Source organism: Kitasatospora sp. NBC_01246 (genome assembly GCF_036226505.1).
Lineage (GTDB): Bacteria > Actinomycetota > Actinomycetes > Streptomycetales > Streptomycetaceae > Kitasatospora.
Window position 1 is genome coordinate 6114248 of sequence record NZ_CP108484.1, and the last position, 114021, is coordinate 6228268.

Below are 114021 nucleotides of genomic sequence, written 5' to 3' on the forward strand. Positions count from 1 at the left end.
ACGACGGCGACCCGGTCGGCGAGCTGCTCGGCCTCGTCCATGTGGTGGGTGGTGACGACCACGGTGACGCCGTCCCGGCGCAGGTCGCGGACCAGCTCCCAGGTGGCGCGGCGGGCCTGCGGGTCGAGGCCGGCGGTCGGCTCGTCCAGGAAGACCAGCTCGGGCCGGCCGACCACGGCCATCGCCAGGGCGAGCCGCTGCTGCTGGCCGCCGGAGAGCCGGCGGTAGGTGGTCCGGCCGCAGGAGCCGAGGCCGAGGCGTTCGACCAGGGCGTCCACGTCCAGCGGGTGGGCGTGCAGCTTGGCGGTGTGCCGGAGCATTTCGACGGCGCGCGCTCCCGCGTACACGCCGCCGGACTGCAGCATCACGCCGATCCGCGGGCGGAGCTCGGCGCCCTGGGCGACCGGGTCGAGGCCGAGGACGCGGACGGTGCCGGCGTCGGGGCGGCGGTAGCCCTCGCAGATCTCGATGGTGGTGGTCTTGCCGGCGCCGTTGGGACCGAGCACGGCGGTGACGGCGCCGCGCGCGAGGGTCAGGTCGAGACCGTCCACCGCCGTCTTGGTGCCGTAGCGCTTGACCAGCCCGGTGACCCGGACCGCGGGTTCGGAATGCATACCGGCGAGTGTATGAGGCGCGAACACGGCGGCCCGGAGCGGGAGGCCGCGCCGGGGCCGGACGCGGCACCGGACGGGCGGCCGAAGGGGTGGTGGGTGGAGCGGTCGACGGCCTGGTCGGCGGGCCGTCCGGAGGGCCGCCGAGGGGCGAGGAGGGCCGGAACGACCGCCGGAACCGGTGCCAGGTGATCGTTTTCGCAGGTCAGGTAAGGCTTGCCTGCGTGACAGATGACACGAGTGAGGCCTGCATCACGGCTTGTCCCGACGGAAGTAATTACGCAACAATCGTGTTGTGAAAAACATGCGCGAGCACTCCCCGCAGCAGGAGGCCGAGTCGGCCCCCGGCTGCGCCGTGCCCGCGAACGCGACCGAGGTGCTGCTCGACGGTCACCGCGCGACCCGGGACCGGGTGGCCCGGTCGATCCTCGACCACGGTCCGTCCTCCGCCGCCGACCTGGCGAACCGGCTCGGTCTGACGACCGCCGCCGTCCGCCGTCACCTGGACGGCCTAGCCGCCGCAGGACTGGTCGACGCCCGTGAACAGCGGGTCTACGGCAGCCGCGGCCGGGGTCGCCCGGCCAAGGTCTTCGCCCTCACCGAGTCCGGTCGGGACGCCTTCTACCAGGCGTACGACCAGCTCGCGGCCGACGCGCTGCGCTGGATCTCCGACGCGGTGGGCGGCGGCGCGGCGGGCGAGGAGGCGGTCGCCGCCTTTGCCCGCGCCCGGTTCGGCAAGCAGGGTGAGAAGTACCTGGACGCCCTGCGCCAGGCCGAGGCCGGTGAGCGGACCGAGGCACTCGCCCGGGCGCTCAGCGCCGACGGGTACGCTGCCACGGTGCGGCGGGTTCCGTCGGCCGCGGCGAAAGCCCCGGCGGGCGCCCAGCTCTGCCAGCACCACTGCCCGGTCGCGCACATCGCCGAGCAGTTCCCGCAGCTCTGCGAGGCGGAGACCGAGGTCTTCTCCCAACTGCTGGGCACCCATGTGCAACGGCTGGCCACCATCGCCCACGGCGACGGGGTCTGCACCACCTATGTGCCGGCACCCGGTGCCGCATCGTCGCCCTCCCTGCGCAGCGCGGGTCCGGGTTCCGGTGCAGTGCCGACTGCCGGTACGTCCACCGAAGATTCAGCGTCCGCGCGTTAGGAAGCTCGCATGACTGACACCGTTTCGCACCCGGAGCTCGAAGGCCTGGGCACCTACGAGTACGGCTGGGCGGACCCGGATGCCGCCGGCTCCGTCGCCAAGCGCGGGCTCAGCGAGGACGTCGTCCGCGACATCTCGGCGAAGAAGAGCGAGTCCGAGTGGATGCTGAACCTGCGGCTCAAGGGCCTCAAGCTGTTCGGCAAGAAGCCCATGCCCACCTGGGGCTCGGACCTCACCGGCATCGACTTCGACAACATCAAGTACTTCGTGCGCTCGACCGAGAAGCAGGCCGAGTCCTGGGAGGACCTGCCCGCCGACATCAAGGCGACGTACGACCGGCTCGGCATCCCGGAGGCGGAGAAGCAGCGGCTGGTGGCCGGTGTGGCCGCGCAGTACGAGTCCGAGGTGGTCTACCACCAGATCCGTGAGGACCTGGAGGAGCAGGGTGTCATCTTCCTGGACACCGACACCGCGCTGAAGCAGCACCCGGAGATCTTCGAGGAGTACTTCGGCACCGTCATCCCGGCCGGCGACAACAAGTTCGCCGCGCTGAACACGGCGGTGTGGTCGGGCGGCTCCTTCATCTACGTGCCGAAGGGTGTCCACGTCGACATCCCGCTGCAGGCCTACTTCCGGATCAACACCGAGAACATGGGCCAGTTCGAGCGGACGCTGATCATCGTCGACGAGGACGCCTACGTCCACTACGTCGAGGGCTGCACCGCGCCGATCTACTCCTCGGACTCGCTGCACTCCGCGGTCGTGGAGATCATCGTCAAGAAGGGCGGCCGCTGCCGCTACACGACGATCCAGAACTGGTCGAACAACGTCTACAACCTGGTCACCAAGCGCGCCGTGGCGTACGAGGGCGCGACCATGGAGTGGATCGACGGCAACATCGGGTCCAAGGTCACCATGAAGTACCCGGCCGTCTACCTGATGGGCGAGCACGCCAAGGGCGAGACCCTGTCGATCGCCTTCGCCGGTGAGGGCCAGCACCAGGACGCCGGCGCCAAGATGGTCCACATGGCGCCGAACACCTCCTCCAACATCGTCTCCAAGTCGGTGGCGCGAGGCGGCGGCCGCACCTCCTACCGCGGTCTGATCGAGATCGGCGAGGGCTCCAAGGGCGCGAAGTCCAACGTGCTCTGCGACGCCCTGCTGGTCGACACCATCTCCCGCTCGGACACCTACCCGTACGTGGACGTCCGCGAGGACGACGTGTCGATGGGCCACGAGGCGACCGTCTCCAAGGTCAGCGAGGACCAGCTCTTCTACCTGATGAGCCGGGGCATGACCGAGTTCGAGGCGATGGCCATGATCGTCCGCGGCTTCGTCGAGCCGATCGCGCGCGAGCTGCCGATGGAGTACGCGCTGGAGCTGAACCGGCTGATCGAGCTGCAGATGGAGGGCTCCGTCGGCTGACGCACAGCCGCACGCAGTCCAGCCACCAACTTTGAGGAAGAGAGCACTACGACAGCCATGGCTGACACGCCTTTGAATGTCGCTGGGACCACCGCCGGTTCCACCACCGCCGGTTCGATCGAGGTCGGCACCGCCGGGGCGGGCGCGCAGCTCGCCGGCCCCGGCACCGGCCGCGCGACCGTCCAGCAGCCGATCGACGCCCGCGTCGCCGTCAAGCCCTCCTTCGAGGTCGGCGACTTCCCGGTGCCGACCGGCCGCGAGGAGGACTGGCGGTTCACCCCGCTGCACCGCCTGAAGGGCCTGCACGACGGCAGCGCCGCCGAGGCGGAGAAGGGCGCGGACAAGGTCGAGCTGAGCCTGCCGGACGGCGTCACCGCCGAGACCGTCGGCCGCGACGACGCCCGCCTGGGCAAGGCCGGCAAGCCGGTCGACCGGGTCGCCGCCCAGGCGTTCAGCGCCTTCGAGCAGGCGCTCGTGGTCACCGTGCCCAAGGAGACGGTGCTCACCGAGCCGGTGAAGATCGACGTGCACGGCGAGGGCGGCACCCGCTTCGCCCACGTGGTGATCGACGTCAAGCCGTTCGCCGAGGCCGTCGTGGTGATCAACCACACCGGGACGGGCACCCGCGCGGCCAACGTCGAGCTGCTGCTCGGCGACGGCGCCAAGCTGACCTTCGTCTCCGTCCAGGACTGGGACCGCGACGCGGTGCACACCGCCCAGCAGACCGCCCTGGTCGGCCGGGACGCCTCGCTGAAGTCCGTCGTGGTCACCTTCGGCGGCGACGTGGTCCGCATCCACCCGCGGGTCTCCTACTCCGCTCCCGGCGGCGAGGCCGAGCTGTTCGGCCTGTACTTCGCCGACGCCGGCCAGCACCTGGAGCACCGTCTGGTCATCGACCACGACACCCCGCACTGCCGCTCCAACGTCGTCTACAAGGGCGCGCTGCAGGGCCAGGACGCGCACGCCGTCTGGGTCGGCGACGTGCTGATCCGCGCCGCCGCCGAGGGCACCGACACCTACGAGCTCAACCGCAACCTGGTGCTCACCGACGGTGCCCGGGTCGACTCGATCCCCAACCTGGAGATCGAGACCGGCGAGATCGTCGGGGCCGGCCACGCCTCCGCGACCGGCCGCTTCGACGACGAGCAGCTCTTCTACCTGCGGGCCCGCGGCATCCCGGCCGACGAGGCCCGCCGTCTGGTGGTGCGCGGCTTCTTCGCCGAACTGGTCCAGCAGATCGGCGTCGCCGAGATCCAGGAGCAGCTCATGGAGAAGATCGAGGCCGAGCTGGAAGCGGCGGTCTGAGGCCGATGAGTTTTCTCCGTGCCTGCGCGCTGAGCGAGCTCCAGGAGGACGTGCCCCGGCGCGTCGACCTCAACGGCGTGCCCGTCTCCGTCGTCCGCACCGACGAGGGGGTGTTCGCGATCAGCGACACCTGCTCGCACGCGAACGTCTCGCTGTCCGAGGGCGAGGTCGAGGACTGCATGATCGAGTGCTGGCTGCACGGCTCCAGCTTCGACCTGCGCACCGGCAAGCCCTCCGGACTGCCCGCCACCAAGCCGGTCGCTGTCTACCCCGTAAAGATCGAAGGGGACGATGTGCTCGTCTCCGTCAACCAGGAGTCCTGAGTACATATGGCAACCCTTGAAATCCGCGACCTGCACGTCACCGTCGAGGCGGAGAACGGCCCCCGGGAGATCCTGAAGGGCGTCGACCTGACCGTGAAGCAGGGCGAGACCCACGCGATCATGGGTCCGAACGGCTCCGGCAAGTCGACCCTGGCGTACTCGCTGGCGGGACACCCCAAGTACACCGTCACCAGCGGCTCGGTGCTGCTGGACGGCGAGGACGTCCTGGAGATGTCCGTCGACGAGCGGGCCCGGGCCGGTGTCTTCCTGGCCATGCAGTACCCGGTCGAGGTCCCCGGCGTCTCGGTCTCCAACTTCCTGCGCACCGCCGCCACCGCCGTCCGCGGCGAGGCCCCGAAGCTGCGGCTCTGGGTCAAGGAGGTCAAGGCGGCGATGGCGGCCCTCCAGATGGACCCGGCCTTCGCCGAGCGCAACGTCAACGAGGGCTTCTCCGGCGGTGAGAAGAAGCGCCACGAGATCCTCCAGCTGGAGCTTCTCAAGCCGAAGATCGCGATCCTCGACGAGACCGACTCCGGTCTGGACGTCGACGCGCTGCGGGTCGTCTCCGAGGGCATCAACCGGGTCCGCTCGACCGGCGAGGTCGGCACCCTGCTGGTGACCCACTACACCCGCATCCTGCGCTACATCAAGCCCGACTACGTCCACGTCTTCTCGGCCGGCCGCATCGTCGAGTCCGGCGGCGCCGAGCTCGCCGACAAGCTGGAGGAAGAGGGCTACGAGTCCTACGTGAAGGGTGGCGCTTCCGAGTGATCCATACCCCCGAGACGAGTGGCCCCGCCACGGGCCTGCCGGGTCTGCTCGACACCGACGCGATCCGCAAGGACTTCCCCGTCCTGCAGCGCCTGCTGCACGACGACAAGCCCCTGGTCTACCTGGACAACGCCGCCACCTCGCAGAAGCCGCGCCAGGTGCTGGAGGCGCTGAACGCCTACTACGAGCGGCACAACGCCAACGTGCACCGCGGCGTCCACGTGCTCGCCGAGGAGGCCACGGCGCTGTACGAGGGCGCCCGTGACAAGGTCGCGGCCTTCGTCAACGCGCCGAGCCGCAACGAGGTGGTCTTCACCAAGAACGCCTCGGAGTCGCTCAACCTGGTCGCCAACATGCTGACCTGGGCGGACGAGCCGTACCGGGTGGACGCCGACTCCGAGATCGTCATCACGGAGATGGAGCACCACTCCAACATCGTCCCGTGGCAGCTGCTCTCGCAGCGCACCGGCGCGAAGCTGAAGTGGTTCGGGCTGACCGACGAGGGCCGGCTCGACCTGTCCAACATCGACGAGCTGATCACCGAGAAGACCAAGGTCGTCTCGTTCACCCTGGTCTCCAACCTGCTCGGCACGGTGAACCCGGTCGAGGCCATCGTGCGCAAGGCCCAGGACGTCGGTGCGCTGGTCGTCATCGACGCCTCGCAGGCCGCGCCGCACATGGTGCTGGACGTGCAGGCGCTGGAGGCCGACTTCGTCGCCTTCACCGGCCACAAGATGCTCGCCCCGACCGGCATCGGCGTGCTCTGGGGCCGCCAGGAGCTGCTGGAGGACCTCCCGCCGTTCCTCGGCGGCGGCGAGATGATCGAGACCGTCACCATGGGCTCGTCCACCTACGCCCCGGCGCCGCACAAGTTCGAGGCCGGCACCCCGCCGATCGCCCAGGCGGTCGGGCTCGGCGCGGCCATCGACTACCTGTCGAACATCGGCATGGACCGGATCGCCGCGCACGAGCACGCCATCACCGCGTACGCGGTGGAGCGGCTGCTGGAGGTCCCGGACCTGCGGATCATCGGTCCGCGCACGGCCGTGGACCGGGGCGCCGCGATCTCCTTCACGCTGGGCGACATCCACCCGCACGACGTGGGCCAGGTGCTGGACGAGCAGGGCATCGCCGTGCGCGTCGGCCACCACTGCGCGCGGCCGGTCTGCCTGCGGTACGGAATTCCCGCGACCACGCGGGCGTCGTTCTACCTGTACTCGACGCCGGGCGAGGTCGACGCCCTGATCGACGGCCTGCACCACGTCCGGAACTTCTTCGGCTGACGGGACGGCCCACGACATGAAGCTCGACTCGATGTACCAGGACATCATCCTGGACCACTACCGCAACCCGCACGGCAAGGGGCTGCGGGACGGCGACGCCGAGGTGCACCACGTCAACCCGACCTGCGGGGACGAGATCACCCTGCGGGTGCGGCTCGACGGGGCCACGGTCGTGGACGTCTCGTACGAGTCGCAGGGCTGTTCCATCAGCCAGGCCAGTGCCTCGGTGCTGAACGACCTGGTGGTCGGCAAGACCGTCGGCGAGGCGCAGGCCGTCCAGGAGGCCTTCCTGGAGCTGATGCAGAGCAAGGGCCAGGGCGAGGGGGACGAGGAGGTGCTGGAGGACGCGGTCGCGTTCGCCGGCGTCTCCAAGTACCCGGCCCGGGTCAAGTGCGCGCTGCTCAGCTGGATGGCCTGGAAGGACGCCACCGCCAAGGCCCTGGCCGAGCAGCCCGCCGTGCACGACCTGAACGACTGAAGCAGAAGAGGAGGACAGACACATGAGTGACACCGAGACGCCCGCCCCTTCCGCTGAGGAGGGTCCGACCGTCATCGTCGGCACCACCGCCGGCACCGTCTCCGTCGAGGACCTGACCGAGGCCCTGATGGACGTCGTCGACCCCGAGCTGGGCATCGACGTCGTCAACCTGGGCCTGATCTACGGCATCCACATCGACGAGTCCGACGTGGCCACCATCGACATGACGCTCACCTCGGCGGCCTGCCCGCTGACCGACGTCATCGAGGACCAGGCGAAGACCGCCACCGACGGCCTCGTCCAGGACCTGCGCATCAACTGGGTCTGGATGCCGCCGTGGGGCCCGGACAAGATCACCGACGACGGCCGCGAGCAGCTCCGCGCCCTCGGCTTCAACGTCTGACGGACGTCCTGCGTCAACCCACTGCCGCGCGAGTCTCTCCTTCGGGGGAGTCATTCGCGCGGCAGTGGTGTATCTGCGAGCGGGCGGCCACGCTGGTGCCGCGACCGCGAAGGGAGCGACGGGATGGCTGTGGAAGCGATCGGGCACTGGACGTTGCCCGCCTCGCCGTATGCCATGTGGGTCCGGGGAGAGCTGGAGGCGTACCTGCGCATCCCGGACGACGGCACACGGGTCGAGGTGATCGGAGGGGAGTTCGTCGTGTCACCGGCGCCTGTGTACCTGCACGCGGGGATTCTTACGGACATCCAGGAGGCGGTGCTGTCCGCCAGAGTGCTGGATGCGGCCTTCCCCTGGCGGGCCGTGCAAACCGTCAACCTCGACCTGGTGGAGATCGGCGACGGCTACGTCCCCGACATGGTGGTCGTCCACCAGGACACCGATGCCAGGAGCAGGGCGGAGGACGTGCTCTTCCTACAGCCGCAGGACCTCGACCTGGTGATCGAGGCGACCTCGCCGTCCAACGCCCGCGACGACCGCCGTCCGCTGCTCGGCCGTCGACTCAAGCCCACCAAGTGGAGCGGGTACGCGCGGACCGGCGTGCCGTACCACCTCCTGGTCGACCGTGACCCGCGGCAGCCCGGCATCACCCTGTTCGGTGAGCCGGACCGGGGCGAGGGGAGCTACCGGGTGCTCGGCGAGTGGAAGTTCGGTGAGCCGCTGCGGCTCCCGGAGCCGTTCGGGTTCGAGGTCTCCACGGAGACCTGGAAGCCCTGGGCGGAGTAGGTCCGGGAACGCCGCTGCCCGGTACGGGATCCGTACCGGGCAGCGGCCTTCCCGTCGGTCAGGCGGTGCGGGACCGGCGGGCGACGGCGACGGCCAGGGCGACGCAGAGGACGGCGGCGAGGCCGACGAAGCCGCTGGTGGCCGGGAGCAGGCCGTAGCGCTGGACGAGGGCGCCGACGCCGACGATCGGCAGCGAGCTGCCGAGGTAGACGATGACCCAGAGGGAGCTGAGTTCGGAGCCCCGGCGTTCCGGGTTCATCGCGGCCACCGCGCCGGTGAACAGCGAGCGGAAGGCGACCCCCTGGCAGGAGCCGCCGAGGACGCTGCCGATGAAAAGCAGCGCCGGTGTGCCGGTGTACTGGGCGGTGACGACCAGGCCGAGGCCGGTCGCCAGACCGGTCATGCCGAGGGCGATGACCAGCCGGTCGGCAGTCGGCGGGACCAGCAGCTGGGCCACGGCGGAGGAGCCGAGCAGCAGCGCGGCCACCACGGCGCCGGTCAGCCGGGAGTCGGTGTGCAGCAGCTTGGCGGAGAAGGCCGGGGCCAGGCTGAGGTAGACGCCGAAGACCGCGTAGGAGATGAACCCGGCGGCCGAGGCCAGCAGGAACGCCCGGCGGCCGGTGGACGGCAGGGCGAGGCGCTGCGGGCGCAGGTGCGCCGGGGTGGTGATGCGCGGCGGCGAGGCCGGCGGGCGGCTGCGGCCGGGCATCCGGGGGTGGACCAGGGCGAGCGGCACACAGAGCGCGAGCAGGGCGACGGCGTGCAGCAGGAAGGGCGTCATCAGCGGGTCGGAGCCGCCGGCCAGCAGGGCGCCGACCACCGGGCCGATCGCCACGCCGCCCGCCGAACAGGCCAGGGTGAGCTTGGCCGCCAGCGTGGGGTGGTCGGGCAGCAGGTCGCCGAGGGCGGCTCCGGCGGCGCCGGTGGACAGGCCCACCGCGACGCCCTGGACGGCGCGGCCGAGGGCGAGCTGCCAGAAGCTGCCCGAGGTGGCGAAGACGACGTCCCCGGCGGCGGCCAGGGCCACGGCGGGCAGGATCAGCGCGCGCCGGCCGAGGTGGTCGGACCAGTGGCCGACCGCGGCGAGCACCGGGACCAGCGCGAACACGTACACCGTGAAGAGGATCGTGGTGTCGAGCGCGGTCAGCGAGAGCCGCTGCTGGAGCAGCGGGTAGATCGGCGTGGCCAGGTTGGCACCGATCAGCATGAGGAGGAGGGCGCCGGCGACGAGGCCGACGCGGACGCCGCGGAGCGCGTTCCATCGGCTGATCGCGGCGAGCTGGAGCTGGGCGCGCGGGGCGAGCTCCAGGGGAAGCAGGGCCTCCGACAGTCGGCGTCCGTCGAACTGCGCGGTGCGCAGGCCGGAGCCGGCAGGGGAGAGGTCCGCCATGGCAGGGGTCTCCTGTGGCCGGGCACCACCAAGGTCGGCGGGGTGTGCCGGCGCGCCCGTCCGGTGGCGCTGTGGTGGTGGCCTCGGTGCGGGGACTTCCTGGTGGAGCGGGGTGAGCATGGGACCCTCCGTCCCGGAGCCGGGCGAGGAGGGTGGAGGGGCTTCATTGCCCGGTGGCCCGCGCGGGGTGTGCACGGTGCCGATTCGAAGGATAAGGGGTGGGCGCACGGTTGCGGCGCGCGCCCCTGGAGGCCGGGCATCGGGGGTGCCCGGCCTATACGCTGAGGTAGTGGACCGGCACAGGGAGCTGATCCACTGCGGCCGGAACGGATCGGCCGACCGCTGGCTGTAGGGAGAACGCGCGACAATGGCCGGACGACGTCGTAAGAACGCTGGGGCTCCGTCGGCGGGTGCGCCGGACGAGGGGGCGGTCGGCGCTGTGCTGCCCGCCGACCTGGAGCTGCAGGACCTCTATGGGGCGTTCGCCGCGCACGGGCTGGACGACGAAGACCTGGACGACGCCGCCGTGCTGGTGCCGCCGGTGCGGCTGCCGGCCGAGTCCGAGCTGGCCGACCAGGCGAAGGCCGTGCCGATGTTCGGGTACGCGCTGAAGCTGGCCCGCTGGACGGCCCCGCACCGGGAGGTGGACGAGTTCGGCGACCTCACCGGTCCGGACCGGGCGCCCGCCGCCCGGCTGCTCGGCCTCGCGCCCGAGCAGGGGGAGGCGCCGGAGGAGGCCGTGGTCGAGGCGATGCGGGCCTGGTCGCTGGCCTGCGACCTGGACCTCATCGAGATCGGCACCACCGCCGCCGGTGAGCACGTGGCCATTCCCGGGCCGGACCTGGAGCCGGCCGAGCGGGGGGACGCGGAGACCGTCCTGGAACTCTGGCTGACCGCCGCCGGGATCGTCCGGGAGCTGGCCGTGGAGGCCGACTCGCTGCCGGAGGAGGAGGCCGCCGAGGAGGCGGCCGAGCGCGCCGGGGCCGTGGGGGAGCCGGAGCCGGAGTCGGAGGATGACGACGACGAGGAGCGGCTGGCGCGGGTCGAGGAGGCCCGGGAGGAGGCCGCCGAGCTGCTCGACGAGGCGCTCCAGGTGCTCTACGAGACGACCGCCTTCGCCGACCCGGGCACCGAGACCGTGCCGCTGGGCGTGCTGGCCGCGCTGCTGGTCGTCCCGGAGGGCGAGGAGCCGAGCGAGGAGCTGCTCGGCGACATCACCGATGTGATGGTCGCGCTGGACCCGATGCTGAACGACCTCGCCGAACTCGGCGTGCTGGACTACCGCCCGATCGACCCGGAGCTGTTCGACGAGGAGGAGGGGCCGGAGCCCCTCGGCGGCGGGGTCGGCGACGAGCCGCTGGACGAGGAGGAGTCGGCCCGCTTCGGCCTGGTCCGGCTCACCCCGCTCGGCCAGTACGGCATCCGGCAGTGGCTGCTGGAGGACGGCTACGACGCGCCGCTGGTCGGCGAGCTGGCCCAGGGGGATGCCGCCGAGCTGCTGCGCGGAATCTGCGAGGCCGCCAACGTGCTGCCCGAGGAGGAGCTGCAGGTCTGGGTGACCGACCGGGAGCCGGTGGACGCGGCCCGCGAGCTGCTCGCGGCGTCGCGCGGCAACGACGCGTACGCCCCGATGCGCCGGATGCTCAGCCGGCTGGCGCTGGGCATGATCGGCCGGCCCGCCGAGCCCGCCGTCCGGGAGGTGCTGGACGACCCGGAGCTGGGCGGGGCCGCGCGGGCCTGGCTGGTGGATCTCGGCGCCACCGATGTGCCCGCGCCGGAGCGGGGGATGGCGCTGTGGACGGTGATCGACACCTTCGCCGCCCAGCTGCTCGACACCGGCGGCGACGCCGAACTGCTTCGCGAGCTGATCGCCGACCTGCCGGTGACCGGCAACCCGGCGAGCTACTTCGGCGAGCTCTGGCGGGTCGACCACCCCTACACGGCGGACGTGCTGGAGGCGGTCGGCGAGCTGCACCTCGACCGGACGGTGGCCAAGGAGGCCCGCAAGGCGGCCTTCAAGGCGCGTTCGAAGAGCTGAGGGCCCAGGGGGCGTGCGGGGCCGGGCCGGCCGGGGCGGGACGCCCGGCCGGTCACGGCAGGTCCAGTGAGCCCTCCGCGGTGAACGGGAAGAACGGGTTGTGGGCCAGCTCCCACAGGTGGCCGTCCGGGTCCTCGAAGTAGCCCGAGTAACCGCCCCAGCTGGTCGCGGTCGGGGGCTTGACCACCGTGGCGCCCGCCTCGACGGCCGTCCGCAGGGCGGCGTCCACGCGCTCGGTCGACTCCAGGTTCACCGCGAGGGTGACGCCCCGGAACGACGGCTCGCCGAGGGCGGGGACCCCGGCGTCGGCGGCCAGCTCGTCGGTCGGGAAGAGGCCGAGCACCGAGTCGGCGGTGCGGAACCAGACGATCTCCGGGCTGGAGACCGACGAACGGCGCCACCCGAGGTCCTCGTAGAACCGGGCGCTGCGGTCGAGATCGGTCACCCCGAGGGTGACGATGCTGATGCGGGCGGGAAAGTCCTGGGTTGCTGTCATGCCCGACAGCGTAGGAAGCGGCACTGACAAACGCGCGTCCTGACACGACGGCGCGGGTGGCGATCCGTCCGGCGGGGCAAAGGAGCTGATGACCCGGCAGGTCGGGCCACGTATCGTGTCCCGCAGGCGGTGTGCGGGCGGCGAGGACACGGGGGTGCGGCGCGGGATGACGCGGGAGAGCGGTGGCAGGCAGGACGGTCTCCGGGGGGACGGCGCGCGGTGGATGGACCCGCGCGGACGGGAGGACCGCTTCACCGACCAGGAGGAGTTCTCCCGCCGCACCCTGGCCGCGGCCGGCTTCCCGGTGTACGGCGTCGTGCGCGGCGCCGACCCGGGCGGCGACGCGCTGACCGCGTTCGAGACCTGTGACGGCCGGCTGTCCTGGGTCGAGGTCTGCTCCGGCGACTGGACCTCCGCCGACGGCCCGTACGTCACCGTGCGCACCTACCGTCCCGGGGCCGACCGGCCGGGCGCGCTGCCCGAGCTGGAGGACGTGGTCGAGGACGAGCGCGACCGGGTCTACGAGCAGCTCGGCGTCGACGAGGGCGACTGCCCCGGCCGGGTCCGGGCGCTGCGCGAGTGGATCACCGTGGACGGCGAGCCGTGCGCGGTGGAGGTCCACGAGGACCTGCGCGACCCCTGGGACCGGCCGGACGCCCCGCTGCCCGGCCTCGGCGCCACCCCCGGTGCCGGCCCGGTCTGGGCGGGCCGGTTCCGGGTGGACGGGCTGACCGTCACGGTCTGCGGGCGCGGCGTGGTGCCGGGCAGCCTCGAACTGGCCCCGATCGAGGACGTCGAGCGGCATCTGCGCGGCCGGACGGCGCTGCTGCGCGGCCTCGCCGCCCGCCGGGCCCGGTACGTCCCGGTCGAGGAGCGCGAACTCCCGCCGACGGTGGGGCTGGAGGCGCACCGGGCGGTGATCGAGCACGGCATCGCCGAGTCCGCGGCGATCGAGGCGCAGGTCCGGGCCGGGCGCACGCCGCGGCTGCCGCGCGGGCTGCGCGGCGAGACCGGCGCGCTGCGCTGGGAGGCCGCGGTCCGCCAGCAGATGCGGCTGGGCTCGGAGAGCCGGGAGGAGGCGGTCGCAGCGGTCACCGCGATGGTCAACCACCTCAACCGGCTGTCCCGGCAGACCCAGTGGGTGGTCGGCACGGTGGAGGGGGTGGCCGCGGTCGAGGAGGTCATCCGCTACACGGTCTTCGCCAGCGAGGTGGCGAGCCTGCCCGCGCAGCGTGCCTGGGAGCAGCTCTGGCGGGACCGGGCGGAGGGTGCCGGCGCGGCGGGCGACGGCTGGGAGGAGGAGCGGATCGGCGAGCAGCTCTGGCTCGCGGCCTGGGAGCAGTGGCGAGCGGCCCGCGCGGGGCGGTGAGCGCCGCCGACGGACCGCCGCGCCCGGGTGCCGCTCCGCTCCGCGGCTGTCCTCCGGCTCCGTTTCCGCGGCTGTTCGATGGCGCTGTTCGGTGGGCGCTGTTCCGTGGCACTGTTCCGCGGTTCTGTTCTGCGGCGCGGCCGTGACCTGCGGTGCACGGGGCAAAGAACGGGTCATGGATTCGAATAAGGTCGGCAAATGAACACCCTGACGCGGTGTCCGCTTCACCGGGCGTTCATCACACCGGCGGAGTCTGCAGGCGTCGACGAGCTACCTCGACACCTCGCACGCCACGTACCGGGCTCCGCTCCGGTCGGCGCCCCACCTCTCAGGAGTGACTCACATGTCGCTGTCCCGTCGGGACTTCGTCAACCGTTCCACCCTCGTCGGGGCCGGCGTGCTGATCGCCGGTAGCGCCGAGGCGCTGGCCAGCGCCCCGGGCGCGATCGCCGCCCCGGTCGGCGGCGAGGTGCGGGACGCCGCGACCGCCGACGCCGAGCGTGCCGCGGTCGGCTACGGCGCGCTGGTCAAGGACCCGGAGAACCTGCTCGCGCTGCCCAAGGGCTTCAGCTACAAGGTGGTGAACCGCGCGGGCGTCACCAAGCTGCGCACCGGCGAGTTCACGCCCAGCAACCACGACGGCACCTCCGCCTTCGAGGACGAGCGCGGCGGCAACCTGCTGGTCGTCAACCACGAGCTGAGCGGCGCCCGCTCCGGCTGGGCGTACCCGGTGCCGCTGACCGAGGGCCACGTCTACGACCCGGGCGCGGCCGGCGGCTGCACCATCGTGCACGCCAAGCGCAACGGCACGGTCGAGCAGTGGGTCGGCATCGCCGGCACCTCCACCAACTGCGCCGGTGGCGTGAGCCCGTGGGGCACCTGGCTGTCCGGCGAGGAGACCGAGGACAAGGCCGGCAAGAACGGCTTCACCAAGGACCACGGCTACATCTTCGAGGTCGACCCGTTCGACGACGAGTACAACCTCGACCCCAAGCCCGTGAAGGCCTTCGGCCGTTACGCGCACGAGGCCGTCGTGGTGGACCCGAAGCGCGGCCACGTCTACCTGACCGAGGACGCCTCGAACCCCAACGGGCTGCTGTTCCGCTGGACCCCGCCGGCCGGCTTCAAGCACGGCCGCTACCAGCTGCGCAAGCTCGCCGACGACGCCGGCACGCTGGAGGCCTTCAAGGTCTTCGACGCGCAGGGCAAGTTCATCGACGACCTGTCGCGCGCCACCAAGGTCGGCACCACCTACGGCGTGGACTGGGTCAAGGTCCAGGACCGCGACGCCAGGACCGTCTCCGTCCGCAAGCAGTTCAAGGACGGCGAGGTCACCCGCGCCCGCAAGCTGGAGGGCATGTGGTGGGGTGACGGCGGCTTCTACTTCGTCTCCAGCTTCGCCCGCTCGGAGAGCCCGCTCCAGCACGACGGCCAGGTCTGGTTCTTCAACCCCGTCCGCCGCACCATCACCCTGAAGGTGCTGCTCGGCGTCAACACCGACGTCTGGGGCGACCACGACAACTTCGACGGCCCGGACAACATCACCGTCTCGCCGTACGGCGGCATCGTGATCGCCGAGGACGGCGAGGGCGTCTCGCACCTGTTCGGTGCCACCGAGGACGGGCTGACCTACCCGATCGCCCGCAACGAGCTCAACATCGGCTCCGCCGAGAAGCCGGAGTTCAGCGAGTTCACCGGCGTCACCTTCTCGGACGACGGCAAGACGCTGTTCGCCAACATCCAGACCCCGGGCATCCAGCTGGCCATCACCGGCCCGTGGCACCGCCTGAACGAGCACAAGCGCGGTCAGGGCTACGGCGCCTGATCAGGCTGAGGCCGGGAGGGGCCCGCTCCGGCGGGCCCCTCCCGGCTTTCCCGGTCCGGCTTCCCGATCGTGCTTTCCCGGTCCGGCTTCCCGATCGTGCTTTCCCGGTCCGGCTTTCCCGAGCCCCCGGACGCGGGCGTCACTCCTCCGGCAGGCGCAGCTGGAGCATGGCCAGCAGGCGCTGCTGCGGCTGCGCGAGGTCGACACCGGTGAGCTGCTCGGCCCGGCGCACCCGGTACCGCAGGGTGTTGGGGTGGATGTGCAGGGCGTCCGCCGCGACCCGGACCTCGCCCAGCGCGTCCAGCCAGGCCAGCACCGACTCCGCGAGCCGGGTGCCGTGCCGGCGGTCGTACGCGGTCAGGGCGGTCAGCCGCGGGTCGCGCAGGCCCGAGCGCTCCTGCAGCAGGGCCAGCATCTCGCTGACCAGGACCTCCGCCTGGACGTCGATCAGTGCGGCGACCTCCAGGTCCACCCCGCCCCGGCCCATGGCGTCCAGGATCCGGTCCGCCTGCGCCCGGGAGTCGGGCACCTGGGCCAGGCCGTCCACCGTGGAGCCGATCGCCGCCCGCAGCGGGACGCCCAGGTGGTCCCGGGCCGCCTCCACCACCTCCTGCGCCCAGTCGCGGACCGTCGTCATCGGCAGGCCGGCCGGCAGCTCGGGCAGCAGCACGTAGACCCGGGACTCGATCGGGGCGAGCAGCGCGCTGCGGTGGCGGGCGGCGGTGTGCACCGAGATCAGGCCGGTCACCTCGGCGCGGGTCAGCGCCTCGGTGGTCGGCGCGCTGTACGCCAGCACGGTGGCGGGCCGGCGCAGGTCCAGGCCCAGGTGGGTGGCGAGCGACTGCGGCCCGGTCGAGCCCTCCAGCAGGCCGGTGAGCAGGGTGCGGGTCAGCCGGACGTCCGCCGACAGCTCTCGCCGCCGCCGGACCAGCTGCGCCGCCGCCACCCGGGCCGCGCCGACCAGCGCCTGCTCGGCGAGCGGCGCCAGCGGCTGGGCGCCCTCCTGCACCCAGATCGTCCCGAGCGGCTGGGCGCCGGTCCGGATGCCGATCGCCAGGCGCCGGCGCAGGCCCAGCTCCGGGTGCGGGTCCACCGCGATGGCCGAGTCCGAGGTGCGCAGGTGCTGGAAGATGCCCCACTCGCGCAGCTTGGAGAGGTAGGGCTCGGGGCCCTGCCAGCCGAGGATGGAGAGCCGGCGCAGGTCGTCCACCTCGTCGGAGTCCGAGGAGCGGGAGTAGGCCAGCACCCGGCTGGAGGTGTCCTCGATCGAGACGATGCCGTGGGTGAGCACGGCGACGGTCTGGGCGAGCGAGAAGAGGTCGCCCGCGTTGTGCTCGGGGGCGCCCGCGGCGTCCGCGGTGTCCGGGCCGGCGATGATCGCCCGGGCGAGCGAGTCCAGGTGCTCCCACCGGGTCTCCCGGCGGACCGAGAGCAGCGCCACCCCCGCCTCGGTGGCCGCCTCCCGCAGCGCGTCGGCCTGGCCGGGGCCGTCCAGCTTCACCGCGACCGCGGCGGCGCCCACCCGGCCGGCCGCGCGCAGCGCGGGGAGCGCGGCCCGGCCCCGGGCGCCGATGGCGAGCACGAGTTCGCCGGGAGCGGCGGTGGGAGGGTCCTCCGGGTCGAGGATCGCGACGTCGCGCACCGCGACGTCCAGGCCCAGCGGGGCGGCCTGGAGCTCGACCAGCGGTTCGCCGAGGGACATCAGCAGCTGACGGAGCGGGAGGCCGGCGGGCTGCGACACCGGAGGCTCCTTCACGCTCGTGCGAACCGGGGCGGATCAGTGCGAGTGGTGCGGACGGACCGTCGGGCATCGTGCGAACGGACCATCGCGTACCGCCGATTTTAGCGGGGCGGACAGGCCTCGGGAGTGGGCGAGCGGCCCGGCCGGCGGCCGGCGGGTCCGGTGGCCCGCCCGGCGGTGGCCGTGACCGCGCCGTGACCCCTTCGTCGGGCCGGACAACGCCGTACGGGGGACTTTAGCCGCCCGGCCAATCAAGTGGAGCCCGGTGCAGGAATAGCGTTCGTCCTGTGGCCGACGTGCGACCCGCGTCGGCATCCCCCGCATGAACCGAAGGAGAGCGTGCGCTCATGGATGCTGTGACCCAGGTCCCCGCGCCGGTGAACGAGCCGGTCCACAGCTACGCCCCCGGCAGCCCCGAACGGGCCCGCCTGGAGGCCAAGCTGAAGGAGCTGGGCGGCCAGGAGCCGGTCCAGCTGACCATGACGATCAACGGTGAGCGCCGCCTCGGCGGCGGCACCGAGATCCACGTCGTCCAGCCGCACAACCACGCGGCGAGGCTCGGAACGCTGCGCAACGCCACCCAGGCCGACGCGCAGGACGCCATCGACGCTGCCCTGGCCGCCGCTCCGGCCTGGCAGGCGCTCTCCTTCGACTCGCGCGCCGCGATCTTCCTCCGGGCCGCCGACCTGCTGGTCGGCCCCTGGCGCGAGACGCTGGCCGCGGCCACCATGCTCGGCCAGTCCAAGACCGCGCAGCAGGCCGAGATCGACACCCCCTGCGAGCTGGTCGACTTCCTGCGCTTCAACGTGCACTTCGCCCGGCAGATCCTGGCCGAGCAGCCGATCTCCTCGGACGGGGTCTGGAACCGCAGCGACCACCGCCCGCTGGAGGGCTTCGTCTACGCGATCACCCCGTTCAACTTCACCGCCATCGCCGGCAACCTGCCGACCGCGCCGGCGCTGATGGGCAACGTGGTGCTCTGGAAGCCCTCCCCGACCCAGCAGTTCTCCGCGCACCTGCTGATGCAGCTGCTGGAGGAGGCCGGGCTACCCAAGGGCGTCATCAACATGGTGACCGGCGACGGCCTGGACGTCTCCGCCGTCGCGCTGAAGCACCCGGCGCTGGCCGGCATCCACTTCACCGGCTCCACCCCGACCTTCCAGCACCTGTGGCGCACCGTCGGCGAGAACATCTCCGGCTACCGCACCTACCCGCGGATCGTCGGCGAGACCGGCGGCAAGGACTTCCTGGTCGCCCACCCGTCCGCCGACCCGGCCGTGCTGAAGACCGCGATGACCCGCGGCGCCTTCGAGTTCCAGGGCCAGAAGTGCTCGGCGCTCTCCCGCGCCTACGTCCCGGCCTCGCTCTGGGCCGGCCTCAAGGACGCCTTCCGCGACGAGGTCGAGGGCCTCACCATGGGCGACGTCAACGACCTGTCGAACTTCATGTCGGCCGTCATCGACGACCGCGCGTTCGCCAAGAACAAGGCCGCGATCGACCGGGCCCGGGCGGACGACTCCGTCGAGGTGCTGGCCGGCGGCACGTACGACGACTCGGTGGGCTACTTCGTCCGCCCGACCGTGCTGGTCTGCGCGGACCCGGCGAGCGAGTACTTCAAGGACGAGTACTTCGGCCCGATCCTCGCCGTCCACGTCTACGAGGACGAGAAGTACGAGGAGATGCTGGCCCAGATGGAGTCGGTGTCGGCCTACGGCCTGACCGGCTCGATCATCTCCCAGGACCGCGCGGCCGCCCAGGACGCGATGCACAAGCTGCGGTTCGCGGCCGGCAACTTCTACATCAACGACAAGCCGACCGGCGCGGTCGTCGGCCAGCAGCCCTTCGGCGGCGGCCGGGCGTCGGGGACCAACGACAAGGCCGGCGCCAAGCAGAACCTGGCGCGCTGGACCTCGACCCGTTCGGTCAAGGAGACCTTCGTCCCGCCGACCGACTACCGCTACCCGCACATGGGCTGAGTGCCCCGCCGACGCCCGGTCCCGCAGCCGGGCGTCCCCGCGGGGGCGGGCGGCCCCACCCCTGGCCGCCCGCCCCCGCCACCCCCTTCTGCCACCCTTAGAAGCACCAGCTCCAGGAGTCACGATGCTCCGTTCCGCCCTTCTCGCGGCCTCCCGCTCCCCGCAGGTCCGCACCGTCGTCGAGAAGTTCCCGCCGACCCACGCGATAGTCGAGCGGTTCGTCGCCGGCGAGGCCCTCGACGACGCCGTCACCGCCTGCGACGACCTGGTCGCCACCGGCCGCAAGGTCACCCTGGACCACCTCGGTGAGGACACCAAGGACGCCGCCCAGGCCGCCGGGACCGCCGAGGCGTACGAGCACCTGCTCGCCGCGCTCAAGGACACCGGCCTGGCGGCCGGCGCCGAGGTCTCGGTGAAGCTGTCGGCCGTCGGCCAGTTCCTGCCGGTGGACGGCGAGAAGATCGCGCTGGAGAACGCCCGCCGGATCTGCGAGGCGGCCGCCGACGCGGGCACCACGGTGACCCTCGACATGGAGGACCACACCACCACGGACTCCACCCTCGCCATCGCGCGGGAGCTGCGGGCCGACTTCCCCTGGCTGGGCGTCGTGCTCCAGGCCTACCTGCGCCGCACCGAGGCCGACTGCCGCGAGTTCTCCGGCCCCGGCTCCCGCGTGCGGCTCTGCAAGGGCGCCTACAAGGAGCCCGAGTCGGTCGCCTTCCAGGGCAAGCACGAGGTGGACCTCGCCTACGTCCGCGCGCTGAAGATCCTGATGGCCGGCGAGGGCTACCCGATGATCGCCTCGCACGACCCCAACATGATCAAGATCGCCGGCCAGCTCGCCCGGTGGAACGGCCGCGAGCGCGACTCCTTCGAGTACCAGATGCTGTTCGGCATCCGCCCCGAGGAGCAGCTGCGCCTGGCCGGCGAGGGCAACACCATGCGGGTGTACCTGCCGTACGGCGAGGAGTGGTACGGCTACTTCATGCGCCGCCTCGCCGAGCGCCCGGCCAACCTGACCTTCTTCCTGCGGGCCATGGCGACCCGCGGCTGAGGCCCCTGCTGTACGGACGGCCCGCACTCCTTGTGGAAGGGGGGTGCGGGCCGTCCGTCGTCGGGGGCGGCGGGGCGGCCTAGGATCGGGGGCGGTGAAGTGTGGTCGGTTCCCGTCGAGTTGGGCAGGTGGCTGAGGTGCTGAAGGCCTTCGCGGAGTTGTCGACGCCGTTGGTGGCGGATGCGTGTGTGCGGGTGGGGGTGGGGTTGCGGGTGGCGCCGGCGGGGGTCGGGCCGGTGGTGGCGGGGCGGCGGGTCGCGGGGCGGGTGCTGCCGGTGCGGCACTACGGGAGCGTGGACGTGTTCCTGGAGGCGTTCGGTGCGGCCGAGCCCGGGGACGTGCTGGTCGTCGACAACGGCGGGCGGGTCGACGAGGCCTGCCTCGGGGACCTCGCGGTGCTGGAGGCGAAGGCCGCCGGGGTGGCCGGGGTGGTGGTGTGGGGCCTGCACCGGGACACGCCGGAGCTGGTGGAGATCGGGCTGCCGCTGTTCAGCTACGGCGCGCTGCCGCTGGGCCCGTTGCGGCTCGACGAGCGGGAGCCGGAGGCGCTGGTCACCGCCCGGTTCGGGACGCACCTGGTGAGCGCCGGGGACGTGGTGTTCGGGGACGCCGACGGCGTGCTGTTCGTGCCGGCCGCCCGGGTCGACGAGGTGCTGGAGGTGGCGGGCGGGATCGCGCGGACGGAGCGCGCGCAGGCCGAGCGGATCCGCTCGGGCGACACGCTGCGCCGGCAGACCGCGTTCGACGACTACCTGGTGCGGCGGGCCGCCGATCCGTCGTACAGCTTCCGGCAGCACCTGCGGCGGGTCGGCGGCGCGATCGAGGAGTAGCGGGCGGCGGGCCGGAGTTCAGAGCGCGCGGTGCATGACGTGCAGGCCGACGTACCCGTGGACGGGGTGGCGGAAGCCCTCGGGGAGGGTCCCCAGGATGTCGAAGCCGAGCGACCGGTACAGCCCCACCGCGCGCTCGTTGCTCGCCACCACGGCGTTGAACTGCATGGCGCGGTAGCCCGCCGCACGCGCCCATTCCAGGGTGTACTCGGTGAGCGCGCGCCCGACGCCCCGGCCGGAGTGCGCCGGGTCGACCATGTAGCTGGCGCTCGCGATGTGCGAGCCGTTGCCCTGGTGGTTGCGGTTCATCTTGGCGCTGCCGAGGACGGTGCCGTCCTCGGCGACCGCGACCACGGTGCGGCTCGGGGCGGGGAGGAGCCACCACTCACGGCCCTGCTCGAAGGTCAGGTCGAGCGGGTAGGTGAACGTCTCGCCCGCGGCGGCGATGGCGTGGAAGAACGGCCAGATGGACGGCCAGTCCTCGGGGGTGGCTTCCCTGATCAACATCCGGACAGGATGGCACGCCGACCGGACGCCGGCCAGCGTTTTCGGGTGCCCGGGCGGTGGGCCCGGGCACCCGGGGGGTCAGAGCATCGAGGCGGCGGGCTTGACCATGGCGCGGGCGGTTTTGGCGTCCACGTACTCGCCGATCGCGGTCATCACCCACTCGCCGGAGTACTGGCGGACCAGCTTGCACATCACCACGCCGGTGTGCGGCTCGGACTGGGTGAGGTCGAAGCGGACCAGCTCCTGGTCCGAACCGGCGTCCACCAGGCGGCAGTAGGCGTTCTTGACGTCGGTGAACTTCTGGCCGGAGAAGGAGTTGACCACGAAGACCAGGCCGCAGACCTCGGGCGGCAGGCCGTCCAGGTGGACGGTGATCGACTCGTCGTCACCGCCGCCCGCGCCCGTGAGGTTGTCGCCGGAGTGGGCGACGGCGCCGTTGAAGATCCCCAGCTTCATGAACCAGGCGGTGTCCAGCTTCTCCCGCTTGGCGTCGAAGGCGATGCAGGAGGCGTCCAGGTCGATGTTGCGGCCGCGGCCGGCGGGCTCCCAGCCGAGTCCCATCCGGACGGAGGAGAGGAAGGGCTTGCCGTTCTTCTCCAGGGAGACCGAGCCGCCCTTGGTGAGGTTCACCCGGCCCTTGTCCAGGGTGATCTTGGTGAGGGCCGGCGGGGCGGCGGGCGCCGCGGGCGGGGCCGGCGGCATCGGGGGAGCGCTCTGCGGCAGCGGCGGGGCGACCGGGGCCGGGGCGGGAGCCGGGGCCGGGGCGGTGACCGGCGGGGCGACCGGGGTGGCGGTGGCGGCCGCCGGGGCGGGCTCGTCCTCCACGGTGACGCCGAAGTCGGTGGCGATGCCGGCCAGGCCGTTGGCGTAGCCCTGGCCGACCGCCCGGACCTTCCAGGCGCCGCCGCGCTGGTAGACCTCGACCACGATCAGCGCGGTCTCGCGGCCCAGCTGGGGAGCGGTGAAGGTGACCAGGACCTGGCCGGAGTCGGCGTCCCGGACCGTCGCGGTCGGCTCGATGCCGGCGAAGGTGGCGCCGGCCTCGTCGGGGCTCGCCGTGACGACGATCTTGGTGATGCCGGCCGGGACGGCGGCGGTGTCGATGGTGATCGCGTCCGGGGTCCCGCCGGAGGCCGGGCGGTGGGTGACACCGGGGCCGTGCGGGGCGTTGAAGAACACGAAGTCGGCGTCCGAGCGGACCTTTCCGGCCTCGGTCAGCAGCAGGCCGGAGACGTCCAGCGCCTTGGGTGCGGTGACCTCGACGGTCACCCGCGCGGCGGTCAGCGGGGCGTTGCCGCCTTGGGTCAGGACCGTGGACACGAACTCCTCCTCGGATGCGGTGGCACGGCGTGCGGGACCCGAGTCGGGGGCGCCGTGCCGAGTGGTACCCACAGTAACGAACGGGGTTGTCGAGACGAGCCCGATCAAGGCGGTGACCTGTCGGGTTGTCGGACGGTCGGTCAGTTCGGTCCGACGGCGAACGCCCCCAGCGCGGCGACGGCCCGCGGGTGGTGGATGCCGAACGCCGAGGCGCTCCAGCTCTCGGCCGGGGCGGCCTTGCCGGGGCCGGTGGGCACGCTCTCCCCGCGCCCCGGTGCGGCCGGTGCGGGCGCGGCACCGGGGACGCCGGTGGTGGGCGCGCCGGTGGCGGGTACCTCGGGGGCGGGCGGCCCGGCCGGGCGGGTGTGCCGGACACCGAAGGTGTAGCGGCCGGGCGGGACGTCGGTGCCGGGCGGGGTGGTGAAGCGGTAGACCAGGGTGCCGCGTTCGTGGTGGGTGGTGACCACGGCGCCGGCCAGGTCGGTCCAGGCGGTGCCGGAGGGGGCGGCGGCGTCCGGTGCCGGACCGCCCGGGGCCGTCGCGTCCGGCGCGAGCCGGAGTTCGGCCTGCAGCGCGGTGAGCGGCTCGGTGACGGTCAGGGTGAGGACGTGCCGGGTGCCGTCGCGGCCGAGCGACTGGACCAGTGCGGCGCCGGTGAGCGCGTGGTCGACCGTGTCGTCGGGGTCGCCCGGGCCCGGGGCGGTACCGCCGGTCGGGTCCTTGGGGACGGTGGTCGGGTCCTGCGCGCCGGGCGGCAGGCCGGTCCAGCCGTCGGTGGGGTCGGTGGGCGGCCGGACGCCGGGCGCGCCGGGCGCGGGCGCGGGGGCGGGGGCGAGCGGCTTGGGCGGCTCGGGCGATCGGGCCGCGAGCGGTTGGCCGGACTCCACGGGCTCGGGCCGCTGGTGGGACGGCCCGTCGGTGGGTGGCGGCGTGGTGGCGGCGGTCAGGCCGTCCTGCTGCGGGGAGGGGCCGAGGGCCTGGGTCGACGGGGTGTCGGAGGCGCTCCGGCCGCCGGTCCGGCCCTCGGCGAGCGGCACGGCCGAGCCCGGGGCGGGCGAGCGGGGTGCCGGGACGCCGGAGACGGGCGGGTGCGAGGCGTGCGACTCGGACGTGGCGGGGCCGGCGGGGCGGACGGAGGGCCGCCCGGACGGCAGCGGCGCGGCCGGCGCCTGCGAGGAGTCGGGCGCGGAGGCGGCGTCGGCCCGGTCGGCGCCGGGGGTGGGCGGCGGGCTCGACCCGACCTGGGCCACTCCGGCGCGGCGTCCCACGCCCTGCTGCTCGTGGAGCAGCCAGGTGGTGGCGATGCTGATGCCGACCACGGTGGACATCGCCATCGCGGCGCCGGAGAACCGCAGGGTGGGCAGCCGGAGCCGGCCCCCGAACGGCTTGGGCCGGCCGTGCCGGCCGTGCCGCTCGCGCGGCAGGTCGCGCTCGTGCCGCGCGTCCGGCCCGGTCTCCTCGCGCAGAGCCACCCGACCCTCCCTCCCCGAAGCCGTCGCTGAGTCGCCGCATTCTCCCATGCGCTGCCGACAGGCCCGAATCGCCGTCATGGGCGGACTGCCGCCGGTTCACCCGGGTTCGTCCGGGGTCGCTCGTGCGGGTCCGCCGGTGGACGCGCAGGAGCCCGCGCCGGCAGGGGGACGAGCGTACCAGCGGCTGCCCGGGCCCTGGCCAGCCCTCGCGCGGGATCGATCAACTCCGTGGACGGCCCTTCCCCGAACGGAAGTTGACGGTCCGTCTGACAAGGCCTGCGCGGCCCGGGCCGTCGGTGCGCGGATTATTGCAACCTCCTTGCAACCCTTGCCGGTCCGGCCTCCGGTGGCGCAAGGTGGGGGAATCCCACGCCGTCCCGGAGAGCCCGTCATGCCGTCCGACCCGTTGTCAGCACCCTCCAGTGCCCCTCTCGCCGCCACCCCCACGGGCGGCGATGAGGCAGGCTCCACCGCCGCTCCGGCGGCGGTGGAGGAGGTGCTGACACTGCGGATCTCGCTGGGCGAGGAAGTCGTCGGCGAGGTGCGGACGCGATTCCGGTTCGATGCCGAGCGTCCGTACGAGGTACTGCTGACGTTCCATCTGGGGCGGCCGGACGAGGCCGATTGGGTGTTCTCGCGTGATCTGCTGCGCGACGGCCTGCGCTCGCTGAGCGGCCAGGGCGACGTCAAGCTGTGGCCGGCCTACTGTCCGTGCCACGGCTCGACGTTGCACCTGGCCCTCGAATCCCCCCATGGCAGTGCCCTGTTGGAGGTCTCCAAGCCCAGGGTTCAGGCGTGGCTGGACCGGACGTACGCGCTGGTCTCCGAGGAGGCCGAGCAGGCCTACGGCCCGACCGACGCCCAGTTGTCCGCGTTGCTGGCCGGCGGCTGAGGCCGGGACGCCGGGGCGACGTCGTCGCCCGGGGTGCGCTGGGCCGGCAGCGGGGGACCGCCCGGCAGCCGGACGGCGCCCGCGGCCAGAGCCGCCCGCAACCGGCGCACGGCCGGCGCGGAGGAGACCGGCAGCAGGTCGTACGGGTCGTCCGGTCCGTCCACGGTGACCAGGACCGAATCGGCGAACCGGTACGGCCGGTGGGCCAGCAGGCCGCCCAGGTACCGCCGCAGCCGGGAGAGTTCGGCGCGGACCGTCACCGTCCGGGCCGGGTCGCCGAAGAGCGCGTCGGCGAGCTGCGCCGCGCTGTGCCCGGAGCGCTCGGTGGCGAGCAGCAGCAGCAGTTCGGCGTGGCGCGGGCTGAGCGCGTGCGACCAGCTGCCGGCGGCGCCGCGCACCGACAGCTCAGGGCGGTCCGGCCGGCGCAGGTCGAGCCGGAGCCGGGCCCCCTCGGCCTGTTCGGCGGTCACCGCGGCGGCGCCGTCCGCCGTCCGTTCGTCTCCCAGCGGCCGGACCAGCCAGCCGTCGGCGAGCGGCTCGACGGAGCACTCGCCGATGCCGGGCAGCCAGTGCACCGCGGCCGGGCTCCAGCCCTCGGCGGGCAGCCGCAGCCGGACCGGTGGCGGCAGGCCGGCCGCGCAGGCGATCCAGCCGGCCGCGTCGACCACCAGGGCCGGGCCGTCCACCCGGGCCAGGAGCGGGGCGGCCAGGGTGCGCAGGTGGTGCAGCGACTCCAGGCGGCGGGCGCGCAGTTCGGTCTCGGCGAGCCGGGCGGCGGTGGCGGTCAGCTGCAGCAGGTACGGGCGGACGTTGCCGGCCGGGCCGCTGAGGTTGATGGCGCCGACCAGCCGGCCGGTGCCCGGGTCGTGCACGGGGGCGGCGACGCAGGTCCAGGAGTGGTGGCTGCGCAGGTAGTGCTCGGCGGAGTGGACCTGCATCGGCCGCTGGGCGCGCAGGGCGGAGGCGATGCCGTTGGTGCCGACGCTCTCCTCGATCCAGCGGGCGCCGGTGAGGAACCCGATCCGGTCGGCGCTGCGGCGCAGGCTGCGCTCGCCCTCCTGCCAGAGGATGTGGCCCTCGGCGTCGGCGATGGCGAGGATCAGCGGGACGTGGTCGGCCGGGGCGAGCAGGGTGTCACGCAGCACCGGCAGCAGGATGTCGAGGCCGCTGGCGCGGCGGCGGTGCTCGACCTCGGCCGGCCCCAGGTGGACGGTGGCGGCGCCGGCGTCCGGGTCCAGGCCGAGGCGGCGCAGCCGGGCCCAGGAGTCGCCGATCTCCGGGCGGGGCCCGGGCAGCGGGTCGGTGCCTCCCGGGCCGGCCTCCCGGGCCGGTCCGTGGGTGACGGGTTCGGCCAGGGCGCGGTCGTGCAGCCTGGCGAGCTCCGCCGGGCTCGACGGACTTCGGGGCTCTGGCCGTCGGTTCTGCCGTCCGGTCTGCCGCACTCGGTTTGCTCCTCGCCGCCGATCGAGGGCGCGTCGGGGCCGACGCGCTGACGAAAGCGTACGGGGGCCGCCCGGTCCTGGGGACGGGGTCGGCCAACTAGGGCCGGTCACCGGTATCAGAGTGGACATGCCAACAAGTTATGAGTGCCGCGCGGCCGAAAATCGACCACCGGGGCGGTGCGGTCCGGGGGAGTGGAGCAGGGCGCGGGCCCGGACGCGGAGGGCTCGGAGGTGGAGGGCGCGGAGGTGGTGCGCGAGGGCGTGCGGGCGGCGGGTCTCCCGGGCAGCCTCGGGGCGCGCTCGGCGCATGGAGGCGCGCGGGGGGCGCATGTCCACATGCTGGTCGGCGGGGCGGCGGGGCGGCGGGCCGGCCGGGCGGCGAGGAAGGGCAGCGGCAGCGGCACCCGGACGGTCAGGATCGCGGGGTGACCGGCCCGGTGGCGCCCCTCGGGCCCGCGCTCCCGTCCGGGGGTCCGTCCCCGCCGGTGTCGGCCCCGGCGACGGTACCGGCGCCGCCGCCGAGGAGCTCGCGCAGCAGCTGCTCGTCCTCGCCGGAGAGGTCGGAGACGAAGCGGGCCAGCACGGTGGACCGGTCCGCCTCCCGCCCCAGCTCGGTGTGCATCCGGCGGGCGGCGAGCCCGGCCCGGTCCTGGACGGTCGGGGTGTACGCGTAGGCGCGCCCCGCCCGGGTGCGTTCCACGGTGCCCTTGTCGTGCAGCCGGGCCAGGATCGTGGCGACGGTGGTCCGCGCGAGGCCGCGGCCGAGGGCCGCCTGGACGTCCTGCGGCGTCAGCGGCTCGCGGGCGGCCCAGAGGGCGGCCAGCACCTCGGCCTCCAGCTCCCCGGCGGGCCGGCGGGCCGGCGGTACGTCGGACATGGCGGCGGTTCCTCCCCGATTCGTCTACAGTCATGTAGACCGTCTACGGCACTGTAGACGATCGAGGGCGGCCGCGCCGCCCTCCCGTACGGGAGGTCCGCCGGCCTTGTTCCAGTCGTCCGCCACTCCGGCCGTTCACGCCCTCGCGGTGAACCCGCTGGACGCCTCGTCGCTGCTCGCCGCCTTCGGGGCGCTCGGGATCGCCGTCGTGCTCTTCGCCGAGACCGGGCTGCTCGTCGGGTTCTTCCTGCCCGGCGACTCGCTGCTGTTCACCGCCGGTCTGCTCTGCGCCCCCGGCGGCGCCGACGGCCCGCGGCTGGAGCTCTCCCAGGTCCTGCCGGCCGCCCTGGCCGGTGCGCTGATCGGCGCCCAGGTCGGCTTCCTGATCGGCCGGCGCGGTGGCCGCGCGCTGCTGCGGCGGACCGAGCGGAAGAGCCTGCGGCACGGGGTCGAGCGGGCCGAGGAACTGCTCGTCAGGTACGGGTACGGCAAGGCGATCGTGCTCGGCCGCTTCATCCCGGTGGTCCGGACGGTGCTCAACCCGCTCTGCGGCGTGCTGGAGGTGCCGGTGCGCACGTTCACCCTCTGGCAGGTGGTGGGCGGCGTGGTCTGGACCGTCGGCGTGGTGCTGGCCGGGTACGCGCTCGGCTCCTCGGTGCCTGATATCGACCGTTACCTCCTCCCCATCATCGGTCTGGTAGTAGTTGTCTCCGTGATCCCGATCGTTCTGGAAATGTTCCGCGCCCGGAGGGCCCGGCGCCGTGGCGGTGACACCCGGTGACGCCCTCCCGTGCGCTGGCCGTCTACGACGGCAGCGGCATCGACGGCGGCCTCTACAGCCGGGTGATCGGGTGGGCGGACGCCGCGCCCGCCTGGCTGGACCAGGTGATCCGGATCTGGTCCGCGCTGGGGCTTGGGCTGTTCGCCGTCGTCATGCTCCGGGCGTGGTGGCGGGCGCGCGACGCCGGTCCGGCGGTGATGGCGCGGGCGCTGGCCTCGCCGCTGATCGTGGTCGTCGCCTTCGTCCTCAACTCCGGGTTCAAGAGCGTGGTCGAGGAGGTGCGTCCGTGCACCCAGCTCGGTGTGCCCGGCACGCTGGAGACCTGTCCCGGCGCCGGTGACTGGTCCTTCCCGAGCAACCACACCGTGATCGCCTTCGCCGCCGCGACCGCGCTCTGGTTCGCGGACCGGCGGCTGGGCGCGTTCGCGGTGGCCGCCGCCGCACTGATGGGTGCCTCCCGGGTCTGGGTCGGCGTCCACTACCCGCACGACGTACTGGTCGGTGCGCTGGTCGGCGTTCTGACGGCGGCCGCGCTCGCGCTGGCCGCCGGCCGGGCCGCACCGCTGGTCGACCGGGCCCGCCTGGGCGCGCTGCGGCCGCTGCTGGGCGCGGGCGACGTCGCGCCGGAGGCCGGCGGCGGGCCGTCACCGGCGACCCAGCGGCGCCGGGTTCCGTGACCTGCCCGGTCCTTGTGCGGCCGGGGTGGCGGGGCGAGCATGCGAGCCGGGCGCAGGCCCTTCGGACGGGCACCCGCCTGCGGGCGACCGTGGTGCGCTGACCCGGCCTCCCGCCGGCGGGCCCGGCCGGGGCGGGCGCGGCCCGGCCCGCCTGAGCAGTGTTGGCTGTACAACTTTTCGGTCGGTTCACCTGCGCGCCGCCGTTCGGACTTCCCTCGGCCACCTCGCGGCATCAGCCTGGCCGCATGAGAGTCATCGTCGTAGGAGCAGGCGTGCTCGGCAGCATGCACGCCTGGCAGGCCGTCGAGCGCGGCCACGAGGTCGTCCACCTGGAGCGCGAGTCCGAGGCGCGCGGCGCCTCGGTGCGCAACTTCGGGCTGGTCTGGGTCAGCGGCCGGTCGGGCGGTGAGGAACTGGACACCGCGCTGCGGGCCCGCGAACTGTGGGAGGAGATCGGCGCGAGGGTGCCCGAGCTCGGCTTCCGGGCCAACGGCTCGCTCACCGCGATCCGCACCGAGGCCGAACTCGCCGTCGCCGAACAGGCGCTGACCCGGGCGGACGCCGCCGCGCGCGGCTACCGGCTGCTCGACGCGGCCGAGACCAGAGCCGCCAACCCGGCCCTGCGCGGCAAGCTGCTCGGCGCGCTGCGGTGCGACCGGGACGCCGCCGTCGAGCCGCGCACCGCCCAGCCCGCGCTGCGCGCCGCACTGCTGGCCGGCGGCCGGTACACCTTCCTCCCCGGGCGGGAGGTCCGCGAGGTGATCGGTGAGAACGCCGTCCGCGACGACCACGGCGACGTCCACACCGGTGACCTGGTGATCCTCTGCACCGGCGCCTGGCTGGGCGGGCTGGTGCGCGAGCTGGCGCCCGAGCTGCCCGTCCGCAGGGTGCGGCTGCAGATGATGCAGACCGACCCGCTCGGCGAGGAGCTCACCACCTCGGTCGCCGACGGCGACAGCTTCCGCTACTACCCCGCCTTCGCCGGTGACGCGCTGGAGCGGCTGAAGGCCGCGCAGCCGCAGCCGCCGGTCGCCGCCGAGCACAAGATGCAGCTGCTGATGGTCCAGCGCAAGGACGGCGGCCTCACCATCGGCGACACCCACGAGTACGACCACCCGTTCGGCTTCGACGTCGTCGAGGACCCGTACGACCACCTGGTCGGCGTGGCCGAGGAACTGCTCGGCCGGCCGCTGCCCCGGGTGCGCCGCCGCTGGGCCGGGGTGTACGCGCAGTGCGTGGACACCACCCGGGTGGTCCACCGGGAGCGGGTCCGGGATGCCGTCTGGCTGGTCACCGGTCCCGGTGGCCGCGGCATGACCTGCTCGCCGGCCATCGCCGAGACCACCGCAGAACTCGCCAACCTGTAAGGAAAGTGAACATGTCCGCTGACATCCGCCTGGTCGTCCTCGACATGGCCGGCACCACCGTCGCCGACGACGGCCTGGTCGAGCAGGCCTTCCGGGCCGCCGCCGGTTCGCTCGGCGTCGAGGCCGGCAGCCCCGAGCACGCCCGCATGCTGGAGCACGTCCGGCTCACCATGGGCGAGTCCAAGATCTCCGTCTTCCGCCACCTGTTCGGCGCGGAGGAGAAGGCGCAGGCCGCCAACACCGCCTTCGAGGCCGCCTACCACGACCTCGTCGACGCGGGGCACTGCGCCGCGCTGCCGGGCGCGGCCGAGGCCATCGCCGAACTCCGGGGCCAGGGCCGCAAGGTGGTCCTCACCACCGGCTTCTCCCGGGCCACCCAGGACCGGATCCTGCGGGCACTCGGCTGGGAGTCGATCGCCGACCTCACCCTCTGCCCGGCCGAGGCCGGCCGCGGCCGCCCGTACCCGGACCTGGCGCTCACCGCCCTGCTGCGGACCTCCACCGACTCCGTCCGCCAGATGGCCGTCGCCGGGGACACCGGCTACGACATGCTGACCGGCACCCGGGCCGGCGCCTCGGTGGTGGCCGGTGTGCTGACCGGGGCCCACGACGAGGCCCGGCTGCGGGCCGACGGCGCGACGCACGTCCTGAAGTCGATCGCCGACCTGCCGGGCGTCCTCGCGGGCTGAGCGTGCGACGGCCGGGCGGGGTGCGCCGACCCGCCCGGCCGGCTTCTCCTCGGAGTGATCCCGCGGTGGGCCCGGGCTCAGTGGGCGGCGAGCAGGCCGGGCAGTTCGCGCATGTCGTGGAAGACGACGGTGCCGGGGCCCGCGAGCCGCTCGGCGGGGGTCAGGCCGCCGGCGTAGCCGAAGGCGCGCATGCCGGCGGCGCGGGCGGCCTCGACACCGGGGCGGCTGTCCTCGACCACCGCGCAGGCGGCCGGGTCGACGCCCGACCGCCGGGCGGCGTGCAGGAAGAGGTCCGGCGCGGGCTTGCCGCGGTCGACCTCGGTGGCACTGAAGATCCGGCCCGCGAAGTGCTCGTAGAGGCCGGTGCGGCCCAGGGTGTGACGCATCTTCTCGTGCGAGCCGCTGGAGGCGACGCAGGTCGGCAGGGTGAGGGCGGCCAGCGCCTCGGGGACCCCGTCGACCGGGGCCAGCCCGGCGTCCACCTGCTCGCGGTGGAGCTGCTCGAAACGACTGCTCCAGAGCGCCGCGGTGGCCTCCCCGAGCCGGGCGGCGACCTGCTCGCCGATCGAGGCGTGGGAGCGCCCGATGAACCGCTCGACCACCTCCGCCTCGGTGAGCGGCCAGCCCAGCTCCGCGCCCAGGGCGACCTGGACGCGGGCGGCGATGCGCTCGCTGTCGACCAGCACGCCGTCGCAGTCGAAAATCACCAGTTCTATCGGCTTGATCATCCCCGCAGGATAGGGGGCGCCTTCGCCCGCCGGGCGGGTCAGTGCAGGGTGCCCGCGTAGCGCTGGGTGAAGCGGGTGCCGGTGGGTGCGGTGACGGCGCCGACGAAGCGGCGGACGAAGCCATCGGGGCCGTGGACGGTGAAGTCGTACCGGCCGTCGGTGGTGGCGGCGTCCCAGGTGCGGGTACGGGTGGCGCCGGGGGCGACGGTGGAGGGCGGGCCGGCGAAGGCGTACACGATGTCGGGGTGGACGGTGTCGGGGAGGGGGGACAACTCGCCGTCGATTGCCGGCCGTTGACGAGCGGGGGAGTCGCATCCGGTGCGCCCGGCACACGCGTCGCGGCTACGGCGAAGAGCCACGGCGCCCGCCCCGCCGCCGTGCGCGCGGGGCGGGCGGGCGGCTCAGTGGGTGCCCTTCAGGTTGAGCACCACCACGCCGACGATGATCAGGGCCAGGCCGAGCCACTGGAGCCGGCCCAGCGACTCGCCGAAGGCGATCACGCCGATGCCCGCCACGGCGGCCGTACCGGCGCCGGACCAGACGGCGTAGGCGACCGAGACCGGTATGTGCTTCAGGGCCCTGCCGAGCAGGGCGAAGGAGAGCACGTAGCCGACGGCGACGCCGAGGCTCGGCCAGAGGCGGGTGAAGCCCTCGGTGAGCTTGAGGGCGCTGGTGGCGCAGACCTCACTGACGATGGCGAGGGCGAGCAGGAGATAGGGCATGGCCGGTCACACCGCGGGTGCGGCGCCGAGCTTCCCCAGCAGCGCGAGGTCGGCGTTCACCAGGCTGTCCAGCAGGGTGACGCGCGATCCCCGGGGGATGGGCGTGGCGGTCGAGGGGACGGCGAGCACCGCGCAGCCCGCGGCGGCGGCCGAGGCGACGCCGGTCGGGGTGTCCTCGACGGCCACGCAGTCGGCCGGGTCGAGGCCCAGCCGCTCGGCGGCGGCGAGGTAGGGGTCGGGCGCGGGCTTGGTGCGCGGGGTGTCCTCGGCGGCCAGCGTCACGGCGAACCAGTCGCGGCCGATGGTGGACAGCACGAGGTCGACCACCCGGCGCGGGGAGGCCGACACCAGCGCGGTGGGCACCCGGGCGTCCCGGAGCTCGGCGAGCAGGGCGAGCGCCCCCGGCCGCGGGACGGTCTGGGCGGCGACCTTGCCGGCGAAGGACTCGCCGAGGCGGTCGGCGAGTTCGGCCTCGCTGAGGCTGGTGCCGCTGACCCGGTGCAGGTGGGCGGCGGTGTGCTCGATGGCCTGGCCGAGCACCTCGGGCGCGTCCTGGTCGGTGAGCGGGTGGCGCAGCTCGTCGGCGAGTTCGGCGGCGGCCTGCCACCAGAGGTGCTCGGTGTCGACGAGGGTGCCGTCCATGTCGAACAGGACGGCGGCGGGCGCGGCGGATCCGGGCTTCGCCGGGTCGGCCTTCGTGGGGTCGGGCTGGGCCGGGGCCGGCTGTGCGGAATCGGGCTGTGCGGAATCGGGCTGAGCGGTATCAGGCATGGCGGTACCTTCGGTGGTTCGTCGGACGAGCGGACAGGTCAGACCGTACGACGGTCGACCAGGACCGGGCGCTCCGGCAGCGACAGCGCGGCGCGCGTGCCGACCGGCAGGAGGGCGGCGGCGTCGGTCGGCAGGTCGGCCTTGACCTCGGTGCCGTCGTCGAGCCGGACGGTGAGGCGGGTGACGGCGCCCAGGAAGGACGCGGAGACCACCAGCGCCTGGCCGTTCAGGGCCGGGACCAGCGACACGTTCTCCGGCCGGACCAGCACGTCGAGCGAGCCGTCCGCCGGCGCGGCCCCGTCCACCGCGTGGCGGCGGCCGAGCACCTCGACGCCGTCGGCGGTGCGGGTGCAGGGGATGCGGCTCATGGTGCCGACGAACTCGGCGACGAAGGCGGTGGCCGGGCGGGCGTACAGCTCGGACGGTGTGGCGCACTGCTCCAGCCGGCCCGCGCGCAGCACCGCGACCCGGTCGGCCATCGAGAGCGCCTCCTCCTGGTCGTGGGTGACGAACAGGGTGGTGATCCCCAGCTCCTGCTGGAGGCGGCGGATCTCCTCGCGCAGCGAGAGGCGGACCTTGGCGTCCAGGGCGGAGAGCGGCTCGTCGAGCAGCAGCACGCGCGGCCGCAGGGCGAGCGCGCGGGCGAGCGCGATGCGCTGCTGCTGGCCGCCGGACATCTGGTGCGGGTAGCGGTCGGCGTGCTGCGGCAGACCGACCAGCTCCAGCAGCTCCTGGGCGCGCCTGCGGCGTTCGGCCTTGCCGGTGCCGCGCATCCGCATGCCGAAGGCCACGTTGTCGGCGGCGGTCAGGTGCGGGAACAGGCTGTAGGACTGGAACACCATGCCCGCGTCGCGCCGGTGCGCGGGGATGCGGGTGATGTCCTCGCCGTCCACCAGCACCTGGCCGGAGTCGTGCTGCTCGAAGCCGGCCAGGATGCGCAGCGCGGTCGTCTTGCCGCAGCCGGACGGGCCGAGCAGGGCGAGGAGCTCGCCGGGCCGGACGGTCAGGTCGAGGCCGTCCAGCGCGGTGGTGGCACCGAACGAGCGGCGCAGGCCGAGGAATTCGACGGTCGCGCCGCCGGGTGCGAGGTGGGTGCCGGCGACGGGGGCGGTAACCGTGGTCATGATGGGGATCGCTCCGGGGGCTTCAGGAAGTGGTGGTCTTGTGGCGGCGCTCGCGGCCGACGGTGGCCAGCAGGAGCAGCAGCAGCCAGGTGATCAGCAGGCTCAGGATGGAGACCGCGACCGACATGTGGGCCTGGCTGTTGCCGACCGAGTAGATCCACACCGGGAAGGGCTGGTAGCCGAGGATCGAGGCGGCGGTGAACTCGCCGAGGACCAGGGCCAGGGTGAGGAAGGAGGCGTTCAGCAGCGCGCCGCGCAGGTTGGGCAGCACCACGGTGAACACCGCGCGCGGCCAGCTCGCGCCGCAGTTGCGGGCGGCCTCGACCAGGGTGCGCAGGTCCACCGCGCGCAGACCGGCGTCCAGCGCCCGGTAGGCGAGCGGGAGCGACATCAGCACGTAGGCGATGACCAGCACCAGCGGGAAGTCCGGGTCCTGGATGAACACGAAGGTCTGGAAGAACGGCGTGTCCATCAGGTAGTCCGGGCCCCAGCGCAGCACGCCGATCAGGCCGGCGGTCAGCGCGACCGGCGGGACGACCAGCGGCAGGGTGCAGAGCACGTCGATCACCGGACGCAGCCTCGGCGAGCCGAGCCGCACCGCGATCAGCGCCGGTACCAGCAGGAGCAGCAGCACCAGGACGGTGACCACGGCCAGGCCCAGGGTGAGCCAGAGGCTGTCCAGGAAGCCGGGGGCGCTGAGCAGTCCGGTGTACGCCTCGAAGGAGTAGCCCTTCGGGTCGTCGATCGAGAAGTAGCCGGCGGCGGCCAGCGGGACGACGAAGTAGACGCCCGCGAGCAGCAGGACGGCGCCGCGCCACCAGCGCACCTTGCGGCGCGGCGAGGAGGGGCGGGCGGAGGTCAGCTGAGCCATCGGGCACTCCGGCGCTGGAGGGGGAGGTACACGGCCATCACCAGGACGGCCACCACGATCATGTTGAGGCTGAGGGCGAGCGCGAGGTTGCCCTGGCCGACCAGCACGTTGCCGGAGAGCGCGTCCGCGATCGAGCGGCTGACCAGCGGCACGGTCGCGCCGACCATGGCCGCGGCGGTGGCGTACGCGGCGAAGGCGCTGCCGAACAGCAGCACGAAGCCGCCCAGCAGGGAGGGCAGCAGGATCGGCAGCGCGACGTGCAGCCAGTACTGGACGGTGGTGGCCCGGTTGTTGTGGGCCGCCTCGCGCCACTGCACCCGCAGGCCGTCCAGGGCCGGGGTGATGGTGAGCACCATCAGCGGGATGAGGAAGTACAGGTAGACGATGGTCAGGCCGGTGAAGGAGTAGAGCGACCAGCCGTGGTCCGTCAGGTGGAGCAGTTTGGTGACCTCGCCCGCGTTGCCGAGGGTGGCGACGAACGCGAAGGCGAGCGGCAGGCCGCCGAAGTTGGCGAGCACGCCGGAGGCGGTCAGCACCGCCTGGCGCAGCCAGGTCTGCCGGGAGGTCACCACGGCCTGCGCGATCGGCAGGCCGATCAGGGTGGCGAGCAGCGCGGTCAGCGCGGACAGCTTGAGGCTGCTGAGCATCGCCGTCCAGTACGCGCCCTGGACGGAGTCCCTGATGTTGTCGAGGGTGAACTGGCCGCCCCCGCCCTCCGCGTCGCTGGAGGTGGTGAACGCGCCGATCACGATGGCGACGGCGGGGAGGCCGAAGCCGATCAGGAAGAAGAGGAAGAGCGGCACCGTGGCGAGCCAGGATCCGCCGCGCGGGCGCCGGCGGGTGGGCCGGGCGGGGGTGGGGGTGGGAGCGGTGGCGGACGCCCCCGCGCCGCCACCGTGAACGGTGGCGGCGGGGGTGGTCGGCACCGGGGTGGGAGCCGTGGTCATGAGTGGGATCAGCCCGTTTCGGGTTGCTGCGGCCGGGTGTCAGCCTGCGATGGCCTTGGTCCAGTTCTCGGTGACGACCTTCTTGGCGGCCGTGATCTGGTCCTGGGTCGGGAAGGTGGTGAACGGCTTCTCGACGGCGGGCAGCTTGGCGGCGGCCGCGGTGTCGAGGGTGCCGTCCTTCTTCAGGGCCTCGAAGGTGGAGGGGGTGGCGTAGCCGCCGAGGAAGAGGTTCTGGCCCTCGGCGCTGAACAGGTACTCCTGCCACAGGCGGGCGGCCGCCGGGTGCGGGGCCCACTTGTTGACGGCCTGGTTGTAGAACTGGGCGTAGCTGCCGTCGGAGGGGACGGAGACCTTCCAGTCGACGCCCTTCTCCTTGAACTCGTCGGTGTATCCGGCGTTCAGGTACGACCAGTCGATCGAGATCGGGGTCTCGCCCTTCTCGATGGTGGCCGGGGTGGACTCGACGGGGTTGAAGTTGCCCGTGGCCTTCAGCTTGCCGAAGAAGTCGATGCCGGGCTGGATGTTGTCCAGCGAACCGCCGTTGGCGAGCGCGGCCGCGTAGACGCCGCCGAACGCGGAGCCGGACTTGGTCGGGTTGCCGTTCAAGGCGACCTGGCCCTTGTACTCGGGCTTGAGCAGGTCCGCGAAGGTCTTCGGGCAGTTCGGGATCTTCTTGGCGTCGCAGCCGATGGAGACGTAGCCGCCGTAGTCGTTGACGGCGGCGCCGTTCGCGTCCTTCATGGTGTCCGGCACCTTGTCGAAGGTGGCCACCTTGTAGGGGGCGAGCAGGCCGTCCTTGACCGCCTGGAGCGCGAACGCGCTGCCGAGGTCGACGACGTCGGGGGCGCGGTCCTGGCCCTTGCGGGAGGTGATCGCGTTGATCTCGTCCTGGCTGGAGCCGTCCGGGTTCTCGTCCTCGATCTCGATGCCGTACTTGGCCTTGAACGAGTCCATGATCTTGCCGTAGTTGGCCCAGTCCCTGGGCAGCGTGATGACGTGCAGCTTGCCCTCCTTCTTGGCGGCGGCGACGAGGCCGTCCAGACCGCCGAAGTCGGCGAGCGAGGTGGCGTCCTTGGCGTCCTTCGCGCCGGCCTTGGCGGCGTCACCGGACTTCGGGGCGGTCGAACCGGCGGAGCCGCAGGCGGTGAGGGAGAGCGCGGCGGCGGTCAGTACGGCCGCGAAGGCGGCGGCGCGGGCACGGTGCACGGTCACGGGTCAGTCTCCTGATCAGGGGCGTACTGCGAGGGGTGCGTTTCGCGGGGGTGCGTCTCGCTGAGAGGTGCTTCTTCACAAGGGCGGGCCAGGCGATCAGTCGTTCGGAACCGTCCGAGTTGACTAGCCAACTTCGCCTGACGGAGGTAAGTACGCCGGAGTCCGGTGACGGGAAGGTGAACGGATGGCCCAGAACCGGGGGCGGCTACGGGAACGGTCGAATCAGGGCCTCGGTCAGTGATCGACCGAATGCGATGCTTCGAAGGCGCAGCGGGATAAAGTCGGGCTGTCCGGGCCGGTACGGCTGCGCAGGACACCGCCCCAGGAGGGACATTGACTGACGTGGCACTGGAGCCCGACCGCCCCGCGGTCCCTGCGGCACCCGCGGCCCCCGCCGCCCCCGTGGCCCCTGCCGCGCCGGGTCAGGAGCGCGCCGCCGGTGCGCTCTACCGCAAGGTCGCCGCCGATCTGCGCGAGGCGATCACCACCGGCGCGTTCGGCGAGGCCGGCCGGCTGCCCGCCGAGGGCACGCTGGCCGAGCAGTACGGGGTCTCCCGCGGCACCGTCCGCCAGGCGCTCGCCGTGCTGCGCTCGGACGGCCTGGTCACCTCCCGGCGCGGCACCCGGCGGGTGGTGCTGGGCACCGCCCGGGTGCAGAGCTTCTCCGAACTGCTGAGCTTCACGCACTGGGCCTACTCGATGGGCGAGGAGCCCGGCGGCATCCTGGACTCGCTGGTGCGCCGGCCGGCCGACGCAGCCGAGCGCGAGCAGCTGCGCCTGGAGGCCGGCTCCGAGGTGTACGTCACCGTCCGGCTGCGCACGCTCTCCGGCGCGGCGGTGATGGTGGAGCGGACGGTCTACCCGCCCCGGGTCGGCGAGATCGTCGCCCAGCTGCCGGCCGACGTGGTCTCGCACACCGAAGTCCTGCGCGAGCACGGCATCCTGTTCACGGACGCCGACCACACCATCGACATAGTCGCCGCCAACGCGGAGGACGCCCGGCTGCTCGGCTGCCGCCGGGGCAGCCCGCTGCTGCGCGAGCGGCGCCGGACCACCGACCCGACCGGGATGCCGGTGGAGTGGTCCCAGGACCGCTACCTGCCCGGCACGGTGGCCTTCAGCATCCACAACTCGCTGGCCACCTCGGCCCTCTCGCGGCACGCCCGGGAGGGTGACTGAACTCCGGCGCCGGAGCGGGGAGTCGGACCGGCCGACGCCCCGATCCCCCTAGCGCATGAGGGCGGCCAGCAGCGGGCGGAAGTGCTCGAACCCCGGGGTCTCGGCGTCCGGGTCCTTGGCCTGCTCGTCCCAGCGGCGCACGGCGACGGCGTCGGCCGCGCCGGGCAGGGCCGCGAAGGCGGCGGCCTGCTCCGCGCCCATCGGGCCGCCCTGTACCTGGAGCGTGTACTCCGAGGCCTCGGAGAGCCGCTCGCGGTAGCCGGGCTCGGCCGTGCACAGGTAGCGCTTGGCGGCCACGTGCAGCCGGACCGGCTCGGTGACCTCCGGCCCGAACCACTGGGCCAGCCAGGCGGCGCCGGTGTCGCTGTGCCGGTTGTCCTGGCCGTTCATCAGGTCGCGCCCGTGCGGCGTTCCATGGCCGTGCTTGTCGAAGAAGTGCCCGATGTCGTGCAGCAGCGCGGCCGCGACCAGCTCCGGCGAGGCCCCGGCGGCCTGCGCCAGCGCCCCGGCCTGCAGCATGTGCTCGGCCATGGTGACCGCCTCGCCCAGGTACTCGCCGGCGCCCTCGCCCGCGAACAGCGCGGCGATCGTGTCCAGCGCGGCAGTGCGCCGGTGCAGCACCGCGAGGGTGCTGTGCAGCGAGTCGAGGTCCGCGTAGCAGCCCTGGAGGTGGCGCGAGCCGTCCTGCTCGAAGGCCGTCCGGGCGTGCAGCAGACGGACGTTGTCGAAGATCAGGCAGTCGCCCCGGTCGAGCCGGAAGTCCAGCCGGAGCTCGGGCCGCAGGGTGATCGCGGCGAACCGGCGGTAGGCCGCGTAGAAGGCGTCCAGCTCCTCGGCGGACCCGCGCAGGGTGCTGATCGACCGGTTGTTGAACCGCACCTCGCGGATCCGGCCGCGCGCGTCCACCTCGATCAGCGGGCGGTCGGCGCGCAGTTCGGTGCCGCGGTCGCGGAACACGAAGGGGACCGGGGTACGGGTCAGCACCACGAAGTCCGCCGGGGACTCCTCGCGCAGCAGCGCCGCCGCCTTGAAGCCGTCCACCAGCCCGGAGTCGCCACCGGTCGCGGAGTTCTCCAGGCAGTGCAGCAGCTGCAGGGTGGGCACCGGGTCCCGGTACGGGTTGTCGCTGTGCGGGGCGATCGCGGCGCTGGTGAAGGCCAGGTTGTTCGGGTCCGGCTCGACCCGGACGTCGAACAGCTCACCGTAGTTGGTGACCCGGACGTGGCCGAAGGAGCGGGCCACCGCGAGCACCTGCCGTTCGACCGCCGGCACCCCGCGCAGCACCGCGAACCCGGAGCGCCGGACGGCCCCGAGCACCGCCGCCCGCTCGGCCGGGTCGGCCAGGTAGGCCTCCCACGCCGCCTCCGGGATGCCGCGGCGGAAGTCGGCCGCGACCCAGAGCTGCTTCTCCGCCTCGGTGCGCCCGTCGCCGTCGGCGTCCCGCGCCAGCCACTCCAGCGGGTAGCGCGACCGGTGGCCGTCCGACCAGAGCACCTCCAGGTTCCCGCCGACCTCGGCGTGGGCGGCGAGGGCGAGGTCGGCCGGCAGGTCGGTGATCTGGAACAGCTTCTGCCCGCTGCGCCCGTCCCGGCACTCGGCGCAGGGGCAGTTGTCGCGCAGCCAGTACGGCGGCAGGTGGGTCGGGAGCGCCATGGGTCTCTCCTGGTCGGCAGGTCGCTTGGTGAAGTTGTATAGCCAACTTCTCCTCGTGCGGGAGCCTGCCGGGTGACGGTGAGATCTGGGTGGCCACACGGTGAACCCCTCGGGAACAAGAGCTCCCGAGGGGTTCGCGGCGTGGTCGGGCGACCGGTCTCAGCCGGCGGCGACGGCGCTCTCCCAGGCGGCGTCGGCCGCCTTGAGGGCGGATCCGGCGTCCGCCCCGGCGACGGTGTCGGCCCCGCCGTCGGCGCCGAGGGTGGTGGCCAGGGCGGTCAGGAAGGCGCGGACGGTGGCGAGCGAGGCCGCCGGGCCGTAGTGGTTGACCCGCAGCATCGAGTCGGCGAGGGCGCCGCCGCCGGGCTGGACGGGGAGGGTCGGGTCGAGGCGCAGCAGATCCGCGGCGAGCCCGGCGGCGGACAGGCCGGCGGGGGTGCGCAGGGTGGTGGCGACCGGCGCCGCGTGGGCGTCGTCCGGGACGAACGGGGCGACGGTGCCCAGGGCGCGGACGCCCGCCCGGACCGCCGCGGCGGCGGCGCGGTGGCGGGCGATCACGGCGGGCAGGCCGGCCGCGGCGATCCGGTCCAGGCAGGCGCCGAGCGCCAGCATCTCCAACTGGGCCGGGGCGTGCGGGAGTGTGGTGCGCCCGGCGTCCGTCCAGCGCTCCTTCCAGTCCAGCAGCGAGAGGTAGGAGCGGCGCGGCGCGGCCGGGTTGGCGGCGATCCGCTCCCAGGCGCGCTCGGAGACCGAGACGGCGGAGACCCCGGCCGGGCCGCCCATCGCCTTCTGCCCGCCGATCACGCAGAGGTCGATGCCCCAGGCATCGGTGAGCAGCGGTTCGGCGGCCACCGAGGCGACGGCGTCCACCATCAGCAGCGCACCGTGCGCGCGGACCACGGCGGCGATCTCGGCGACCGGGTTGGTGTTGCCGGTGGCGGCCTCGGCGTGGACCAGCGAGACGAAGTCGATCGCCGGGTGGGCCGCCAGCGCCTCGGCGACCTGCGCGGCGGTGACGGCGGTGTCGAACGGCACCGCGAGGTCCACGACCGTCGCCCCGCAGTCGCGCAGCCAGTTGCCGAAGGTCTGGCCGTACGGGCCGGTGACGATGTTCAGCGCGGTGGAGCCCGGCCGCGCGGCGCTGCGGATCGCGGCCTCCAGCGGCAGCAGCGCCTCACCCTGGGTGACGATCACATCGGCGGAGGTGTGCAGCAGCGCGGCGACCTTGTCCTCGATCGCCGCGAAGTCGGCGGCGCTGAGCGGAGGAAGGTCGAGGAACGGGCTCACGGTGGCGGCCGGCCTTTCGGAGAACGGAACGGAGGACGGGACGGAGAAGGGGACGGAGCATCGGGACGGAGAACGGGACGGAGGAGGGGAGGCGGTTCGGACAGGGACGAGTCTGCCTCATCCTCCCCGCGCGCCGGGAAGGCCCTGCCCGGGCGGGACCCGCTCGGTAGAGTGCGGGGCATGAGCGATGGTGCGGTGCTGCACGTCAGGGGCCGGGTGCTGGTCGGGCCGGAGGACGTCCGGGACGAACTCTGGGTGGTGGACGGCCGGGTGGCGTTCGACCGCCCGGCGGCGGCCGCGGACGTGCGCACGGTGACCGGCTGGGTGCTGCCCGGGCTGGTGGACGCGCACTGCCACGTCGGGCTGGACGCGCACGGCGCCGTCGACGCCGCGACCAGTGAGAAGCAGGCGGTGACCGACCGGGACGCCGGCACCCTGCTGATCCGCGACGCCGGTTCGGCCGCCGACACCCGGTGGATCGACGATCGGGACGACCTGCCCCGGATCATCCGGGCCGGCCGGCACATCGCCCGTACCCGGCGCTACATCCGCAACTACGCGCACGAGATCGAGCCCGGTGACCTCGCCGCCTACGTCCGGGCCGAGGCCCGGCGCGGGGACGGCTGGGTCAAGCTGGTCGGTGACTGGATCGACCGCGGCACCGGCGACCTCGCCGCCTGCTGGCCCGGCGACGCGCTGGCCGAGGCGATCGCGGCGGCGCACGAGGAGGGCGCGCGGGTCACCGCGCACTGCTTCGCCGCCGATTCGCTGCCGGACCTGCTGGCGGCCGGGATCGACTGCGTCGAGCACGCCACCGGGCTGACCGAGGAGCTGATCCCGGCCTTCGCCGAGCGCGGCGTCGCGATCGTCCCGACCCTCGTCAACATCGCCACCTTCCCGACCCTCGCGGCCGGCGGCGAGGCCAAGTTCCCGGCCTGGTCCGCGCACATGCGCCGGCTGCACGAGCGCCGCTACGACACCGTCGGGGCCGCGCACGACGCGGGCATCCCGGTCTTCGTCGGGACGGACGCGGGCGGTTCGCTCGCCCACGGGCTGGTCGCCGAGGAGGTGGCCGAGCTGGTCAAGGCCGGGCTCGCTCCCGCCGAGGCGCTGTCGGCGGCCACCTGGGGGGCGCGCCGGTGGCTCGGCCGACCGGGCCTGGAGGAGGGGGCGTCGGCGGACTTCGTGGTGTACGACGAGGACCCGCGGGCGGACGTCCGGGTGCTCGCCGATCCGCGGCTGGTGGTGCTGCGCGGGCGGCCGGTGGGCTGAGCGGTGCTCCCCAGGGGCCGTGCGGCCGATGGTCGTTGTGATGATCATCCGGGTGAACGGCCTGTCCGAGTAGGCCGATAGGGTGGCGACCATGGCACCGCGTCCACTGAACGAGATCGTCGAGCCCGGCTGGGCCACCGCGCTGGAGCCGGTCGCCGGCCGGGTCGCCGCCATGGGCGACTTCCTCCGCGCCGAGCTGGCCGCCGGCCGCACGTACCTGCCCTCGGGGCCGAACGTCCTGCGCGCCTTCCAACAGCCCCTCGCCGACGTGCGGGTGCTGATCGTCGGGCAGGACCCGTACCCGACGCCCGGCCACGCCGTCGGGCTCAGCTTCTCGGTGGGGGCGGAGGTGCGGCCGATCCCGGCGAGTCTGATCAACATCTTCCAGGAGTACGGGACCGACCTCGGCCTGCCGCAGCCCTCCAACGGCGACCTCACGCCGTGGACGCGGCAGGGCGTGCTGCTGCTGAACCGGGCCCTGACCACCGCCCCGCGCAAGCCCGCCGCGCACCGCGGCAAGGGCTGGGAAGAGGTCACCGAGCAGGCGATCAAGGCCCTGGCGGCGCGCGGCGGCCCGCTGGTGGCGATCCTCTGGGGGCGCGATGCCCGCAACCTGCGCCCGCTGCTGGGCGAGGTGCCGGCGATCGAGTCCGCCCACCCGAGCCCGTACTCGGCGAACGGCGGCTTCTTCGGCTCGCGGCCGTTCAGCCGGGCCAACGAGCTGCTGGTGCGGCAGGGGGCGCAGCCGGTGGACTGGCGACTGCCGTAGGGCTCCCGCGGTAGGGGGGCCTGCCGGAGGAGCCCTGCCGGAGGAGCCCTGCCGGAGGTGTCCTGCCGCAGTGCTTCGCCGGGCAGCTTTGGGCGTCAACCTCACCCGAATGAGTGAAATGACGTTCTGTGTGGCTCATGTGACGCACTGTTCGATGAAGACTGGCGACTCGTCGTACGGAGCACCGGCCCCTTGCCCCGCCTCGCGGGTGATGTCGGAGGCGCGCTCTACCGAGATCACCACCTGTGGGGGTACCGCCATGTCTTCTTCCCGTTCCACATCCTTCGCCGGCTCCGCCGTCGGCGCCGCGGTGGCGTCGGCGCTGGTCGTGGCACCGGTGCTGCTCGTGGCGCCGGTGGCGCACGCGACCGGCCCCACTCCCGCGCCCGCCACCGCGGCCGCGGGTTCGACCTCCGCGGCCGCCGCGCCGACCGTCACGGCGGGCAGGGCGCGCGCCGTCACCGCCGAACTCGCGCTGGACGTGCAGCTGTTGAGCAAGGTCGACGTGCCGGTGAACCTCGCGCTCAACAAGGTCGAGAGCCCGGCCCAGCGCGAAGGCTCGCTGCTGACGGCCAAGGTCGACGGCGTCGACCAGCAGGGCCCGGTCACCCTGGTCAAGGCCGACGTCGGCACCTCGGTGGTGAAGTCGGACGCCAAGGGCACCGCCGCCTCGGTCAAGCTGGTCAACGCCGACGTGCACGCGCCCGGTCTCCCGGCCACCACCCTGCTCGGCCTGGAGGCGCTCAGCTCCTCGGTGACCTGCCCGGTCGACGGGCCGCCCACCGCCGACGTCACCGCCCCGGCCAAGCTCACCGTGCTCGGCAAGCCGGTCACCCTCAGCCTGTACGGGCCGACCGACGTGGACGTGCCGCTGGTCGGCAGGGTCTCGGTGGAGTTCTCCAAGCGGGCCACCACCTCGACCACGGCCGCCGCCTCGGCCCTGGAGGTGCAGATCGAGGTGAACCCGCTCAACCTCAACGTCGCCAAGGTGACCGGGAAGATCACCGTCGCCTCGGTGAGCTGCGAGAAGCCGACCGCACCGGTCACGCCGACCCCCTCGGTCACGCCCACGGCGCCCGGCACCGCCCCGGCCGTCCAGCCCGCGGTCGACGCGACCAGCACGGCGCCCGGCCGAACCGCCCGGCCGCAGGCCACCGCCACCGCCGCCGGCGGCAACCTCGCCGCGACCGGCGGCAGTGACGCGACCGGTCCGCTCGCCGCCGGAGCCGCCGCCCTGGTCGCGGTCGGCGGCGGCGCGCTCTGGGTCACCCGCCGCCGGGCGGCGCACGCCCGTAAGCACTGACACCCGTCGCGGTGGGGCTCTGCGGGTCGCCGCGGTGAAGGGCGGACACCCGTCGCGGTGAAGCTCTGCGGGTCGCCGTGGTGAAGGGCCCACGCCCGCCGCGGTGGAGGGCGGACACCCGTCGCGGTGCGCCGATCGGTGCGGGGTGCCATCCACGGCACTCCCGCACCGTGACCGTGCCAACGCGGACGGTTGGTTCACCTGGGTGTTACATAGGAGGAACAACCGGGAAACGGCGGCTTGCAACGCTACGCGGGCACCCACCACCCAGTTTGCGAGGTTCACCCCCGTGGCAATCAAGGCCGAGTACATCTGGATCGACGGCACGAAGCCGACCGCCAAGCTCCGCTCCAAGACTCGGATCCTGGCCAACGCGGACAAGATCCCCACCTGGGGCTTCGACGGCTCCTCCACCAACCAGGCCGAGGGTCACGCCTCGGACCGCGTCCTTGAGCCGGTTGCCACCTTCCCGGACCCGATCCGCGGCGGCGACAACATCCTCGTCCTGTGCGAGGTCAACGAGATCGACGGCACCCCGCACGAGAGCAACACCCGTGCGCTGCTGCGCCCGATCGCCGAGCAGTTCGCCGCTCAGGAGTCGATCTTCGGCATCGAGCAGGAGTACACCTTCTTCAAGGGCTCCCGCCCGCTCGGCTTCCCCGAGGGCGGCTTCCCGGCCCCGCAGGGCGGCTACTACTGCGGTGTCGGTGCCGAGGAGGTCTTCGGCCGCGAGATCGTCGAGCTGCACATGGACCGCTGCCTCGCCGCCGGCCTCTCGCTCTGCGGCATCAACGCCGAGGTCATGCCCGGCCAGTGGGAGTTCCAGATCGGCCCGGTCGACGCGCTGACCGTCTCCGACCACATGTGGGTCGCCCGCTACCTGCTCTACCGCACCGCCGAGGAGTTCGGCATCGACGCCACCCTCGACGCCAAGCCCGCGCGCGGCGACTGGAACGGTGCCGGCGCGCACACCAACTTCTCCACCAAGGCGATGCGCGAGAACTACGACGCGATCATCACCGCCTGCGAGTCGCTCGGCGCCTCGCAGGAGATCGTCCTGGAGCACGTCACCCAGTACGGCGCCGACATCGAGTCGCGCCTGACCGGCAAGCACGAGACCGCTCCGTGGAACGTCTACAGCTACGGCGTCTCCGACCGCGGCGCCTCGGTCCGCATCCCGTGGCAGGTCGAGGTCGACCAGAAGGGCTACATCGAGGACCGTCGCCCGAACGCCAACGTGGACCCGTACGTGGTGACCCGCCTCCTGGTCAACACCTGCTGCGCCGCCCTGGAGAAGGCCGGCCTCGTCTGAGCCGCCTCCCCCTGCCGCACCAACCGCCGGGCCTCCCCTCCGCTGCCGAGGGGAGGCCCGGCGGCCGTTCGCCGTCCGCCGCCCGGCGGGGGTCCTTCCCGGCGCGGTCGCGGGGGAGTACTGGCGCGGGTGTTCCGGCCCCGGTGTTCCGGCCCCGGTGGGCTGATGTGGGTGTTCTGGCACGGGTGTTCTGACGCGGATGTCTTGTCCAGCGGGGTGGGAGTCCCGGAGAATCGGGCCATGACCGCTCCGGCCCCCTTCCTCCCTGTACGGCGACTGCACGTCGACCTGGGACGGGTGTGCACGGCCGGTTGTCGCCGCTGACGCGAACCAGGTCCACCAGCAGCCGGCAACCACCGCCAGGAGCGTGTCCGTCCATGTCCCTCACCTTTCACTGGTTCCTCCCCACCAACGGCGACAGCCGGCAGATCGTCGGCGGCGGGCACGGCTCGACGCCCGGCGCGGCCGGCTCCGACCGGCCGCCGAGCATCGCCTACCTCGGCCAGATCGCCCGCACCGCGGAGCAGTTGGGCTTCGAGGGGGCGCTGACCCCGACCGGCGCGTGGTGCGAGGACGCCTGGCTGACCACGGCGATGCTGACCCAGGTGACCGAGCGGCTGAAGTACCTGGTGGCGTTCCGGCCCGGCCAGATCAGTCCGACCCTGGCCGCGCAGATGGCGGCGAGCTACCAGCGGCAGTCCGGCGGACGGCTGTTGCTCAACGTGGTGACCGGCGGGGAGTCGGCCGAGCAGCGCGCGTACGGGGACTTCCTGGACAAGGACGCCCGTTACGCCAGGACGGGCGAGTTCCTGTCCATCACCCGTCGGCTCTGGGCCGGGGAGACGGTCGACCACGACGGCGTCCATCTGCGGGTCGAGCGGGCCATCCTGAACCGGCTCCCGGACCAGGTGCCGCCGGTGTACTTCGGCGGGTCCTCCCCGGCGGCGGGCGACGTCGCCGCCCGGTACGCCGACGTCTACCTGACCTGGGGCGAACCGCCCGCGCAGGTCCGCGAGAAGATCGCCTGGATCCGCGAACTGGCCGCCGCCCAGGGCCGGGTCGTCCGCTTCGGCATCCGGCTGCACGTGATCACCCGGGACACCTCCGCCCAGGCCTGGGCGGAGACCGAGCGGCTGCTGGCGTCGATGGACCCGGCGCGCGTCCGGGAGACCCAGCGCGCCCTCGCCGAGAGCGAGTCGGAGGGCCAGCGCCGGATGCTCGCGCTGCACGGCGGCTCGGCCGAGCGGCTGGAGATCCACCCCGGGCTCTGGGCCGGCATCGGCCTGCTGCGGGGCGGCGCGGGCACGGCCCTGGTCGGCAGCCACCGGGAGGTCGCGGACCTCATCACCGAGTACCACGAGCTGGGCATCGACGAGTTCGTGCTCTCCGGGATCCCGCACCTGGAGGAGGCGTACTGGTTCGGCGAGGGCGTGCTGCCGCTGCTCGCCGCCCGCAACCTCTGGACCCGACCGTGACCGGGGCGGCGGGCCCGTAGGGTCACCGGTCCACCGGCCCGCCGCCCCTTCGGCTCCGATCAGGGGATCCTGAACTCCTGGGACTTGTTCCCGGCGGTGCAGGTGACCATGGTGACCTGGTTGCCCGCGCCGTTGTCGGTCATGCACGCGGAGCCCATGTAGTCCGCGAGACGGAAGGCGCCCGGCGTGCTCCCGGCACTGACCTTCCAGTTGCTCAGGACGCTGAAGCCGCCCGAGAGCGTCACCCGCCCGTCGGTCTCCTGGACGAGCGGCGCGCCGCTCAGGTTGCACGGGTAGAGGTGGTACCAGCCGCCCGGGTCCGGGTCCGAACGCACCCAGCCGTAGGCGGTGTTGCCGCCCATGATCACGGACTGGCCGGCCGACGGGGTGTCCTTGGACAGGCCGAGCTTGAGGCCGGAGGCCACGCTGACGATCGGCCCCCACTTGGTGCCGCCGCAGCCCGGCGGCGTGACGGGCGTCTGCGGCGGGGCGCTGGTGGCCGCCGGCTGGGGGTTGGGCTGCGTGCCCGGCTGCGTTCCGGGAGCGGGCTGGTTCCCGGCCCCGGCCGTGCCGGCCGCCGGGGCCGGGACGCCGGCCGGCGGCTGGGTCGCGCGCGGGGTGCCGCCCGCTCCGGTCGCGCCGCCGCCGTTCGCCGCACCGGTGCCGCCCGGCGCAGGCGTGGACTGCTGGGCGCCGGGGGTCGCGGTGGCGCCGGGCGCGGTCGGGGTGCCGGTCGGCGCGGGGGTGGTCGGCGGCGGGGTCGTCGCGTTCACGGCCGACGGCGTCGGCCCGCCGGGGTTCGCCGGGCCGGAGACCGTGACGGACGGCTGCGCCCCGGGCGTCTTCGCCTCGGAGGTGAAGGGCGTGCGGTCGATCAGCAGGACGGTCGCGGTGCCCGCCGTGATGATCACCGGTATGACGATGGGGACGAGGAAGCCGCGCCGCCGCCGACGGGTGCCGGGTTCGGTGGCGTCCCGGGACTCCACCTTGCCGACGTCGGCCGCGGCGACGGCGGGCGTCGCGGGTATCACCGGAACGACCGGTGGTGCCGGCAGCGCGGGGGCGCCGGGAGCGGCGGCGATCGCGGCCCGCGCCGCCGCGGCCATCGCGCCGGCGTCGGCGAAGCGGTCCTCCGGCTTCTTGGCCAGCGCGGTGGCGATCAGCCCGCGCACCGCCTCCGGAACGGCCGCCGGCAGCTCCGGAGCGGGCTCCCGGATGTGCTTGAGGGCGACCTCCAGCACGCTCTCGCCGACGAACGGCGGCTGTCCGGTGAGCAGTTCGTAGCCGACCACGCCGATCGAGTAGAGGTCCGAGGCCGGGGTGATGGCCTGCCCCTCGGCCTGTTCGGGGGCCATGTAGAGCGCCGTCCCGATCACCGCGTGGGAGGCGGTGATCCGGGTGCTGGCGACCGCCCGCGCGATGCCGAAGTCGGTCACCGTCACCCGGCCCTCGGACCGGACCATCAGATTGGACGGTTTGACGTCGCGGTGCACGATCTCCCGCCGGTGGGCGGCGTGCAGGGCGTCCAGCGCGGTGGCGAGCAGCCCCAGGGCCCGTTCGGGCGGCATCGGCCCGCTCTCGGCGAGCACCTTGTCCAGCGGCTGCCCGTCGATCAGCTCCATCACGATGTAGGCGACCCGGTCGTCCCCGGCGTCCTCGCCGCTCTCGCCGTAGTCGTGGACGTCCACGATGCCGGGGTGCTTCAGCGCCGCGAGCAGCTGGGCCTCGCGCCGGAACCGCTTGACGAAGGCGCCGTCCTCGACCAGTCCCGGATGCAGGATCTTCACGGCGACCTGCCGTGCGAGCACCTCGTCGTCGGCGCGCCAGACGGAGCCCATGCCCCCGCCGCCGATCCGCTCGGTCAGCGTGTAACGCCCCCCGAGCACCGTCCCCCGGCTGCTCATGCTCTCTGCCCCCACCTGTCATGCCCCGGCCCAACAGCCCCACTGGTCGCACAGTCTGCCAGAGGGCACCGGGCCCCCGTCCGCGCGCGTGCCCATGCTACGGACCGCCCCCGACGGACCGTCAGCGGGCCTGCGGGCAGCGGGCGCGCCGGGAATCGGCGGCTCCCACGGCCGCCGGCTCCGGGAGCGGCCTCCCGGCCGTCCGCCGGTACCGGCCGGGCGGGCCGTCCCGCCGGGCATCGGGCCTGAGTAGGGTGGGTGCGACAGCACATCGAACCCGACCAAGGAGCAGACGTGAGCGTGCCGGCGTCCATCGCCCTGCAGCAGGAGATCGCCCGGGAGCTGGAGGTCGCCGAGACCTTCCACGCCGAGAAGGAGATCGAGCGCCGGGTGGCCTTCCTCGCCGAGCGGCTGACCTCCACCGGTCTGCGCGCCCTCGTGCTCGGCATCAGCGGCGGTGTCGACTCCACCACCGCCGGTCGGCTCTGCCAGCTCGCCGTCGAGCGCGCCCGGGCCGCCGGGCACGAGGCGCGGTTCTACGCGATGCGGCTGCCCTACGGGGTCCAGGCCGACGAGCACGACGCCCAGCTCGCGCTCTCCTTCATCCGGCCGGACCACCTGCTGACCGTCGACATCAAGCCCGCCAGCGACGCCGCGCTCGACGCCGCCGTGGCCGCCGACGTGGCCTTCCGCGACGCCGGCCACCAGGACTTCGTGCTCGGCAACATCAAGGCCCGCCAGCGCATGATCGCCCAGTACGCGGTGGCTGGCGCGCACGACGGCCTGGTCGTCGGCACGGACCACGCCGCCGAGGCGGTCTCCGGTTTCTTCACCAAGTTCGGCGACGGCGCGGCCGACCTCGTCCCGCTCACCGGCCTGACCAAGCGCCGCGTGCGCGCCGTCGCGGACGCCCTGGGCGCCCCGGCCGAGCTGGTCCGGAAGGTCCCGACCGCCGACCTGGAGACCCTCGCCCCGGGCAAGGCCGACGAGGACGCCCTCGGTGTCACCTACGACGACATCGACGACTTCCTGGAGGGCAAGCCGGTCGCCGAGGAGACCTTCGAGACGATCGTCCGCCGCTACCGCCTCACCGACCACAAGCGCCGCCTCCCGATCGCCCCGTAAGGCGGTCCACGGCCCACCACGCCGGCCTGCTCCGCCCGATAAACCCCTGGTCCCGGAGTGGGGTTCCGGCGAGGATGCCCGGTATGACGTTGCCGCTGCTCCTGCTCGATGTCGACGGGCCGTTGAACCCCTATGCCGCGAAGCGGCACCGGCGGCCGCACGGCTACGGGACGCACCGGGTGAAGCCCGACTGCTGGGTCGCCCGCTTCCCGCAGCGGCCCGCCGAGCGTGTGCGGCCGCTGCGGATCTGGATCAACCCGGACCACGGGCCCGAACTGCTGGCGCTGCGGTACGAACTGGTGTGGGCCACCACGTGGATGGACGAGGCGAACACCTTCATCGGGCCGCTGCTGGGGCTGCCCGTGCTGCCGTACATCCACTGGCCGGAGCTGCACCAGCAGGACCCGGACGGGCTGCACTGGAAGACCAGGAACCTGGTCGCCTGGGCCGCCGGGCGCCCGTTCGTCTGGGTGGACGACGAGCTGGGGCCGCAGGACGCGGAGTGGATAGCCGCGCACCACCCCGCGCCCGCGCTGACCCTGCACGTCGATCCCGAAATCGGCCTGGGCGAAAGCGACTTCACGGCGCTACGGGAGTGGGCGGAGGCGGTGGCATGAGGATCGGGACGGTGGAGCGGATCCGGCGGTACCCGGTGAAGTCGTTGCTGGGGGAGGAGCTGGGCGAAGCCGGCGTCTCCGAGCGCGGGCTGGACGGGGACCGGGCGCTGGGGCTGCTCGACGCCGCGAGTGGCCGGGTGGCGAGCGCCAAGAACCCGAGGCTCTGGGCGGAGATGCTCCGGTTCACCGCCGTGCTGCACCCCGGCGGCGTCGTGATCACCGGGCCGGACGGCCGGGCGGTGGGCGAGGGCGAACTGTCCGCGCTGCTGGGCCGCGAGGTCTCCCTGGTGAGCGAGCGCCCGCCCGGTGCGACCGTCGAACGGGCCGTGCCGGAGGAGGTGCTGTCACGCGGGATCGACAGGGAGGTCGCCGTCACCGAGAACGAGATCGGCCGCGCCGCTCCCGCCGGGGGCTTCTTCGACTTCGCCCCGCTGCACCTGCTCACGACCTCCACCCTGGACGCCGTGGCGACCGAGGCCGCCCGCTACCGCCCCAACCTGGTGATCCGCACCGAGGGCGACGGCTACGTCGAGAACGCCTGGGTCGGCCGCGAGCTGCGGATCGGCCCGGACCTCCGGTTGCGGGTGCTGGCCCCGACCCCGCGCTGCGCCGTCCCGACCCTCGTGCATGGCGAACTGCCGCGCAGCACGGCGGCCCTGAAGGTGCTCGCCGCGCAGAACCGGGTCGTGCCCCTGGAGGGGATGCCGGCGCTGCCCTGCGCGGGCGTCTATGCGCAGGTAGTGGAGCCGGGGAGGGTGCGGGTGGGGGACGCGGTGAGTCTCGGCTGATCACGGGGGTGGCGGTCGCCGCCGGACGAGGGCGGCGCCTGCCTCCGGTTCGCCGTGAATCCGCCGTGAAGGTGCGGCGTGGGTTGATCGACAGCGTCAATCACGGCTGATCAGACACCCGGGACGGCGTCCTTGGCGTTGGTGTGCCAGTTGGTGACGACCGGCTTGTCGACCTTGACGGAGCCGACGGGGATGCTCGCCGGGTCCGGGTCGCCGGCGCTGATGCCGATGATGACGTCCTTGAACTCGATGTTCTGGTCGGTGTTGGTGCTCTTCGGGTTGATCCCCACGTAGGCGACCGCGCTGCCGGTGAGGGTGATCGGCGCACCGGCGGCCTGTTCGGCGTTGCGGGCCTCGATGCCGCCCGAACCGAAGGCGATGACCGGGTGCGTCGCGGGCAGGACGCAGGTGATCCCGGCCTTGGCCTTGGCGGTGACCAGGATGTAGCCGCCCGCCTGGGTCTCCATCTTCGCCCCGAAGGTGAGGTCGTTGGTGCCGCAGGCCTGGCCGTAGCCGGTCTTGTCGCCCGGGCTCCCCGGGGCGGGCGCGGCCGGCGTGGTGGCCGTGGGCTTGGTGGACGCGGCGGGCGCGGCGGACTTGCCGGGCGCGGCGGGCGTGCCGGGGGCCGACGCGGACGGCGCGGCGGCGGGGGCGGAGGCGGCCGGGGGAGCGGTCGTCGGGGCGGCGCCGGCGGCGGGTGCGTCACTGTTCTCCGGGCCGCAGGCCGTCGCGGCGGCCGCGAGGGCGGTGACGGCGAGAGCGGTGAGGGCGATTCGCGAGCGCATGGGTGGTCCCAACTTCCGTCCGGCAGTGCGGTTTGTCGTCTGCCTCCACGGTAGGCCGGGCATGATCACCGGGTGGTTCGTGAAATGTCCCGGTCGTGTTTCAGCGGCCGGTGCCGGTCCGGACCGCCAGCACCGAGCCGAGCGCGTCCAGGAAACGGTCCGTCGTCCCAGGGTCCCGGACGGCGATCCGCAGCCAGTCCGGGCCCAGCCCGGGGAAGGTGTCGCCCCGTCGGACGGCGAAGCCGTGCTCGCGCAGCCGGGCGCGGACGGCGGCCGCGTCCGGCAGTTCGACGAGGACGAAGGAGGCGGCCGGCTCCCCGTGCACCCGGACGACGGGGAAGGCGGCGAGGCCCTTGAGCAGGTGGTCGCGGTGGAGGGCGAGGTCCTGGGCGGCCTGCTCGGCCTCGGCGAGCGCCGCGGGTGCGCTGCACACCTCGGCGGCGGCCAGCGCCGGGGTGGAGACCGGCCAGAGCGGCTGGGCGGCGCCGAGCGCGGTGATCAGGTCGGCCGGGCCGAGCGCATAGCCGATGCGCAGGCCCGCCAGGCCCCAGGTCTTCGTGAGGCTGCGCAGCACGACCACCCGGCCGGGCAGGTCCCGGACGGCGGCGAGGGATTCGCACTCGCCGGGCACGGTGTCCATGAACGCCTCGTCGATCACCAGGGTGCGACCGGGACGCGCCAGGGCGGCGACGGCGGCCGCCGGGTGCAGTACGGAGGTCGGGTTGGTGGGGTTGCCGAGGACGACGAGGTCGGCCTCCTCCGGTACCGCACCGAGCCGGAAGCCGTCCGAGGGTACGAGCAGTACCCGCTCCACAGCGTGCCCGGCGTCCCGCAGCGCCGCCTCGGGTTCGGTGAACTGCGGGTGCAAGACGACGACGTGACGGGGCGTCAGGACGCGCGCGAGCAGCACGAAGGCCTCCGCCGCGCCCGAGGTGAGCAGCGTCTCCGTGACCGGTCGGCCGTGCCGGGCGGCGACGGCGGCGCGGGCGGCCGTGCCGTCGGGGTACGCCGCGAGCTCGCCGAGCGTCGCCGCGAGGTGCTCACGCAGCCACTGCGGGGGTGTGCCGGTGCGGACGTTGACGGCGAGGTCGACCAGACCGGCCCCGTCGGCGCGCACCTCCGCGTCACCGTGGTGGCGGAGGTCATGGTCGGGGGTGGTCACGAGGGGTCTCCAACAACGGCATCGACGGGAAGGGACGGCCCGGGGACGCGGGCGAGCGGGTCGCGAGGCCCGGGGCGACCGCGAGCGGCCCGGGCGACCGCCACCGTCGCCGTCGCGGACTTCTGCTTGGGGACGACGAGTTCGCCGCCCGGCGCGCTCGCCAGGGCGGCGGCCTCCGCCACGCTCAGGGTGCCGACCGCCGATCCGACGGCGGCGGACGGGTTCGGGACGGCGAAGGCCGCGAGGGCCTCCGCCGGGTGCTCGTCCACCGGGAGGCCCAGCGCGGCGGCGGCGTGGCGGACGGCGGGGTGGTCGCCCTTGCCGGTGAGGGTCGCGAGCCGGGCGACGGAGCCGCTGGGCAATCCGGCCTCGCGCAGGGCCCGGTGGATCAGCCGCGTCACGTCGGACGGACCCGCCGCCGCGCGCAGGCCGACACCGACGACGAGGGCACCGGGAGCGAGGGCAGTGGGGGCGAGGCGGTCGGGGGCGAGGGCGCCGATGACGAGGGCACCGGAGGCGAGGCCGTCGGGGTCAGCCGGGCCGTCCGAGCACCGCGCGGCGACCGGTGAGCCGTCCGGCGCGCGGTCCAGGAGTTCGCCCGGGCCCCCGCCGCCGGTGTCGGCCCGGAAGGCCGGGCAACTGTCCGACCGCGCCGCGTGCGGCTGCTCGGCGGGTGCGTGACCCGCCGCGTCCAGGGCCGGCAGCCCGATCACGTCGCGTTCCCTTCACCCGGAGGCCGTTCGGAGGCCATGCGGAGGCCGTCAGGAGGCCGCCCGGCGGTCGTCCGGCGCTCCCCGGCGGCACTGCGGCAGCCGCTCGTCGGCCGACGAAATCCCACCACGGCGGCGACGGAGGGGTCAATCGGGGCCCGTGTGACCTCCGTCGCCGGGCGCCGGAGGGTGTTCGCCTGTTCTTCACCTTCCCTGAGCGGTCCACGCCACCGCCGCGCTCCTACTGTTTGCGGCGCTCCGACGCAGTCACGCACTGCGACCCGCACAGCACGACCCCCCACCCGGGTGTTCCTGCCGAACCCCGGTTCCCCCCGACGCACGGAGGACACCATGCCCTTCGCACGACTCCGCCCCCGCAACCCCCGCCGCACCCTGACCGCCCTCGGCGCCGGCCTCGGCCTGGTCGCCGGCTCGCTCGGCCTCTGGGCGGCCACCGGCACCGCACAGGCCGCGACCCTGCCGACGCCCGACCACGTGGTCGTCGTCGTCCTGGAGAACCACGCGTACTCGCAGGTCGTCGGCAGCTCCAGCGCCCCGTACATCAACAACACCCTGAAGGCGGGCGGCGCCACGCTGACCCAGTCGTTCGGGCTCACCCACCCGAGCGAGCCCAACTACTACCAGCTGTTCTCCGGCAGCGCGCAGGGGCGCACCGACGACAGCTGCGTGCCGGTCGGCTCGCTCACCGCCGCCAACCTGGGCTCCGAGCTGATCGCCGCCGGCAAGACCTGGGGCAGCTACAACGAGGGCCTGCCGAGCCAGGGTTCGACGGTCTGCAGCAGCGGCAAGTACGCCCAGAAGCACAACCCGTGGTTCGGCTTCAAGAACGTGCCGACCAACACCGCGTACACCTTCGCGCAGTTCCCGACCGACTACACGACCCTGCCCAAGGTGTCCTTCGTCGTGCCGGACCTCTGCAACGACATGCACGACTGCTCGGTCTCCACCGGCGACACCTGGCTGAAGAACAAGCTCGGCGCGTACGCGACCTGGGCCAAGACCCACAACAGCATCCTCGTCGTCACCTTCGACGAGGACAACCGCCTCTCCGGCAACCGCATCCCCACGGTCTTCTACGGCGAGCACGTCACGCCCGGCTCCACCACCGCCACCACCTACAACCACTACAACGTGCTGCGCACGCTGGAGGACCTCGCCGGGCTGACCACCCACGCGGGCAACGCCGCGTCCGCCGCGACCATCACCGGCATCTGGAACTGACCTCCCATGTACGTCGCGGAATCCCGCAGCTCCAAGGCCCCCGTCGACCCGGCCCTCCGGCCGGGCCGGCGGGCGGCCGCCGTCCCCGGCACCGTCCTGGCCCTGGGCACCGTCAGCCTGGTGACCGACATCTCCTCCGAGATGGTCAGCGCGGTGCTGCCGCTGTACCTGCTCACCGGGCTCGGCCTCTCGCCGCTCGGCTTCGGGCTGCTGGACGGCATCCAGAACGGGTTCAGCGCGCTGGTCCGGCTGGCCGGCGGCCACCTCGCCGACCGGCGGGGCGCGGACGGCGCGTCCCGGCACAAGGCCGTCGCGGTGGCCGGGTACGGCCTCTCGGCGCTCTGCAAGCCGCTGCTGCTGCTCGTCCACACCGTGCCGCTGATCGGCGCGGTGATCGCGGTCGACCGCACGGGCAAGGGACTGCGCACCGCGCCGAGGGACGCGATGATCTCGCTCGCCACCGAACCCGCGCACCGGGGGCGGGCGTTCGGGGTCCACCGGGCGATGGACACGGCCGGTGCGCTGATCGGGCCGCTCGCCGCCTTCCTCGTGCTCCGCCTGGCCGGCGGCCCGCTGCTCGCCGACGGCGGCCAACGGCACGGCTACGACGCGGTGTTCACGGTCAGCGCCTGTGTCGCGGTGCTCGGCGTGCTGGTGCTGCTGCTCTTCGTCCCGAACCGGCAGCCGGGCGAGACCGCGACGGCCACCGCCCCCCGGCTGCGCGACGGCCTCGCCCTGCTGCGCCTGCCCGGGCTGCGCCGGCTGACGTTCTGCGCGGTGCTGCTCGGCCTGACCACCGTGAGCGACTCCTTCCTCTACCTGCTGGTGCAGCGCCGGCTCGGCCTCGCCACCGACCTCTTCCCGCTGCTGCCGCTCGGCACGGCCGCGGGCTTCCTGCTGCTCGCCGTTCCGCTGGGCGCGCTCGCCGACCGGCTCGGCCGCCGCCGGCTCTTCCTCGCCGGTCACGGTGCCCTGCTGCTGGCGTACGGGCTGCTGCTCTCGCCGCTGGGCGGACTGCCGGCGGTGGTCTGCGTCCTGGTGCTGCACGGCGCGTTCTACGCCTCGACGGACGGCGTGCTGGCGGCCGCGGCGGCCGACGCGGTACCGGCGGAGCAGCGCGGCGCCGGGCTGGCCCTGGTCGGCACCGGGCAGGCGCTCGCCCGGTTCGGCTGCTCGCTCGCCTTCGGCGCGCTGTGGAGCGCGGTGGGCGGCACGGCCGCGCTCGGCTGGTCCGCGGCGGCGCTGGCCGGCTGCGTGCTGGCGGCCGCCTTCGTCCTGCGGGACGCCCCCAGGGACACCGCCTCCGGGACGCCCATCGCCGGGACGCCCACCGTCGGGACGCCCACCGCCCCGGGCGCGTCCGGAACCGCTCCCCCCTCCGATTCCGAGGTACCGTCGTGACCCCACCGCTCCAAGGCCGGACCAGGGTGCTGATCCTGCTGGTCGCCGTCGTCCTGCTCGGCGCCGTCGGCACCGGCGCCGTCCTGCACGCGGCCGACAACTCGACCCGCACCAAGCAGGCACAGCCCGGCGCTCCGGTGGTCACCCCCGGCCCGGTGTCGCTCCGCCCGCCGGCCGGCGGCCGCCAACTGGTGTTCCGCAACATGGCCTGGGGCCCGCACCTCGACGAGCTCGTCTCCGTACCGGCCGACCAGCCGGACGGCCCGCGGACCTCCTCGGGCGTGCAGTGCCTGCGCTTCTACGCGGCGGCCGGCACCGGCATCTGCCTCCGGGCCGAGCGCGGCGCGCTGCAGGACACCTACCGCGCCGTCGTGCTCGACGACCACCTGCGCGAGCTGAAGTCCTTCCCCGCCGCCGGTATCCCGACCCGCTCCCGGGTCTCGCCCTCGGGCCACCTCGCGGCCTGGACGGTCTTCGTCAGCGGCGACTCCTACGCCGGCACCGACTTCTCCACCCGCTCGTCGATCGTCGACGTCCGCGACTGGAACCTCCGGGAGAACCTGGAGACCTTCGCGGTGATCAAGGACGGCAAGCCGTACCAGGCGTCCGACGTCAACGTCTGGGGCGTCACCTTCGCCGACGACAACACCTTCTACGCCACCGTGGCCACCGGCGGCCGGACCCACCTCGTCCGCGGCGACCTCGCCGCCCGCACCCTCACCACGCTCCACGAGAACGTCGAATGCCCCTCGCTCTCCCCGGACGGCACCCGCATCGCCTACAAGAAGCGCGTCCCCGGCCTGTCCGAGGACTCGCCCTGGCGGCTCTACGTGCTCGACCTCGCCACCATGACCGAGACGGCCACCGCCGAGCAGCGCAACGTCGACGACCAGGCGGTCTGGGTCGACGACGCGACGCTGCTCTACGCGCTCCCCGGCGACTTCGGGGCCGATCTGTGGACCGTCCCGGCGGACGGCGGCGGTCTGGCCGAGCGGGTGCTCGAAGCCGCGGTGGCACCGGCCTATCCGGGCTGATCGGGCTGGGTGGTCCCACTCGGAACTTCGGGCGTAGGGTTCCACGTCGAGCAGTGAGAGCGGTGCGAGGCGGGGGAGCGGGGAGCGTTGAAGGAACAGGGGCGGGCTGCGCCCGAGCGGGTGGCCGGCGACTCCTGGCCCGCCCTGTCCGGCCGGCCGGTGCTGCGCCGCACGATCGCGGTGGGCCTGGTGCTCACCATCGCGCTGCTGGCGGCCCTCGCCGTCCGGGGCGTCAACGCTCTCACCCTGGGCCGGGGCGCGATCGAGACCGACCGGGACCGCGCCGAACTCCTGGCCGGCCTCCACCCCTCCCAGCACCCGGGCGCGGGCCGCTACTACGTCCCCGTGGGCGCGGTGTACACCCGCCTCGCCGACGGCGCGCCGGTCGCCTACCTGCACTACCGGCTGGCCGGCGGCCCGGACGTCGGCGTCGACGACTTCCTGCGGACCTACGACCTCCCGGCCCCCGGCCCGGTCGCCCCGCTGCCGTCCGACCTGACGGCGGCCCTGGGCGGCGACGAGCCGACCGAGGCCCAGGAACTGGCCCCGATGCCGGCGCCCTCGGCGAGCCCGACGCCCCTACCGGTCGCGACCCCGTCGGCCGCCGAACCCCCGACCGTCTCCGAACCGCCGTCGGAACCGGCCCCGGCCCCGGCTGAGCCGGTCGCCACCCCGTCGCCCTGCGCCTCGGACGACCCACCGCCCTCCGCCGACCCCGACACCGGGGCCGAGGCCACCCCGGCTCCCGACCCCGCCCCCGAGGCGGCCGAGCCCGTCGCGCCCCGGCCCGCGACGGGCCTCCGCTCCGCCGACGACCCGCCCACCCCGACCGAGACCCCCACCCCCAGCCTCACCCCCGCTCCCACCCCGACAGCCACCCACCCCGTCGCCGGCCGCCGGATCTACATCGTGACGGTCTCCAACGGCCTCTCGGGCGCCGCCGACATCTACGTCCGCGCCACCGGCTGAGACCGGTGAGACTGAGGACGACGGTCCACCGGGCGCGGACCGGCCGGGACGAGTACCGGGTGCTGACCGTCGAGCCCGGCGAAGGCCGCGCCGTGCTGGTCGACGGCGAGTGGTGGACGGACCTCTTCGCGGACCGCGCCGGTGCCCGCGACCTGGCCGCCGCCTGGGCACTCGCGGCACGCTCGCCTCGCTCGCTGATCCACCTGCCGCTGCGCTCCGGCCCCGCCCCCGGGTGCGCGGACGAGCACGCCGTCCTGCTGGACCTCGTACTGCTCCACCACGGCCTGGGCTTCCCACCTTCCCGCTGGAAGGAGGTCCGCGCCCGACTGAGCAAGGGCGGCACGCCGCACACCGCGGACCTCCCGGAGAGCGACTTCCCCGCCGAGGACGAGATCGACTACCCGAGCCACCACTACGCCGGATGGCGCGACGGGTTGCACTTCACCGGCGCGGCACGGACCCTCTTCCTCACCGGCACCGCACAGGCCTTCCGCTGGACGGGCACGCTGGTGCGCTCGCTGGACACCCGGGCCGCCCGGCTCGCCCCCACCCACTCCTGCGTCACTCTCGACCACGCCCCCGCCACCCCCACCAGCCGCCCCCCGAAGGGCACCTCCGGAAGGCTCCACATCGCGTACACCCCGCCCTGGTGACGGCGCTGTCGCCCGCTCCGCGACCCGGACGGCGCCGGCGCCGATACCGGAGCCACCGCTCGTACCCCTCTCCTGCGGCGCCGCGCTCAGGGCACCTCGCGATCGATGGTGAAGGCCATGACGCTTCCGGGCTGGAGGGGGAAGGGGAGCTGGACGAGACCGGCCAGATTGTTGAACGGTGCCGGAAAGGTGGCCCGGACGCTGGCGCCGTGTGCAGCGCCGAGCGAACTGATCTCCGACGCGTTGACGCCCAGTCGGGTCGGTCTGATCGCGGGATCGATCGTGAGCCGGTACTCGGCGTCGGTGACGTGACGGAAGATCTGGGCCTGGATGCGCACGCGTCGGTCACTGCCGACGTACTTCCGCGCCGTGACGCTCAGCTCGACCAGGTGGCCGGAGGTGACCTGGGCGTCGTGGGGCACCGAGAAGTGGTCGATCCTGGCCGTCCCGCCGGTGACGGCTTCGTGGGTCGGGGGCTTGCGTTCCAGCTCCCTGGTGTCCACCCGGACGGATCCGATCGCGAAGATCGCGGGGTCGTCCGGGTCGAGATTGTCGTCGATCATCCAGCGCAGCAGGATCTCCGGTCCGGTGAAGCGGTCCAGGCAGCCGTCGTCGTTGGAGGAGAGGCACGCGATGCTCACCGTTCTGGGGAGCGTCTCGATGCGGTAGGAGATTCGGAAGCTCTGGTACAGGTAGTCGGGGTGGGCGTCGCCCGGCGGCGGGGGCGCGAGCAGGCAGTCGTAGCGGTAGGCCGACAGCGCGCCGGCGAAGAGCGGATCGCGTACCGGGCCCAGGACGTCCTGCATGCCGCGAAGCACCGCGCTGTCGACCTGCTCGGTGGTCTCGCGGACGGTGAGCGACCCGATGGCCAGGGTCACCACCGCTGCCGACACGAACGCGCCGCCGATGAGGCTCAGGACCGTCGTCACCACCTGCTGGTGTGTCAGCAGGGATGCGGCCACGACGCAGGCCAGGCCGATGGACAGGGCGAGGACGTTGACCAGGACCAGAATCTTGCGCAATTGTCGTTCCCGTGACGCAGCCACGCGCACCCCCGCGGGCGGTGTCAGTGCGCCGCCGCTTCTGCGATGATCCGGACGATCCGCTCGGAGACCTCCCCGATCTCCTGCGCTGTACGAACGTTATCGGACTGACCATCCGTCAGGAAGACCAGTGCGACGGGTGTCATCGGGTGGAGGACGATCCCGGCGTCGTTCACGACGCCCCGGAGGCTACCCGTCTTGTGCCGCACCGGGAGGTCGTCGTCGAGGCGGGACGGGATCCGGTCGTTGCGGAGGTAGTTGACCAGATACCGCCGGAGGGGCTCCAGATGGGGAGTCCGCTCGATGTGCTCGACCAGTCGCAGCGTGTCCTCCGCGGTCGTGGTGTTCGCCCGGCCCAGGGGTCCGAGCTCCCGCTCGGAGAAGCCGGCCGGGAAGGCCGTGGAGGTCAGTTGCAGGTCCTTGATCGTCGCATCGACCCGCTCCTGTCCCAGGAGGCCCCGGATGTACTCGGCCGCCGGGTTGTCGCTGGTCACCAACGAGAAGCCGCACAACTCCCGTACGGTGATTGCCGATGCTGCATCCAGCGCCTGCAGGATGCTCGGATACATGGTGCCCGGCAGGTCGCCGACCCGGACGCGTGCGTCCATGTCGAGGTCGCCCCGCCGTCCGGCCTCGAACAGTGCGACGCCGAGGATCATCTTGGCCAGGCTCGCGGCGGGCAGTACCCGGTCCGGGTCGTGCGCGACGGTGAGCTGCGGTCCACCGAGGGTCTTCACCAGGACGCTGCGGACTCCCGCGCCGTCGCCGCCCTCCGCGAATGCCTCGACCTGCGCCTCAACGGCGGCGCGCACTGCACCGGAATCGACCATCTGGGCCATCCATTCCTCACGGCGACGGTGTTTGTCAGTCGTCTACCCGACTGTCGGGCTCTCACGCGGTGCGAGGAGGCCCGGTTGGGCGGAGACCCTACGGGACGCGACCCGATCGAGGGGTGTCGGCTCACCTCCAGGGGGCGCGGCGGGCCACGGTGAGGAGGGTGGGGCACGATGCAGTGGCCGAGCACGGTCCCGGCGACGGCTGCGGAGCCTGGGGTCGGGGCGACGCCTGGTCAGCCGGGTTGGCCGGGCGGTCCGTTCGCCTCGGGCCGCCCGGTCGGGGTGGGTCAGGTGATGGTGACGTCGACGCCCATCTGTTCGGCTCCTGGGGTGCCGGCGATGTCGAGGGTGACTCCGCTCCAGGTGCCGTCGGGCTCGTTGAGGGCCGGTGCGGTGTGCTGGCCGATGCCGGTGTTGCCGAGGGCCGGGTAGAGGTCGGTCCGGTCGCCCCGGTTGCCGGTGCCGAAGATCTTCCCCAGGTCGTTGCGGCCGTCGGCCTGCATCAGCGCGATGGCCAGGTGGTGTTCGTCGTTGACGTTGTCGATGGCTTCGTCCACCACGTAGGCGGCGACGCCCTGGGAGGGCAGGAACTCGTCCTGCCCGCGCTGGCGGCGGTACTCGACGATGATGTACTGGCTCTCCTTCATCCGCTGGGGGTTGCGGACGAACAGCAGGTCGCCGCCCTCGGCGACGGGCCGCAGCGCGATGCCGGTGGTGGTGCTGGAGACCTCCTGCGGGGTGGTCCAGCCGTGGAACATCCGCAGCATGCCGTTCGGGAAGACGGGGGTGACGCCGTCGTTGCCCCAGGAGCCGCCCGCCATCAGGCAGTAGTCCCCGAGGCCGTTGGAGGTCGTCGCCTCGACGCGGCCGGTGTCGTAGAAGTCGGCCCAGCGGGCGGCCAGGTGGCCCCACTCGTGGGCGCAGACGCCGACCGCGCAGTCCTCGGGGACGGTCAGGAAGGTCTGCACCCGCAGGCCGGGCGCGACCAGCACGCCGTCCTCGCCGGGCGGGTTCCACTTGAGGCTCCAGATGTCGCCGGGGCGCTCGGTCTGTTCGGCGCCGGAGCCGGCGTGGACGATGAACAGCGCGGTGACGAGGCCCTCGCCGAGGGCGTCGTAGCCGGCGGAGAAGTCGATGCCCTGGTCGAGCGCGAGTCGCAGCGCGTCGGCCGCCATGCCCTGGGAGTTCCGGGGCGGGTTGCCGGTGCCGGACTGGTTGTCGGTGTAGAAGGAGAGCGGCTGCGGCAGGCGGAACCAGCCGTGCACCTCGCCCTGGATGTCGATGCCGTGCTCGGTCGGGTGGGCGGCGTCGAATCCGCTGACCAGGCGGTAGTAGTCGCGCATCGAGCCGGTCGTGAAGGTGTCGGCACTGAACAGCATCTGTTCGAAGTGGCCGACGGTGTGCTCGGGGCTGTGCGGGTGGTCGGGGAAGTCGACCAGCAGCACCAGGGTGCGGATGGTGCCGCGCAGCTTCTTGGTCGGACGGGTGATCAACTGGGCCCCGGTGCTGGGGCCGGGGCGGACGGCGCCGTCGTCGAGGCCGATGACGTTCTCACCGCGCCGCCGGGAGCGCCAGACGTAGTAGTACTGCTCGAAGGTGAGGCTCGCCGGGATCCGCCGGTGTTCGACGAGGTCCTGGTAGCGGGCCCGGAGTTGGGCGAAGGCCTTGGGGGACAGCGGTACCGGGCAGGCGTGCCGGTGGCCGGTGGGGTTGAGGGGGTGGTGATACTGCGGGGTTAAGGTGTGACGCATCGTGACGGCTCCTTTGAGCCAGCTCACTCCGCGGGGGAGCATGGCGACCCCGCCGAGCGGGCGGTCGCCGGCAATCGGTCGGCTCGCCAAAGGCGGTCGGGTCTGGCCGGTACCGGTTGCGAAATGGGCGATTTGCGGCTATCAGCACTATTCTGACGCTCCGCATGGGCAAAGCACCAGACCCGGGGGTACGCCGGTTCGCTCAGCCCGCGCGGTACGCGGCCGCGGCGGCCGCGAACGAGGCGGCGAGCTGCGGTGATCCTCCCCAGTGCAGGTGCAGATACGAAGCGTGAACGTTGCCCAGCGTGCCCCCGGTGAAGCCCTCGGTGTGCGGCCCGGTCGGCAGTCGCCAGCCCCAGGCGGGCCGTTCCCCGGCGCCGGGCTCGCAGACCGTGCGGTGGAACTCGTGCCCGCGCACCCGGGTGCCGGTCGGTGCCAGCGGCGAGTCGGTCAGCGCGACGGCCTCCCGGTATCCGAGGGTCAGCCGCTCGGTCATCCGGGCCGAGGTGTCCAGTACGCCGCACATCGGCAGGCCGTCCAACTCCCGCCCGAGGTAGAGCAGTCCGGCACACTCGGCGGCGATCGGCGCGCCCGAGGCGGCGAACGCGGCGATCGCAGCGCGCAGCGTCCCGTTCGCGCTGAGTTCCCGGACGTACAGCTCGGGGAAGCCGCCGCCGATCACCAGGCCGGCGGTGTCTGCGGGCAGCGCGTCGGCGTGCAGCGGGTCGAACGGCACCACCTCGGCGCCGGCCGCGGTGAGCAGTTCGGCGTTCTCGGCGTACGAGAAGGAGAATGCGGCGCCGCCGGCCACGGCGATCCGGGGCGCGCCGGCCACCCGCTCGACCTCGGCGGCCGGGTCCCACGGCGTGGCGTCCAGCGGAGGAGCCGTCCGGGCCAGCGCCAGGACGGCGTCCAGGTCGACCGACGCGGCGACCAGCTCACCCATGTCGGCGACGGCCCGCAGCGCCTCGGCCGAGCGCTCGACGGCCGGGATCAGGCCGAGGTGGCGGGACGGTGTGGCGACCGCCGCCGAGCGGCGCACCGCGCCGAGCACCGGCACCCCGGAGCCCTCCTCCAGGGCCTCGCGCAGCAGCAGTTCGTGCCGGTCGGAGGCGACCCGGTTGAGGATCACCCCGGCCAGTCGGACCTCCGGGTCCCAGGAGGCGAAGCCGTGCACCAGCGCGGCCACCGAGCGGGACTGCGAGGAGGCGTCCACCACCAGCACCACGGGTGCCCGCAGCAGCTTGGCGACGTGGGCGGTGGACGCCAGCTCGCCGCGTCCGGAGGCGCCGTCGAACAGCCCCATCACGCCCTCGACCACCGCGACGTCCGCCCCGGCGGCGCCGTGCAGGAAGAGCGGCGCGATGCGCTCCGGCCCGCACATGAAGGCGTCCAGGTTGCGGCCCGGCCGGCCGGCGGCCAGGGCGTGGTAGCCCGGGTCGATGTAGTCCGGGCCGACCTTGTGCGGCGAGACGGCCAGACCGCGCGCGGCGAGCGCGGCGATCAGGCCGGTGGCGACGGTGGTCTTGCCGGAGCCGGAGGACGGCGCGGCGACGACGAGACGGGGGACGCTGTTCAAGGCTCTACTGCTTTCGCGGACTCACGGACGTGTCACGGGCTTCACGGGCTTCACGGACTTCGCCGGCTTCACGGGCGGCACGGACCCGAGGGAACGCACGGGCCGCACGGACCCGAGGGAACCCACGGGCCGCACGGACCCGAGGGAACCCACGGACCCGAGGGAACCCACGGCCCCGAGGTGACGCACGGATCCCGCGAAGCCCGCCGGGCTCACCACTCGATGCCGCGCTGGCCCTTGCGGCCGGTGTCCATCGGGTGCTTCACCTTGGTCATCTCGGTGACCAGGTCGGCGGCCGAGGTCAGCGCCTCGGTCGCGTACCGGCCGGTGATGACCACGTGCTGGCTGCCCGGGCGGTCCTTCAGCACGGCGACCACCTCGTCCACGTCCACCCAGCCCCAGTGCATCGGGTAGGTGAACTCGTCCAGCACGTAGAAGCGGTAGGTCTCGGCGGCCAGGTCGCGCTTGACCTGCTCCCAGCCCTCCTTGGCGGCCGCCTCGCTGTCCATCTCCATCTCGGTGGAGCGCTGGATCCAGGACCAGCCGGAGCCCATCTTGTGCCAGTCGACGGTGCCGCCCTCGCCGGAGGCGCCGAGCACACGCAGCGCGTTCTCCTCGCCGACCTTCCACTTCGCGGACTTGACGAACTGGAACACTCCGATCGGCCAGCCCTGGTTCCAGGCCCGCAGCGCCATGCCGAAGGCGGCGGTGGACTTGCCCTTGCCGGGGCCGGTGTGGACGGCGGTGATCGGCTGGGTGCGGCGCTGGCGGGTCGTCAGGCCGTCGTCGGGCACGCTCTCGGGGACTCCCTTGGGCATGTGGATCAGGCCGCCTTTCGCGTCGGGGTGGCTCGGTTGGCACGGTTGTCGCGGACGAGCGAGGCCACGCCCTCGGCCCGCAGCTCGTCCAGGGTCACGGCGGTGGCGCCCAGCCGGGCGGCCAGGGTGCGGGCCAGGCCGAGCCGCACCGGGCCGGCCTCGCAGTCCAGCACCACGCTCGCCACGCCCTGGGCGGTGAACAGTCCGGCCGCCTGGTGGGAGCGCGCGACGGCGTCGCGGGAGCCGGTCGCCCGGCCGTCGGTCACCACGACCAGCAGCGGACGGCGGTGCGGGTCGCGCATCCGCTCGACCCGCAGCACCTCGTGGGCCCGCAGCAGCCCGGCCGCCAGCGGGGTCCGGCCGCCGGTCGGAAGCGACTCCAGCCGGGCCGCGCCCACCTCGACGGAGGAGGTCGGCGGCAGGGCCAGCTCGGCGCTCGCGCCGCGGAAGGTGATCATGCCGATCTTGTCCCGGCGCTGGTAGGCGTCCATCAGCAGGGAGAGCACGGCGCCCTTGACGGCGGTCATCCGCTGCCGGGCCGCCATCGAACCGGAGGCGTCCACCAGGAACAGCACCAGGTTGGACTCGCGGCCCTGCCGGACCTGCTCGCGGAAGTCGTCCTTCTGCAGCAGCAGCGCGCGCGAGTCCCGCCCGCGTGCCACCTGGTGCGGCGCGGCGGCCCGCAGGGTGGCGCTCAGGTGCAGCCGGGCCAGGCGCCCCTGCGGGCGGCGGGCGCGGATGGTGTGGCCGCCGTCGGTCTCGGCGGGGGAGCGGCGGCCCTGGGCGCCCTTCCCGGTGCCCTCCACCTTGAACAGCCGGGTGCGGTACGGCTCGCCGGCCGCCACCGGCGCGGTCTGCGGCGCGCCGCCCCGGCCCTGCTGCGGGAAGGCCTCCGGCTCGGCCGGCGCCTGCGGCTCGGGCCCGGCGGCCGCGGAGCCGTCGGGCGTGTCCGCGGGCGCGGGCGCGCCGCCGCCACCGTCGGGGCCGCCACCGTCGGGGCCGCCGCCGTCGGGGCCGGGGCCGTCGGGGCCGGGGCCGTCGTCCTCGGGGCCGCTCCCCTCGGGGCCCTCGCCGGGCTGCTCCCCCTCCGACGGTCGCTCCGCGGGCTCGGGCTCCTCGGGCCCGGCGTGCTCCTCCAGGGTCCGCTCCAACTGTTCCTCGTCCAGCCCCGGCGCGTCGAAGGGGTTGCGCCGGCGGCGGTGCGGCAGGGCCAGCTGCGCGGCCTTGCGGACGTCCTCCTCCAGCACCTGCGTCCGGCCCGCCCAGGCGGCCAGCGCGACGGCGGTGCGGGCCATCACGATGTCCGCGCGCAGCCCGTCCACCTCGAAGGCGGCGCAGACGGCGGTGATCTGGCGCAGCGCCGTGTCGGTCAGCTCCACCTCGGGCAGCAGCTCCCGGGCCGCGGTGATCCGCCCGGCGAGCGCGCGCTCGTCCTCGGCGAACCGCGCGGCGAACCCGGCCGGGTCGGCGTCGTACGCCAGCCGGCGGCGGACCACCTCGGCGCGCTCGGCCGGCTCCCGGGTGGCGGCGATCTCCACGGTCAGGCCGAACCGGTCGAGCAGCTGCGGGCGCAGCTCGCCCTCCTCCGGGTTCATCGTGCCGACCAGCAGGAACCGCGCCGCGTGGCGCACCGAGACGCCCTCGCGCTCCACGTAGGAGCGGCCCATCGCGGCCGCGTCCAGCAGCAGGTCCACCACGTGGTCCTGGAGCAGGTTGACCTCGTCGATGTAGAGCACGCCCCGGTGCGCCCGGGCCAGCAGGCCCGGCTCGTACGCCTTCACGCCCTCGGCCAGCGCGCGCTCCAGGTCCAGCGAGCCGACGATCCGGTCCTCGGAGACGCCGACCGGCAGCTCGACCAGCCGGGCCGGGCGGTGGGTCTCGTCGGCGCCGTCGTGCGCGCCGTCCGGGCAGGCCGGGTCCGGCGCGGCCGGGTCGCAGGCGAAACGGCAGCCGTCGACGGCGGCGATGGACGGGAGCAGACCGGCCAGCGCCCGCACCATGGTCGACTTGGCGGTGCCCTTCTCACCCCGTACCAGCACGCCGCCGACGGCCGGGGAGACCGCGTTGAGCAGCAGCCCGAGCCGCAGGTCGGCCATTCCGACGATCGCGGTGAAGGGGTAGCGGACGTCACTCATGATTCTCCAAGGGGGCCCCGGGCGGCAGGAACGGCAGCGAACCCGCGGCCGGCACCCCGCCCTCGATCAGCTTCCACAGCGCGTCGGTGTCCGCGTGCTCCTCGATCAGGTCGCCCAGCCGGTCCAGCCGGGCCTCGCGCGCCTCGGCGAACGAGGTGTCCGGCGCGGGCACGAACGCCCGGCCCGACAGAGCGGCGACCTCGCGCAGCAGCGCGCGCCGGAAGCCGTCGTTCTCCAGCGCGCCGTGCCAGGTCGTGCCCCAGACCGCCCCCACCCGGCAGCCGTCCAGGAACGGCTCTCCGCCCTCCACGGTGACGATCCCGTGGTGGATCTCGTACCCCTGGACCGGCTGCCCGTAGGCCTCGCCGACCGGTCGGCCGAGCACCTTCTCGGCGCCGAACCGGACGTGCGTCGGGAGCAGCCCGAGGCCGTCGACGGCACCGGCCTTCGACTCGACCTCGTCGTGGATGGCGCGCGCGAGCATCTGGTAGCCGCCGCAGACGCCGAGGACCGGCAGCCCGAGCGCGGCCCGGGCCCTGAGGGCCGGCTCCAGGCCGCGCTCGCGCAGCCAGGCCAGGTCGGCCACGGTGGCCCGGGTGCCGGGCAGGATCACCAGGTCGGCGTCGGCCAGCTCCTCGGGCCGGGTGGCCCAGCGGACCAGCACCCCGGGTTCCTGGGCTAGTGCGTCCACGTCGGTGAAGTTGGACAACCGGGGGAAGCGCACCACGGCCACCCGCAGCACGTCGGCTCCGAGCGGCCCGCGCCCCTCGGCGCGGTCCACCACGGTGGTCAGGTCCAGGGAGTCCTCGGCGTCCAGCCAGAGCCCGGACAGCATCGGCAGGGTGCCCAGCACCGGACGGCCGGTCAGCTCGCGCAGCATCTCCAGCCCGGGCGCCAGTAGCCGCGCGTCGCCGCGGAACTTGTTGACGAACCAGCCCGCCACATGGCGCTGGTCCTGCTCCGACAGCAGCGCCAGCGTCCCGTACATCGCGGCGAACACGCCGCCGCGGTCGATGTCGCCGACCACCACGACCGGCAGGCCGGCGGCGGTGGCCAGGCCCATGTTGGCGATGTCCCGGTCCCGCAGGTTGATCTCGGCGGGCGATCCGGCGCCCTCGCAGACCACCACGTCGTAGCGCCGGCGCAGGTCGGCCAGGCACTCCAGCGCTCGCTCCAGCAGGACGGGCTTGCGGTCGCGGTAGTCCAGCGCGCCGACCTCGGCGACCGCCCGGCCGAGCAGCACCACCTGGCTGCGGCCGTCCGCGCCGGGCTTCAGCAGCACCGGGTTCATCGCCGCCTCGGGCTCCACCCGGGCCGCCTGGGCCTGCATCGCCTGGGCGCGGCCGATCTCGGCACCGTCGGCGGTGACGAAGGAGTTCAGCGACATGTTCTGCGCCTTGAACGGCGCCACGGCGACGCCCTGACGGGCCAGCCAGCGGCAGATGCCCGCGGTGACCACGCTCTTGCCGGCGTCCGAGGTCGTCCCGGCGACCAGCAGTGCGTTGCTCATGCGCTCCCCCTTCTCGTCCCCGCCTTGAGTGCCTGCACGACGGCGTGCCCGGCGACGGTCGTACCCAGTGCGAGCAGTCCCACCCGGCGGGAGAGCCGGCAGGCGCGCTCGATGTCGTCCACCGTCACCGGTCGCAGCTCGCCGCCCAGTACCGGCCGGTGCTCGACCCGGGCGCCGTACCGCAGGGTGCCGCCGAGCCGCACGCCGACGGCGCCGGCGAAGGCCGACTCGGCCTGGCCCGCGTTGGGGCTGGGGTGGGCGGAGCCGTCCCGGCGCCAGACCCGCCAGGCCGTCCGGGGCTCGGGCGCGGCGGCGACGGTCAGCAGCGCGGTCAGCCGCGCGCCCGGCCAGCCCGCCACGTCGTCCAGCCGCGCCGAGGCCCAGCCGAACCGGGCGTGGCGCGGCGAGCGGTGGCCGACCATCGCGTCCAGGGTGTTGACCGCGCGGAACGCCAGCAGCCCGGGCGTGCCCGCGAGGGCGCCCCAGACGAGTGCGTTGACCACGGCGTCGGCGGTGTTCTCGGCGACCGACTCGACCACCGCGCGGGCGATCTGCCCCTCGTCGAGGGCGCTCGGGTCCCGCCCGCACAGGTGCGGCAGCCGCTGCCGCGCCGCCGCGAGGTCGTGCGCGGCGAGCGAGCGTCCGATCGTGCGGGCCTCGCGGGTGAGCGAGGTGCCGCCGAGCACCGTCCAGGTCGCGGCGGCGGCCAGCGCGGCCCGCCCGAGCGGCCGGCGGCCCAGGGTGCGGTCGGCCGCCAGCGCGCCGGCCGCGACGGTGCCCACGCAGAGCGCCGTGAAAGCCGTTCCGACGGCGCGGTCGTCCCGCCAGATCCGCCGCTCCAGCCGGCCGGCCGCACCGCCGAAGACGGCCACCGGGTGGCCGAGGCGCGGGTCGGCGAAGCGGGCGTCGGCGAGGTACCCGGCCGCGGCCCCCAGGGTGAAGGCGGCGGCGCGGGTCAGCGGGCGCACGGTGGACAGCAGAGGGCTCGGAAGGTCGGGGCAGCCTGCATCGCGTGCGTGTCCTCACTCAGGGTCCGCGCCCTGGATCGACGTACCGGGGGCGAGAGTCTCCTGGCTTCCGGGTCGAACGCACCCCCGGGCCCGGCGGCGGCTTCTGACGGCCCGCCGCGATGGGCCCCCTCCGGCGCCGTGGCCGGCGGAGGAGGGACTCCGAGTGTGCTCCCCGGTGACAGTGGCGGGACCGCGCCGGACTCGCACCGGCTTCCTCTGCATGCCTCCGTTTGGCTGAAGGATCCCATCACGCGGCCGAACCGTGCGTCAACCAAGGTCACGGAGGGGTTGGTCACAGCGGAGCCGGGCCGCCCGACCCCGTCGCTACCTCCGATCGGCACCCCCCGCAGGGGCATGACAGCCTGTGCGATCGTCCAGTCACCCAGAGGAGCCTCCGGGTCCGCTTCGTGTGTTCGGCGGCTGGGGGGCGGCCGGACCGCCCCCTACCGTCGGGCCATGCGACGCAGACAGCCACCCGCCGTGCCCCCGGTGCCCTTCTCGCCCGCGGCCGCCCGCGCGCACCGCGCCGGCCTCGGGCTGACCCCCGAGCAGGTGGTCGAGGGCATGGCCGCGCACGGCGTCCGGCTGCTGCCCTCCCACGTGCTCGGCTGGGAGAGCGGCGAGCTGCGCCCCGCCGAGGACGAGTTCATCGCCCTGGCCCGGGCGCTCTGGTGCCCGCCGGCCCAGCTGATGGGCGTCCGCCCGGCCCGGCTGCGGGACTTCCGGGTCGCCCGGGAGCTCAACCAGGAGAGCGCGGCCCACCGGATCGGCCTCGCACTGGACCGCTACCAGCGGGCCGAGGCGACCGGTCAGTGGGACGGCGACCAGGAGCAGACCCACGCGCTGGCCCAGGTGCTCGGCACGACCCTGCGCGAGCTGGTCGCGGTGACCGGCCGGGCGCAGGAGCTGGACCGGCGGCTGCGGCAGTGCGTGGACGGCCGCTGGCAGGCGCAGCTCCGGCCGATCGGCCGGATCGTGCCGGTGCACGAGGGCGACCTCACCGCCGTGCTGACGGCGCTGCAGAGCGAGTACCAGGTCACCTCCCACTGGGGCGTCGGCAGCTGGGGCTCCCCGGCCCCGGCGGCGGACACCCGCGCGGCGGCGGCCCGGCCGCTCGGCGAGCGGTTCTGGGAGCTGCTGGAGCGGCTGGAGACCGAGATCCCGGTCTGACGGGGCCGGTACCGCGCCGCCCCCGCGCGGCGCCTCCCCTCCCTGCCCTCCCTCTGCCGCTTCCCGCGCCGCCGTGACCAGAGGGCCGAGAACCGCGCCGCCGCTTCCCGCAGCCGGTTCCCGTGCCGCCGTGACCCGGCCAAGACCCCCGCCGCCGTGACCCGGCCAAGACCCCCGCCGCCGTGACCCGGCCAAGACCCGCGCCGCCGTGACCCGGCCAAGACCCGCGCCGCCGTGACCCGGCCAAGACCCGCGCCGCCGTGACCCGGACGGCCGCGTCCGGTGGCCGGGTGGCGCCCCCGCGAGTGGACTGGTGGGCAGACTGCCCAGTCCGCGACCAACAGAGCGGGGAGCGATATGCGTTGGGGAACCGCAGCCGCCGTGGCGGCCGCCGCCGTCGGCACCGGGGCCGCCGTGCTGCTGATCGGCCGGAGGGCCTCCGAGCGGATGGTCCGCCCGGCGGTCGGCCGTGAGCGGGCCGCCGGCCCCGTCGTGGTGCTGACCCTCGCCGCCGGACGGGCCACCTTCACCCGCAGCGCCGAGAGCGCCCGCCCCGGCCGCTGGGCCGTCGAGTGGGGCGACGGGGGGCACGCGGTGGTCGGCGAGATCCTGCACGCCGACGAGCGGGGCGTCACCCGCCGGCTGGTCCGCGCCGATCGCGGCACCCTGGCCCCCGGTACCGCGGTCCGCTTCACGCCCCGCGTCCACCTCGGCGACCCGACCAGCGCCCTCGGCCTGCCGTACACCGAGACCGCCGTCCAGGGCGAGCTGGGCGCGCTGCCCGCCTGGCGGCTGGACGGCAAGCGGGGCACCTGGGTGATCCTGGTGCACGGCCCCGGCGCCGACCGGCAGCAGACCCTCCCGGTGATGCCCGTCCTGCACCGGCTCGCGCTGCCCGTCCTGGCCGTCACCTACCGCGGCGACGAGGGCGCGCCGGCCTCCCCGGACGGCCTCGGCCACTTCGGCGAGACCGAGTGGCGCGACGTCGAGGCGGCCCTGCGGCTGGCCCTGGACAGCGGCGCCGGGCGGGTCATCCTGTACGGCTGGTCGCTCGGCGCGACCATGGTCCTGCAGACCGCGGCCCGCTCCGCCTGGGCCTCCTCGATCAGCGGCCTGGTGCTGGACTCGCCCGTGCTCGACTGGTCGGCCACCGCCCGCCGGGGCGCCGCCCGGGCCGGCTACCGGGGCGCCGCCGCCGAGCTGGGCGCGCTCGCGGCCGAGGGCCGGGCCGGCGTGGATCTGGCCGACTTCGCCCGCCTCGCGGACGGCACCGACCTGCGGGTGCCCACGCTCCTCCTGCACGGGCCCGACGACGCGCTGGCCCCCTGGCAGGCCGCCGCCCGGCTGGCCCACCGCCGCTCCGACGTGGTCGGCCTCCAGGCCGTCCCCGGCGGCGAGCACGCCGGCCTCTGGAACGCCGACCCCGACCGCTACGAGGAGCACCTGCGGCGCTGGCTCACCCCGCTGCTCTGAGGCCCGTCTCGGGCGGTCCTAGCCGTGTTCCGGACAGCCCCTCGGGCCCCTTCCCGCACCCCGTCCGCCCCGTCTTTCCCCAGGCTGGCGTGTCCGCGTCACACAGATCCGGCCAGGCGGTTTGGCCTCTGTTGCCCGATCTTGTCGACCCCCTGCGACCACCTGTCGGTAGTCGGGGCCGATCGGATGTGACAGAAGGCCGGTACAAGGGGAAGACTGCTCGACGTGACGTCTCGGAATCCGCGCGACCGTGATGCCCAGCTCCCGCCGACGATCGGCTCCGGTGCGACGGTGACCCGTCTCCCCGGAACTGCCCACCGCCCCGCCGGCGCCAGGCCGGGCGGCTCCGGCGTACCCCGCCGACGAGGCCCCGCACCAGCCCCAGGCCGTGGCCGGGTCCCGGTGCCGGACGGCTTCCCCGCTCCCGCCGAGCTCGCCCCGCTGGCCCGTCGGATGCTGATCGACGCCGTCCGCATCGCCCGCTGGGCCGGTGAACTCGCCGAGGTCGACAAGCGCGGCGAGCTGCTCCCCGAGGACGCCCGCGACGCGGGCCGCGCCCTCGCCATGACGGTGGGCGCCGCCGGCAAGGCCTGGGGCCAGGCCCTGCTGGTCGGCCTGGTCGAGGCCCGGGACGGCGGCGCCGCCCCCGGCTGGCGCCTGCACGCCTGGGAGCACGACGACGAGGCCGTGGTCCGCGGCTGGTCCGCCCTGTTCGACGCCTGGACGCTGCTCGCCCCGGTGCCGCCCGCCGCCCTGCGCGGCGTGTTCGCGGTGCTCGCCGGGCAGGCCGTCGACCAGGCGCCGCAGCTGCTCTCCTTCCTCCACCTGGTGGCCGGCCCGGTCGCCGACAGCGAACTGCTGGAGCTGCTGCGCCGGGGCCTGGACGAGCGCCGGGTCGGCGGCGGCGACGGCGCGCTGGGCCTCTCGCCCGTGCCGCACGCCGCCTCCGCGGTCTCGGCCGTCCGCGGCACCTGCCGCGAGCCGCAGATCGACACCCCGGCCGCGCCCTCCGACGTGGCGGCCGTCCTGGACTGGATGCTGGACGGCCTGGCCGCGGTCGGCGCGGTGGTCCGCAAGGACGACGCCGCCGAGCTCTCCCCGCTCGGGCACTGGGCGGTGCGGGCCAAGCTGGAGGAGATCTGCACCGTCGCGCAGACCGCCGCCGGACACATCGAGCAGAGCGCCTTCGAGCTGCTCAACGCCTGCGCCGACTACTCGCCGGGCCCGGCCCGGGCCGAGTTCCGCGCCTGGGTGGCGGCCCGACCGGCCGACCGGGCGGTGGCCGAGCTGCTGGACGCCGCCCAGGGTGACGACGCACTGGTGCGCGGCCTCGCCTTCGAGGCGCTGCGGGTGGCCGGCTCCACCGCCGAGCAGGCCGTCCGGGCGGCCGTGGACGCCCCGGTGCTGCGCCCCTACGCGCTGCTCTGGCTGGCCGAGCAGTCGGACGAGGGCGTCGCCCCGGCCGATGTGCTGGGCGCGGAGGACGCCGCCTGGCTCTGGGTGGACACCGCGGCCGCGGTGCTCGACCACGGCGAGACCGAGCTGCTGGTGGGCCATGTCGAGGGCGCCTCGGCAGGTGATCCGGTCCGGCTGTTCGCCCGGGCCCGGCAGTCCGGCCACCCGCGGGCGGCGTCGGTGCTGACCGCCGTCTCCGGCGTCCACCCGGACCCGGTCGTGGCCCGCGCGGCCCGGCGCTCGGCCTTCAGCGTCCACCGCGGCGGCGCGTAGCCGTCAGGGCGCGCCGCGGCGGCGCGGAGCCGCTCGGGCCTGACCGTGGCGGCCCAACGGCCGCCACCCGGCCCGGCAGGGCCGCAGCCGGCCTCCACGGGGCCGCACGCCGCCCGCACGGCCGTCACCACCGGCCCGGCGAGGGCCGCAGGGCATGCGAGAGGGCCCGGATCCGTCGAGCGGATCCGGGCCCTTCGTCGTACGTCCCTCGGGGTCAGCCGAGCCGGGACTCCGCCCGGCGCGCCCGGACGTCCCCGACCTTCTGGCCGACCTTGCGCCGGATCACCAGCAGCGGGGCCATCGCGGCGAGCGCGATCTGGCCGTAGGCGCCGATGTGCAGCAGGTAGTCGCCGCCCTTCAGGCCGGTCGCCCAGGCCGCCAGGCAGCCGATCGAGAGCACGATCCAGCAGAGCGTCGCGGTGGCCAGCAGCCCCTGCGGCTTCGGGTACTCGATCCGGCTCATCATCAGGTACGCGGTACCGGCGATGGCGAGCAGACCGGGCAGGAACGGCGGGTCGAGCAGCACGATGGCGATCACCGTCATGGCGCCCATCGGGCAGGGCATGCCCTGGAACACCCCGGGTCGCATCTTCACGGCGGAGAACCGCGCCAGCCGCAGCACCACGGACAGCAGCACCGTCAGCGCGATCAGCGCCGAGAGACGGCTGTCGGAGCCCGGCGAGACCATGCCCCAGACCGCGACGAAGTAGGCCGGCGCGATGCCGAAGCTGATCAGGTCGGCCAGGTTGTCGAGTTCGGCCCCGAGGGCGGAGGAGCGCAGCTTGCGCGCCACCAGTCCGTCGAAGAGGTCGCACATCGAGCCGATCAGCAGCAGCGTCACCGCGGTGGCGGCGCTGTGCTTGTCCGGCGCGGCGTCCGGGTTGGTGATGTGCGGGACGAGGACCCCGGTGGTGATCGAGTAGATCGCCAGGAAGCCGCAGACGGCGTTCCCCAGGGTCAGGAAGTCGGCGGTGGACAGGTGCTGGGGAGAGCGCGGGGCGCGCAGCTCGCGGTCGCGCGCCCAACGGCGGCGGCGCAGGGCCGTCTCCTCGTCGTCCAGGCCGACGATCGTCTCAGGTTCAGTCACGGTCAAGGCGCGTCACCCCGGCTGTGGTCTTCTGGCCGACCTCGACGCCGACCTCGACGCCGGCCGGCAGGTAGGTGTCGACCCGGGACCCGAAGCGGATCAGACCGATCCGATCGCCCTGCTCGACCTTGGTACCGGCGTCGACGTACGGCACGATGCGGCGGGCCACGGCCCCCGCGATCTGCACCATCTCGATGTCGCCGAGCTCGGTGTCGAAGTGCCAGACGACCCGCTCGTTCTGGTCGCTGTCCTTGTTGAACGCGGGCACGAAACCACCCGCGACGTGCTCGACGGAGGTCACGGTGCCGGGCAGGGGCGCCCGGTTGACGTGGACGTTGAGCGGGCTCATGAAGATCGCCACCCGGGTGCGGCCGTCCGGCCAGGCGTCGATGCTCTGCACCACGCCGTCGGCGGGGGAGATCACTCTGCCCGTGCCGATCTCACGCTCGGGGTCGCGGAAGAACCACAGCATGCCGGCGCTGAGCGCACAGGCGGGCACCGCCGCCAGGGCCCACGCGCCATTGCGCCGGGTGAGGGCGGTGGTCACGGCTGCCGTGGCGAGGGTGGGGACGAACCAGGGGGTGGCTCCGCGCGCGATGGTCACGCGGGGTCGCCGGCCGGCCGTCGTGGCGGCGAGGGCATCGCTGTCCGTGACGGAGGTGTGAGGGGACGGGCTGATGGGCATCGAAGACCTTTGTCGCGGGGGATCATGGCCGCTGGACGGGGGCCACCGCGGGGATCGAGTAATAAAGGGACGGCGTCTGTCCCGGTGGATGCTATCGGGACCACACGGTGGGTGGGCAACCCGCCTGCTCGGTCATGTGTCCTGCGTGCGGCGCAGCTGCGCCTTCTGTGTATACGACCGTAGCTCGACCCGCTCCGGTTCCCAAGGGTCCGGGCAGGGCTGGTGACTCTTGTCTCAACAGGCATGTCCGGGGAACCGCGGACCGTCGGCGCAGGGGCGCGCGCGGGGTGCGCCGAAGCGGCCGCAAGGCGCGTGACAGCAGCTGTACGCCCTACGGCCGCTTCGGGAGCCGTGCCGGACCCCAGGCGGACCAGGCCGGGGTCGTGGTGGCACGGCGGGGTGCCGGGACGGGCCCGCACGCCCGTCGACCGGCCGTCACCGGGCCGTCAACCCGCCGGGCGGAGCGTCACCGCGCCGCCCGGGCGAGTCTTCGTACTGGTCGTCCTCACTCCGCGATGCGGTACTCCTCCAGCAGACGACGTCCGACGATCATCTTCTGGATCTCCGCAGTACCTTCACCGATGAGCAGCATCGGAGCCTCGCGGTAGAGGCGCTCGATCTCGTACTCCTTGGAGAAGCCGTAGCCGCCGTGGATGCGGAAGGCGTCCTCGACGACCTCCTTGCAGTACTCGGAGGCGAGGTACTTGGCCATGCCGGCCTCAAGGTCGTTGCGCTCGCCGCTGTCCTTCTTGCGGGCGGCCATCACCATCATCTGGTGGGCGGCCTCGACCTTGGTGGCCATCTCGGCGAGCTTGAACTGGATCGCCTGGTGCTCGGCGATCTTCTTGCCGAAGGTGGAGCGCTGCTGGGCGTAGGAGATGCCCAGCTCGAAGGCGCGGCGGGCGACGCCGCAGCCGCGCGCGGCCACGTTGACGCGGCCGACCTCGACGCCGTCCATCATCTGGTAGAAGCCCTTGCCCGGGGCGCCGCCGAGGACGCGGTCGGCCGGGACGCGGACGTCCTGGAGGATCAGCTCGGTGGTGTCGACGCCCTTGTAGCCCATCTTCTCGATCTTGCCGGGCACGGTGAGCCCGGGGACGGTCGGGTTCGGGCCGAAGCCCGCCGTCTTCTCGATCAGGAAGGTGGTCATGTTCTTGTACGGGGAGCTGCCGCCCTCGTCGGTCTTGCAGAGCACCGCGACCAGGGTGGACGTGCCGCCGTTGGTGAGCCACATCTTCTGGCCGTTGAGGACGTAGGAGTCCCCGTCCCTGACGCCCTTGGTGGAGATCGCGGAGACGTCGGAGCCGAGGCCCGGCTCGGACATCGAGAAGGCGCCGCGGATCTCGCCGGCGGCCATCTTCGGCAGGAAGTAGTCCTTCTGCTCCTGGGTGCCGTGCGCGTTGATCATGTGGGCCACGATGAAGTGGGTGTTCACGATGCCGGAGACGGACATCCAGCCGCGTGCGATCTCCTCCACCACCAGGGCGTAGGTGAGGAGCGATTCGCCGAGGCCGCCGTACTCCTCGGGAATGGTGAGGCCGAAGAGGCCGAGCTGCTTCATCCCCTCCACGATGGCGGTGGGGTACTCGTCCTTGTGCTCCAGCTCGGTCGCGACCGGAATGATCTCCTTGTCGACGAAATCCCGCACGGTGGCGAGGATGTCCCGCTGGATCTCGGTGAGGCCGTCGGTCTGTGCGAGGCGTCCCATCGTGCGGCTCCTGTGGCGAAAGAGGGAGAGGGTGGGGGGAGGGCAGAACAGCGGGGGGGGGGATTTTCCGGGGGCCCTGCCGGCGTGGCTGCGGCAGCAGGGCCCCCGGTACCGGGGCGGGGATCGGCCGATGACGGCGGCCTACCCGTCCGGGGCTCCTGGGTGGTACGGCTCTGGACGGGCTAGGACAGCGGAGTCGGGCGGCCGGGCTGCTCGCCGCCGCGCTCCTCGATGTACGTCGCCGTCGGCACCATCACCTTGCGGCGGAAGATGCAGACGACCGTGCCGTCCTGCTTGTAGCCCTTGGTCTCGACGTACACGATGCCGCGGTCGTCCTTGGACTTGGACGGCCACTTGTCGAGCACGGTGGTCTCGCCGTACAGGGTGTCGCCGTGGAAGGTCGGCGCGATGTGGCGCAGCGACTCGATCTCCAGATTGGCGATCGCCTTGCCGGAGACGTCCGGGACGGACATTCCGAGCAGCAGCGAGTAGATGTAGTTGCCGACCACGACGTTCTTGCCGAAGTCGGTCGTCCGCTCCGCGTAGTTGGTGTCCATGTGGAGCGGGTGGTGGTTCATGGTGAGCAGACAGAAGAGGTGGTCGTCGTACTCGGTGACCGTCTTGCCGGGCCAGTGCTTGTAGACAGCGCCGACCTCGAACTCCTCGTAGGTGCGTCCGAACTGCATCTCAATGGTCCTTAGGAGGTCAGGAGGGGTCAGGCCTGCGGGGGCTCGAACTTGGAGGTGCGCTCGAACCCGGCGGCGCGGCCCTTGCCCGCGATGACCAGGGCCATCTTGCGGCTGGCCTCGTCGATCATCTCGTCGCCGAGCATCGCGGAGCCCTTGGCACCGCCCGCCTCGGAGGTGCACCAGTCGTAGGCGTCGAGGATCAGCTCGGCGTGGTCGTAGTCCTCCTGCGAGGGCGAGAAGATCTCGTTCGCGGCGGAGACCTGGTCCGGGTGGAGCACCCACTTGCCGTCGAAGCCGAGCGCGGCGGCGCGGCCGGCCACCTCGCGGTAGCCCTCCTGGTTGCGGATCTGCAGGTAGGGGCCGTCGATGGCCTGCAGGTCGTTGGCGCGGGCGGCCATCAGGATGCGCATCAGGATGTAGTGGTAGGCGTCGGCCGGGTAGCCCGCCGGCTGCTCGCCGACCACCAGGGACTTCATGTTGATCGAGGCCATGAAGTCGGCCGGGCCGAAGATGATCGTCTCCAGGCGCGGGGAGGACTCGGCGATCGCGTCGACGTTGATCAGGCCCTTGGCGTTCTCGATCTGCGCCTCGATGCCGATCTTGCCGACCTCGAAGCCCATGGTCTTCTCGATCTGGGTGAGCAGCAGGTCGAGCGCCCGGACCTGCTCGGCGTCCTGGACCTTCGGCAGCATGATGCAGTCGAGGTTGGGGCCGGCGCCCTCGACGACCGTGATCACGTCGCGGTACGTCCAGTGGGTGGTCCAGTCGTTGACGCGGACGACCTTGGTCTTCTTGCCCCAGTCACCGTTGTTCAGCGCGTCGACGATGTTGTGCCGGGCGCTCTCCTTGACCAGCGGGGCGCAGGCGTCCTCCAGGTCGAGGAAGACCTGGTCGGCCGGGAGGCCCTGGGCCTTCTCCAGGAAGCGCGGGTTGCTGCCCGGTACGGCGAGGCAGGAGCGGCGGGGGCGGAGCCGGTTGACGGGGGTGTCGCTGGCGTTGCTCATGAGGGGTGGTCAGTTCCTTCCACGATCAGCTGGTGGACGCGGCGGTGGTGGGCGTCCACGGCTGGAGCCTGTTGGCCAGCCGGATCTCGTCCACGATCCGGCCGATGATGGTGGTGATGCCGAAGTCCTTCGGGGTGAACACGGCGGCGACGCCGGCGGCCTTGAGGGCCTCGCCGTCCGCTGCCGGGATGATGCCACCCACGATCACCGGGACATCCTCCACCCCGGCCCGGCGGAGCCGGTGCAGGACGTCGGGCACCAGCTCGGAGTGCGCCCCCGAGAGGATCGACAGGCCCACGCAGTGCACGTCCTCCGCGACGGCGGCCGAGACGATCTGCTCGGGCGTCAGCCGGATGCCCTGGTAGACCACCTCGAACCCGGCGTCACGGGCCCGGACGGCTATCTGCTCGGCGCCGTTGGAGTGTCCGTCCAGGCCGGGCTTGCCGACCAGCAGGCGCAGCTTGCCGACGCCGAGCTCGGCGGCGGTGGCGGCGACCGCCTCGCGGACCGCGGCCAGCTCGCCGCCGGGCTCGGCGGCCACCGCGACCGGGGCGCCGCCGACGCCGGTGGGCGCGCGGTACTCGCCGAAGACCTCGCGAAGGGCGAAGGCCCACTCGCCGGTGGTGACCCCGGCGCGGGCGCAGGCGAGCGTCGCCTCCATCAGGTTGACGTCGGTGCCGGCGACGGCCTTGAGCTCCTCCAGCGCCTGCTGGGCGGCGGCCTCGTCGCGCTTGCCGCGCCACTCCTCCAGTGCGGCCAGGACGGACTGCTCGGAGGCCGGGTCGACCACCATGATCGCGGTGTCGAGGTCGGCCGTGAGCGGGCTCTCCTCGGTGGTGTCGAAGCAGTTGACCCCGATGATCTTGTCCTCGCCGGACTCGATCCGGGCCCGCCGGGCGGCGTGCGAGGCGACCAGGTTGGACTTCAGGTAGCCGGACTCGACGGCCGGGATGATGCCCCGGTTGCCCGCTTTGACGCCCATCTCCAGCACCTTGGCGATCTCGGCCTCGGCGCCGGCCAGCAGCTCGGCGGTCTTGGTCTCGATCACCTCGGAGCCGTTGAAGAGGTCCCCGTACTCCAGCAGGTCGGACTCGTAGGCGAGCACCTGCTGGATCCGCAGCGACCACTGCTGGTCCCACGGGCGGGGCAGGCCGAGCGCCTCGTTCCAGGCGGGCAGCTGGACGGCCCGGGCCCGGGCGTCCTTGGAGAGCGTGACGGCGAGCATCTCCAGCACGATCCGCTGGACGTTGTTCTCCGGCTGCGCCTCGGTCAGGCCCAGCGAGTTGACCTGGACGCCGTAGCGGAAGCGGCGCTGCTTGGCGTCCTGGATGCCGTAGCGCTCCAGCGTGACCTTCTCCCAGAGCTGGGCGAAGGCGCGCATCTTGCACATCTCCTCGACGAAGCGCACGCCGGCGTTGACGAAGAAGGAGATCCGGGCGACCACCTCGCCCATCCGCTCGGCCGGCACCTGGCCGGAGTCGCGCACCGCGTCCAGCACCGAGATCGCGGTGCACATCGCGTAGGCGATCTCCTGGACCGGGGTGGCGCCGGCCTCCTGCAGGTGGTAACTGCAGATGTTGATCGGGTTCCACTTGGGGATGTTGCCGACGGTGTAGGCGATCATGTCGGTGATCAGCCGGACCGAGGGCCCGGGCGGGAAGACGTGCGTCCCGCGCGAGAGGTACTCCTTGACGATGTCGTTCTGGGTGGTGCCGGTGAGCTTGGCGATGTCGGCGCCCTGCTCCTCCGCGACCACCTGGTAGAGCGCCAGCAGCCACATCGCGGTGGCGTTGATCGTCATCGAGGTGTTGGTCTGTTCGAGCGGGATGCCCTCGAACAGGGCCCGCATGTCCCCGACGTGGCCCACCGGGACGCCGACCCGGCCGACCTCGCCGCGGGCGAGGACGTGGTCCGAGTCGTAGCCGGTCTGGGTCGGCAGGTCGAAGGCCACCGACAGGCCGGTCTGCCCCTTGGCGAGGTTCTTGCGGTAGAGCGCGTTGGAGTCGCTCGCGGTCGAGTGCCCCGCGTAGGTGCGCATCAGCCAGGGGCGGTCGCGTCCGGCCATCAGATGTTCCGGAAGCGGTTGATGGCGTCGATGTGCTTCGCCCGGAACTCCGCGTCCCGCACGCCCAGGCCCTCCTCCGGCGCCAGGCAGAGCACGCCGACCTTGCCCTGGTGCTTGTTGTGGTGCACGTCGAGGGCGGCCTGGCCGGTGTCCTCCAGCGAGTAGACCTTCGAGAGCGTCGGGTGGATCTTGCCCTTGGCGATCAGGCGGTTGGCCTCGAACGCCTCGCGGTAGTTGGCGAAGTGCGAGCCGACGATGCGCTTGAGCGACATCCACAGGTAGCGGTTGTCGTACTGGTGCATGAAGCCCGAGGTGGAGGCACAGGTGACGATGGTGCCGCCCTTGCGGGTGACGTAGACCGAGGCGCCGAAGGTCTCGCGGCCCGGGTGCTCGAAGACGATGTCCACGTCCTCGCCGCCGGTGAACTCGCGGATCTTCGCGCCGAGCCGCTTCCACTCGCGCGGGTCCTGGTTGTGCTCGTCCTTCCAGAACTTGTACCCCTCGGCGGAGCGGTCGATGATCGCCTCGGCGCCCATCGCCCGGCAGATCTCGGCCTTCTGGTCGTTGGAGACCACGCAGATCGGGGTGGCGCCACCGGCCAGCGCGTACTGGGTGGCGTACGAGCCGAGGCCGCCGCTGGCACCCCAGATCAGCACGTTGTCGCCCTGCTTCATGCCCGCGCCGTTGCGCGAGACCAGCTGGCGGTAGGCGGTGGAGTTGACCAGGCCGGGGGAGGCGGCCTCCTCCCAGGTCAGGTGCTTCGGCTTCGGCAGCAGCTGGTTGGTCTTCACCAGCGCCAGCTGGGCCAGGCCGCCGAAGTTGGTCTCGAAGCCCCAGATCCGCTGCTCCGGGTCCATCATCGTGTCGTTGTGGCCGTCCGGGGACTCCAGCTCGACCGAGAGGCAGTGCGCGACGACCTCGTCGCCCGGCTTCCAGGCGTTGACCCCGGCGCCGGTGCGCAGCACCACGCCCGCGAGGTCGGACCCGAGCACGTGGTACGGCAGGTCGTGGCGCTTGGTCAGCGGGGAGAGCCGGCCGTAGCGCTCCAGGAAGCCGAAGGTGGAGACCGGCTCGTAGATCGAGCTCCACACGGTGTTGTAGTTCACGGCGCTGGCCATGACGGCGACCAGAGCCTCGCCCGGGCCCAGCTCGGGCAGGGCGACCTCGTCGAGGTGGAGGGACTTGCGGGGGTCCTTGTCGCGGCTGTCGAGGCCGGCGAACATCTGCTCCTCGTCCTTGTGGAGCGTGACCGCCCGGTAGGACTCCGGCAGCTTGAGCGCGGCGAAGTCCGCCGCGGTGCTGTCGGAGTTGAGGATCGCGTCGAGGATTTCCTTCATGGCTGCCTCCGAAGGCGTACCTGTGTGAGGGGCACAGGGCGTCTGGGGGAGCCGGGAGCGGACACCGGCTTCGCTGAGATGGGTGGTTGGGTGGTCTGGCGGGTGGCCTGGCTGGGACCGTGCGGTGGATCTGCGGTGGACCTTGCTGGGCACAGCTCCCGGGGTGTGGGAGCGCCGGACGACGGCGCGCCGTGGTGGGGAGCCGCGGCGCCGCGACTGGTGGGTAACAAGGTAGTGGCACCCTGTGCCACTCGTAAAGACACCGGGTGTCATCAATTCAGGTGAATCAAATCCGCGTTCGAGCGCCCGCCGGCGGGTGCGCGAAGGGCCCGCACCGGATCTCCGGTACGGGCCCTTCGAACTGCTCTGACCTGCGGAAACACTAGCTCTCAGGCGTGCCTGGCACTGCTCAGCGCGGCCCGGATGCTGTCCACCACGACGTCCAGCGGAGCGTCGGTCCGGGCCACTGTGATGAGTACCTCACCTCCGGGGCTGGCACTCAGTGCGCTCGCGGCCGCCTCCTCCAGGGGGGTCACACTGGCACCGGGTGCCACCAGGGACCCCCGCCGTCTCACCCCCGGCGCCGCGGAGGCCCAGAAGGTCCGCCGGATCACCTCGAAGGAGTGGTCCAGCTGCGCCTCCACGTCGCCCCGGCCACCGGCCCTCAGCCAGCGCCGCAGCACGTGGTTGTGGGCCGCGACGACCGCCGCCGCCGACACCTCGGCCAGCATCGAGTCGTCCTCGCCGGCCCGCTGCCAGCCCGAGGGGATCTCGCCCCCGGTGTCGAACCGGCCCAGCAGGTAGCGGGTGAACAGCCGCTCGTACCGGGCCACCACGGCGATCTCCCGCTCGCGCAGCGCCGGCACCTGACGGATCAGCTGGTACCGGGCGACCGAGACCGCCGGGGTGGAGGCGTACATCCGCAGCACCTCCTTGATGCCGCGGCAGACCACGTCCAGCGGGTGCTCGTCGGACTCGGCGCTGGCCAGCAGGTCGGCCACCCGGACGAGGGTGTCGTCGTGGTCCGGGAAGATCGCCTCCTCCTTGGACCGGAAGTACCGGAAGAAGGTCCGCCGGGCCACGCCGGCGGCCGCGGCGATCTGGTCGACCGTGGTCTCCTCGTAGCCCTGCGAGGCGAAGAGCTCCATCGCCGCCGTGGCAAGGTCCTGACGCATCTGCTGGCGCTGCGCGGCCGCCCGGCGGTTGCCGGGATTCCCCTCGGCGCCGGCCCCGGACGGCCGGTCGGCGCCGCGCGGTCCGGCGGAGTGCTGCGGGGAGGCTGACTGAACCCGATCCATGCCCGGAACGCTACACGCCCCCGGCACCGGCGCCGCGGGCCTTCCCCGTCGTACCGGGGCGACCGGTCCGGTCACGGCCGGTCTCGGCCAGCGCGCCGACACCGCCCCGGGGCTCCAGCCGGTGCGCGGCGACCCGTACCCGGGCTGCCCCGGCAGGAGCGGTGCCGGGCCGGCCGGGCCCGTCCCGGTGGGGCCCGCGCCCAGCGGCGCGGCGCCCCCGACCGACGGCGTGGTCACCGGCGCGCGTGGTCGCGGAACCCGCGGCCGGTCTTGCGGCCCAGGCAGCCGGCCGCCACCAGGTGCTCCAGCAGCGGCGCCGCCGCCAGGCCCGGCTCGCGGAACTCCTGGTGCAGCACCTGCTCGATGGTCAGCGAGACGTCCAGGCCGACCACGTCCAGCAGCTCGAACGGGCCCATCGGGTAGCCGCAGCCGAGCTTCATCGCGGTGTCGATGTCGTCCACCGTCGCGTAGTGCTCCTGCAGCATCCGCACGGCGTCGTTCAGGTACGGGAAGAGCAGCGCGTTCACGATGAACCCGGCCCGGTCGCCGCACTCCACCGGGTGCTTGCGCACCTTGGCGCAGATCTCCAGCACCGTCGCGGTGACGTCCGGCGCGGTCAGCACGGTGGAGACCACCTCGACCAGCTTCATGGCCGGCGCCGGGTTGAAGAAGTGCAGGCCGATCACGTCCTGCGGCCGCGAGGTGGCCGCCGCGCAGCTGATCACCGGCAGCGAGGAGGTGGTGGTGGCGAGCACCGCGCCCGGCTTGACGATCTTGTCCAGGGTGGCGAACAGCTCGCGCTTGACCGCGAGGTCCTCGGCCACCGCCTCGACCACCAGGTCGACGTCGGCCAGCTCGGCGTACTGCCCGACCGGCGTCACCAGGGCCAGCGCCGCGTCGCGCTGCTCCTCGGAGAGCCGGCCCTTGGCCACCGAGCGCTCCAGCGACCTGGCCAGCTGCGCCTTGGCCCGCTCGGCCTTCTCCTGGCTGCGGGCGGCCAGCAGCACCGGGTACCCGGCCTTGGCGAACACCTCGACGATGCCCGTGGCCATCGTGCCGGAGCCGCAGACGCCGACCCGGCGCACCTCCCGGCCGGGCGCCTTCGCCGCGGTGGCCCCGGTGGCGGCGCCGACCACCTTGGACGAGCCGGGCGCCTCGTAGGTGTAGAAGCCCCGGCCGGACTTGCGGCCCAGCAGCCCGGCGGAGACCAGCTGGCCGAGGATCGGCGCGGGTGCGTGCAGCCGGTCCCGGGACTGCTCGTACATGGCCTCCAGGACGGTCCGCGCGGTGTCCACGCCGATCAGGTCGAGCAGCGCCAGCGGTCCCATCGGCAGCCCGCAGCCGAGCCGCATCGCGGCGTCGATGTCCTCGCGGGTGGCGTACTTGGACTCGAACATCGCGGCGGCCTGGTTCAGGTACGCGAAGAGCAGCCCGTTCACCACGAAGCCGGCGCGGTCGCCCGCCGCCACCGGCTCCTTGCCGAGGTCGCGGGCGAACGCCGCGGCGTCCTCGGCGACCTGCGGGGCGGTCAGCACGGTGCGGACCACCTCGACCAGCTTCATGGTGTGCACCGGGTTGAAGAAGTGCAGGCCCAGTACGCGCTCCGGGCGCGCGGTGGCGGCGGCGATCCGGGTGACCGACAGCGCGGTGGTGCCGGTGGCCAGCACCGTCGCGGGCGGGCAGATCCGGTCCAGCTCGGCGAAGAGCTCCCGCTTCAGCTCCAGCTGCTCGGGGACCTCCTCGATCACCAGGTCCGCCGGGGCGGCGGCGTCGAGCGCGTGGCCGACCGAGATCCGCGCGAGCAGCGCGGCCCGGTCCTCGGCGGTGATCCGCTCGCGGGCGACGGCGTGCGCGGTGGCCTCCTCGATCCGGGCCAGGGCCCGGGCGGCGGAGTCCTCGGTGGCCTCGATGCCGATCACTCGGCGGCCGCTCTGCGCGACCGCCACCGCGACACCGGCACCCATCGTGCCGAGGCCGACCACGGCGACCGTGGGGAAGGGACGCTCCATCTGTCCTGACTCCTTGTCATAAGGGCCCGCGCGCGCTCCGGCGGACGCGCCGTCGGAGGAGGGTCCGCGCGCGGGGGCATGGGGAGATGACGGTTGCGGCCCACCGGCGCAGCCGCCGGTCCGCTCCGGCCGTGCTGCGGGTGTGCCGTGGTACTCAGGCGCTCGGGGTGAAGGAAGCGGCTCTGATACGAGGCGAGAATCCGGCCCGCCGCGACCCGCGGCTACGACCGGTGAAGACGCACCGCCCGCCGCCGGACCGTTCCGCGCGATCACGCGCCGGCCGGCGACCCCGTCGGTGCGGCTCCCGAAGCCCGACGGTGGTGCGTGCGGACACTGTAGCGAAGCTACTCGCCAGTAGGAAGGGGGCGGGCGCCACCGGATTCCCGGCCGCCCCGGGACCCGGCCGGCCCGCGCCCGGGGCGGCCGGGTCCCGGGATCCGCGGCGGCCCGGTGTGCGGCCCGCAGGAGTGAACGGGTGGACAGGCGTCCGCCGGAACCACCCGATAGGGGAATTCCCCCTGGTCGGCGGGCGCGACAGCATGGCCGCATGAGCACCGGAGCCGTCTCCTCCGCCGGCCTCGCCGACCCGTCCGAGCCCACCCGGGGCGCGGGTCCCGCCGCCGCGTCCGGGCCCGCCGCCGCGCCCGACCCGTCCGCGGGCCCGGCGGCCGCCGTCGCCCTGCCGCCGCGGGCCGAGCGCGGCGAGCGGGCGCAGGCGGCCGTCGAGCGGCTGCGCCCGGCGGGGGTCGAGGCGGTCGCCGTCACCTGGGTGGACAACGCGGGCATCGCCCGGGTCAAGGCCGTCCCGCTGGACGGGCTGGTGCACGCCGCCGAGTGGGGTGTCGGCACGGCGCCCTGCTTCGACGTCTTCCTGGCCGACGACTCGATCGTCACCAGCCGGTCGGTCGGCGGGCCCACCGGCGACCTCCGGCTCTACCCGGACCTCGACCGGGTGGTCCCGCTGGCCGCCCAGCCCGGCTGGGCCTGGGCCCCGGGCGCGCGGTACACCCAGTCCGGCGCCCCGCACCCGGGCTGCCAGCGGCTGTTCGCCCGCCGGATGACGGCCGCCGCCGCCGAGCGCGGGATCACCGTCAAGGCCGGTATCGAGGTCGAGTGGGTGGTCGCGCTCGCCGGGCCGGCGCGGGAGGAGCCCCGCTACCCGACCGACGGCCCGGCCTACGGCATGCAGCGCCTGACCGACCTCTCCGACTACCTGCGCGAGGTGCTGCACGCCCTCGGCGCGCAGGGCCTCGCCGTCCTGCAGATCCACCCCGAGTACGCGCCGGGCCAGTTCGAGGTGTCGGTCGCCCCGGAGGGGCCGGTCGAGGCCGCCGACACCTCCGTCCTGGTCCGCCAGACCGTCCGCGCCGTCTCCGCCCGGCACGGCCTGCGCGCCTCCTTCGCCCCGGTGGTCGAGGCCGGTTCGGTCGGCAACGGCGGCCACCTCCACCTCAGCCTCTGGCGGGACGGCCGGAACCTCGCCCGCGGCGGAGCCGGCCCGCACGGGCTGACGGCCGAGGCGGAGGGCTTCCTCGCCGGAGTGCTCGGCGCGCTGCCCGAGCTGCTGGTGCTCGGCTCCTCCAGCCCGGCCGGGTACCTGCGGCTGGTGCCCTCGCACTGGGCCGGCGCCTACCAGTGCTGGGGCCTGGAGAACCGGGAGGCGGCGCTGCGGCTGGTGACGGGCTCCACCGGGGAGCGCGCCACCGCGGCCAACGCCGAGATCAAGTGCTTCGACGCCACCGCCAACCCGTACCTGGCGATCGGCGGGGTGCTCGCCACCGGTCTCGCCGGGCTGGCGCAACGGCTCGCGCTCCCGCCCGAGTTCACCGGCGACCCGGCCGAGGCCGCGCCCGGCACGGTGCCCCGGCTCCCGGCGGGTCCGGGTGACGCGCTCGCGGCCTACCAGGAGTCGGCGGTGCTCCGCGAGGCGCTCGGCGAGCCGTTGTACGAGGCGGTGCTGGCCGTCCGCCGCGGCGAGAGCGAGCGCCACGCCTCGGCCACCCCGGAGCAACTGGTCGCGGCCACCCGCTGGCGGTACTGACCGGTGCGCTCGCTGGAGGTGCCGGCGCTGGTCGACCACCACTGCCACAGCGTGGTGGTGGCCGACCTCGCCGACGGCGCGCTGGCCGGGCTGCTCACCGAGTCCGACCGCCCGCCCGCGCCCGGCACCACGCCGTTCGACAGCGCCCTCGGCCTGGCCGTGCGGCGCTGGTGCCCGCCCGCGCTGGGGCTGCCCGTGCACGCCCCCGCCGCCGACTACCTGGCCCGGCGGGCGGAGCTGGGCGCCGCCGAGGCCACCCGGCGGCTGCTGGCGGCCGCCGGGCTGGACACCTGCCTGGTGGACACCGGCCTGGCCGAGGCGGCCGGCCACCCGCTGCTCCCGCTCAGCGAGTTCGCCGAGGCGGCCGGCGCCCGGGTGCGCGAGGTGGTCCGGCTGGAGTCCGTCGCCGAGACGGTCTCGGCGTCGGCCGGGTCCTGGCCGGCCCTCGTCCGCGAGGCGCTGGCCGCGTCGGCGGCCGGCGCGGTGGCGGTCAAGTCGGTGGTGGCCTACCGGCACGGCCTGGCGGTACCGGCCGAGCGCCCCGCCCCGGCGGCGGTGGTGGCGGCCGCCGGGGAGTGGCTGCGCGCCGGGCGCGGCCGGCTGAGCCACCCCGTGCTGCTGTACCACCTGCTCTGGACGGCCCTCGATGTGTGCGCCGAGCTCGGCCTGCCGCTCCAACTGCACACCGGGTTCGGCGATCCGGACCTCACCCTGCACCGGGCCGACCCGTCGCTGCTGACCGACTTCGTCCGGGCCGCCGAGCCGAGCGGCGTTCCGCTGGTGCTCCTGCACGGATATCCCTACCACCGGCAGGCGGCCTGGCTGGCCCAGGCCTTCCCGCTGGTGTACACCGACCTCGGGCTGACGGCCTCCTACGTCGGGCCCCGGGTGGCCGCCGTACTCGGCGAGATGCTGGAGCTGGCGCCGTTCGGCAAGCTGCTCTTCTCCACCGACGCCTACGGATTGCCGGAGCTTTACCTGGTGGGCACCGCCCAGTTCCGGCACGGCCTGGGCACCCTGCTGGACGGCTGGCGCGCGGACGGCGCCTGCTCGGCGGCCGACGGCCGCCACCTCGCCCGGCAGGTCGCGGCGGACAACGCCCGTCGCCTGTACCGGCTCTGAGCGGCGGGCGGGCGCGGTAGCGGCCCGGCCCGGCCGGCCGGTGGAGCGTCCGGCCCTGGTCGGCGCGGTGCGGGCGCCCCGGCGGCGGCCCCTGACCGGGTGCGCCGAGCGGCCCCGGTGGCCCGGGAATTGTGGATCGTCTACGCCCCGGTGAGGGAAAGCGCGCGCGGGCCGGATATTCACCGTATGGATTGACACCGGGTCGGATCGGCCGGAGCCGCACCCCTCGGAAGTGGCCGAACGGTGTCGATTAGATGACTACCTCTTGCGGATTACAACGCATGTTCACTAGCGTCCCGATCATTCCACTGCACCTGCCATCCGCAGCTGCACGACGACTCGGGAGGGCCAACCCCTATGAGTGTTCCTCGGATCAGCCGGACCCGGTACGCCGCAGTGGGCGTCGCCCTCGCCGCGGCCAGTGCCCTGGCACTGCCCGCCGGGACCGCCGTCGCCGCCTCCGGGGCCGAGCCGACCACCGGGCCGCTGCTGAGCTACGTCGTCAACACCCAGGCCAACCACGGCCAGGTGCAGAAGGTCGAGAAGGCCGTCACGACCCTCGGCGGCACCGTGGTGTACTCGTACGAGCAGATCGGCGTGGTGATCGCCCGCTCGACCGACACCCAGTTCGCCGCCAAGCTGCGGAAGGCGAAGGGCGTCCAGTCGGTCGGCACCAGCCGCACCAAGGGCATCACGGCCGCCGAGACGCAGAAGGCCGAGGTCGCCGCCGAGCCGGTCACCGCCGCCGCGGCCGGCCAGGAGCCCTACTGGGCCAACCAGTGGGACATGCGTCAGATCGGCGTGGACAAGGCCCACAAGCTCTCCCTGGGCAGCCGCAACGTGACCGTCGGCGTGCTGGACTCCGGCATCGACGGCACCCACGAGGACCTCGCCGCCAACGTCGACGCCTCGCAGTCGGTCTCCTGCATCGACGGCGGCAAGCCGAACACCGACTGGGCGGCCTGGCAGCCGGGCCCCGACGGCGACCACGGCACCCACGTGGCCGGCACCATAGCCGCGGCCAAGAACGGCAAGGGCATCGAGGGCATAGCCCCGAACGTCAAGCTGGCCGCCGTCAAGGTCGTCGACGACGGCGGGTTCATCTACCCGGAGTACGCGATCTGCGGCTTCGTCTGGGCCGGTGAGCACAAGTTCAAGGTGACCAACAACAGCTACTACGTCGACCCGTGGATGTTCAACTGCCAGAACGACGCGGACCAGGCGGCGATCACCACCGCCGTGCGCCGCGCGGTCGAGTTCTCGCAGCGCAAGGGCGTCCTCAACGTGGCCGCGGCGGGCAACGAGAACATCGACCTCGCCCACAAGACCGTGGACGTCAGCAGCCCGGACGACACCACCCCGGGCACCCGCCCGATCACCCAGGACTGCCTCAACCTGCCGACCGAGCTGGACGGCGTGGTCTCGGTCTCCTCGGTGGGCGTCAACGGTGACAAGTCGTACTACTCCAGCTACGGCAAGGACAAGGTGACCGTCGCCGCCCCCGGTGGCGACCGGCTCTACCAGATCCCGGACACCCCGGACAAGAACGGCCGCACCCTCTCCACCATCCCCGGCGGCCGCTACGGCTACATGCAGGGCACCTCGATGGCCTCGCCGCACGCGGCCGGCGTCCTGGCGCTGCTCGCCAGCACCTTCCCGTGGGCGAGCCCGGAGGAGCTGACCGAGCTGCTGACCAACCAGGCCGAGTCGCACGCCTGCCCGTCGGGCCCGTACAACCCGGGCGGCACCGGCACGTGGGCGGCCACCTGCGAGGGCGGCGCGGACGACAACGGCTTCTACGGCGCGGGCATCATCAACGCCGAGAAGGCGGTCCAGTGGTGGCGCTGACGCGCTGACCGCACGGTAGGCGCCGACGGCCCGAGCGGCCGGAGCTGATCGAACCGAGGGGTGGGGAGCGGGACTTCGGTCCCGCTCCCCACCCCTCACGGGTAGCGGCGGCGCCCCGGCCCTCACTCGAAGTGGTGGTCCCAGACCGTCTCGACCGCCGGCTTGCCGTGCAGGTCCGGCACCTCCTGGAGCCAGGCGGGTCGGCCGGCCCGGCTGGCGGCGGCCCGCCGGCGCTCGGCCTCGCGCACCTGCTCGGGCGTGGCGAAGCCGTCCGGCAGCCAGTCGCGGGAGCGCGCCGCACGGGCGGCGAGGTGGGCGACGTAGGCGTGCCGCACCGCGGCCACCGAGTCGAAGCCGGGCTCGTCGGCCAGCCACGCGTCGGGGACGAGCGCCACGACCTCCTCCAGCAGCGCGGTGGTGACCAGCGGCCCGAGCTCGTCGTCGGCCAGCGCGACGTCGGGGGCGTAGCCGCCGAGGGCGTGGGCGCTCAGGTCGTAGCGCTTGCCCACCGAGCCCGCGGCGCCGGACCAGCGGTGGTGGAAGACCAGCGCGGCGCCGTTGTCGATCAGCCAGAGCTTGCCGTGCCAGACCATCAGATTGGGGTTGTGCACGCTGCGGTCGACATTCCCGGTGAGCGCGTCCAGCCAGACCACCCGGCCGGCCTCGGCCGGCCCGACGGGGATCATGCCGGGCCTGAAGTCGCGGGCGCCGGGCAGCAGGTCCATCCCGAGGTTGAGTCCGCGGCTCGCCCGGAGGATGTCCTGGACCTCCGGGTCGGGCTCGGCGTCGGCGACCGCCGGGTCGAAGTCGACCAGCCGGAGTTCCGGCACCGGCAGGCCGAGCCGCCGGGCCAGTTCACCGACGATCACCTCGGCCACCAGGGCCTTGCGGCCCTGCGCGGCACCGATGAACTTGACCACGTAGGTGCCGAGGTCGTCGGTCTCCACGACGCCGGGGACGGAGCCGCCGGCCCGCAGCGGATCGACGTAGCGCACTGCTGTCACCTGATCGAGCACATCCGTCACCCTAACCCGTGCGCCTTCCGGGCCCGACCCGTTCAGCGGCTTTCCAGCGCCACCTCGCGCGCGTCGGCGAGCGCCTGCCGGACGGCGGCGGGGATGTCGGTGACCGGGAAGGCCACCCGGCGCACCACCCGGGTGCGGTCCAGCACGAGCACCGCCCGCTTCAGCCGCAGGCCCTGGCCGACGTGGAAGGTGGGCAGTCGCAGGGCGGCCGCCAGCCGGACGTCCAGGTCGGACAGGAGGGGGAAGGGGATCTCCTCCGCCGCCGCGAACTCCCGCTGTTCGTCGGGCCGTTGGGTGGATACCCCGCGCAGCGCCAGACCGGCCGCGCGGAACTCGGGGTACGCCTCGCGGAAGAGCCGGTTCTCCAGCGTGCAGCCGACCGCGCCGGGGATGTCGCCCCAGCCCGGCGGCAGTGGCCCGGGGCGGCCGGTGGCCGGGTAGCAGAACAGCACGGTGGCGCCGGCCGCCGGATCGACCGGGTCCAGCTCGCCGCCGGTGTGCGCGGGCAGGGTGAGCGCCGGCAGCCGGGTGCCGGGCAGCGCCGCCAGCCGGGCGGCCTCCGCGCTGTCGGGCGCGGCCGAGCCGGAGAGCGCGCCGTCGCCGAGCAGCCAGCGGTCCGCCCAGTCCTGCATCGCGACCAGGACCGGCAGCAGCGCCCGGCCGGCCTCGGTGAGCCGGTACTCGTGGCGCACCGGGGCGCTCTGGTACGGCACCCGGACCAGCACGCCTGCCTCGGTCAGGTGGCGGAGCCGCTCGGTGAGGACCTTCCGGGAGATGCCCAGCTCGTGCTGGAGCTCGTCGAAGCGCAGCAGGCCGCGCGCCGACTCGCGGACGATCAGGATGCTCCACCAGTCGCCGATCACGGCCGCCGACTGGGCGATCGCGCAGGTGGCGTCCCGCGCGGGTACCTCTTTGAGCACCGTCGCTCCTCTCACGTCCCGGACGGTCCATCCTCGCACCCCCTTGCGAGTTCCGAAAGGGAACTTGTAAGTTCCTGATGAAAACTCACGCGGAACGAGTGCGCCTGAGGACGAACGAGAACGAATGGGGGAGCAGATGTCCGTCGCCTGGGCGACGCTGCGCCGCACCTGGACGATGACCTTCCGGGCCTACCCGTGGTCCTACGCCGTCGGCTGTCTGCTGATCGGCGTCTTCACCCTCGGCCTGTCCTACCTGGGCCTGCACGCCATCGGCGGCGGCTCGGTGGCCGAGGACTTCACCGCCCGCACCGGAGGCGCCGACTACCTCGGCTACATCGCGATCGGCGCGGCCGGCTACATGTTCACCGTCCGGATGCTGCTCTGGAGCAGCAAGGCGCTGATCACCGAGCAGCGCCAGGGCACCCTGGGCGCGCTGCTGATCGCCCCCGCCGGGCGGCTGCCCTACCTGCTCGGCTTCACCGGGTTCGCGCTGCTCAACACCGCCGTCGAGGTCGGGCTGCTCGGCGGGTTCGCCGCGGTGCTCGGCGTCACGCTGCCCGCCTGGCACCCGCTCGCCGCCCTCGCCGGGCTGCTCGCGCTCAGCGCCGCCGTCTTCGCCGTCGCGGTGCTGCTCGGCGCGCTGATGATCGTCGCCGGCGAGGCGCACATCTCGCAGAACACCGTCTTCCTCGCCGTCTCGCTGCTCTGCGGCATCACCTTCCCCAACAGCTACCTGCCGGTGCCCGCCCGGTGGCTGGCCGAGCTGCTGCCCGTCACCTCCGCGATGGACGTGCTGCGCGGCGCGCTCGGCCGGGGGCAGCCGCTCACCGAGCTCACCGCGCGGCTGGTGACCTGCCTCGCCCTCAGCCTGGGCTACCTGCTGCTCGGTCTGCGGCTGCTGCCCGCCGCCGAGCGCCGGGCCGCCGAGCGGAGCTTCTGAACCGCCTCCGAACGGAGCCCCCGACGCATGGACCACCCGAACCGGAGCCAGTGACATGATCCGCACCACCGCCCTGCGCAAGACCTTCCGCAGCCGGGAGAAGGGCCTCTTCGGCCCGCGCGCCGTGAAGACCGCCGTCGACGGCCTCGACCTGGAGATCCCGGCCGGCCGGGTCACCGGACTGCTCGGCCTCAACGGCGCGGGCAAGACCTCCACCATCAAGATCCTCGCCACCCTGCTCCGCCCCACCTCCGGCACCGTCACCCTGGACGGCCTCGACCTGGTCGAGCACGCCCGCGAGGCCCGGCGCCGGATCAACCTGATCGCCGGCGGCGAGCGGATGGTCTACGGCAAGCTCACCGGCGCCGAGAACCTCCGCTACTTCGGCCACCTCTACGACGTCCCCGGCGCGGTTCTGCGCCCCCGGATCGGCGAACTCCTGGAGCTGGTCGGCCTCACCGGAGCCGCCGACACCCCGGTCGAGCGGTACTCGCGCGGCATGACCCAGCGGCTCTCGATCGCCCGCGGCCTGATCAACGACCCGGCCTACCTGCTGCTCGACGAGCCCACCCTCGGCCTGGACGCGCCGATCGCCCGGGACCTGCGCCGGGTGGTCGCCGCCCTCGCCGCCGAGGGGCGCGGCGTGCTGCTCACCTCGCACTACCTGACCGAGGTCGAGGAGCTGTGCGGGCACGTCTACGTGATCTCCGGCGGGCGCCACCTCGCCGCCGGCAGCCCGGCCGAGCTCAAGGCCGCGACCGGCAGCCACCGCAGCGTCCGGGTCACCGTCACCAATCCCTCTCCCGAACTGGAGGCCGCCGTGGCCGACTTCGCGCTCCGCCTCGGTGTCCGCGCCGAGCTCGGGGCCACCGGGCAGGGCGGCCTGCTGGTCACCGTCCGCCATCCCGAGGACGTGGCCGGCCCGCTGGCGGGGGCGATCGTCGCCGCCGGCGGGTCGATCGGCGGGCTGGAGGTCACCGAGGCCACCCTGGAGGACGCCGTCCTGGCGCTCACCGACACCGCCCCGGCGCCCGCCGGCGCCCGCTCGGAGGTGGCCGCGTGACCGGCCCGTCGACCCGGCCGGCGCACCCCGCGCCGCCCTCCGTCGAGCTGCTGCTGCTCGCCGCGGCCGACCGCGGCGCCCGGCCGCCCCACCCCGTCGGCCGCACCCTCCCGCCACCCCGCCCGGGCACCCGTCGCCCGCCCCGCCCGGACGGCGACCGCCTCGCCACCCGGCCGCTGCGGCACGCCGGCAAGGTGTTCGCCGCCGAGGCGCTGAAGCAGCACCGCACGCTCTTCGGCCAGCCGCTGGTGCTCGCCTCGATGCTGGTCTGGCCGGTGCTCCAACTGGCCGCCACCTACTACACGCTGCACCCGATCGCCGCCGGCTCGGCCGCCGCCGCCCGCTGGCCGCTCGCCGCCGACCCGGCCAAGCTGCTCGGCTTCCTCGCGACCGGTGCGCTGGCCTGGGCGTTCTTCTTCTCGCTCGTCCAGTCCGCGTGGAACTTCGCCTACGAGCGCACCACCGGCACGCTGGAGCTGCTCTTCCTCTCGCCCGCCGACCGGCTGGTCCTGATGCTGGCCAACGGCGCCGGCGCACTGCTGCAGAACGCCTGGCTGCTCACCTGTTTCCTGGGCGCCGCCGCCTTCGGCTTCGGCAGCCTGGACGTCGCCGGGCCCTGGGTCTACCCGGTGGTGCTCCTCGCCCTGCTGCTGCCCGCGGTGGCCTGGGGCGCGCTGCTCAACAGCCTGATGGTGTTCTCGCGCGACTCCACCTTCGTCTACACCGTGCTGGACGATCCGATGTGGTTCGTCGCCGGGGTCCGGCTGCCGGTCTTCGCGCTGCCCGGGGTGCTGCGGATGCTCGGCGCGGCGCTGCCGCTGACCGGCAGCCTGGCCGTGGTCCGCGGCGCGCTGCTGGAGCGGGAGGGGTTCGGCGAACTCGCCCCCGGGCTCGGCCGGCTGGCCGTGCTCTGCGTGCTGCTGCTGGCGTGCGCGGCACTGGCGCTGCGCCTCGGCGAGGCGCGGGCGCAGCGGACGGGGGGCCTGCGCCTGTCCTGAGCCCGGCCCGGCGCGCCCCGGTCGGCCGGGACGCGGTGCCACCCCGAGCCCCTGCACCGTCCCGGGCCGTGCGCTGTGGTTGGCTAGCCGGTGAAACCGGACGTACCAGACGAGGAGAGCACGGTCATGGGACAGGTACAGGCCACCACCGAGCGGGTCTACGACGCGGCCCCCGAGCGGGTCTACGAGGCGCTGGCCGACTACCAGGTGACCCGCCCCAAGCTGCTGCCGGCGCAGTACAGCGAGTACGAGGTCCGGGTCGGCGGCACCGGCGCGGGCACCCAGGTGCACTGGCGGCTCCAGGCCACCGAGAAGCGGGTGCGGGACTGCCTGTTCACCGTCTCGGCGCCGGCGCCGGACCAGCTGGTGGAGAAGGACGCCAACTCCAGCATGGTGATCACCTGGACGGTCGCCGCGGCCGGTGAGGGCCGGTCGAAGGTCACCGTCTCGGCCACCTGGCAGGGTGCGGGCGGCATCGGCGGCTTCTTCGAGCGCACCTTCGCGCCGAAGGGCCTGAACCGGATCCACGACCAGATCCTGGCCAACCTGGCGGCCGAGGTCCGCTGAGACCGGGCGCGTCCGGGCCGGCCGGGGAGGGCCGCCGGCCGCCGCCCCGGGCGCCGGACCAGCAAGAAGATTCGACGGCCTCGCCCACCCGTACGACCAGCAAGCCGTACGGGTGGACGGCCGCCACCTGCGGGTGACGACGGCCCCCGGGCACGGCGGAGCCACCCTAGGCTCGCCGCCGTGCATATGACGATCCTTCACATTTCGCAGCCCGTCGACGGCGGGGTCGCCCGCGTCGTCGTCGACCTGGTCCGCGGCCAGCGCGAGGCCGGCCACCGGGTCCTGGTCGCCTGCCCGCGCGGCGGCCGGCTGGCCGAGGAGGCCGCCGCCGCCGGGGCGCTGGTCCAGGACTGGCCCGCCCGCCGCTCGCCCGGCCCGTCCGTCGCCGCCGAGGCGTGGCGGCTGCGCCGGATCGTCCGCGCCGCCGCGCCCGACATGGTCCACCTGCACAGCGCCAAGGCCGGACTGGCGGGCCGGCTGGCCATCCGGGGCGCGATGCCGACCGTGTTCCAGCCGCACGCCTGGTCGTTCGCCGCCGTGGAGGGCGCGCTGGCCGCGGCCACCCTGCGCTGGGAGCGCTACGCGACCCGGTGGGCGCACCGTCTGCTCTGCGTCAGCGTCCAGGAGCGGGCCGACGGCGTCGCCGCGGGCCTGCACGCCGACTGGGCGGTGGTGCCCAACGGCGTGGACGTGCGCCACTACGCGCCCGCCGACCGCCGGGCCGCCCGGATCGCGCTCGGCCTCGACCTCGACGCGCCGCTGGCGGTCTGCGTGGGCCGGCTCTGCCGCCAGAAGGGCCAGGACGTGCTGCTCGACGCGTGGCCCGAGGTGCTGCGGCTGGTGCCGCAGGCCCGGCTGGCCCTGGTCGGCACCGGTCCGGAGGAGGCCCGGCTGGCCGCCGCCGTCCGGGAGTCGGCCGAACCGTCCCGGATCCGGCTGGCCGGGGAGGTGCCGGATCCGCGGCCGTGGCTGGCGGCGGCCGATCTGGTGGTGCTGCCCTCGCGCTGGGAGGGGATGGCGCTGGCGCCGCTGGAGGCGATGGCGGCGGGCCGGCCGGTCCTGTTGACGGACGTGCCCGGAGCCCGTGAATGCCTGCCTCCGACCGAGCGGAAGTGCGCGGTCGTGCCGCCCGGGGACGCCGCCGCGCTCGCCACCCGAATGGCCGAAGCATTGTCCGACCCGATCGAGTGCGAGCGACGCGGTGCGCGCCTGCGCGAGCACGCCGTGGCGCGCCATGACGTGCGATCGGTGGTCGAACAGGTGGACGCGCTCTACCGCGATCTGCTGGGCGCCGGGCCGGCGGCCGGACGCCGCCGTGCCCGTGTCCCAGAGCGGATCTGATCGTTTCACATGCCGTGAATGCCCTCCGCTGGGAGCTGTCGTATTCGCACCCTCAACCGGTTTGTGGGCGAGGGGTGAAATCGGAAATACCTATTAATGGGCGGCTGGAATGAAATGGCAAGTCAACTTCCAGCATCCAGGGCCACGTTCGGTACTGTCTGATTTTGCCTGCTTCATTTCGATTTCACGCCGGGAATTCGCGAGAGAACCGAAAGCCGCCAGCGGCAGCAGGTGCAGTCAGGACCGCGCCCACCGGGCCGGGACGGCCGCCCCGGGCCAACCGGTGCCGGGCCGCCGTCACCCCGGGCACACAGCAGGGGAGTTCGTGCGCTGATGACCATTGACCACGACAGCGTGCCACGGCCCGGCCGGCCCCTGTCCGGCCCGCGCCGGCCCGCCACCGGACTGCTCGACCGCCCCGCCAGGTCCGCACAGACCCGCAGCACCCCGGCGCTCCGCCGCCACCGCCGACCGGTCCGCTCCCGGCTCGCCCTGCCCGTCACTCTGGCCGCCGTCGACGCCTTCGCCCTGTGCACCGCCACCGGGCTCGCCAACCGGGCCCTCGACCCGGCGGTCCGGGTCGATCCGCTGCTGGGCGTGGCCGCCCTGCTCCCGCTGCTGCTCCTGCTCAACCTGGCCGGCGGCCTCTACCGGGCCCGGCTCACCCTCTCCGTCCTCGACGAGCTCCCCGCGCTGACCGTCCGGGCCGTCGTGGCCACCGCCTTCGCCGTCACCCTGGCCGGCTGCCTGGACGGCCGCTGGCCCGACACCGGCCCCGCCACCCCGGCCCGGCTGACCGCGCTGCTCGGCGCCCAGCTGCTGCTCGCCGTCTGCGGCCGGACGCTGCTCTTCCACCTGGTCCGCCGGATCCGCCGCAGCCGGCCCAGCCCCGTACTGGTCCTCGGCGCCGGCCGGCTCGGCCGCCGGGTCGCCGAGGCCCTCCGGGAGCGCGGCGAGTACGGCATGCGCCCGGTCGGCTTCCTCGACCCGGACCCGCCGCTGCTGGCCGGCGACACCGACCTGCCGGTGCTCGGCGGCCGCGAGGTGCTGGAGCGCGAGGTCCGCCGCCACCGGATCCACCACGTCGTCGCCACCGCGGGCGCCGCCGACGAGGCCGAGACCGCCGCCGCCCTGCGCGACGCCGCCCGGCTCGGCTGCCAGGTCTGGCTGGTGCCCGCGCTGCGCGAGTACGGCTCCCTGGAGAACGGCCACTCGACCGGCGGCGACCACCTCTGGGGCTTCCCCTGCCTGAAGGTGGACCGCCCGGCGATGCGCCGCCCCGGCTGGGCCGCCAAGCGCGCCCTGGACGTCACCGCCGCCGGCCTCGGCCTGCTCGCCCTCGCCCCCGTGCTCGCCCTGTGCGCGCTCGCCGTCCGCTTCGACACCGGCCCCGGCGTGCTCTTCCGCCAGCAGCGCACCGGGCTGGACGGCCGGGTCTTCACCGTCCTCAAGTTCCGCACCCTGCGCCCCAGCAACGAGCACGAGTCGGCGACCCGCTGGAACATCTCCCAGGACCACCGGATGGGCGCCGTCGGCAAGCTGATGCGCCGCAGCTCCCTGGACGAGCTGCCGCAGCTGTGGAACGTGCTGCGCGGCGACATGAGCCTGGTCGGCCCGCGCCCCGAGCGCCCCTACTTCGTCATGCGGTTCAGCCAGGCCTACCCCGAGTACGCGGACCGCCACCGCGTCCCGGTCGGCCTCACCGGACTCGCCCAGGTCAACGGCCTGCGCGGGGACACCTCCATCGAGGACCGGGCCCGCTTCGACAACCGCTACATCGAGAGCTGGAGCCTCTGGCAGGACGTCAAGATCCTGTGCCGCACCGCGGCCCTGATGCTCCACCCGGACGGAAGCTGACCAGCGTGGCCCTCACCCTCGATCTCGTCCCGACGCCCGCCCGGGCGTTACACCGGGCGGTCGCGGCGCTCGCCGCCCGGCCCAGCCTGCTCGCGGCCGCCACCGTGCTGCTGGTCTGCGTCCCCACCGGCGAGAAGGACGTCACCGCCGCCGTCCACGTCACCGCCGCCGACCTCGCCTCGCTGGCCCTGGTCGCGGTCACCGCCGTCGAGCTGCTGCGCGGCCGCACCCCCGCGATCGGCCGGACCGCCGCCGTGCAGTTCGGCGTGATCGTGTTCGCCGCCGCCGTCGCCACCGTCGGCTCGATCGACCCGGCCGCCAGCCTCACCGGCTTCGTCCGGCTCACCCAGGTCTTCGTCCTGGTGCCCGCCGCCGTCCTCTGCTCGCTGCGCGACCGCACCGACCGGCGGCTGGTGCTCGGCTCCTTCGTCGCCGCCGCGCTGGTCCAGGGCGTGGTCGGCGCCCACCAGTACCTCACCGGGACGGGCGCCTCCTACACCGGCCGGCCGATCCGCGCCGTCGGCACCTTCGGCGCGCTCGACATCATGGCGATGTCCACCGTGGTCAGCTACGGCCTGCTCGCGGCCCTCGCGCTGGGGCTCGCCGAGCGAGGCCCGGCCGGCCGGCCGAAGCTGCGCCGGGCGATGTTCGCGGCCGCGGCCTTCCTGGCCTTCCCGCTCGCCGTCTCGTTCAGCCGCGGCAGCTGGATCGCCACCGGCGCCGCCGCCGCCGTCCTGCTGCTGCGGGCCGACGCCCGGCTGGCGGTCCGCAGCGCCGTCCTCGGCCTGGCCGCCGCCGTCGTGCTGATCGGCGGCCTCGGCCTCGGGGCCTCCGGCGTCACCGCCCGGATCAGCTCCATCGGCTCCGTCTCGGCCGCCCCCGACCAGTCGGTGTCCGACCGCTACGACCTCTGGTCCACCGCCGGGCGCATCTGGCAGGACCACCCGGTCAGCGGCGCCGGCCCCAAGGCCTTCCAGCAACTGCGCGACAGCAACGCCCCGTTGCGGCTCTCCTCGGGCAGCGACGCGGCCGACGCCACCATCGGCTTCCAGCGCGAACCGCTGCTCTCCCCGCACAACATGTACTTCCTGGTCCTCAGCGAGCAGGGGCTGATCGGCATCGTCGCCTACGCCGCGCTGTTCCTCGGTCTGCTGGTCGGGTGCCTGCGCCGGGCCCGGGGCAGCGGCCTCGCGGCGCTCGCCCTGCTGGTCTGGGTCCTGGTCGACTTCCTCTACGCGGACATCGGCGGCACCACCACCGTGCTGACCTCCGTCGTCCTCGGCCTCGCCGCCCGGACCGCCGCCGGCGCCACACCGGAGGCGACCCCCCGATGACCACCGACCGGCCGACCGCGCTCACCCCGACGCTGCCGGCCCCCCGCTCCGCACCCGCCGCCGAGACCACGGCGGCCCCCCGGCGCGGCTTCCTCGCCAAGGCCTTCGGCATCACCGCCGTGCTCAGCGCCGCCGGCTCCGCCCTCGGCCTGCTCCGCGACCTGCTGCTGGCCCGCTACTTCGGCGCCAACCAGGGCACCGACGCGTTCCTGGTCGCCTGGACCGTCCCGGAGACCGCCGCACCGCTGCTGATCGAGGACGCCATGTCCTTCCTCATGGTGCCCGCCTTCGCCCTGGCCCTGGTCCTGCGGGAGGAGCACCCCGACGGGCCCGACCCGGTCCGCCAGCTGGTCCGCGCGACCCTGCCCTGGCTGCTGCTGGCGCTCACCGCGCTCTCGCTCGGCGTCGCGCTCGGCGCCCCCCAGCTGGTCGACCTGCTCGCCCCCGGCCTGGCCGACCCCGGGCTCGCCGTCACCTGCACCCGGATCACCGCATGCACCGTGCTGCCCTTCGGCGTGGCCGGCTATCTCGCCGCCGCACTCCGGGCGCACCACAGCTTCACCGCCCCGGCCGGCATCTACGTCGCCTACAACGTCGGCATCCTCGGCGTCCTGCTCAGCTGCCACGCGCTCTGGGGCGTCCGCTCCGCCGCGATCGGCGTCGCCCTCGGCAGCCTGCTGATGGCCGGTCTGCTGGTCGTCCCGTTCCTGCGCCGGCTGCGGTCCGGCCGCGCCGCCGCGGGCCGCCGGGCCCGCCCCGCACTCGTGCTGATCCCGCTCGCGCTGCTGCCGGTGGCCGCCTTCACGCTCACCCGGCAGGCTCAGGTCTTCATCGAGCGCTTCCTCGGCTCCGCGCTGCCGCCCGGCACCATCTCGCACCTCAACTACGCCGCCAAGGTCTCCCAACTGGCCATGACGGCGGCCATCCTGATCTGCACGGTGACCTTCCCGCTGGTCGCCCGGGCGCTCGCCGCCGGGGACCTCACCGCAGCCCGCGACCGGGTCGAGAAGGACCTCGGCCAGGCGGCCGCGGTCGTCCTGTTCGGCACCGCCTTCCTGCTGGCCTGCGCCCCCTCGGTGGTCGCCCTGCTCTTCCAGCGCGGCGCCTTCGGCGCCCAGGACACCGCCGCCACCGCGGCCGTCATCCGCGTCTACAGCTTCGGACTGCCCGCGCAGGCGCTGATCGGCGTGATGATCCGCCCCTACTTCTCGCTCCGCCCGGTGGTCCGCCGCGCCGGCGACCCGCGCACCGACGACGGCGGCCGCCGGCTGCTCGACTGGTACCCGGCCGCCGCCATGGTGCTCGGCCTGGTCGTCACCGTCGCCGTCGGCCTGCTCGCCACGCCCCGCTTCGGCGCCCTCGGCCTGGCCGCCGGGAACGCGGCCGGCATCACCACCACCGCGGCGCTGCTGCTGCGCGGGCTCGTCCTGCGCGGCATCGCGCTGCGCCTGCGCCTGGTCCTCGGCGGCCACGCCAGGCTGCTGGCCGCCGCCGCCGGGGCGGCCGCCCTCGGCACCCCCGCCGCCGGACTCCCCGCCGACCCCCTGCTCTCGACGCTGCTCGGGGGCCTCACCGTGGCGCTCGCCTTCGCCGCCCTCGGCACCGGTCTCGGTGCCCGCGAGGTGCGCGGACCGGTCCTCGCCGTCGTCCGGGCCCTGTGCCCGCCATCCGTTGCCGATGAAGGGAAGCCTCCCCATGGACGCTGAACGGGGATCCGTACGGTCGGTGCTGTCGGGCGTACGCCGCTCCGGCGCGCCGGCGGCAGCCGGTCCACGGACCGAGGTGCCGCGCGCCGCGGGCCGCCGCCCGGAGGCACAGCTGCCCCGAAGTCGCCGGCCCGCCACCCGGGCACCCGCCCAGGAGGCCACCTCGCCGTGGATCCTGATGTACCACTCGGTGGCCGTCGAGGAGGACGACCCGTACCAGCTGACCGTCAGCCCGGAGCGCTTCGCCGAGCAGATCGCCTGGCTCCACCGGCGCGGCCGGCGCGGCGTCTCGGTCCGCGAGCTGATGCGGGCCAGGGCCGCCGGCCGGGCCGACAACATGGTCGGCCTGACCTTCGACGACGGCTATGCGGACTTCGGCCGCTTCGCCGTACCGATTCTGCAGGCGTACGGGTTCACCGCGACCGCCTACGTGGTCGCCGACCTGCTGGGCCGGGCCAACGACTGGGACGTCAAGGGCCCGCGCAAGAAGCTGCTCACCGTCCAGGAGGTCACCGAACTCGCGGCCGCCGGCTGGGAGATCGGCTCCCACGGCCTCGGCCACCAGGCCCTGCCCGGCCTGCCCGCCGACGTCCTGGCCACCCAGACCCGGGAGAGCCGGCGCGTGCTGGAGGAGGTCGTCGGCGGTCCGGTCACCGGCTTCTGCTACCCGTACGGCGCCGTCGACCTTCCCGCCACGCTGGCCGTGCGCGACGCCGGTTACGACTACGCCTGCGCCATCGCGCACTCCCCGCTCACCGGCCGCTACGCGCTGCCCCGCTGCTACGTCGGCGACCGCGACGGCGCCTGGCGGCTGCGCGCCAAGCGCGGCCGCCACCGCCTCCGCGACACCGTCACCGAGCTGCGCCGCAACCGCCTCGCGGCACGCTCCGCGTCGAAGGGCCGGGCCGGCGCCGAGCGCGAGGAGACGCAGGGGAGCGCCGGGGCCCGGAGCACCGCGGGCGGGTCCGAGCGCCCCGCCGGGGAGCGTGCGGGCCGGCGGGGGGCCGACCGGTGAGGGTGCTGCACATCGTCACCGGTCTCGCCTCCGGCGGCGCCGAGCGCCAGCTCCAGCTGCTGCTGCGCCACCTGCCCGCGCACCAGCACTGCGAGGTGGTCGCGCTGACCAACCCCGGCACGGTGGCCACCGCGCTGCGCGCCGAGGGCGTCACCGTCCACCACCTGGCGATGCGTGGCAACCGCGACGTGGGCGCGCTGCCCCGGCTCGTCCGGCTGATCCGGTCCGGCCGCTACGACCTCGTCCACACCCACCTCTACCGGGCCGGCCTGTACGGGCGGCTGGCCGCCCGGCTGGCCGGCGTCCGGGCGGTGGTGGCCACCGAGCACTCGCTGCACGCGGGGGTGATCGAGGGCCGCCCGGTCACCCGCGGCGTCAAGGGTCTCTACCTGGCGGCCGAGCGCCTGGGCACCACCACCGTCGCGGTGTCCCGGCAGGTCGCCCAGACCCTGCACGCCTGGGGCGTGCCGCCGGGCCGGGTCGAGCTGATCCCCAACGGCATCGACGCCGCCCGCTACCGCCGTCCGGACGCCGACCGGGCCGCGGCCCGGCACCGGCTGCGCGCCGACCTCGGCCTCCCGGCGGCGAGCTGGGTGGTCGGCGGGGTCGGCCGGCTGGTACCCGGCAAGCGGTTCCACGTCCTGCTGGAGGCGCTCGCCGGCCTCGACCCGGCCGCCCGGCTGGTGCTGGTCGGCGAGGGCCCCGAACGCGCCGCCCTGGAGCGGCGGGCCGCCGAACTCGGCGTCCGCGACCGCCTGGTCCTCACCGGCGAGCGCGACGACGTCCCCGACCTGCTGGCCGCGCTGGACGTGCTGGCCGCCCCCTCGACCGCCGAGACCTTCGGCCTCGGCGTCCTGGAGGGCCTGGCGGCCGGCCTGCCGGTCCGCCACAGTGCCTGTCCGGCCCTGGACGAACTCCCGCCGGCCGCCGCTCCGCAGGCCCGCCGGATCCCCTCCGACGCCGCCGCCTACACCACCGCGCTGCGCGAGCTGCGCCACCTCAACGACCACGGCCCCGAGCCCCTGCCCCGGCCCCCGGCGGTCGGCCACTACGACATCGTCCGGGTGGCCGCCGACCTCGGCGCCCTCTACGACCGCCTGGCACCCGCTTGAGCCGCAGGCAGCCGCCGAACCCCCGGGCCGCCGGCCGGGCGGCCCCCATATCCAAGGAGCACCCCATGTCCGAACCGCGCCGAAGCGTCCGCAGCCTGGCCCGCCGCTGGTGGCCGGTGGTCCTCGCGGTGCCGCTGGGCGCCGCCGCCGGCGCCGGGTACGCCGTCGTCGCGCACCCCTCGTACGCCGCCAACTCCTATGTGATCGTGGTGCCGGAGAACCAGGGGGAGAGCGCCTCGGCGATCAACTTCGCCCAGGCGTACGGCCGGCTGGCCGGTCAGCCCCAGGTGCTCGCGGCCGCCGCCGCCGAGACCGGGCACAGCCGCACCGAACTGGAGACCCTGGTGCACGGCACCACCTCCCCGGACGCCCCGATGATCGAGATCACCGGTACCGGCGCGCGGCCCCGGGAGGCGGTGCTGGCCGCCGACGCGGTCGCCCGGTCGCTGGTCGCCTTCGCCAACACCAGCAGCAAGGAGACCGGCGTCCGGCTGGTCCCGCTGGCCCCCGCCGCCGAGCCCGACAAGCCGACCACGCCGTCCGCGCAGTTGGACGTCGCGGTCGGCGCCGCCGCCGGGGTGCTGATCGGCGCGCTGGTCATGATGACCCGCCGCCGGGGCGGTGAGGCCGGTCCGGCCGCCGTGGCGACGCCCGGCACGGAGCCCGCCGCCCCGGCCACCCCGCGCCCGCGCGCCGAGGAGGCCCCGGCGGCCGAGGCCCCGGCCGAACCGGCCGCGGCGGAGCGGCCCGGCACCGGGCAGGCCGTCCCCGAGCAGGCCGCCCCGGCGCAGCCCACGGGCGGGAAGGCAGCCGGCGGGAAGTCGCCCGCCGAGAAGGCCCCGGCCAAGGAGAAGAGCGCCGCCGGGAGCGGTCGATGAGTACCGAGGCGCCGGCCACCACCGGTCTCCCCGCCCAGGCCGGCGCGCCCCGCTGGACCACCGAGCTGCACCGCGAGGACGACGCCCTGGACGTCCTCGCCGAGGAGTGGGACGACCTGGTCACCCGCTGCCGGACGGCCACCTTCTTCCAGGCCGCGGTCTGGCAGCGCTCCTGGTGGCGCCAGTACGGCCGCCCGGGCGACCTCCTGGTCCTGCTGGTCCGCCGGAACGGCCGGCTGGTCGGCGCGGGAGCGTTCCGGCGGCGCCCCGGCCCGCTCGGCGGGCTGACCGGCCTCGGCGACGGGCTGATCGACTTCACCGACATCCTGCTCGACGACTCCTGCGCCGATCGCGCGGCGGCCGAGTTCGCCGCGGCCCTGCCGCTCACCCGCCCCTGGCACAGCCTGGAGCTGCGCGAGGTGCACCCCGAGGCGGCCGTCCAGCGGGTCTTCGAGCAGTGGCGGGGCCGGCGGCGCCGGTTCGGCGACTCGCTCTGCCAGTACCTGCCGGCCGTCCCGATGGAGCAGTTGCTCAAGCGGGTGCCCGGCAAGACCGCCCAGCGCAGCCGGGTGAAGCTCCGCAAGATCGCCGAGGCCGGGGTCGAGGTCCGTTCGACGCCCCCGGAGGAGGTGCCCGAGGCCCTGGAGGGGCTGCTCCGACTGCACTTCGAGCAGTGGCACGAGCGCGGCGTCACCCCGGAGCACCGCACCGGGCGGTTCGCTCGGCACCTCGCCGAGTCCACCACCGGCCTGGTCGCCACCGGCCGCGCCGCGGTGCACCAGTACTGGCTGGACGGCGAGCTGGTCGCGGTGAACCTGCTGCTGCTCTGCCCGTCCTTCGGCGGTCTCTACCTGTACGGCGCGCACCCCCGGCTGCGCGAGCGCCTGGACATCGCCGGTCTGCTGTTCGGGGCGGCGCTGGACGAGACGGTCGACGCCGGGATCCCGCTGCTCAGCCTGTTGCGCGGCCAGGAGCCCTACAAGCAGCGCTGGCGGCCGGACCAGCTGTTCAACCAGCGGCTGCTGTTCGGTCCGCGCGGGCCGGCGCCGGCGGCCGCCGCCCGGGGCGGCTCGGTCCGGGCCCGGCAGGTCGCGGTGCACGTCCTGCGCACCCGGCTGCCGAGGCTCAAGGAGGCGCTGGCGGCCCGCCGGCGGAGCTGAGCCCCGCCCCGCCTGCGGGCCCGGCCGCCCGCCTTCAGCGCCGGGCCGGCAGCCCGCCCGGCGCGGGTGCGGCGGACGGTGAGGGCGGCGTGGAGGGCGAGGGGGACGGTGCCGCGGACGGCGAGGCCGGTGCGGAGGGGGTCCCGGAGGCCGCCGCGGTCGGCGAGGCGCCCGGCGAGCCCGACCCGGCGGCCCCCGGCTGCGGGGTGACCGCCGGGGGCGCCGGCACAGCGGTGACCGGGGCCCCCTTGGACCCGGACATCAGCTGCTTGAACCGGCTGCTGGAGCGCGGGTTCTGCGCGCACTGCCAGAACCCGTGCGGGCAGTAGTCGGTGACCGTCTGGTAGCTGGTGTCGTGGGTGCGGATCCACTCCACCATCCGCTGCACGAACTCCGGGTTGTCGCCGTTGCGGAACAGCCCCCACTCCGGGTAGGAGACCGGCTTGCCGCGCTTGGCGGCGAACTCGACCTGGTCCTGCAGCCCGTACGGCTCGCGGACGTAGTTGTCGAAGGTGGCGCCGGCGGGCTGGTCGTAGCTGTCCATGCCGATGATGTCGACCACGTCGTCGCCGGGGTAGCACTTGGTCCACGGGATCGCGTCCAGCCCCCGGTTGGGGGTGAAGTCGAAGCGGAACCGCTGACCGGGCACCGAGCGCATCACGGAGACGATCCGCCGCCAGTACGCCTTCCAGGCGGTCGGGTCGGGCTTGCAGCGGTGGGTGTAGGTGGTGCCGTTCATCTCCCAGCCGAGGGTGAGCACGGTGTCCGCCCCGCCGAGCGCCACCAGCCGGCGGGCGAGCCGCAGGAAGTGTCGGTCGAAGTCCCCCCGGGCGCCCTGGGCGAGCAGCTTGGCCACCTCGCCGTCCGGCACGGCGGCCTCGCTGGGCACCATCATCGGGACGCCGAGGATCAGCATCCGGGAGGGGTCGGCCAGCCGCCACTGCGACCACATGCCGAGCACCACCGGCTCGCCCTCGACGTCCGCCCAGCTGTTGCCGGCCAGATAGGTGTGGCCGACCTGCATGTTGGCGTTGTTCAGCCACTGCGCGTAGCGGCCCAGCTGGGGGATGTACTTGTCCCACGAGCCGACGAAGGCACCGAACGGGGCCTCGTGCTTCGGCCGCTGGACGACCGGCCGGGGGGCGGCGCCGCGGGGCTGGAACGCGTCCGAGGAGAGGGCGTGCCGTTCGGTCTGGCTGAGCGGGGTCCCGGTGGGGACGCTCGCGGTGGTCAGCGTCAACAGGGCGGCGGCAGCCAGCGTCAGGCGGCCGAGTCGCATGGTCTCTCCTCCGGCGTCACGGGGCGGGGGCAGCGGGACGGACCGTGATACCCCGCTCGCAGACAGTAGGCCCCGCAGGCGTCGGAAAAGCCGAATGTCACCCTAAAGTGGGCGGTATTCGAACGCCGTCTGCCGCAACGTGCCGTGTATCACCTCTGTAACAGTCCGGACGGCCCTGGAGGCCGTACCGCGGCCGCCCGCCCGGAGCGCCTCCCGGGCGGCCGCGGGTCCGACGGCGCAGGTGGGCGGGCGGATCCGGCGAAGGGCGCGAATCGGCCGGCCGCGCCCGCGCCGCCCCGCCGTCCGGCCGGGTCCGGCTGACTCGTGACGGTGTCGAAAGGTACGCTCCGCCCGTGTCCTGGAAGCCGCTGCGTGTCCTCACCCCCCGATCGATCCTCCCTGCCCTGGCGGTCCTGCTGGTCCTTGTGGCGGGCGCGGCCGCGCATGCCAACAAGCCGGTGCCGTTCGGTGACCGGGTGGCCGGGCCGGGCGGCGCGGACGCCAGCCCGGTCAACTCGCAGTCGTTGGGCGCGGACGGTCTGGAGCTGAAGGTGGGCCCCGGCCTGGAGGCCTACAACCGGGACACCGGCGAGCCCGCCTGGTCCTACCGCCGCGAGGGCGCCACCGCGCTGTACCTGGCGATGGCGGGCGAGAACGCCGTGGTGGTCTGGGACGACGGCCTGGTCACCTCGGTGCGCCCCGGCGACCACGAGGTGCGCTGGCACCGCGCGGTACCCGGCCTGGCGGACTGGATGAGCGGCCAGGGCGAGCCGGGCGCCGAGAAGCGGACCGACGAGCAGCGCAGGCAGCTCCAGCGGGAGCGCGCCGCGGCGGCCCTGCACACCGTCCAGCAGTCCGCGCCCTGGGTGGCCGTGGTCACCCCCGAGCTGACCATGGGCTTCCGCGACGCCGACGGTGACCTCCGTTACAACTCCAAGCCGGCCGGCAACTGCGTCTACGACCCGACCCGCACGGTGGGCACCGACTTCGCGGTGCTCGTGCCGCGCAGCTGCGCCAACAGCACCGGCCAGCCGGTCTCCGGCGGCATCACCGGCTACCGGCTGGACAGCACCGGCTGGCAGCTGGCCGCCGGCCCGGGGGTGTCGCTGAAGGCCCTGGACGGCCGCCGGGTGCTGATCTCGGACGGTCCGATCGTCGGCCCCAAGGTGTTCGACACCCAGGCGGCGGCCCCCGAGGCGGCCTGCGGCAGCCCGGCCGAGCCCTTCGCCGCCGTCCGCCCGCAGGGCAGCTGCGACGCCGCGGAGGACGCCCCGCAGTCCTGAGACCGGTACCCCGGCGGTAAAAGCCTCCGGGCCCCGTCACGGGGCCCGGTAGACTTGCCGTCATGGCTGTTCTCTCCGGGCACTAGCGGACGAGCGGCGCCGCCCCCGGGCGGTCCGCCGGTCTGCCGACGTCGCCCCCTTCCGCTGCCCCGGCCCTGTGCCATGCCCAGGCGCCCGCCCACGTCCCAGGAGTAGTCCCAGCCATGATTTCCGCCAACGCCCTTGAGCTGCGCGCCGGTGCCCGCATCCTGATCGAGTCCGCCAGCTTCAAGGTCGCCCCGGGCGACCGGATCGGTCTGGTCGGGCGCAACGGCGCCGGGAAGACCACGCTCACCAAGGTGCTGGCCGGCGAGGGCCTGCCGGCCTCGGGCACGGTCACCCGCTCCGGTGAGGTCGGTTACCTCCCGCAGGACCCGCGCACCGGTGACCTCGACGTCCTCGCCAAGGACCGCATCCTCTCCGCCCGCGGCCTCGACAGCGTGCTGAAGAAGATGCGCGAGAACGAGGAGCGGATGGCGAACGGCAAGGGCGCCACCCGGGACAACGCGATGAAGAAGTACTCGCGCCTGGAGACGGAGTTCCTCACCAAGGGCGGGTACGCCGCCGAGGCCGAGGCCGCCACCATCGCCGCCGCGCTGGGCCTGCCGGACCGCATCCTCGAACAGCAGCTGCACACCCTCTCCGGTGGTCAGCGCCGCCGCGTCGAGCTGGCCCGGATCCTCTTCTCGGACTCCGACGTGCTGCTGCTCGACGAGCCCACCAACCACCTCGACGCCGACTCGATCGCCTGGCTGCGGGACTTCCTGAAGACCTACAAGGGCGGCTTCATCGTCATCTCGCACGATGTCGAGCTGGTCGAGACGGTCGTCAACAAGGTCTTCTACCTGGACGCCAATCGCTCCGCGATCGACGTCTACAACATGGGCTGGAAGCAGTACCAGCAGCAGCGCGAGGACGACGAGAAGCGCCGCAAGCGCGAGCGGGCCAACGCGGAGAAGAAGGCCGCGACCCTGAACGCGCAGGCCGACAAGATGCGCGCCAAGGCGACCAAGACGGTGGCCGCGCAGAACATGGCCCGCCGTGCGGAGAAGCTGCTGTCCGGCCTGGAGCAGGTCCGGCTGAACGACAAGGTCGCCAAGCTGCGCTTCCCGGACCCGGCTCCCTGCGGGAAGACCCCGCTGACCGCCGCCGACCTCTCCAAGTCCTACGGCTCGCTGGAGATCTTCACCGGCGTGGACCTGGCCATCGACCGCGGCTCGCGGGTCGTGGTGCTGGGCCTCAACGGCGCGGGCAAGACCACCCTGCTGCGGATGCTGGCCGGGGTGGAGAAGCCGGACACCGGCGAGGTGATCCCGGGCCACGGCCTGAAGATCGGCTACTACGCCCAGGAGCACGAGACCCTGGACCCGGAGCGCACGGTGCTGGAGAACATGCGCTCCTCGGCGCCCGACACCGACCTGGTCCAGATCCGCAAGATCCTCGGCTCCTTCCTGTTCTCCGGCGACGACGTCGACAAGCCGGCCGGGGTGCTCTCCGGCGGTGAGAAGACCAGGCTGGCGCTGGCCTCGCTGGTGGTCTCCAGTGCCAACGTGCTGCTGCTCGACGAGCCCACCAACAACCTCGACCCGGCCAGCCGCGAGGAGATCCTGGGCGCGCTGCGCGAGTTCAGCGGCGCGGTCGTGCTGGTGACCCACGACGAGGGCGCGGTCGACGCGCTCCAGCCGGAGCGGATCATCCTGCTGCCGGACGGCGTGGAGGACCTCTGGAGCCCGGCCTACAACGACCTGGTCTCGCTCGCCTGATCCGGCCCGGCCTCCGCCTGGCCTGGAGTAGACGCCTCGTCCGCTCTTCGGACCAGAAAAACTAGTACTTACGGCGTGTCCGGGAATGAAGAGGTCCGGGATTCCGTTTGAGAAGCTTCCGTCGGCCCGCCACTCGATCGTGGTCGGGCCGATGCTGCTGATCAGCTCTTTCGCGCCGAATGGCGGTATCGCTCCGGGGGCGTGCACTCTGCGTGAGCGCCCTTGTGCGCTCGGATCACCACCGACGGAACGCGCATTCCCGGCATCGACCTTGTCGAATGGGTGGCCAGGAGGCTGTGGATGGGTGATCATGGGAATCTGACCGAGCAACGCTACGAGGAGGCACGGGTGGCCGAGACTCTGAAAAAGGGCAGCCGGGTGACCGGTGCCGCGCGTGAGAAGCTCGCGGCCGATCTCAAGAAGAAGTACGACTCCGGGGCGAGCATTCGCGCTCTCGCGGAGGAGACCGGTCGCTCGTACGGCTTCGTGCACCGGATGCTGAGCGAGTCCGGAGTGATCCTCCGGGGCCGCGGCGGTGCCACGCGGGGCAAGAACAAAGCTACTGCTGGAGCCAGCTCCTGACGGTCCGTCAGTTCTTCGACGGATGACTCGGCGGCAGGGCGCGGGCCGGATGGACGACGTCGGTCGTCCGCCTCCGGCCGGAGCGAACCGGCCGCCGATCGTCATGCCCGCCGCCGTCCGTCCGGGCCCGGCCCGGACCCGTCCGAAACACTGGGCGCCGCTGCCCTGCCGCAGCGCGCCCAGTTTTGTTACTCTCCGGTAGCCAAGTCCCTCGCCACCGGAGGTCCCCGCATGACCGCCCCCGCCACCGACCCGCAGGCCCCGAGCTGGGAGCAGGACGGCGTCCGCCTGGAGATCGACGGCGAACTCGCCGTCGTCACCCTCTGTCAGCCCGAACGGCGCAACGCCCAGTCGCCCGCGATGTGGCGCGCGCTGGCCGCGGTCGGCCGGGAGCTGCCCGGCGCCGTCCGGGTGGTGCTGCTGCGCGCCGAGGGCCTCTCCTTCTCGGCCGGCCTGGACCGCGCGATGTTCACCCCCGAGGGGATCCCCGGCGAGGTCACCTTCCTCCAGCTGGCCGCCGCCGAGGACAAGGACCTCGACGACACCATCGCGTACTACCAGGAGGCCTTCTCCTGGTGGCGCCGGCCCGACGTGGTCACGATCGCCGCCGTCCAGGGCCACGCCGTCGGCGCCGGCTTCCAGCTCGCCCTCGCCTGCGACCTGCGCGTGGTCGCCGACGACGCCCGGTTCGCCATGAAGGAGACCTCGCTCGGCCTCGTCCCCGACCTGGCCGGCACCAAGCCGCTCACCGAGCTCGTCGGCTACGCCCGGGCGCTGGAGATCTGCGCGACCGGCCGCTGGGTCGGCGCCGAGGAGGCCACCGCGATCGGGCTGGCCAACCTGGCCGTCCCCGGCGCGGAGCTGGACGCCGCCGCCCGCGACCTCGCCGCCGCGCTGCTCGCCGCCCCGCGCAGCGCCGTCATCGA

The 114021-nt window shown here is 73.9% G+C and carries 99 protein-coding genes and 1 riboswitch (2 of these 100 only partly in view); of the genes, 56 read left to right on the top strand and 43 right to left on the bottom strand.

Annotated elements, in window-relative coordinates:
• A protein-coding gene (locus tag OG618_RS26440; protein ID WP_329490025.1) for an ABC transporter ATP-binding protein crosses the window boundary here: on the bottom strand, positions 1-614 show its 5' portion. Its footprint begins 313 nt before the window's first position; only the first 614 of its 927 coding nucleotides appear in the window; it begins with the start codon at positions 612-614; its stop codon lies beyond the left edge, outside the window.
• Between the two features lie 301 nt (positions 615-915).
• Here OG618_RS26440 and OG618_RS26445 point away from each other — a divergent pair, with 301 nt between their 5' ends.
• The 9 genes from OG618_RS26445 (at position 916) to OG618_RS26485 (ending at position 8529) form a co-directional block, all read left to right on the top strand.
• The gene (locus tag OG618_RS26445; RefSeq protein WP_329490026.1) at positions 916-1758 is read left to right on the top strand and encodes a helix-turn-helix transcriptional regulator; all 843 of its coding nucleotides are present in this window, start codon (positions 916-918) and stop codon (positions 1756-1758) included.
• A gap of 9 nt (positions 1759-1767) precedes the next feature.
• Positions 1768-3183, top strand: coding sequence for a Fe-S cluster assembly protein SufB (sufB, locus tag OG618_RS26450; protein WP_329490027.1), 1416 nt, complete (start codon positions 1768-1770; stop codon positions 3181-3183).
• A 57-nt stretch (positions 3184-3240) separates the two neighbouring features.
• Positions 3241-4488 carry a Fe-S cluster assembly protein SufD gene (gene sufD / locus OG618_RS26455; protein ID WP_329490028.1) on the top strand — a complete coding sequence of 416 codons (1248 nt, stop codon included), beginning with the start codon at positions 3241-3243 and terminating at the stop codon, positions 4486-4488.
• Between the two features lie 5 nt (positions 4489-4493).
• Positions 4494-4811, top strand: a complete 318-nt coding sequence (locus tag OG618_RS26460) for a bifunctional 3-phenylpropionate/cinnamic acid dioxygenase ferredoxin subunit (protein WP_329490029.1) — start codon at positions 4494-4496, stop codon at positions 4809-4811.
• Between the two features lie 6 nt (positions 4812-4817).
• Complete coding sequence (gene sufC / locus OG618_RS26465) at positions 4818-5582, top strand: Fe-S cluster assembly ATPase SufC (RefSeq protein ID WP_329490030.1); 765 nt, start codon at positions 4818-4820, stop codon at positions 5580-5582.
• Positions 5582-6865 carry a cysteine desulfurase gene (locus OG618_RS26470; RefSeq protein ID WP_380386702.1) on the top strand — a complete coding sequence of 428 codons (1284 nt, stop codon included), beginning with the start codon at positions 5582-5584 and terminating at the stop codon, positions 6863-6865. The genes sufC and OG618_RS26470 overlap by 1 nt, the downstream gene beginning before the upstream one ends.
• A 16-nt stretch (positions 6866-6881) precedes the next feature.
• Positions 6882-7343, top strand: coding sequence for a Fe-S cluster assembly sulfur transfer protein SufU (gene sufU, locus OG618_RS26475; RefSeq protein ID WP_329490031.1), 462 nt, complete (start codon positions 6882-6884; stop codon positions 7341-7343).
• Between the two features lie 22 nt (positions 7344-7365).
• A complete protein-coding gene (locus tag OG618_RS26480) occupies positions 7366-7746 on the top strand; it encodes a metal-sulfur cluster assembly factor (RefSeq protein WP_329490032.1) in 381 nt (126 codons plus the stop codon).
• Positions 7747-7869: 123 nt separating this feature from the next.
• The gene (locus OG618_RS26485) at positions 7870-8529 is read left to right on the top strand and encodes a Uma2 family endonuclease (RefSeq protein WP_329490033.1); all 660 of its coding nucleotides are present in this window, start codon (positions 7870-7872) and stop codon (positions 8527-8529) included.
• Between the two features lie 58 nt (positions 8530-8587).
• On the opposite strand, the gene OG618_RS26490 is transcribed toward OG618_RS26485, so the two are convergent.
• A complete protein-coding gene (locus OG618_RS26490; RefSeq protein WP_329490034.1) occupies positions 8588-9919 on the bottom strand; it encodes an MFS transporter in 1332 nt (443 codons plus the stop codon).
• Between the two features lie 367 nt (positions 9920-10286).
• Between OG618_RS26490 and OG618_RS26495 the strand changes: the two genes are divergently transcribed.
• Positions 10287-11957 carry a hypothetical protein gene (locus OG618_RS26495; protein ID WP_329490035.1) on the top strand — a complete coding sequence of 557 codons (1671 nt, stop codon included), beginning with the start codon at positions 10287-10289 and terminating at the stop codon, positions 11955-11957.
• Between the two features lie 52 nt (positions 11958-12009).
• On the opposite strand, the gene OG618_RS26500 is transcribed toward OG618_RS26495, so the two are convergent.
• A complete protein-coding gene (locus tag OG618_RS26500) occupies positions 12010-12453 on the bottom strand; it encodes a VOC family protein (protein ID WP_329490036.1) in 444 nt (147 codons plus the stop codon).
• A 223-nt stretch (positions 12454-12676) separates the two neighbouring features.
• Between OG618_RS26500 and OG618_RS26505 the strand changes: the two genes are divergently transcribed.
• Positions 12677-13822, top strand: a complete 1146-nt coding sequence (locus OG618_RS26505) for a hypothetical protein (RefSeq protein ID WP_329490037.1) — start codon at positions 12677-12679, stop codon at positions 13820-13822.
• A 343-nt stretch (positions 13823-14165) separates the two neighbouring features.
• Complete coding sequence (locus tag OG618_RS26510) at positions 14166-15647, top strand: alkaline phosphatase PhoX (protein WP_329490038.1); 1482 nt, start codon at positions 14166-14168, stop codon at positions 15645-15647.
• Positions 15648-15786: 139 nt separating this feature from the next.
• Here OG618_RS26510 and OG618_RS26515 read toward each other — a convergent pair whose 3' ends face one another.
• Positions 15787-17388 carry a PucR family transcriptional regulator gene (locus OG618_RS26515; protein WP_329490039.1) on the bottom strand — a complete coding sequence of 534 codons (1602 nt, stop codon included), beginning with the start codon at positions 17386-17388 and terminating at the stop codon, positions 15787-15789.
• 347 nt (positions 17389-17735) lie between these two features.
• Between OG618_RS26515 and pruA the strand changes: the two genes are divergently transcribed.
• From pruA to OG618_RS26530, 3 genes are all read left to right on the top strand, one after another.
• Positions 17736-19364: an L-glutamate gamma-semialdehyde dehydrogenase gene (gene pruA, locus OG618_RS26520; protein ID WP_329490040.1), complete on the top strand. Its 1629-nt coding sequence runs from the start codon at positions 17736-17738 to the stop codon at positions 19362-19364.
• Between the two features lie 124 nt (positions 19365-19488).
• The gene (locus OG618_RS26525) at positions 19489-20418 is read left to right on the top strand and encodes a proline dehydrogenase family protein (protein ID WP_329490041.1); all 930 of its coding nucleotides are present in this window, start codon (positions 19489-19491) and stop codon (positions 20416-20418) included.
• A gap of 137 nt (positions 20419-20555) precedes the next feature.
• Positions 20556-21248: an RraA family protein gene (locus OG618_RS26530; protein ID WP_329492290.1), complete on the top strand. Its 693-nt coding sequence runs from the start codon at positions 20556-20558 to the stop codon at positions 21246-21248.
• Between the two features lie 18 nt (positions 21249-21266).
• Here the strand turns inward: OG618_RS26530 and OG618_RS26535 are convergent, their stop codons facing one another.
• The 3 genes from OG618_RS26535 to OG618_RS26545 all read right to left on the bottom strand — a co-directional run bounded on the left by OG618_RS26535 (position 21267) and on the right by OG618_RS26545 (position 24547).
• Positions 21267-21755 carry a GNAT family N-acetyltransferase gene (locus OG618_RS26535; protein WP_329490042.1) on the bottom strand — a complete coding sequence of 163 codons (489 nt, stop codon included), beginning with the start codon at positions 21753-21755 and terminating at the stop codon, positions 21267-21269.
• A gap of 78 nt (positions 21756-21833) precedes the next feature.
• Positions 21834-23063 carry a TerD family protein gene (locus OG618_RS26540; protein ID WP_329492292.1) on the bottom strand — a complete coding sequence of 410 codons (1230 nt, stop codon included), beginning with the start codon at positions 23061-23063 and terminating at the stop codon, positions 21834-21836.
• A 152-nt stretch (positions 23064-23215) separates the two neighbouring features.
• Positions 23216-24547: a hypothetical protein gene (locus OG618_RS26545; RefSeq protein ID WP_329490043.1), complete on the bottom strand. Its 1332-nt coding sequence runs from the start codon at positions 24545-24547 to the stop codon at positions 23216-23218.
• A 391-nt stretch (positions 24548-24938) separates the two neighbouring features.
• Here OG618_RS26545 and OG618_RS26550 point away from each other — a divergent pair, with 391 nt between their 5' ends.
• Positions 24939-25439, top strand: a complete 501-nt coding sequence (locus OG618_RS26550) for an SsgA family sporulation/cell division regulator (RefSeq protein ID WP_329490044.1) — start codon at positions 24939-24941, stop codon at positions 25437-25439.
• Here OG618_RS26550 and OG618_RS26555 read toward each other — a convergent pair.
• Positions 25391-26881 (bottom strand): GAF domain-containing protein, encoded by a 1491-nt coding sequence (locus OG618_RS26555; protein ID WP_329490045.1) that lies wholly within the window; start codon positions 26879-26881, stop codon positions 25391-25393. The two genes, OG618_RS26550 and OG618_RS26555, sit on opposite strands and share 49 nt — an antisense overlap.
• 412 nt (positions 26882-27293) lie before the next feature.
• Positions 27294-27758 carry a BlaI/MecI/CopY family transcriptional regulator gene (locus OG618_RS26560; RefSeq protein ID WP_329490046.1) on the bottom strand — a complete coding sequence of 155 codons (465 nt, stop codon included), beginning with the start codon at positions 27756-27758 and terminating at the stop codon, positions 27294-27296.
• Between the two features lie 106 nt (positions 27759-27864).
• Between OG618_RS26560 and OG618_RS26565 the strand changes: the two genes are divergently transcribed.
• From OG618_RS26565 to OG618_RS26580, 4 genes are all read left to right on the top strand, one after another.
• Entirely contained in the window at positions 27865-28539 is a 675-nt protein-coding gene (locus OG618_RS26565) for a DedA family protein (RefSeq protein WP_329490047.1), read from the top strand.
• Positions 28536-29216, top strand: a complete 681-nt coding sequence (locus tag OG618_RS26570; protein WP_329490048.1) for a phosphatase PAP2 family protein — start codon at positions 28536-28538, stop codon at positions 29214-29216. The genes OG618_RS26565 and OG618_RS26570 overlap by 4 nt, the downstream gene beginning before the upstream one ends.
• A gap of 245 nt (positions 29217-29461) precedes the next feature.
• Positions 29462-30583 (top strand): TIGR03364 family FAD-dependent oxidoreductase, encoded by a 1122-nt coding sequence (locus OG618_RS26575; RefSeq protein ID WP_329490049.1) that lies wholly within the window; start codon positions 29462-29464, stop codon positions 30581-30583.
• A gap of 11 nt (positions 30584-30594) precedes the next feature.
• A complete protein-coding gene (locus tag OG618_RS26580) occupies positions 30595-31272 on the top strand; it encodes a phosphonatase-like hydrolase (protein WP_329490050.1) in 678 nt (225 codons plus the stop codon).
• Positions 31273-31349: 77 nt separating this feature from the next.
• Here OG618_RS26580 and OG618_RS26585 read toward each other — a convergent pair whose 3' ends face one another.
• The 8 genes from OG618_RS26585 to OG618_RS26620 all read right to left on the bottom strand — a co-directional run bounded on the left by OG618_RS26585 (position 31350) and on the right by OG618_RS26620 (position 37647).
• Entirely contained in the window at positions 31350-32000 is a 651-nt protein-coding gene (locus OG618_RS26585) for an HAD family hydrolase (RefSeq protein ID WP_329490051.1), read from the bottom strand.
• A gap of 38 nt (positions 32001-32038) precedes the next feature.
• Positions 32039-32272, bottom strand: a complete 234-nt coding sequence (locus tag OG618_RS26590) for a phospholipase domain-containing protein (protein ID WP_329490052.1) — start codon at positions 32270-32272, stop codon at positions 32039-32041.
• Between the two features lie 129 nt (positions 32273-32401).
• Positions 32402-32722 (bottom strand): DMT family transporter, encoded by a 321-nt coding sequence (locus OG618_RS26595; RefSeq protein WP_329490053.1) that lies wholly within the window; start codon positions 32720-32722, stop codon positions 32402-32404.
• 6 nt (positions 32723-32728) lie between these two features.
• Positions 32729-33493: an HAD family hydrolase gene (locus OG618_RS26600; protein ID WP_329490054.1), complete on the bottom strand. Its 765-nt coding sequence runs from the start codon at positions 33491-33493 to the stop codon at positions 32729-32731.
• Positions 33494-33531: 38 nt separating this feature from the next.
• Complete coding sequence (locus OG618_RS26605; RefSeq protein WP_329490055.1) at positions 33532-34617, bottom strand: ABC transporter ATP-binding protein; 1086 nt, start codon at positions 34615-34617, stop codon at positions 33532-33534.
• A 22-nt stretch (positions 34618-34639) separates the two neighbouring features.
• A complete protein-coding gene (locus OG618_RS26610; protein WP_329490056.1) occupies positions 34640-35488 on the bottom strand; it encodes an ABC transporter permease in 849 nt (282 codons plus the stop codon).
• Positions 35476-36435 (bottom strand): ABC transporter permease, encoded by a 960-nt coding sequence (locus tag OG618_RS26615; protein WP_329490057.1) that lies wholly within the window; start codon positions 36433-36435, stop codon positions 35476-35478. Before OG618_RS26615 ends, OG618_RS26610 begins: the two co-directional genes overlap by 13 nt.
• Positions 36436-36474: 39 nt before the next feature.
• Positions 36475-37647, bottom strand: coding sequence for an ABC transporter substrate-binding protein (locus OG618_RS26620; protein ID WP_329490059.1), 1173 nt, complete (start codon positions 37645-37647; stop codon positions 36475-36477).
• Between the two features lie 342 nt (positions 37648-37989).
• Here OG618_RS26620 and OG618_RS26625 point away from each other — a divergent pair, with 342 nt between their 5' ends.
• Entirely contained in the window at positions 37990-38826 is an 837-nt protein-coding gene (locus OG618_RS26625) for a GntR family transcriptional regulator (protein ID WP_329492294.1), read from the top strand.
• 48 nt (positions 38827-38874) lie between these two features.
• Here the strand turns inward: OG618_RS26625 and tmpA are convergent, their stop codons facing one another.
• Positions 38875-40479 (bottom strand): 2-trimethylaminoethylphosphonate dioxygenase, encoded by a 1605-nt coding sequence (tmpA, locus tag OG618_RS26630; RefSeq protein ID WP_329490060.1) that lies wholly within the window; start codon positions 40477-40479, stop codon positions 38875-38877.
• Positions 40480-40638: 159 nt separating this feature from the next.
• Positions 40639-41766: an aminotransferase class V-fold PLP-dependent enzyme gene (locus tag OG618_RS26635; RefSeq protein ID WP_329490061.1), complete on the bottom strand. Its 1128-nt coding sequence runs from the start codon at positions 41764-41766 to the stop codon at positions 40639-40641.
• A 180-nt stretch (positions 41767-41946) separates the two neighbouring features.
• On the opposite strand from OG618_RS26635, the gene OG618_RS26640 reads away from it, so the two are divergent.
• From OG618_RS26640 to OG618_RS26660, 5 genes are all read left to right on the top strand, one after another.
• The gene (locus OG618_RS26640) at positions 41947-43038 is read left to right on the top strand and encodes an amidohydrolase family protein (RefSeq protein ID WP_329490062.1); all 1092 of its coding nucleotides are present in this window, start codon (positions 41947-41949) and stop codon (positions 43036-43038) included.
• 91 nt (positions 43039-43129) lie between these two features.
• Positions 43130-43807 carry a uracil-DNA glycosylase gene (locus OG618_RS26645; protein ID WP_329490063.1) on the top strand — a complete coding sequence of 226 codons (678 nt, stop codon included), beginning with the start codon at positions 43130-43132 and terminating at the stop codon, positions 43805-43807.
• Positions 43808-44066: 259 nt separating this feature from the next.
• On the top strand, positions 44067-45110 hold the full coding sequence (locus OG618_RS26650) for an SCO1860 family LAETG-anchored protein (RefSeq protein WP_329490064.1): 1044 nt from the start codon (positions 44067-44069) through the stop codon (positions 45108-45110).
• A 289-nt stretch (positions 45111-45399) separates the two neighbouring features.
• Complete coding sequence (gene glnII / locus OG618_RS26655) at positions 45400-46422, top strand: glutamine synthetase (protein WP_329490065.1); 1023 nt, start codon at positions 45400-45402, stop codon at positions 46420-46422.
• Positions 46423-46799: 377 nt separating this feature from the next.
• Positions 46800-47897 carry an LLM class flavin-dependent oxidoreductase gene (locus tag OG618_RS26660; RefSeq protein WP_329490066.1) on the top strand — a complete coding sequence of 366 codons (1098 nt, stop codon included), beginning with the start codon at positions 46800-46802 and terminating at the stop codon, positions 47895-47897.
• A gap of 59 nt (positions 47898-47956) precedes the next feature.
• On the opposite strand, the gene OG618_RS26665 is transcribed toward OG618_RS26660, so the two are convergent.
• Positions 47957-49801 (bottom strand): serine/threonine-protein kinase, encoded by a 1845-nt coding sequence (locus OG618_RS26665; protein WP_329490067.1) that lies wholly within the window; start codon positions 49799-49801, stop codon positions 47957-47959.
• A 294-nt stretch (positions 49802-50095) separates the two neighbouring features.
• Here OG618_RS26665 and nadE point away from each other — a divergent pair, with 294 nt between their 5' ends.
• The 3 genes from nadE (at position 50096) to OG618_RS26680 (ending at position 52331) form a co-directional block, all read left to right on the top strand.
• Positions 50096-50926 (top strand): ammonia-dependent NAD(+) synthetase, encoded by an 831-nt coding sequence (gene nadE / locus OG618_RS26670; protein WP_329490068.1) that lies wholly within the window; start codon positions 50096-50098, stop codon positions 50924-50926.
• Positions 50927-51009: 83 nt separating this feature from the next.
• Positions 51010-51543, top strand: a complete 534-nt coding sequence (locus OG618_RS26675) for a hypothetical protein (protein ID WP_329490069.1) — start codon at positions 51010-51012, stop codon at positions 51541-51543.
• Positions 51540-52331 (top strand): MOSC domain-containing protein, encoded by a 792-nt coding sequence (locus tag OG618_RS26680; protein WP_329490070.1) that lies wholly within the window; start codon positions 51540-51542, stop codon positions 52329-52331. Before OG618_RS26675 ends, OG618_RS26680 begins: the two co-directional genes overlap by 4 nt.
• A gap of 110 nt (positions 52332-52441) precedes the next feature.
• Here the strand turns inward: OG618_RS26680 and OG618_RS26685 are convergent, their stop codons facing one another.
• The 3 genes from OG618_RS26685 to OG618_RS26695 form a co-directional block, all read right to left on the bottom strand.
• Positions 52442-53116 (bottom strand): hypothetical protein, encoded by a 675-nt coding sequence (locus OG618_RS26685; RefSeq protein WP_329490071.1) that lies wholly within the window; start codon positions 53114-53116, stop codon positions 52442-52444.
• Between the two features lie 100 nt (positions 53117-53216).
• Positions 53217-54278 (bottom strand): Rv2231c family pyridoxal phosphate-dependent protein CobC, encoded by a 1062-nt coding sequence (cobC, locus tag OG618_RS26690; RefSeq protein ID WP_329490072.1) that lies wholly within the window; start codon positions 54276-54278, stop codon positions 53217-53219.
• Complete coding sequence (locus OG618_RS26695; protein ID WP_329490073.1) at positions 54275-54991, bottom strand: cobalamin biosynthesis protein; 717 nt, start codon at positions 54989-54991, stop codon at positions 54275-54277. The genes cobC and OG618_RS26695 overlap by 4 nt, the downstream gene beginning before the upstream one ends.
• 348 nt (positions 54992-55339) lie before the next feature.
• Here OG618_RS26695 and OG618_RS26700 point away from each other — a divergent pair, with 348 nt between their 5' ends.
• From OG618_RS26700 to OG618_RS26720, 5 genes are all read left to right on the top strand, one after another.
• Positions 55340-56230 carry an alkaline phosphatase family protein gene (locus OG618_RS26700; RefSeq protein ID WP_329490074.1) on the top strand — a complete coding sequence of 297 codons (891 nt, stop codon included), beginning with the start codon at positions 55340-55342 and terminating at the stop codon, positions 56228-56230.
• Between the two features lie 6 nt (positions 56231-56236).
• Positions 56237-57631, top strand: coding sequence for an MFS transporter (locus tag OG618_RS26705; RefSeq protein WP_329490075.1), 1395 nt, complete (start codon positions 56237-56239; stop codon positions 57629-57631).
• Complete coding sequence (locus OG618_RS26710) at positions 57628-58665, top strand: TolB family protein (protein WP_329490076.1); 1038 nt, start codon at positions 57628-57630, stop codon at positions 58663-58665. Before OG618_RS26705 ends, OG618_RS26710 begins: the two co-directional genes overlap by 4 nt.
• Before the next feature lie 87 nt (positions 58666-58752).
• The gene (locus OG618_RS26715; RefSeq protein ID WP_329490077.1) at positions 58753-59634 is read left to right on the top strand and encodes a hypothetical protein; all 882 of its coding nucleotides are present in this window, start codon (positions 58753-58755) and stop codon (positions 59632-59634) included.
• A gap of 5 nt (positions 59635-59639) precedes the next feature.
• Positions 59640-60287: a hypothetical protein gene (locus OG618_RS26720; protein WP_329490078.1), complete on the top strand. Its 648-nt coding sequence runs from the start codon at positions 59640-59642 to the stop codon at positions 60285-60287.
• Between the two features lie 86 nt (positions 60288-60373).
• Here the strand turns inward: OG618_RS26720 and OG618_RS26725 are convergent, their stop codons facing one another.
• The 8 genes from OG618_RS26725 to OG618_RS26760 form a co-directional block, all read right to left on the bottom strand.
• Positions 60374-61309 carry a hypothetical protein gene (locus OG618_RS26725; protein ID WP_329490079.1) on the bottom strand — a complete coding sequence of 312 codons (936 nt, stop codon included), beginning with the start codon at positions 61307-61309 and terminating at the stop codon, positions 60374-60376.
• Positions 61310-61353: 44 nt separating this feature from the next.
• Positions 61354-62169 (bottom strand): serine hydrolase, encoded by an 816-nt coding sequence (locus OG618_RS26730; RefSeq protein WP_329490080.1) that lies wholly within the window; start codon positions 62167-62169, stop codon positions 61354-61356.
• Positions 62170-62453: 284 nt separating this feature from the next.
• Complete coding sequence (locus OG618_RS26735; protein WP_329490081.1) at positions 62454-63917, bottom strand: M6 family metalloprotease domain-containing protein; 1464 nt, start codon at positions 63915-63917, stop codon at positions 62454-62456.
• A 202-nt stretch (positions 63918-64119) separates the two neighbouring features.
• Complete coding sequence (locus OG618_RS26740; protein WP_329490082.1) at positions 64120-65496, bottom strand: cobyrinate a,c-diamide synthase; 1377 nt, start codon at positions 65494-65496, stop codon at positions 64120-64122.
• 212 nt (positions 65497-65708) lie between these two features.
• Positions 65709-66314, bottom strand: a complete 606-nt coding sequence (gene cobO, locus OG618_RS26745) for a cob(I)yrinic acid a,c-diamide adenosyltransferase (protein ID WP_329490083.1) — start codon at positions 66312-66314, stop codon at positions 65709-65711.
• Between the two features lie 5 nt (positions 66315-66319).
• Positions 66320-68449, bottom strand: coding sequence for a putative cobaltochelatase (locus OG618_RS26750; RefSeq protein WP_329490084.1), 2130 nt, complete (start codon positions 68447-68449; stop codon positions 66320-66322).
• Positions 68442-69959: a cobyric acid synthase gene (locus OG618_RS26755; RefSeq protein ID WP_329490085.1), complete on the bottom strand. Its 1518-nt coding sequence runs from the start codon at positions 69957-69959 to the stop codon at positions 68442-68444. The genes OG618_RS26750 and OG618_RS26755 overlap by 8 nt, the downstream gene beginning before the upstream one ends.
• Positions 69956-70927 (bottom strand): cobalamin biosynthesis protein, encoded by a 972-nt coding sequence (locus tag OG618_RS26760; protein WP_329490086.1) that lies wholly within the window; start codon positions 70925-70927, stop codon positions 69956-69958. The genes OG618_RS26755 and OG618_RS26760 overlap by 4 nt, the downstream gene beginning before the upstream one ends.
• Positions 70928-71020: 93 nt before the next feature.
• Positions 71021-71213: riboswitch (cobalamin riboswitch) on the bottom strand.
• A 212-nt stretch (positions 71214-71425) separates the two neighbouring features.
• On the opposite strand from OG618_RS26760, the gene OG618_RS26765 reads away from it, so the two are divergent.
• The 3 genes from OG618_RS26765 to OG618_RS26775 all read left to right on the top strand — a co-directional run bounded on the left by OG618_RS26765 (position 71426) and on the right by OG618_RS26775 (position 75340).
• A complete protein-coding gene (locus OG618_RS26765) occupies positions 71426-72139 on the top strand; it encodes a helix-turn-helix domain-containing protein (protein ID WP_329490087.1) in 714 nt (237 codons plus the stop codon).
• A gap of 357 nt (positions 72140-72496) precedes the next feature.
• Positions 72497-73612 carry an alpha/beta hydrolase family protein gene (locus OG618_RS26770; protein ID WP_329490088.1) on the top strand — a complete coding sequence of 372 codons (1116 nt, stop codon included), beginning with the start codon at positions 72497-72499 and terminating at the stop codon, positions 73610-73612.
• A 402-nt stretch (positions 73613-74014) separates the two neighbouring features.
• Complete coding sequence (locus tag OG618_RS26775; protein ID WP_329490089.1) at positions 74015-75340, top strand: hypothetical protein; 1326 nt, start codon at positions 74015-74017, stop codon at positions 75338-75340.
• Positions 75341-75554: 214 nt separating this feature from the next.
• On the opposite strand, the gene OG618_RS26780 is transcribed toward OG618_RS26775, so the two are convergent.
• The 9 genes from OG618_RS26780 to OG618_RS26820 form a co-directional block, all read right to left on the bottom strand.
• A complete protein-coding gene (locus OG618_RS26780; protein WP_380391186.1) occupies positions 75555-76433 on the bottom strand; it encodes a CDP-alcohol phosphatidyltransferase family protein in 879 nt (292 codons plus the stop codon).
• The gene (locus tag OG618_RS26785; protein WP_329490090.1) at positions 76420-77112 is read right to left on the bottom strand and encodes a phosphatidylserine decarboxylase; all 693 of its coding nucleotides are present in this window, start codon (positions 77110-77112) and stop codon (positions 76420-76422) included. Before OG618_RS26785 ends, OG618_RS26780 begins: the two co-directional genes overlap by 14 nt.
• 505 nt (positions 77113-77617) lie before the next feature.
• Positions 77618-78820: an acyl-CoA dehydrogenase family protein gene (locus OG618_RS26790; protein ID WP_329490091.1), complete on the bottom strand. Its 1203-nt coding sequence runs from the start codon at positions 78818-78820 to the stop codon at positions 77618-77620.
• Between the two features lie 182 nt (positions 78821-79002).
• Entirely contained in the window at positions 79003-79506 is a 504-nt protein-coding gene (locus OG618_RS26795) for a MaoC family dehydratase (RefSeq protein ID WP_329490092.1), read from the bottom strand.
• A gap of 29 nt (positions 79507-79535) precedes the next feature.
• Entirely contained in the window at positions 79536-80513 is a 978-nt protein-coding gene (locus OG618_RS26800; RefSeq protein ID WP_329490093.1) for an HpcH/HpaI aldolase/citrate lyase family protein, read from the bottom strand.
• Between the two features lie 25 nt (positions 80514-80538).
• Positions 80539-82578 carry a protein meaA gene (locus OG618_RS26805; RefSeq protein WP_329490094.1) on the bottom strand — a complete coding sequence of 680 codons (2040 nt, stop codon included), beginning with the start codon at positions 82576-82578 and terminating at the stop codon, positions 80539-80541.
• Complete coding sequence (gene ccrA, locus OG618_RS26810; RefSeq protein ID WP_329490095.1) at positions 82578-83915, bottom strand: crotonyl-CoA carboxylase/reductase; 1338 nt, start codon at positions 83913-83915, stop codon at positions 82578-82580. Before ccrA ends, OG618_RS26805 begins: the two co-directional genes overlap by 1 nt.
• A gap of 389 nt (positions 83916-84304) precedes the next feature.
• The gene (locus OG618_RS26815; RefSeq protein ID WP_329490096.1) at positions 84305-85213 is read right to left on the bottom strand and encodes a TetR family transcriptional regulator; all 909 of its coding nucleotides are present in this window, start codon (positions 85211-85213) and stop codon (positions 84305-84307) included.
• Between the two features lie 233 nt (positions 85214-85446).
• On the bottom strand, positions 85447-87222 hold the full coding sequence (locus OG618_RS26820; protein ID WP_329490097.1) for a 3-hydroxyacyl-CoA dehydrogenase family protein: 1776 nt from the start codon (positions 87220-87222) through the stop codon (positions 85447-85449).
• A 547-nt stretch (positions 87223-87769) separates the two neighbouring features.
• Here OG618_RS26820 and OG618_RS26825 point away from each other — a divergent pair.
• From OG618_RS26825 to OG618_RS26835, 3 genes are all read left to right on the top strand, one after another.
• Complete coding sequence (locus OG618_RS26825) at positions 87770-89263, top strand: glutamine synthetase family protein (protein WP_329490098.1); 1494 nt, start codon at positions 87770-87772, stop codon at positions 89261-89263.
• Between the two features lie 3 nt (positions 89264-89266).
• Positions 89267-90385, top strand: coding sequence for an amidohydrolase family protein (locus OG618_RS26830; protein WP_329490099.1), 1119 nt, complete (start codon positions 89267-89269; stop codon positions 90383-90385).
• Positions 90386-90742: 357 nt separating this feature from the next.
• Positions 90743-92233, top strand: coding sequence for a S8 family peptidase (locus tag OG618_RS26835; RefSeq protein ID WP_329490100.1), 1491 nt, complete (start codon positions 90743-90745; stop codon positions 92231-92233).
• A 122-nt stretch (positions 92234-92355) separates the two neighbouring features.
• Here the strand turns inward: OG618_RS26835 and OG618_RS26840 are convergent, their stop codons facing one another.
• Together OG618_RS26840 and OG618_RS26845 are read right to left on the bottom strand one after the other, a co-directional pair.
• Positions 92356-93249, bottom strand: coding sequence for a HipA family kinase (locus OG618_RS26840; RefSeq protein WP_329490101.1), 894 nt, complete (start codon positions 93247-93249; stop codon positions 92356-92358).
• A 41-nt stretch (positions 93250-93290) separates the two neighbouring features.
• Positions 93291-94178, bottom strand: a complete 888-nt coding sequence (locus OG618_RS26845; protein ID WP_329490102.1) for a winged helix-turn-helix transcriptional regulator — start codon at positions 94176-94178, stop codon at positions 93291-93293.
• 124 nt (positions 94179-94302) lie between these two features.
• On the opposite strand from OG618_RS26845, the gene OG618_RS26850 reads away from it, so the two are divergent.
• The 12 genes from OG618_RS26850 to OG618_RS26905 all read left to right on the top strand — a co-directional run bounded on the left by OG618_RS26850 (position 94303) and on the right by OG618_RS26905 (position 108149).
• Positions 94303-95118, top strand: coding sequence for an ABC transporter permease (locus OG618_RS26850; protein WP_329490103.1), 816 nt, complete (start codon positions 94303-94305; stop codon positions 95116-95118).
• A gap of 55 nt (positions 95119-95173) precedes the next feature.
• Positions 95174-96181 (top strand): ABC transporter ATP-binding protein, encoded by a 1008-nt coding sequence (locus tag OG618_RS26855; RefSeq protein ID WP_329490104.1) that lies wholly within the window; start codon positions 95174-95176, stop codon positions 96179-96181.
• Positions 96178-97179: an ABC transporter permease gene (locus tag OG618_RS26860; protein WP_329490105.1), complete on the top strand. Its 1002-nt coding sequence runs from the start codon at positions 96178-96180 to the stop codon at positions 97177-97179. The genes OG618_RS26855 and OG618_RS26860 overlap by 4 nt, the downstream gene beginning before the upstream one ends.
• A 126-nt stretch (positions 97180-97305) precedes the next feature.
• Positions 97306-97746 (top strand): SRPBCC family protein, encoded by a 441-nt coding sequence (locus OG618_RS26865; RefSeq protein ID WP_329490106.1) that lies wholly within the window; start codon positions 97306-97308, stop codon positions 97744-97746.
• 186 nt (positions 97747-97932) lie between these two features.
• Entirely contained in the window at positions 97933-99087 is a 1155-nt protein-coding gene (locus tag OG618_RS26870) for a glycosyltransferase (RefSeq protein WP_329490107.1), read from the top strand.
• Positions 99088-99420: 333 nt separating this feature from the next.
• A complete protein-coding gene (locus OG618_RS26875) occupies positions 99421-100944 on the top strand; it encodes an exopolysaccharide biosynthesis polyprenyl glycosylphosphotransferase (RefSeq protein WP_329490108.1) in 1524 nt (507 codons plus the stop codon).
• Between the two features lie 5 nt (positions 100945-100949).
• Positions 100950-102278, top strand: a complete 1329-nt coding sequence (locus tag OG618_RS26880; protein ID WP_329490109.1) for an O-antigen ligase family protein — start codon at positions 100950-100952, stop codon at positions 102276-102278.
• Complete coding sequence (locus tag OG618_RS26885; protein ID WP_329490110.1) at positions 102275-103984, top strand: lipid II flippase MurJ; 1710 nt, start codon at positions 102275-102277, stop codon at positions 103982-103984. Before OG618_RS26880 ends, OG618_RS26885 begins: the two co-directional genes overlap by 4 nt.
• Positions 103974-104999, top strand: coding sequence for a polysaccharide deacetylase family protein (locus tag OG618_RS26890; protein ID WP_329490111.1), 1026 nt, complete (start codon positions 103974-103976; stop codon positions 104997-104999). The genes OG618_RS26885 and OG618_RS26890 overlap by 11 nt, the downstream gene beginning before the upstream one ends.
• A complete protein-coding gene (locus OG618_RS26895) occupies positions 104996-106111 on the top strand; it encodes a glycosyltransferase (RefSeq protein WP_329490112.1) in 1116 nt (371 codons plus the stop codon). Before OG618_RS26890 ends, OG618_RS26895 begins: the two co-directional genes overlap by 4 nt.
• 65 nt (positions 106112-106176) lie before the next feature.
• On the top strand, positions 106177-106989 hold the full coding sequence (locus OG618_RS26900) for a Wzz/FepE/Etk N-terminal domain-containing protein (protein ID WP_329490113.1): 813 nt from the start codon (positions 106177-106179) through the stop codon (positions 106987-106989).
• On the top strand, positions 106986-108149 hold the full coding sequence (locus OG618_RS26905; protein WP_329490114.1) for a GNAT family N-acetyltransferase: 1164 nt from the start codon (positions 106986-106988) through the stop codon (positions 108147-108149). The genes OG618_RS26900 and OG618_RS26905 overlap by 4 nt, the downstream gene beginning before the upstream one ends.
• A gap of 34 nt (positions 108150-108183) precedes the next feature.
• On the opposite strand, the gene OG618_RS26910 is transcribed toward OG618_RS26905, so the two are convergent.
• Entirely contained in the window at positions 108184-109428 is a 1245-nt protein-coding gene (locus tag OG618_RS26910) for a glycoside hydrolase family 26 protein (RefSeq protein WP_329490115.1), read from the bottom strand.
• 353 nt (positions 109429-109781) lie between these two features.
• Between OG618_RS26910 and OG618_RS26915 the strand changes: the two genes are divergently transcribed.
• From OG618_RS26915 to OG618_RS26930, 4 genes are all read left to right on the top strand, one after another.
• A complete protein-coding gene (locus OG618_RS26915) occupies positions 109782-110711 on the top strand; it encodes a hypothetical protein (protein WP_329490116.1) in 930 nt (309 codons plus the stop codon).
• Positions 110712-110914: 203 nt separating this feature from the next.
• On the top strand, positions 110915-112513 hold the full coding sequence (locus OG618_RS26920; protein WP_329490117.1) for an ABC-F family ATP-binding cassette domain-containing protein: 1599 nt from the start codon (positions 110915-110917) through the stop codon (positions 112511-112513).
• Between the two features lie 348 nt (positions 112514-112861).
• Positions 112862-113095, top strand: a complete 234-nt coding sequence (locus OG618_RS26925) for a helix-turn-helix domain-containing protein (RefSeq protein WP_049658450.1) — start codon at positions 112862-112864, stop codon at positions 113093-113095.
• A 231-nt stretch (positions 113096-113326) separates the two neighbouring features.
• Positions 113327-114021 carry the 5' portion of an enoyl-CoA hydratase/isomerase family protein gene (locus tag OG618_RS26930; RefSeq protein WP_329490118.1) on the top strand. The gene runs 112 nt beyond the window's last position, so only the first 695 of its 807 coding nucleotides appear in the window; it begins with the start codon at positions 113327-113329; its stop codon lies off the right edge, out of view.

What these genes read in the sequence shown, in the direction of transcription:
- OG618_RS26445 (WP_329490026.1), top strand. Translation starts at nt 916, where the DNA reads ATGCGCGAGCACTCCCCGCAGCAGGAGGCCGAGTCGGCCCCCGGCTGC.
- sufB (WP_329490027.1), top strand. Translation starts at nt 1,768, where the DNA reads ATGACTGACACCGTTTCGCACCCGGAGCTCGAAGGCCTGGGCACCTAC.
- sufD (WP_329490028.1), top strand. Translation starts at nt 3,241, where the DNA reads ATGGCTGACACGCCTTTGAATGTCGCTGGGACCACCGCCGGTTCCACC.
- OG618_RS26460 (WP_329490029.1), top strand. Translation starts at nt 4,494, where the DNA reads ATGAGTTTTCTCCGTGCCTGCGCGCTGAGCGAGCTCCAGGAGGACGTG.
- sufC (WP_329490030.1), top strand. Translation starts at nt 4,818, where the DNA reads ATGGCAACCCTTGAAATCCGCGACCTGCACGTCACCGTCGAGGCGGAG.
- sufU (WP_329490031.1), top strand. Translation starts at nt 6,882, where the DNA reads ATGAAGCTCGACTCGATGTACCAGGACATCATCCTGGACCACTACCGC.
- OG618_RS26480 (WP_329490032.1), top strand. Translation starts at nt 7,366, where the DNA reads ATGAGTGACACCGAGACGCCCGCCCCTTCCGCTGAGGAGGGTCCGACC.
- OG618_RS26485 (WP_329490033.1), top strand. Translation starts at nt 7,870, where the DNA reads ATGGCTGTGGAAGCGATCGGGCACTGGACGTTGCCCGCCTCGCCGTAT.
- OG618_RS26490 (WP_329490034.1), bottom strand. Translation starts at nt 9,919, where the DNA reads ATGGCGGACCTCTCCCCTGCCGGCTCCGGCCTGCGCACCGCGCAGTTC.
- OG618_RS26495 (WP_329490035.1), top strand. Translation starts at nt 10,287, where the DNA reads ATGGCCGGACGACGTCGTAAGAACGCTGGGGCTCCGTCGGCGGGTGCG.
- OG618_RS26500 (WP_329490036.1), bottom strand. Translation starts at nt 12,453, where the DNA reads ATGACAGCAACCCAGGACTTTCCCGCCCGCATCAGCATCGTCACCCTC.
- OG618_RS26505 (WP_329490037.1), top strand. Translation starts at nt 12,677, where the DNA reads ATGGACCCGCGCGGACGGGAGGACCGCTTCACCGACCAGGAGGAGTTC.
- OG618_RS26510 (WP_329490038.1), top strand. Translation starts at nt 14,166, where the DNA reads ATGTCGCTGTCCCGTCGGGACTTCGTCAACCGTTCCACCCTCGTCGGG.
- pruA (WP_329490040.1), top strand. Translation starts at nt 17,736, where the DNA reads ATGGATGCTGTGACCCAGGTCCCCGCGCCGGTGAACGAGCCGGTCCAC.
- OG618_RS26525 (WP_329490041.1), top strand. Translation starts at nt 19,489, where the DNA reads ATGCTCCGTTCCGCCCTTCTCGCGGCCTCCCGCTCCCCGCAGGTCCGC.
- OG618_RS26535 (WP_329490042.1), bottom strand. Translation starts at nt 21,755, where the DNA reads ATGTTGATCAGGGAAGCCACCCCCGAGGACTGGCCGTCCATCTGGCCG.
- OG618_RS26550 (WP_329490044.1), top strand. Translation starts at nt 24,939, where the DNA reads ATGCCGTCCGACCCGTTGTCAGCACCCTCCAGTGCCCCTCTCGCCGCC.
- OG618_RS26560 (WP_329490046.1), bottom strand. Translation starts at nt 27,758, where the DNA reads ATGTCCGACGTACCGCCGGCCCGCCGGCCCGCCGGGGAGCTGGAGGCC.
- OG618_RS26575 (WP_329490049.1), top strand. Translation starts at nt 29,462, where the DNA reads ATGAGAGTCATCGTCGTAGGAGCAGGCGTGCTCGGCAGCATGCACGCC.
- OG618_RS26580 (WP_329490050.1), top strand. Translation starts at nt 30,595, where the DNA reads ATGTCCGCTGACATCCGCCTGGTCGTCCTCGACATGGCCGGCACCACC.
- OG618_RS26585 (WP_329490051.1), bottom strand. Translation starts at nt 32,000, where the DNA reads ATGATCAAGCCGATAGAACTGGTGATTTTCGACTGCGACGGCGTGCTG.
- OG618_RS26595 (WP_329490053.1), bottom strand. Translation starts at nt 32,722, where the DNA reads ATGCCCTATCTCCTGCTCGCCCTCGCCATCGTCAGTGAGGTCTGCGCC.
- OG618_RS26600 (WP_329490054.1), bottom strand. Translation starts at nt 33,493, where the DNA reads ATGCCTGATACCGCTCAGCCCGATTCCGCACAGCCCGATTCCGCACAG.
- OG618_RS26605 (WP_329490055.1), bottom strand. Translation starts at nt 34,617, where the DNA reads ATGACCACGGTTACCGCCCCCGTCGCCGGCACCCACCTCGCACCCGGC.
- OG618_RS26610 (WP_329490056.1), bottom strand. Translation starts at nt 35,488, where the DNA reads ATGGCTCAGCTGACCTCCGCCCGCCCCTCCTCGCCGCGCCGCAAGGTG.
- OG618_RS26615 (WP_329490057.1), bottom strand. Translation starts at nt 36,435, where the DNA reads ATGACCACGGCTCCCACCCCGGTGCCGACCACCCCCGCCGCCACCGTT.
- tmpA (WP_329490060.1), bottom strand. Translation starts at nt 40,479, where the DNA reads ATGGCGCTCCCGACCCACCTGCCGCCGTACTGGCTGCGCGACAACTGC.
- OG618_RS26640 (WP_329490062.1), top strand. Translation starts at nt 41,947, where the DNA reads ATGAGCGATGGTGCGGTGCTGCACGTCAGGGGCCGGGTGCTGGTCGGG.
- OG618_RS26645 (WP_329490063.1), top strand. Translation starts at nt 43,130, where the DNA reads ATGGCACCGCGTCCACTGAACGAGATCGTCGAGCCCGGCTGGGCCACC.
- OG618_RS26650 (WP_329490064.1), top strand. Translation starts at nt 44,067, where the DNA reads ATGTCTTCTTCCCGTTCCACATCCTTCGCCGGCTCCGCCGTCGGCGCC.
- OG618_RS26660 (WP_329490066.1), top strand. Translation starts at nt 46,800, where the DNA reads ATGTCCCTCACCTTTCACTGGTTCCTCCCCACCAACGGCGACAGCCGG.
- OG618_RS26665 (WP_329490067.1), bottom strand. Translation starts at nt 49,801, where the DNA reads ATGAGCAGCCGGGGGACGGTGCTCGGGGGGCGTTACACGCTGACCGAG.
- OG618_RS26675 (WP_329490069.1), top strand. Translation starts at nt 51,010, where the DNA reads ATGACGTTGCCGCTGCTCCTGCTCGATGTCGACGGGCCGTTGAACCCC.
- OG618_RS26680 (WP_329490070.1), top strand. Translation starts at nt 51,540, where the DNA reads ATGAGGATCGGGACGGTGGAGCGGATCCGGCGGTACCCGGTGAAGTCG.
- OG618_RS26685 (WP_329490071.1), bottom strand. Translation starts at nt 53,116, where the DNA reads ATGCGCTCGCGAATCGCCCTCACCGCTCTCGCCGTCACCGCCCTCGCG.
- OG618_RS26700 (WP_329490074.1), top strand. Translation starts at nt 55,340, where the DNA reads ATGCCCTTCGCACGACTCCGCCCCCGCAACCCCCGCCGCACCCTGACC.
- OG618_RS26705 (WP_329490075.1), top strand. Translation starts at nt 56,237, where the DNA reads ATGTACGTCGCGGAATCCCGCAGCTCCAAGGCCCCCGTCGACCCGGCC.
- OG618_RS26730 (WP_329490080.1), bottom strand. Translation starts at nt 62,169, where the DNA reads ATGGCCCAGATGGTCGATTCCGGTGCAGTGCGCGCCGCCGTTGAGGCG.
- OG618_RS26735 (WP_329490081.1), bottom strand. Translation starts at nt 63,917, where the DNA reads ATGCGTCACACCTTAACCCCGCAGTATCACCACCCCCTCAACCCCACC.
- cobO (WP_329490083.1), bottom strand. Translation starts at nt 66,314, where the DNA reads ATGCCCAAGGGAGTCCCCGAGAGCGTGCCCGACGACGGCCTGACGACC.
- OG618_RS26750 (WP_329490084.1), bottom strand. Translation starts at nt 68,449, where the DNA reads ATGAGTGACGTCCGCTACCCCTTCACCGCGATCGTCGGAATGGCCGAC.
- OG618_RS26755 (WP_329490085.1), bottom strand. Translation starts at nt 69,959, where the DNA reads ATGAGCAACGCACTGCTGGTCGCCGGGACGACCTCGGACGCCGGCAAG.
- OG618_RS26765 (WP_329490087.1), top strand. Translation starts at nt 71,426, where the DNA reads ATGCGACGCAGACAGCCACCCGCCGTGCCCCCGGTGCCCTTCTCGCCC.
- OG618_RS26770 (WP_329490088.1), top strand. Translation starts at nt 72,497, where the DNA reads ATGCGTTGGGGAACCGCAGCCGCCGTGGCGGCCGCCGCCGTCGGCACC.
- OG618_RS26785 (WP_329490090.1), bottom strand. Translation starts at nt 77,112, where the DNA reads ATGCCCATCAGCCCGTCCCCTCACACCTCCGTCACGGACAGCGATGCC.
- OG618_RS26790 (WP_329490091.1), bottom strand. Translation starts at nt 78,820, where the DNA reads ATGGGACGCCTCGCACAGACCGACGGCCTCACCGAGATCCAGCGGGAC.
- OG618_RS26795 (WP_329490092.1), bottom strand. Translation starts at nt 79,506, where the DNA reads ATGCAGTTCGGACGCACCTACGAGGAGTTCGAGGTCGGCGCTGTCTAC.
- OG618_RS26800 (WP_329490093.1), bottom strand. Translation starts at nt 80,513, where the DNA reads ATGAGCAACGCCAGCGACACCCCCGTCAACCGGCTCCGCCCCCGCCGC.
- OG618_RS26805 (WP_329490094.1), bottom strand. Translation starts at nt 82,578, where the DNA reads ATGGCCGGACGCGACCGCCCCTGGCTGATGCGCACCTACGCGGGGCAC.
- ccrA (WP_329490095.1), bottom strand. Translation starts at nt 83,915, where the DNA reads ATGAAGGAAATCCTCGACGCGATCCTCAACTCCGACAGCACCGCGGCG.
- OG618_RS26815 (WP_329490096.1), bottom strand. Translation starts at nt 85,213, where the DNA reads ATGGATCGGGTTCAGTCAGCCTCCCCGCAGCACTCCGCCGGACCGCGC.
- OG618_RS26820 (WP_329490097.1), bottom strand. Translation starts at nt 87,222, where the DNA reads ATGGAGCGTCCCTTCCCCACGGTCGCCGTGGTCGGCCTCGGCACGATG.
- OG618_RS26825 (WP_329490098.1), top strand. Translation starts at nt 87,770, where the DNA reads ATGAGCACCGGAGCCGTCTCCTCCGCCGGCCTCGCCGACCCGTCCGAG.
- OG618_RS26835 (WP_329490100.1), top strand. Translation starts at nt 90,743, where the DNA reads ATGAGTGTTCCTCGGATCAGCCGGACCCGGTACGCCGCAGTGGGCGTC.
- OG618_RS26850 (WP_329490103.1), top strand. Translation starts at nt 94,303, where the DNA reads ATGGGGGAGCAGATGTCCGTCGCCTGGGCGACGCTGCGCCGCACCTGG.
- OG618_RS26855 (WP_329490104.1), top strand. Translation starts at nt 95,174, where the DNA reads ATGATCCGCACCACCGCCCTGCGCAAGACCTTCCGCAGCCGGGAGAAG.
- OG618_RS26865 (WP_329490106.1), top strand. Translation starts at nt 97,306, where the DNA reads ATGGGACAGGTACAGGCCACCACCGAGCGGGTCTACGACGCGGCCCCC.
- OG618_RS26870 (WP_329490107.1), top strand. Translation starts at nt 97,933, where the DNA reads ATGACGATCCTTCACATTTCGCAGCCCGTCGACGGCGGGGTCGCCCGC.
- OG618_RS26875 (WP_329490108.1), top strand. Translation starts at nt 99,421, where the DNA reads ATGACCATTGACCACGACAGCGTGCCACGGCCCGGCCGGCCCCTGTCC.
- OG618_RS26885 (WP_329490110.1), top strand. Translation starts at nt 102,275, where the DNA reads ATGACCACCGACCGGCCGACCGCGCTCACCCCGACGCTGCCGGCCCCC.
- OG618_RS26890 (WP_329490111.1), top strand. Translation starts at nt 103,974, where the DNA reads ATGGACGCTGAACGGGGATCCGTACGGTCGGTGCTGTCGGGCGTACGC.
- OG618_RS26900 (WP_329490113.1), top strand. Translation starts at nt 106,177, where the DNA reads ATGTCCGAACCGCGCCGAAGCGTCCGCAGCCTGGCCCGCCGCTGGTGG.
- OG618_RS26905 (WP_329490114.1), top strand. Translation starts at nt 106,986, where the DNA reads ATGAGTACCGAGGCGCCGGCCACCACCGGTCTCCCCGCCCAGGCCGGC.
- OG618_RS26910 (WP_329490115.1), bottom strand. Translation starts at nt 109,428, where the DNA reads ATGCGACTCGGCCGCCTGACGCTGGCTGCCGCCGCCCTGTTGACGCTG.
- OG618_RS26920 (WP_329490117.1), top strand. Translation starts at nt 110,915, where the DNA reads ATGATTTCCGCCAACGCCCTTGAGCTGCGCGCCGGTGCCCGCATCCTG.